The sequence below is a fragment of the Azospirillum sp. B21 genome (assembly GCF_008364825.1).
Lineage (GTDB): Bacteria > Pseudomonadota > Alphaproteobacteria > Azospirillales > Azospirillaceae > Azospirillum.
Map to the genome: position 1 here is coordinate 277021 of NZ_VTTO01000005.1, position 115343 is coordinate 392363.

A 115343-nucleotide genomic window follows, 5' to 3' on the forward strand; every position below is an offset into this window, starting at 1 on the left:
TTCGCCATCGGGGCGCGTGCCGATGCCGACCTCCCCCTCGAAGGCGCGGTCCAGCCCGGCGACGATACCGAGCGCCGTCGTCTTGCCGCAGCCGCTGGGGCCGACCAGGGCCACGACCTCCCCCGCCGAGGCGGACAGCGACAGGCCGCGCACGGCCTCCACCGCGCCGAAGCGCTTGGAGCGGATCTCAAGCTTCAGCGGGCAAGCGCCGCCAGCGCTGGAAGCGCCGCTCGACCGGTTGGAGGACGCCGTATTCCAAAAGCTGGACCACGGCCACGAACGCGACGGTGTAAGCCAGGATTCCTGCGACATCGAACGTCTGGAAAAGGAGGTTGATCTGGAATCCGACACCGTCGCTGCGGCCCAGCAGTTCGACCACCAGCACGATCTTCCAGATCAGCGCCAGTCCCGACCGCGCGGCAGCGGCGATGGTGGGGGTGAGTTGCGGCAGCAGCACATGGCGCAGCCGGTCGGCGGGCGACATGCGATAGACATGGGCCATGTCGATCAGCCCCTCGTCGATTGCGCGGGCGCCGGCCCGCACCAGGACGACCGTGTTGGGGATCTTGTTGACGGCCACCGCACCGATGGCCGCGGCCTCGGTCAGGCCGAACCAGACATAGGCCAGCACGATCACCACCAGCGCCGGCAGATTCAAAAAGAAGACCAGCCACGGCCCGAACAGCCGGTCGATGAAGAGGGAGCGGCCCATCGCCACCCCCAGCCCGGTGCCGATGGACATGGCGAGCGCGAAGGCGCCCAACACCCGCAGCAGCGTGGCGCCGAGATGGTGGAACAGCGCCCCGCTCTCCGCCTCGCGCAGCAGGGATTGGGCGACCGGCAGAGGCCCCGGCAGCAGGCGTCCGCCGACCAGCATCGCCGCCGCCTGCCAGCAGGCCAGCAGCAGCAGGATCGACAGCAGCGGCATCAGGGCGCGGCGCACCGGCTATGCCCCGCCGGTCCAGAAGGTGCCGGGCGCGATCGTCGACGCGTCGCCGACGAGTTCCCGCCCGCCGAGCCGGGCCAGCAGCGAATAGAGCTGTGCGGCGCCGGCCTGCTCCTCCGCGGTCCAGCGGCGGGGGATGCCCTCGCGGTAGCGGTCGCGCAGGGTGCGGAAGGTGGCGTCGTCCTCCGCCTGCATCAGCGGGGCCAGCCGCTCCCAGGCCGCGTCCGATTGCGCCAGCAGGGCCTTCGCCTTGCCGGTGGCTGCCTGGAATCCGGCAAGCGCGGCCGGGTTGGCGCGCGCCCACTCCTCGCGGAAGACATAGCCGATGGACGGGATGTCCGCCGGCTGGCCCAATGCAGTCAGCATTTCCGACACCGTGACCAGCACGCGCATGCCCCGCGCCTCCAGCCGGGCGGCGAAGGGCCAGTAGGTCAGCACGGCATCGAGGTCGCCGTCGGCAACCTTGCTGTTCAGCAGCGGAGGCGCGCCGAAGAAGGGCTGGGCGTCGCTGTCGAGCGCAAGGCCGTGCCGGTCGCCGGCCAGCGCCTTCAGCAAGAGCCAGCTCTTGTCCAGCGGGCTGCCGGCGACGCCGATGCGCTTGCCGCGCAGGTCGGCGATCCCGGCAATCGCGGAACCGGCCGGCACCACCAGCGCGCCGACGGCGGTGGAATAGGGGATGAAGGACAGCGCCTCCCCCTTCGTCCGCATCCGCGACACCCACAGCCAGTCGGAGACGATGACCTCCACCCCGCCCGCCTGCAGCGCGACCTGCGTGGCCGGATTGCCGGCCAGTTCCACCAGCCGCAAGTCGATCCCCGCCTGCTCGTCGAAGCGGTTGGCGCGGACGGTGTCGAGTTCCCAACTGACCGTTCCGAACTTCAGCACCCCGGCGCGGACCACCGGCCGCTCGGCGGCGAATCCGGGTCGGAGCGCGGCCGACGCAGCAAGCGCGCCGGCGGCCAGCAGCGTCGCCCGTCTCGTACAGCCTGCCGACATGGTCCGGTCCCCGGCGTCTGGTTGAACCCTCAGTCTAGGGGCATTGCAGATGGTTCGTATATTCAACGATAGGAGGATGGGGCGGACTATGCGGAGGTGCCGGCCTTCGCCTCCCCCGCTCCGCCCCGCAGCACCGTCACTGGTCGTAGGTTCCCGCCCCGACGATGTAGTTGCCGTCGCGGGTGACGTAGGAATGCTTGTGCTCGACCTTGTTGCTCTGGCGGTTCAGCCAGACATAGTCGATGACGGCGCTCGGCTTGTCCTTGGTCTCGGTGATCATCGCTTGAACGATGGGCTTGCCTTCGGCGTCCTTCAGGTCGGCGGCCTCGGAACCGGCAAGGCGCGGGTTGGCACCGGAGGCCACGTAACGGCCGTTGGTGTCGAAGACGAAGACATACAGCTCGCCACGGCGGAAGCTGCCCTTCGGGTCCTGGAACGCCTTGGTGGCTTCCTCCGGTCCCTTGGCCTTCAGATAGGCGACGGCGTCGGCGACCAGCGACTTGGCCTGTTCGGGGCTGGCGCGGTCGGCGGCGAAGGACGTGGCGGCCGGTGCGGTCAGCAGGGCCGCGGTGATGGCGACCAAGGAAGCGGTTCTGCGAATGGTTCTGCGAATCATGGATGACCACCTTCAGGGAAGTAAAACGGGATCGGGAACCGGCGCTTGGTGACCGGTGGCGGGGGATCACTCCTCGTGCACGGTTTCCAGCCAGGAGCGGATCGACCACAGCGCCTCCTGCCCCAGCGCCTCGCCGAAGGCCGGCATGTAGGTGACGCCGTTGCGGATGGATCCGTTGATCACACGCTCCTTGAACCACTCGTCGCCGGCATCGCCCTTCTCCAGATAGCGCAGGTCGGGGGCGATGCCGCCGGACACCGCACCCAGACCATGACAGCGCGCGCAATTCTGGTTGAAGGCGGAGGAGCCGATCTCGATGGCGCGCTGGTTGCTGCGGTATGGGTTGCTGTCGCGCCACTTGTCGCCCAGCTTCTCCAACCCGGTGGTATCGACCGCCTGCGGCACGACATCGCCATGGACGTAGACAAGGCCGGGGAGCGCCACGGCACCGATCAGACCAACAGCGGCTGCAATTCGAAGAATCCGTGCATTCATGGGTAAGACGTTCCCTCTGTTTCTCGCCGCCCTGCGGCTTCTGCTTCGCATGAGCGGACGTTATCAGCAGTGGGGCAGGCAAATAATTGGACTATGGTAGGACACAGCAGAACAGGGAGATAATTCAACTGGACGACTTCTCAAAATGGAAACAAGCGGACCGGATTGCTCCGGTCCGCTCCTTCCCTTCCAGTCCTGGACCAATCAGGCCTTGGGCAGCTTGAAGACCCAGAGCGAGCCGCCCTGGTTGATGTCCTTCACCAGCTTGGCGACGTCGCCGCCCCACAGCGGCACGGCGCCGCCCCAGCCGGAGACGACGGCGACATACTGCTCGCCATCCATCTTCCAGGTGACCGGGCTGCCGACCACGCCGGAGCCGGTCTGGAACTTCCAGACCTCCTGACCCGACTTGGCGTCGAAGGCCTTCAGGAAGCCTTCCGGCGTGCCGGTGAAGACGAGGTTGCCGGCGGTGGTCAGGACGCCGCCCCACAGCGGGGCCGGGTTCTTGTATTCCCAAACGATCTTGCCGGTCTTCGGATCGACCGCGCGCAGCGCGCCGATGTAATCGTCATAGAGCGGCTTGATGGTGAAGCCGGCGCCGAGATAGGCCGCACCCTTCTTGTAGGTGATCGGCTCGTTCCAGATGTCCATGCCCCACTCGTTGGCCGGGACATAGAACAGATCGGTCTGCGGGTTGTAGGCCATCGGCATCCAGTTCTTGGCACCCAGGAAGGCGGGGGCCGCGAAGACCGACTTGCCCTTGGCATCGCCGCTGCCCTCGGTCGGGGCGCCCGGACGGTTTTCGTCGACGTAGATCGGACGGCCGGTCTCGATGTCGATACCCTTGGCCCAAGTGATCTTGGTGACGAAAGGCGTGGCGTTGATCAGTTTGCCGGTGTTGCGGTCGATGACGTAGAAGAAGCCGTTGCGGTCGGCCTTGCCGCCGGCCTTGATCACCTTGCCGTCCTTCTTCAGGTCGAAGGACACGAATTCGTTCACACCGTCGAAGTCCCAGCCGTCATGCGGCGTGGTCTGGTAGTGCCACTTGATCTCGCCATTGTCCGGATTGATGGCGAGCGTGGAGGAGGTGTAGAGGTTGTCGCCGGGGCGCAGGTGCGAATTCCACGGCGCCGGGTTGCCGGTGCCGAAGAACAGGCTCTTGGTCTCCGGATCGTAGGTGCCGCCCAGCCAGGTGGCGCCGCCGCCGGTCTTGTACATGTCGCCCGGCCAGCTGGCGTTGGTCTTGCCGGTGACGGTCGACTCCTTGCCGTTCAGCGTCCCCATGTTGCCTTCGATGGTCGGGCGCTGCCAGACCAGCTCGCCCGTCTCGGCATCGCGGGCCTCGACCATGCCGATCACGCCGAACTCGCCGCCGGAATTGCCGGTGATGATCTTGCCGTCGACGATCATCGGGGCGGCGGTGTTGGAATAGCCTTCCTTGTAGTCCTGCAGCTTCTTGTTCCAGACGACCTTGCCGGTCTCGCGGTTCAGCGCGACGAGGCGGGCGTCCAGCGTGGCGAAATAGATCTTGTCCTTGTAGATCGCCGCACCGCGGTTCACCACGTCGCAGCAGGGCATGATGCCGTCGGGCAGGCGGTGGTTGTATTCCCACTTCTTCTGGCCGGTGCGGGCATCGACCGCATAGAGGCGGGAGTAGGAGCCGGTGACGTAGATGGTGCCGTCATAGATGATGGGCTGGGCTTCCTGTCCGCGCTGCTTCTCGCCGCCGAAGGAGAAGGACCAGACCGGGACCAGCTTCTTGACGGTGTCGGCGTTCAGGTCGGTCAGCGGGCTGAAGCGCTGGGCCTGCGGACCCATGCCATAGGTCAGGACCGCTTCGGTGTTGGTGGCGCTCTTCAGCAGATCCTCGTTGGAGGGGCCACTGGAGGGGGCGTCTGCGGCGAGAACGCCGGTGGCGCTGAACGCGGTCAGCGAGGCTGCCAGGGCGAGACTTGTAACCAGACGCTTCATGTGCGGTTGCCTCCCAATACTGATGATGACGGCACCGCCCGGGCAAGGTCCGACCGTTGCCGCAGGACGGGCGGGTCCGGCGGTGCTGGGCGGGATCGGGGCGGCAATCAGGATGTTGGCGGCCGCAAGGGCCGCGTCGCTTCACGATATCGGCAGTGTAGACGGATGATCGGTCGGGTAAATTGTCGGATAGTAGCAGGCGCAAGCGTCAATTGACTTTGGGAAGGCTCTCCTGCTCGATCTTCGGCCAGAGATGGGCGACGGAGCGGCGATACTCTTCGCGCAGCACGTCGAGCACTGCGAAGCGCTCGGGTATTGGCAGTTCCAGCGCTTCCGCCATGTCCATGCCGGAGTCCATCGCATGGCGCAGCGTGCCGTCCAGCCAGGTCAGCCAGTCGCGGGTCTGGGCGACGCAGGCCTTGTCGGGGCGGATGTTGCCGTGGTTGGGCACCAGCAGCCGGATGTCCAGCGCATCCACCGCATCCAGTTCCTTCAGCCAGTCGGCGATGGAGGCATGGGGCGTGGTCGGGGTGCGGTTGCAGAAGACGACGCCGCCGGCGAACAGCACGCCCGTCGTCTCGTCCAGGATCATCAGGTCGGCGGCGGTGTGGCCGGCCAGCGGGATCAGCCGCAGCCGGTGGTCGCCGAACTTGACGGTGGAGCCATAGACCGGCTCGGTCGGCACCGTCACCTCGGTCCCGCGCATCCAGTCGCCGACCAGCCGGTACATGTTGTCGGCGATGCCGTTCCCCTCCTCCTGGATGCCGGCGATGGTGCCGGGCAGTGCCGCGACCGGCACGTCGGCGAAGGCCTGGGAGCCCAGCCAGTAATCGGGGTGCAGGTTGCTGATGAAGACCTTGCGGATCGGCTTGTCGGTGACCTTGCGGATGGCGGCGCGCATCTCCTCGCCATAGCGGCGGGATGGGCCGGTCTGGATGACGATCACCCCGTCGGAGGTGACGATGAAGCCGGAATTCAGGATGTTGCCGCCGTTGGCACGGGTGAAATGCTTGGTCGATCCCTCGAACACATAGGTGTCGGGGGCAATGCGTGTCGGCTTCAGGTCGTAGGTCAGCGGGCCGGCGGCCTGGGCGGCGGTCGCGAGACCTGCGGTTAAAGCGGCGGCGAGCGCCAGCCGGCGCAGGAGCTTCATCGTCATTGCCCAACGCTCCGCATTGGATCGGTCGGGCGCAGCGTCATCGCCGGCCGGGCGCCGGGCGGCGGCATCGGGATGATCGCGTCGATCTCGCCGCCCTGGTTGTCGCGGCCGCGCAGCACCAGCGCCTTGGCGTCCGGCGGCGGGCGGACGTCCAGCGAATAGACCGGGTTCTCCGACACCGGCTCCAGGCTGTCGATCCGCGCCAGTTCGGCCGGGCCGCCGGGGGTCTGCGCCTGCACCGTCAGGGTCTCGACGAAGAAGGCGGGGATGCCGTCGACAAGGCCGGTGTCATTGGGATGGCGGATGCGCAGCCGCAGCCGTGCCACCCCGTCCGAATCCGCCGGCCACAGCCGGGCCTGCACCTTGCCGACATGGTCGGCCCAATCCTTCTGCGCATAGGACACCGGCGGGGCGCTGCAGCCGCCGCCCGCCGCATCGACCAGGACGCCCGACACATGCCACACGCCGTCTGCGGTCCGCGCCGCGCCGCGCACGGCGGTCGCCTGCTGGATCTTGATGCGGGTGGCGATGTAGGGCGCGGCAGTGCCGGGGTGATAGCGCAGGATCAGCGGAAAGGGGTTGAGGTCGGCAATCGCCAGCATCTCCACCACCTGTCCCAGGGCGGTGGCGTCGACGGACAGCGGCACCGCACGGGTGTCTTCCGCCGAGGCCGGGGCGGTGACCTTCACGGCATTGTCGAACACCACCGGCGCGTCGGCGAAATACTGCTCGCGCAACGCCTCCCACATCACGGAGCCGAGCGGGTCGGACGGAGAGGGCGCGGCGAATGCCGGAGTGGCTGCCGCCAGCAGCGCTGCGGTCAGGTGGCTTCCGAGCAAGGCGTGTCGCATGCCGTTCCTCCCCATCGTCCCCTCACTCCACCAGCGGAGGCGGGGTGTGGGTGGCGCCGTAGCTGGCGAAAATCTTCGCCATCGTTCCGTCCTCGGTCAGGGCGGTCACCGCGTCGCCGATGGCATAGACGAGGTCGCGGGAGTTCTCCTTGGTCGCCATGCCGACGTTCCAGCTCGACGTCATCATTCCAGGCAGGGTCACGGTGGTGATGGGGAACTGCTCCGCCCGCGCGCCCAATGCCGCCTGCACCTGGCTGAGCGGCGCCAGCACCGCGGCGGCCTCGCCGGATGTCAGCTTCTCCACGGCGGCCTCGGGCGTCGGGCAGTGGATGACGTGGCTGCGCAGCCGGCCGCCCTGCAGGCCCAGCAGGAAGAAGTCGGGGATGCTGTCGATCTCCACCGCGATCGGTTCCTCCGGCAGGGTCGCCAGCATGGCGGAGCGCACCCGCTGCGGATCGCGGGCCAGGGCGAACACCTCGTGATGGTAGGGGCCGAACAGCACCGCTTCCGGGTTCATCAGGCCGAACTGCTTGTCATAGGGGATGTGCATCATGATGTCGGCCAGCTCGCCGCCGAACAGGCTGCCGCGCCAGACCGCGACGCGCAGGTCGTCGGACACGGTCTCCCCGGCGATCTGCTCCACGATGTCGGCTTTCACGCCCAGCTTTCCCGCGATGGCACGGGCAAGGTCCACGTCGATGCCGACCAGGGTCCCGTCCTGCTGGAAGGAGAAGGGCCGGAAATCGCGGTAGACTGCGACGCGCAGCCGGCCGCGCTCCATCACCTCGTCCAGCGGACGGGCGGAGGCGCCGCGCGGAAGCGCCGCCACGGATGCGGCAAGCCCGGAGAGAAAGCAGCGGCGGGTCACGGGCGCCATCGGAGGTTCCGGCAGTGGTTTCCTGATCGGATGGAAGGCCAGGATAGCAATCGGTCAGTAACGCCAATAATTGGACTTTCGTACAAGACAGTGTGTGGCCGTGATCGGCCGGCGGACCCCTCGGCCCGCTGGACGGCCGTCCATCCTCCCATAGTCGCATTCCGGAGACCGGTTTCGCCGGATAGGCTGCACTCCAAACTGTTTGCGTTCCGACGGATACGATGACGAAACCCCGCCTGCTCCACAGTCTGTCACTGGCCGCGCTTGGCGTCGTTCTGCTGGCCGGCACGCCCGCCGCCGCACAGCAGAATGCCGGCGCGGATGCCGGCGAGATCCGCATCGGCTTTCTGTCGCAGACGCCGGAACCGCCACCCTACGTCGCCAATCCGGACGAGCCGGCGGCGGACGACGGGCTGGCCGGCGCCACGCTCGCCATCGCCGACAACAACACGACCGGCAAGTTCCTCAAGCAGTCCTTCGTGCTGGACAGCGTGGAGGTCCCACCGGACGGCGACGCCGCGGCGGCCCTGCGTGAGTTGGCGGGGCGCGGCGGCCGCTTCGTCGTCGTCGACGCGCCAGGTGCGACGGTGGAAGCGCTGTCGAAGCTGCCGGAGGCGCGCAACGTGATGCTTCTGAACGCCAACGCGCCCGACGATTCCCTGCGCGGCGCAGCCTGTGCGCCCAATCTGCTGCATGTGGCACCCAGCCGGGCGATGCTGGCCGATGCTCTGGGGCAATATCTGGTGAAGAAACGCTGGCCGCGCTGGTTCCTCGTCACCGGTCGCCGGGCCGAGGACAAGCTTTATGCCGACGCGGTCCGCCGCACCGCCAAGCGCGTCGGCGCCCAGATCGTGGCGGAGAAGGACTGGACCGCCGACAGCGACGTGAATCGCACGGCAGAGGCGGAAATCCCCGTCTTCACCCAGGCCAAATCCTACGACGTGCTGATCGTCGCCGACGAGGTCGGGGAGTTCGGCGATTACCTGTCCTATCGCACCGCCGATCCGCGCCCGGTGGCCGGCACCCAGGGGCTGGTTCCCACGGTCTGGCACCGCACCCACGAACAATGGGGGGCGGCACAACTGCAATCCCGCTTCAAGTCGGCGGCAAAGCGCCCGATGACCGCCCGCGACCACAATGTCTGGACCGCCGTCCGCGTGGTGGGGGAGGCGGCGGCCCGTGCCCGCACCGCCGACCCGGATCGGTTGATCGCCTTCATCCAATCGCCCGACTTCACCATGTCCGCCTTCCGGGGCGCACCGCTTACCGTGCGTCCGTGGGACGGGCAGCTGCGCCAGCCGGTGCTGTTGGCGGCCGACCGCTCGGTCGTGTCGGTGTCGCCGCAGGAGGGGTTCCTGCACCCGCGGACCGAACTGGACAGCCTGGGTTACGACCAACCTGAAACGCTCTGCAAGACGCGAGGGAAAAAGACGCCATGACATCCGCCCGCCTGCCCTGGTTGCCCTTTACGGCTTCCCTGCTGACCGCCTTCCTGGCGTCCGCCGCGTCGGCCCAGACCATCTATGTGTCGAACGAGAAGGACAACAGCCTGTCGGTGATCGACGGTAAGACGCTGGCGGTGGTCGACACCATCAAGGTCGGCAAGCGCCCGCGCGGCATCACCCTGTCGAAGGACGGCACCCAGCTGTTCATCTGCGCCAGCGACGACCATGCGGTGCAGGTTCTTGACCTCGCCAGCAGGAAGGTCGTCCACAACCTGCCCTCCGGCGAGGATCCGGAACAGTTCGCGCTGAGCCCCGACGGCAAGAGCCTGTTCATCGCCAACGAGGACAGCAACGTCGTCACCGTGGTCGACGTGCCCTCGCGCAAGGTCGCCTTCCAGGTCGATGTCGGGGTGGAGCCGGAAGGGATGGACGTCAGCCCCGATGGACGCTGGGCCGTCAACACGTCCGAGACCACCAGCATGGTCCACTGGATCGACGTGGAGAAGCGGCAGGTCACAGACAACACCCTGGTTGGCCCCCGCCCGCGCCATGCGGAGTTCACCAAGGACGGCGCGCAGTTGTGGGTGTCGTCGGAGATCGGCGGCACCGTCAGCGTCATCGACACCGCCACGCGGCAGGTCGCGAAGACCATCGATTTCCACATCAAGGGCGTCGCCAAGGACCGCATCCAGCCGGTGGGCGTCAAGCTGACCGACGACGGCCGCCATGCCTTCGTGGCGCTCGGGCCGGCCAACCATGTCGCGGTGGTGGACGCCAAGACCTTCGAAGTGAAGAATTACCTGCTGGTCGGCCGCCGCGTTTGGCATCTGGCGCTGACGCCCGACCAGAAGACGCTCTACACCACCAACGGGGTCAGCAGCGACGTGTCGGTGATCGACGTCGACAGCCTGAAGGTGACGAAGTCGATCAAGGTCGGCCGCTATCCCTGGGGCGTCGTCGTCAAGGGGTGATGGGAAGAGGGAGCAGCAGGATGACGGTGCCGGCACTGGAGGTGGAGGGGCTGCGCCACAGCTATGGCGGGGAGCGCCATGCGCTGGAGGATATCGGATTCCGCGTGATGCCGGGCGCCTTCACCTGCCTGCTCGGCCCCAACGGGGCGGGGAAAAGCACGCTGTTCGCGCTGGCCACCGGACTACTACAGCCCAACTCGGGCAGGGTGCGAATCCATGGCCACGACGTGGCGCAGGCGCCCGGCGATGCGTTGGCCCGGCTGGGGGTGGTGTTCCAGCAGCCGACGCTGGACCTCGACCTGACGGTGGTGCAGAACCTGCGCTATTTCGCGGCGCTGCACGGCATTGGCCGGCGCGAGGCCGACCGGCGGATCGAGACGGAGCTGACCCGCCTGTCCCTGTTTGAACGGCGGGGCGAGAAGGTCCGCGCGCTGAACGGCGGGCATCGCCGGCGAGTGGAGATCGCCCGCGCCCTGCTGCACCGCCCGTCCCTGCTTTTGCTGGACGAACCGACGGTCGGGCTGGACATTCCCGCCCGCCGCACCTTGATCCGCCATGTCCATGCGCTGTGCGCTGAGAACGGCATCGCGGTGTTGTGGGCCACCCACCTGATCGACGAGATCGACCCTGCCACCGACCATGTCGTGGTCCTGCACCGCGGCCGGGTGCGGGCCAGCGGCCCGGTCGCCGCGGTGAATGCCGAGACCGGCTGCGCCACGGTGGCGGAGAGTTTCGACCGGCTGACCGCAGCAAGGCCAGTCACCGATGTGGGTGCAAATGCGGAGGCCGCGGCATGAGCGGATGGTGGATCGCCTTCCAGGGAATCGTCGCGCGTGAGGTTCTGCGCTTCGTCCACCAGCGCGAACGCTTTCTCGGCGCGCTGGTCCGGCCGCTGGTCTGGCTGTTCGTCTTCGCGGCAGGCTTCCGGGCGGCGCTCGGCATCGCCATCATCCCGCCTTACGAGACCTACATCCCCTACGAGACCTACATCGTGCCGGGGCTGATCGGCATGATCCAGCTGTTCAACGGCATGCAGGGCTCGCTGTCGATGGTCTACGACCGCGAGATGGGCAGCATGCGCATCCTGCTGACCAGCCCGCTGCCGCGCGGCTTCCTGCTGCTGGCGCGGCTCTTGGGCGGGGTGGTGGTGTCGGTGCTGCAGGTGGCGGCCTTCCTGCTGATCGTCCGGCTCTACGGCATCGACCTGCCGGCCTGGGCGCCGCTGACCGTGCTGCCGGCCCTGCTGCTGAATGGGCTGATGCTGGGCGCGCTGGGCATGGTGCTGGCCTCCACCATCCGGCAGCTGGAGAATTTCGCCGGGGTGATGAATTTCGTCGTCTTCCCCCTGTTCTTCCTGTCCTCCGCCCTCTATCCGCTCTACCGCATGGAGGAGGCCGGGCCGCTGCTGTGGTGGCTGTGCAGCCTGAACCCCTTCACCCATGGGGTGGAGCTGATCCGCTTCGCGCTGTACGGGCAGGTGGATGGGCTGGCGCTGGCGGTCGTCACCGGCGCCACCCTGCTGTTCGCGGCGCTGGCGGTGCGCGGCTACTCCCCCGCCCGCGGCATGGGATCGCGGGCGCCGTCGGCGGCCGGATGAAACTTCACGCCGCGTCGTGGAAGATGATGCCCAGCGTGTAGCGTTCGCCCGACCTGACCGGGCTGACGCCGTGGCGGTGGCGGACGCGGAAGGGGCCGCGGCTGCCCTGGACCGGGCGCTGATCCACGGCGAAGATCACGCCCTCCCCCAGCCCCAGCGGCACGACGGTGGCACGCGACTGCATGCGCGGGCGCTGTTCGGTCAGCACGAACTCGCCGCCGGTGAAGCCGCTGCCGGGCTCCGACAGCAGGATGGCGATCTGCAGCGGGAACACCGTCTCGCCATAGAGATCCTGGTGCAGGCAGTTGTAGTCGCCGGGGCCATATTTCAGCAGAAGCGGCGTCGGGCGCGTCTGTCCCGCGGCGTGGCAGCGCTCCAGAAACTCCGCATGCTCCGCCGGATAGCGGGTGTCGAGCCCCATCGCCGCGGCCCAGCGGTTGGCGACCGGCGCCAGCCGGCGGTAGAGCGGCGCCCGCAGGGCAGCGATCGGGTCCGGCAGCGGGTGGGTGAAATATTTGTATTCCCCCTTGCCGAAGCCGTGCCGCTCCATCACCACCCGGCTGCGGAAGGGGGCGTCCTGCGGGTAGAGGCCGGCCAGCGCCGCACAGGTCCCGGCATCCAGAAGCGGCCCGGTCAGGGCATAGCCGGCGGTGTCGAGGTCCGCCCCGATGCGGTCCCAGTCCAGATTATCCACCGCCGTCACCGCGCCAACTCCTTGCGGTCTTCCGCCCTTTCCCTTTCCAGCAGGTCGCGCTTGCGCTCCACGCCCCAGCGGTAGCCGGACAGACCGCCGTCGGAGCGCACCACCCGGTGGCAGGGGATCGCCACCGCCAGCGGGTTGGCGCCGCAGGCCCGCGCCACCGCCCGCACCGCCGCCGGCTCGCCGATGGCACGGGCGATCTCGGCATAGCTGGCGGTTCGCCCGGCCGGGATCGCGCGCAATGCCTGCCAGACCCGCTGCTGGAAGGCGGTGCCGCCGATGTCCAGCGGCAGGGCCAGCCCGGTTCCCGGCGCCTCAACCAGCCCCACCACCTGTGCCACGGTCGCCTCGAATCCGGCGTCGCCGCCGATCAGCTCGGCCTTGGGGAAGCGGTCCTGCAGGTCGCGCAGCAACGCCTCCGGATCGTCGCCCAGCAGGATGGCGCAGACCCCGCGCTCCGTCGCCGCCACCAGGATGGAGCCCAGCGAGCAGACACCGACCGCGAAGCGGATCGCCTCCCCCACCCCGCCGCGGCGGTAGGCGGTGGGCGTCATGCCCAGCCTCGCCCCCGCCGTCTCGTAGAAACGGCCGGACGAGCCATAGCCGGCCTCATAGATCGCCTCGGTCACGCTGCCCGCCTCCTGAAGCGAGCCGGCAACGCGGGCGGCGCGGCGGGCTTCGGCATAGGCGCGCGGGGTGACGCCGGTCGCCTGCTTGAAGATGCGGTGGAAATGATGCGGGCTGAGCCCGGCGGCGGCGGCAAGCTGGTCCAGCGGCGGCACCTCCTCCGCCTCCTCGATCAGGCGGCAGGCGCGGGCGACGGCCTCGGCCCGCCGCTCGGCCTGGCTCGGGCCGTCCGGGCGGCAGCGCTTGCAGGGGCGGAAGCCCGCCCGTTCGGCCTCGGCATTGGTGTCGTAGAATGCGACATTCTCCGGCCGGGCCGGGCGCGCGGCACAGCTGGGACGGCAATAGACGCCGGTGCTGCGGACCGCATAGACGAACCGCCCGTCGGCGGCGGGATCGCGGCGGCGCAAGGCGTCCCAACGGCCGGCGTCGGTGTCGGTATCGGCGATGGCGGGTGCAACGGTATCGAGTGCGACGGTCATCTGTCCCTCTCCCTCCTCGAACCATACAGGCATCGAGACGTGTTGAGGGGGCAATCTGGGCCGGCAGACAACACCGCGCACTCCGCCGCTTGCTTTCAAATTGCGCTTTCCTTCTTCCTCCTCTGCGCCTTGCGGACAATCGCCTCGATGCAGTCCAGCACCCGTTCGGCGTTGGCGAGCCGCCCGTCGGCGTCGGGGGCCTCCAGCGCGGCGGTCAAACGGTCGTCCTGGGCGCGCAGCAGGCCCTTGGAGCGCTTGGCCAACGTCGCCGCCCGCTTCTCGGCGCGCTCCCCGCGCAGGGTCGCCGCCACCCCGGCCGGACCGCAGCCGAGGGAGGCGATCCCCAGCGCCCGGCAGCGGCAGCGCAGCGACGCCACGGCCAGCAGGCGCTCCACCGGGTCAGGCAGCGGGCCGAAACGGTCCTCCATCTCCTCGCGAAGGGCGTCCAGCTCGCCGGCCTCGCGGGTGCGGGCGATGCGACGGTGCAGGCCGATGCGCAGCTCCTCCTCCGGGATGTAGGCGGCGGGGATGCAGTGCGGCACCGCCACCGTCACCTCCGGGTCCCAGCGCTCGTCCGGCTGGCGGCGCAGCGACCGCAGGGCGTCGGCCAGGATGCGCTGGTACAGCTCCGTCCCCACCGCGCGCAGATGGCCGGTCTGGTCCTCGCCCAGCAGGTCGCCCGCCCCGCGCTGGTCGAGGTCGAGCATACTCAGCACGAAGCCGCCGCCCAGGCTCTCGATCACCTCCAGGGAGCCGAGCCGGCGGGCCGCACGCTCCTCCAGCGGGTGGTCGGGATCGGTCAGCAGATAGGCGTAGCCCTGGACCGCACCGCGCCCCACCCGGCCGCGCAGCTGGTGCAGCTGGCCCAGCCCGAACAGGTCGGGTCGGAACAGCAGCAGCGTGTTGGCGCGCGGGATGTCGATGCCGGATTCGATGATCGGCGTCGACAGCAGGATGTCGCTTTCGCCATCGACGAAGCCCATCACCGCATCGTCCAGCGCCGCCGCCCCCAGCCGGCCATGCGCGGTCGCGATGCGCGCGGCCGGCACGAGGTCCCGGATCCACTCCTCCAACTCGCCCAGGTCGGCGATGCGGGGGGTGACGCAGAAGGCCTGCCCGCCGCGGCCGAGTTCGCGTGCCAGGGCGGCACGGGCCGTGGTGGGATCGCGCGGGGTCACGGCGGTGCGCACAGGGCGGCGGCGGGCCGGCGGCGTGTCGATGATGCTGAGCCCGCGCAGGCCCGCCAACGCCCCCTGCAGCGTGCGCGGAATCGGCGTGGCGCTCAGCGCCAGGCTGTGGACGCCCTTGGTCCGCCGCTTCAGCGCCTGCTTCTGCGCAGCGCCGAAACGCTGCTCCTCGTCCACCACCATCAGGCCCAGGCGCTGGAAACTGACATCCTTGGACAGCAGCGCATGGGTGCCGATGACGATGTCCACCGATCCGTCGGCCAGCCCGGCGCGCACCCGCTCGCCGTCTGCCTTGGTCAAGGAGCCGGTCAAGGGCTCCACCGTCAGGCCGAAGCCGGCGAAGCGGCGGCGGAACACGTCCAGATGCTGGCGCGCGAGGACGGAGGTCGGGGCCATCACCGCCACCTGATGGCCGGCGAAGGCGACGGCTGCCGCCGCACGCAATGCCACCTCCGTCTTGCCGTATCCGACGTCGGCGCAGACCAGATGGTCCATCGGGTGACCCTGCCGCATGGCGTCGAGAACGGACCGGATGGCGTGATGCTGCCCCTCCGTCAGGTCGAAGCCGAACCGGGCGCCGAAGCGGCGCATGCGGTCGGCCGGCGGGTCGATGACCGGTGCCGTCTCCCGCGCGCGGCGGCGGGCTTCGCGCAGGATGCCCTTGGCGGTCTCGCCGATCTCCGCCTCCAGCACCGCGCGGCGATCCAGCCAGTGGGCGTTCTTCAGGCTGTCGAGACGGGCGCCGGTGTCGGCCGAGCCATGCCGCCACAGCCGGTCGAAGTCGGAGGTCGGGACCAGCAGCCGGTCGTCATGGGCATAGTCCAGCACCAGGAAGTCGGCGGTCGTCTCCCCGCCCGCGCCGTCGTCGGACGCGATGCTTTCCAGCCCGACCAGTTGGCCGATGCCGTAATCCAGATGGACGACGAAGTCGCCGGGCGACAGTTCCGACGGCGCCAGCGGCGGCCGGGCCGGCGTTTCTCTGCCCGCGTCCCCGGCATGGCGCGGCGCCACCAGCACGGTCATGCCGTCACAGACGAAACCCCCACCCGTCCGCATCGCCAGCACGGCGCAGCCGCCCGGCGCGAGCGGCGGATCCGGCCAACGGTCCAGGCGTGGCACCGGCCGCCCCAACGCCGCCCCCGCCCGCTCCGCCAGACGGTCCGCTTCGTCGGGTCCGCCACCGGGGTGGGCGGCGAGCAGCACGGCGCCGCCTTCTCCGACCAGACCTGCCGCCCGGCGCAGCAGCGTGCGCTCGGTCCGCACAGCCTCCACCGCCGGCCCGGTCGTCACCTCCACCGGCAGCACGGTGCGGGCGGCGAGCCTTTCGTCGAGGGAGTCGGCATCGATCAGGCGTCGCTCCAGCACCGGCACCGGCAGGATGCAGGCGTCGTCGCGGCGGATGCGGCGGTCTGGACCGGACCCGGCCAGATCGTCGGCCCGCGCCTCGATGCGGTCGCGCGCGCCGGCATCCAGAACCACCAGCGCGCCCGGCAGCAGGTCCAGCAGCAGCGGGCACTCTTCGAAGACATTGGGAAGCTGAAGATCGAAGGCATAGGGGCGCCGCCCCTCCTCCAGATCCCGCCGCAGATCCTCCGGCAGGACATAGCCCAGCTTCGCGAGGTTGGCCGTCAGCCGGTTGAGCATCTCCGGCCCGACGATCAGGTCGGTGACCGGACCAAGCGTGACCTCGTCGATGGAGGCGATGGAGCGCTGGGAAACCGGATCGAACAGCCGCAATTCGCGCACCACCCCATCGGCGATGTCGCAGCGGACCGGCCGGTCACCGTCGCCGGGGAAGACCTCCACCACCGCACCGCGGATCGCCGCCTCGCCGGGTTCGTCGACCCGCTCGTCCAGCACATAGCCGGCCTTTGCGAACCAACTGCGCCACGCCGCCTCGTCATAGGTCATGCCGCGGGTCACGTGGAACCGTGCGCCCGTCCAAGCATCAGGCGACGGCAGCCGTTGCAGGGCGAGGTCGGCCGAGGCCACCACCAGCCGGCCGGCAGCCGGCGCCGCCTCTTCGGCGAGCCGCATCAGCCCGGCGGCGCGGCGCCCCAGCACGGCGCGCGACGGCGCGGCACGGTCCCCGGCAGCCGTCTCGTCGATGGGCAGCAGAACGACGTCCAGGTCGGGTGCGATGTCGCCGGCAAGGCGGGCCAGACGCGCCGCACGACCGTCACTGCGCGCAAGCAGCAGGACACCGCCGGGACGGCGGGCGAGCGCCGCCAGCCGGATGGCCAGTTCGCCTTCGCTCTGGACGGTCAAGGCTGCCGGAGGCTGCGGGGAAGGCGGCGCCTCGGGAGACGGATCGGCGACGGGAACTCCGTCAAGCATGATGGGCAGACATGGCGGGAAGGCTCCGGTCGGTGACACGGTGCGGCAGGAGGGCCGCAGGGTGTCAACACCGCCAAGTCCCTCCGGTTGCCTACCCTTCAGTCTAGCGGAACCTTCCCGGTCAATGCAGCGTCAACCAGCCGACCAGCACGGCGATAAAGGCGCCGGCCGTCGATCCCAGCACGGTCAGCAGCGGCGACCAGCCCGCCCCGCTGTTCTTTTCGGCTGAGTTGCCATCCAGCCCACGCAGGGTCTGGTCCATCCGCATCAGGAACACTTCAAGGCCGCCGACGCGCTCGGTCAGGTCCTGCAGGGCGGCGGCAAGGGCATCCGTCCGCTCCGCCTGCGTGGTCTCCAGGCGGGTCGCGTCGCTGCGGAGTGCCGTCACTCCTTCGCCGGCATCGCGCAGAAGCCGGCCGATGGTCTGCTGGGCGGCGGCGAGTTGGCGCTGGTCGCGGCGAAGCGCGTCGATCCGCTCGCCGATGCGCTGCAGATGCGGTCCCAGCAGGCGGTCGAGCCGCTGGTCCTCCGGGTTGGGCTGCGCGAATGTCGCCGTCTCGCCGGTGGAGGGCGAGCGGACGACCGCCACCACCCGCGACGGATCGGCCCCGTCGGGCAGGGTCAGTTCGGCTTCGAAGGCGTGCGCGCCGTCACCGATGCCGCCGCCTTCCAGATCGGGCCGCGGCCGGTCAGCCAGCACCCGCGCCAGCGTCACCGGCGGACCGCCGTCCCGCTCCAGCCGCAGTTCCACCTCCATCCGGTCGCCGGGATGGTTGCCGTCCCAGCCCCAGCCGAAGACGCGCCCGCCCTGCAGGGCGTCGATATGGCCGACGATCGCAGCCCCCTGCGGCGCCTCGGCCGCGGGAGCGGGGTCGTGAAGCTCGACGATCTTGGCGGTGGCGGACATGGGACCCGTTCCGGTTGGTTGGAGAATTGGCAACCTCCCTCTCCCGGGACGGGAAAGGGAGATCAAGCGCCCTCTCACGCCGCCTTGCGGTCGGTGGTGCGGCGCAGGGTGTGGCTCGGCATGCGGTGGGGGACGTAATTCTCGTCCAGGAACTCCCGCATGTCGCGATAGCGCTGGTAGTAGGTGCGGTTGAACTTTTCGAACAGGCTCTGGTCCCAATATTCCTCGAGGACGAAAGGCTTGTCCGAATAGACGTTGTAGCAGGGGATCGCGAAGGTCTCCGCGAACTCCGCCGTGCGGCTGTCATAGCTGAAATAGACCGACGGCGTGGCGTTCGACAGCGCCATCAGGTTGCCGTGCAGGCGGTAACCCAGCACCAGATCCTTCGACCGCACCAGGTTCTCGTAGTCGGCGACGACGTCCGAGTACCACAGGCGCTCGCGGTACAGCGCGTCCATCTCGTCGTCGAAATACCACTGCTTCAGCCAGGCGCTGTCATGCAGCTGCGTCCAGGCCTCCGCCTTCTGCTCTTCGGTGCCCCACAGCAGCTTCTTCTCCTCGACCTCGCCCTGCATCATCAGGACGGTGTCGAAGCGGCGGGAGATGTCCTTCACAAAGTCGCGGTGGCGTTCCAGATACTTCCGCACGTCCGGCGAATAGTGCTTCGACACCTCGCGGCGCATGGTGATGCCGACCTTGCGCACGCTGTCGAGCGCCGGCAGGTCGATGCGCAGTTCCGGGTCGCGGTTGCGGAAGGCGGTCGGGCAGCCGACGATGCGGGTGTTCTTGATGCCGAGGTCCCACAGCACTTCGGCGGTGTAGGTGCCGCGCACGCCCAGCGTCGTCGACTTGTCGGCGATCAACCGCCAGATGCGCTTGCTTTCCTCGGTCAGCGTCAGCTTGCCGGTGGCCGGCGCCTGGGCGCCGACGCCGAAGGCGATGACGGGGATGCGCAGCTTCGTCAGCACCTGGATGGTCGCCGCCGGCCAGTCCATCGAATCATGGATGTAGTTGCTGCCGCGCAGGAAGACATAATCATATTCGGCGTTGATCCGGTCGACCGCCTCCTGCCGGAACTCGCGGATTTCCAGCACGTCGAGCTTGTCGTAGGTCAACAGCTTCAACGAGGAGTCGAAAACGAAGGCGTCGCCGATGTTGTGGTAGTGGTCGATGCTGCGCTGAATGTCCTGATAGCTGTACCAGCGCACGCAGTCATGATCATAGACTTCGCCCGAAGGAATCATGACGAGGATGTTGGCCACGGCGGCTCTCCCTGGGTTGGGCGGCAATAGGGTGGATTATACCCGGTTCGTCGCCGGGCGAATTCGATTAGGCGCACAGGTCATGCAAGGACCTTGCTGCGACTTTCATTACAAGTCTACCAATTTATTCTGCGTCAGATGGAATGAATTATTCTGCAGTTTCGAAAATATCACAGACTATTACGTTCTTTCCTATCAGGACCGCTGCGCCACCGCCCGTTCGGGAATGGAGGGTGCTGCCCCGCCGGCGGCCAGCAGCGCGTCGAAGACCTCCGCATGCTGGCGGGCGCATTCGGCGCGGTCGATCGGGCGGCGGATGCGCAGACGCAGGCGGTCCCACAGGTCGGGCGAGGTCAGCGCCTCGGTCATGCGGTCCACCAGATCCTCGACGCTGCCGTTGCGGAAATGCAGGCCGTCGACGCCGTGGGTCACCTTCTCCGCCATGCCGCCGATGTTGCTGGCGATGATCGGGCGGCCATGCAGGAAGGCCTCCTGGATGACGACGGGGGAGTTCTCCCACCAGATCGACGGGATGATCATCCAATCGACGTCCTTCATCAGGCCCGGCAACTCGGCCGAGCGGTAGCTGCCGTAGAAGCGCACCCGGTCGCCGGCCTTCTCAACCGCGTCGTTGAAGCGCTTCTGGTAGGCCTCCGGCTGGCGTTCCAGGTTGCCGCCGAAGATCATCAGCGCGCCGTCGTCGCCCCAGGCCTTTTCGGAGATGCGGGAAACCGCCTCCACCAGCAGATGGGCGCCCTTGAACTCGGTCAGCTGGCCGAAGAAGGCGAAGCGGTTGCGCTTGCCGCCGCGGGCGACCGGGCGCGGCGCGGCGATGCCTTCGATGGTCAGGCCGTTCTCGATCATGCGGAACTTCTCGCGCGGCAGACCCCAGTCGACATAGCGGTCGATCAGGAAATTCGACGGGCTGACATAGAAGTCCGCCTGCTCCAGGAAGGTCTTCAGGAACAGCTCGCGCTTGAAGAACTCCGCCTCGCCGATGTGCGGGAAGCAGCCGGCGCAGTCGGCCGGGCTGGCGCGGTAGCACAGCGTGTTGCGGCTGGTCTTCACCATTTGGCCGTGGTGGTGGCAGATCGACAGATATTCGTGCAGCGTCACCACGATGGGCACGCGCGGCAGCGCCTGACGCACCGCCTGGATGGTCTCGATCCCCAGCCCGAGGAAATGGTGGAAGTTCACCACGTCGGGCTGAAGGTCGCGGACGTAACGGACGAAGTCCTTCTCCAGCCCCGGCAGATTGCGGTTGGACAGCCGGAAATGGTCGTAGTCGTTGGCGTAGTACAGCACCTCCCGCTCCTTCTGGCGAAGCGCCATCAGGGCAGAACCGCGATGCTGGGCGATGGGCGGCGCCACGCGGGCGAGGTAGTGGCTTTCCCAGCCCGGCAGGTCGTGCAGGCCGTTGTGCAGGTTGTAGGAGGCGACCTCACCCCCGCCCAGCGAGAAGGAGGGGTGGCCATGGCTGATGATCAGCGCGCGCTTGGTCTTGCTCATCGGGTGACCGTCTGTCCTAAGCGGGGGTGGTGAAGTGGTTGTGCAGGGTGCCCGCTGTTGCCCCCTCCCCATCCCTCCCCCGCTCCGCGGGAGAGGGGGCAGGACGCTTGCTGGGCTTCTGCAACGGAGTGGCGGCAGTCCCCTCTCCCGCGAAGCGGGGGAGGGTTAGGGAGGGGGCAAAGGTTGAGAGGCAAAAGCACTACGCCGCGATCGACGCCTTCCAGCGCTCCGCGAAGCTCCAGTCGTCGACCAGGGCGCTCATGCGCTCCAGCCGGGGGTCGCGGGCGTGGCGGGACTGTTCGTCGACCGCCACAAGCCGGACCTTCGGCAGCCACAGGCAGGAACCGCCGGCCGCCCGCACCCGCAGGCACAGGTCCAGCCCCTTCGGCTCCGGCGCCAGATAGCGGCCGCCGTCGGCCATCGCCCGCACCAGCAACTCGCGCGGCAGCAGGGCGCAATCGGCCGACGCGGCGTCCACCGCCGACGCCTCCTGCTCCTTCAGCCAGTCGCGCGGGTAGCCGGCATAGCGGCGCTCGTAGGTAACGGCACCGCCGGGTCCCTCGACCGCGACGATGCCGGCGAAGCGGATCGAGTGGTCCTCGTACAGCAGGGTCGGGCTGACCATGACGGGAGCCAGGGCGGCGGAGCCGACGGCGTTCGGCTTGCGGATCGCCCGCTCCAGCGCCGACAGCCAGCCGCGTTCGGTCGGCAGCACCGACGGCGACAGCAACAGAACCCGGTCGGCACGAGCGTGCGGCAGGGCTGCGGCGACCGCCTCGAACCGGTCGGATGCCGTGGGTGCGGCGACGAAGCCGACCGCCAGACGATAGAAGCCGGCGGCCTGCCGCACCATGCCGGCTAGCCGCTCATGGGTGCCGGCGCCAGCCACCACCAGGATCTCCGCCTCGGCGAAATCCGGGTCGTTCGCCATGCGGGCGAGGTTCAGGTCGACATCCTCGCGCCCGTCGCAGACCGGCAGGATCACCGACACGCGCGGGCTCTTCAGCGCGCGACCCATCGGGTGCAGGACGGAGGACGGCGCCGCTTGGCCCGACGCCGCGCTGCGCAACATCGGTCCCAGATGGGTGGCGACGACGCGGTCGATCGACGGACTGTCCGGATTGACCGACCCCAGCATGCGGCGCAGCGCATCGCCGGTCGGCGGCTGGCAGGGCAGCGGCAGGAAAGCGATGCCGTCGGCGAGTGCCAGCTCCAGATGGAATTCGGCGTCGGCGGAGATGCCGGCCGGTTCACGGGCGAAGGCGGTGAAGCCGTGGGCGTCGTTGCCCGGAAGCAGACGCCCGGCGAACAGCGGGTCATGGGCGAAGGCGTCGGACACGTCCTTGCGACCCAGACGCGACCAGTCGGCATCCAGCCTTGCGGTCATGCCGCCGCCCTTGACCGTCACCGCCCGCACCGCTTGGGTAGGGTCGAGCAGCCAGCCGCAGACGAACAGACCGGCCCCCGGCACCCGCACCGCCATGTCCAGCCCCATGCGCACCGGTGATTGCAACTGCGACACCGTCTCCACCCCGTTGTAGCGGGCGGCAATGGCTGCGGCGACACCGCGGCGGGCGGCATCGCCCTGCAGATGGCCCAGCATGTCGCGGGCATGGGCGGAGGCGACGCCGTCGGCCAGAATCTGCCGATGCTCGAAGATCGCCAAATGGCGCCAGCCGTCGGCGGCACGGAAATGGATGCGGCGGATGGTGTCGGGGGATGCCACCGGCCCTTCCAGCACCGTCAGCAGTCCGGCGGCATCGTCGGGCAGGTCCGGACGGTGGAAGGGCCCCGCGGCGCTGGAATGGGCGCGGAGGTCATCGGCCTCGACCAGCACATGGGCGGCGCCGGCCGGGAAGCCGTGCGACCAACCCTGCACCATCAACGCGCCGTCGCGGAAGCGGCCCAGAACTTCGGCGAAGCCGTCGGGACGGGAAGCCTCCTGCGCCAGACCGGACAGCAGGCGGGTGCGGCGGTCGGCTTCGCCCTCGCCCGTCTCCAGCCCGGACAGCAGGGTCACGGCGACGTCCAGCGCGACGTCGAGCGACTGCGGCTGCACCTCGCGCAATGCCGCGACCAGATGGGCGGGGTTGGTGCGGACGTTGGACAGGCGCGGCAGCAGCAGATGCTTGCCCTGCGCGTCTTCGATCTCGATGCGCGACGGGCGCATGTGGGCGAGCCCGGCGACGCGGATGGCGCCCAGGAACCAGCGTTCCCCCGCCCCGTCGGTCCAGCAGCCGCCACGGAAGCGCCCGTCGAGCATGCCGTCCAGCATCACGACGCTGTCGGCCGGCAGGGGCTGGTCGATCGCCCCGAACAGCATCAGCGTGTCTTCGTCCAGCAGGACGGCGGCGGTGATGTCGGCCTTGGTGCTGCGGTCCTTCATCGGGTGCGATTCCCCTGGATATGAGCGGCGGGTGCGAGATTGGCTGATGTTGGGGACAGAAGTTCACCGTAAAGGGCGAGATGGAGCGACGCGGCCTCCTCCGTCGGACGGACGGCGGGGATGTTGGCCGACAGCCGCTCCCACAGACCGGGTTCGGTCATGGCGCGGGTCATGACGCGGGCGAGATCGGCGGGGTCGTTCGGGCGGACATGCAGGCCGTCGACGCCGTCGCGCACCGCCTCCGCCATGCCGCCGATCCCGCTGACGATGACCGGGCGGCGGTGCTGGAAGGCTTCCTGGATCACCAGCGGCGCGTTCTCCCACCAGATCGACGGCATAACCACCCAGTCGGCAGCGGCCATCAGTGCCGGCATCTCCTGCGGCCGGTAGGGGCCGTGGGCGGTGGCGAGACCACGCGTCGCCTCGAAGCCGTCAGCCACGCGCTGGCGAAACTCCGGCGCCTGGTACAGGCTGCCGCCATGGACGGCCAGCGACGGAGACAGGCCCTGCCGCGCCATGCGGGCGACGGCGTCGAGCGCCACGGTGACGCCCTTGAACGGGTTCAGGTTGCCGAAATAGGCGAAGGCGTCGCGCGCCGCACCGGGGGCGAGGTCGCGGGCCGGGGCCGGCTCCACCGCCGGGCGGCTGTTCGCCATCACCTCGATCCTGGCGGGGTCGAGGCCCCAGGCGACATAGCGGTCGCGCAGGAAGCGGCTGGGCGCCAGGAAACGGTCGACCAGCCCGAACATCGCCTTGATGTGCTTCTCGCGCAGCAGGAACTGGTCGGCCGGCCGGTCGGGGAAACAGCGGTGGCAGGCGTCCGGCGACGCCTTGGTGCAGAGAGCGCGTGCTCCACCCTCGCCGCGCGGCGGGGTGACCATCTGACCGTCGTTGGCGCAGATCGGGTAGTAGTCGTGCAGGGTGTAGACGATCTTTGCATCCGGGCAGACGCGGCGGATCAGGAACAGCATCTCCACGCCCAGCAGCAGCGTGTGATGCACATGCACGATGTCCGGCCGGAAGGCGCGCAGCAGGTTCGACAGGTCGGGGACCAGCCCGTGCAGGTCGATCTGGCTCTGGTGGAAATGGTCGAAATGACCGGCCCACAACAGCACCTCATCGGCGCTGCGGCCCAGCGTCTGGAATCCGGTGCCGGGACGCGGCGCACGGTGGGTGTCGTTGGTGCAGGCCAGGAACAGGCATTCCGCCCCCGCCGCCTTCAGGCCGCCGAACAGCTCGTGAGCGAAGATCTCGGTGCCGCCGGGATGCAGGCTCGGGTGGTTGTGCGCGATCAGCAGCACCCGCGGCGGCCGGGCGGCCACCAGCGGACGCGCCGGCTGGCGCGGAGCCGGACGGGCCGCGGCGTGGCCGGCTGGAAGCAGTGGAAGACGGCGCCGGCTCATGGCACAGCCCCCTTCTCCAGAACCAGCAGATCCTGGAAATTCTCGGCCTCGCGCTGGCCGCTCCAGTGGCCGCGCATCACCGGACGCGCCGTCCGCAGGCCATGGGCGGCGAAGCGGCCGAGCAGGAACTCCTCGTCATAGGCGACGGCGGCGTTGGGATGCTCGGGGTCGGCCAGCAGTTCCACGCCCGGCGCATCGCGGAAGGGCGGACGGGCGGTGCCCTTGGCGATGCCGGCGCGTGCAGCGGGGTCCGCCAGGAACAGGCTGAGGAAGCAGCGCCCGCCCGGCTTCAGCACCCGCGCGATCTCCGCCGCGTAACGCTCGGTGTCGGCGGTGCGCAGGTGGGTGATGACGGAGGTCAGGATGACGAAGTCGTAAGCCGCCGCCTTGAAGGGCAGCGTCGCCGTCTCCCCCTCGATCCGGCCATCGGGATTGTACAGCCCATTGGCGACGTCGAGATGGTGGAAGCGGAACTCCGGATAGGCCGGCGTGATGGTCGACGCGCACCAGCGGATCCCGTCCAGCACGATGTCGATGCCGTCGTAGGACGAGTCCAGATACTGGGTCAGCGGCAGCGCCATTCGGCCGACGCCGCAGCCGATTTCCAGCACCTTGTGGTCGGGACGCAGGCCGCCGAGCCGGACGAAATGGCGCAGGAACTCTGCCCCGATGGCGCGAAAGTCGCCGTCGCCGATGAAATGCAGCTCCGGCGGCGGCACCGGCAGGAAGCGGTTGCGCGCGATCTGCGCGCAGAGCCATTCCAGCCGCGGATCGGTCTGGCGGCGCAGGACGGCAAGCTGCGGGGTCGGCAGAAGCGCATTCATCGAGTCACCTGTGCTGTCTTGCGGGCCCGGCCAGCCTTGGAGGGCTGCACCTCGTCGTCGGCGCACCAGTCGCGCGCCATCAGCTCGGCCATGCGGTCGGCCCAGCGGCGGCCATGGAGCCAGCGGTTGTATTCGGAGGCGACTCCGCGGGTATAGCCCTGGTGCCGGCCGATGGAGCGGCGTTCCAGATGGTACAGCTCGACCGACGGGGCGTAGCGGATGTCGAGACCCTGGCCGCGGATGCGCAGGCACAGGTCCGAATCCTCGAAGTCGCCGATGATGTAGTCCTCGCAGAAGCCGCCGGCAGTGGTGTAGGCGGCGCGCGTGGTCAGCAGGCAGGCGCCGGTGACGCCCGGCACCGAGCGCGGGCGGCAGGCCGCGGCGAAGTCGCGCGGCAGGCCCTTGAAGTAATGATGGTTGTACCAGGCGCCCTGCAGGTCGCGGTCGAAATAGAGGCCGGCATGCTGAAGGCTGTCGTCGTCGAACAGCAGCTTCGGCCCCACCGCGCCGATGCCCGGACGCTCCTCCAGCGCCGCCACCAGTTGCGGCAGCCAGCCGGCGCGGTCGGGCACCACGTCGGAATTGAGCAGCAGCAAGCGGTTGGCGCGGGCCACCGCGACGCCGGCATTGTTGGCGGCCGAATAGCCGTAATTGGCGCTCTGCACCAGCAGCAGCATCGGCAGGCCGTAGAGGCCATGGAAGCCGCGCAGCAGATGCACCACCTCGTCGCGCTGCTCCGGGCTGTCCAGCACGAAGACCAGTTCGGCATCGGCCATTGCCGGGTCGGTGGCGAAACACGCGATCTGGAAGCGCAGGAACTCCAGCGTGCGGTAGAGCGGGATGATCACCGACACTGCGGGCTTGGCCTTGCGCTCGCCATAGACGACCAGCTCAGGCTCGCCGCGGGTGGCGAGATGGGCGGCGTGCAGCGGGGCGACGGCCGGGCCGATGACGCTCTCCAACAGTTCCGGTGTGGCGAAGCGCGGCGGCAGGCTGCCCAGAACGGCGGCGCGGGCGTCGGCATCGGCGCGCGGGCGCGGCGGCGGGACGAGGCGCAGCGCGCCGCCGGACGCCAGCCGAAGCTCCGCCGTCACCTGAAGCGCCTCCGCCGGCTCGGGAGTGCCCGGCAGATGCAGGACGAAACCGCTGCGGTCGAGGCCGGTGTTGCCGTAGAGCTTCGCCACATCCTCACGCGGGAAGCGGTTGGTGAAGCGCTCCACCCGCCGTTCGCCGCCGAAGGGGGTGCGCACCACCAGCTCCGCCGCCAGCCCATGCGGATCATGCAGCCAGCCTGCCAGGAACAGCCCGCCGTCGGCCGTGGGAACCGCGAGGTCCAGTGAGGCGCCGATCGGCCGCTTGGCGTCGGCGGCCTGCCGGCGCGGCAGCGGGGCCAGCGCCTGCAGCTCACTGACCGCCGACGCGGCGGACACATCGTTGCGGCCACGCTTGGCGAGGCAGGACAGCAGGTAGTGACGCAGCGTGGCCGGCGTGTCGGGGCGTGCGTTCAGCCGGTCGGTCAGGGTCGGCAGGCCGGCGGGCTCCTCCGGAAAGCGGCGGCAGGCGACGCCGTTGGCGCCCAGCACCACCAGCAGGTTGCCCGGCGCGCACAGCCCGCGGTCGATCAGCAGGTCGAAGGCGACGCGCCCTTTTCCCGCCGGATCGGAGCCGATGCAGGCATCGAACGGCGCCCGTGCCACTGCATTCGCGGACAGAACCACCAGACCGGTGATGGCGCCGAAGCGGCCGGACAGAGCACCGGCACAGAGCAGAAGGTCGCCGCCCGCCGTCGCGCGGATTGCCAGCGTCGCCGGTTCCGCCGCACGGTCGAGCACCAGGCGTCGGCACAGCGCGGCGAAAGCAGCATCGCGGCGAAGCGCCGGAGTGGAGCAGGCGAAATCGAACAGGAAGCGCAGAACCCGCAAGCGGCCGGCACCATCCAGGCTGCCCAGCAGCCCGGCGGGGTCGAGATCGGCGGCGCCGGATTCGGTGCGAAGCTCGGCGATCACGCGGTTGTTGGCGATGAAATGGATGGGCATCCGCGGGTCGCGCGGCGCCGGCAGGATCGACAGGACGCGCCGGGCGCCCCAGCCGCTGTCGATGGTCAGCGTGGTGAAGGGCGGACGCACCGGTTCGCCATCGACGCTCGGCGTGATCGAACCGACGGCATCGGTTGCGCCATTCATCGTCCCATCCATCGTCCAGGAGACGAGGAGGAAGCGGCGGCCCAGCGCCAGACGTTGCGCGGGGGCGATCGACACCGAATTCGGCAGGACGGCGATGACGGTCATGGATGGGATTCCGGCAGCGTCGATGGTTTGAAAGACGGGGGTTTGAAAGTCGGAGAGACGGAATTCGGGCAAAGGGGGACCGGCGGCGGCTTTGACACCACCGGTCCGTCCTTTTCATTCACTGCTTAAAAAGCAGCGGACGATCAGTGCCCGGTTAGTGAATGACGAAGAAGTCGTTCGGGTGGTTGTGGATGTCCGCAGCCGAGACACCCTTCAGCGTGATGCTGTCGCCATGGCCGAGGTCGATCACCGCGTCGCCATGCTGGTCGGTGACGCGGGCGGCCAGATCGGCGGCATCGGTCACCTTCAAACCGTTGATGTTGCGGGAGATCTGCAGAACGTCCTCGCCGGCCTTAAAGTCCAGGACCACGTCCTGGCCGCCGCCGCCGGAGAAGATGAAGACGTCGTGGCCGGCGCCGCCGATCAGCAGGTCGTCGCCCTTGCCGCCTTCCAGACGGTCGTTGCCTTCGTCGCCGAACAGCGTGTCGTCGCCGTCGCCGCCATTCAGCACGTCGTTTCCGGTGCCGCCGCGCAGCAGGTCGTCGCCCTTGCCGCCGTTGAGGATGTCGTTGTGGCCGCCGCCGAACAGCACGTCGTTGCCGTTGCCACCGTTCAGCACGTCGTCGCCGTCGCCCCCCGACAGCACGTCATTGCCGTTGCCGCCGTCCAGCAGGTCGCGGCCGGCGCCGCCGATCAGAACGTCGTCACCATTCCCCCCCAGGATGATGTCGTCGCCCGAACCGCCGTCGATGATGTCGCTGCCGTTACCCCCCAGCAGGATATCCGCCGACGCGCCGCCATGGATCACGTCCGCCCCGTTCCCCCCGAACAGAGCATCATGTCCAGCGCCGCCGAGCAGGGTGTCCGAGCCGTTGCCCCCCAGCAACAGATCGTTCCCCTGCCCGCCGGCGAGCAGATCGTCATGGTTCGTGCCGAACTGCACGTCGTAGTTGCCCCCAGGAACCGTAGCCATCGTAGGTATCTCCTTGCGATGTGATTGGAATTTTTGGGCCGTCTTTCGGCCTCGCTCGAAAGGCTGAGCTCGCCTTTCGGTGTAACCAAATCTTTCGAGCGGATAGTGTGATAAAAGAGGGGTCGTGGGAAGAAAAAGTTGAGTCCGCACAGAAGAATCTCACAGAACAACGCATTATCTGTATTTTCAAAAAGAGAGTTAGTCTGATTTGCTTCGAATTTCTAAGCAGTTTCCGTTTTAAAAATGTTGGTCAGACTCACTTCCAAACTCTGGATTGCCGCGAACCCTCAGGTTCACCATGAAAAGTTCTCTTGGTTAAGAGATGGTTTTTAAAAATCAGTTCATCCACTTAATGCCACAGGCTGGGCGAGCCGGTGGATTCGATGGCCGGCTGCCATCTTCAATCGGCACGGGAGATGCCCATCACGTCCGAGGATGTCCTCAGCGCAATACTGCAGTATGCAAGTAACAGCGGATTCGGGCACAGTAAAACTGTCATGAGTCTGACCCGGAATGGCAAAAGGGCCGGCGCGGGGGACGCCGGCCCTTTCACGGGACCGCTTGCGGGGGATGGACCCTTGCCGGCGGCCCCAGCCCGCACCGGCCCGAACGGGGGAGGGCCGGGGGGGACGGGCGTGCCGTCTATTTCTCGCGGAAGGCGCGCTGCATGCCATCCGTAAGCGGCGTCAGGAAATAGTCGATGGCGCGGCGGGCATGGCCGTGGATCATGACCTCCGCCGGCATGCCGGGATGCAGATCGACATCCGGAAGTGCCTTCAGTTCCGCCGCATCCATGCTGATCCGGGCAGCGAAATAGAAGGCGCCGGTGCGCTCGTCCTCCAACTGGTCGGCAGACAGGGACACCACCTGCCCCGCCACCGGCGGCACCGCACGCTGGCGATAACCGGTCAGCTTCACCATCGCCTTGCTGCCGACCTCCACATTCTGCACGTCGTGGGGAGAAACGCGGGCCTCCACGATCATGGCGTCGTCCTGCGGCACGATGTCGAGGATGCCGGCACCGGCCGGAATGACGCCGCCGGACGTGAAGAAGCGCAGGCCCGTCACGCGCCCCGCCTGCGGCGCGGTGACGGCTTGGCGCAACAGGATGTCGTCGGCGCTGCGCAGCCGTTCCGACAGGTCGGAGACGCTGGCCTGGGCCGTCTGCAGATCGACCGCCACCTCCGACCGGCGGGTGTTGCCGAGGTTGATCATGGTCAATTCGGCCGCCGCGATGGCCTGTTCCGCCTTGGACTTGTTCGCCATCAGCTCACCCAGCCGTCCTTCGGAATCAGCGACGTTACGCTGGAGTTCAAGCATGCGCGGCTTGCGCTCATACCCCTTCGCCAGAAGGCCCTGCACCACCTGCAATTCGTCCCGGGTGTAGCGCAGCCGGTCGGCGGTGGCGACGCGCTGCGATTCCAGAGCCGCGATCTCGTCCCGCAGCTGGGAGATCTGCCGGCGCTGGATGCCCATCTGCGCCTCGTGACTGTCCAGCCTGGAGCGGAACAGCCGCTCCTCGACCGCCATCGCCTCGGCGGCCACCGGATTGTCGCGCGCCGCCTTCACCAGCTCCTCGCTGAACAGCGGTTTCGGACCATCGGATTGTTCGGCCCGCAATCGGCCGAGCCGGGCCAGCGCCGTCCAGTATTGGCCCTGCAGTTGCGACACCACAGCCTGGCTCTGCGTCGAATCCATCCGCAGCAGCACCTGGCCTGCGCGCACGAGGTCGCCGTCCTTGACCAGCAGGTCGCGCAGGATGCCGCCTTCCAGGTGGGAGACGGTCTTGCGATGGCTTTCCACCATCACCGTGCCGGCGGCCAATGCCGCGCTGTCCAGGCTGGCGGTGAAGCCCCAGGTCAGGAAGCCGCCGAAGCCGATCAGCACTGCCAATGCCCCGGCCAGCGCGGTGTTCCGCAGCGACGGTTCGGCGGGATCCACGTCGATGGTCGCCGTCCAAACCGCCGGGGTCGTCAATGCTGGCGTTTCGCTGGTCATCGTTGCTCTCCGCTGCGGACGAGGCGGGTCACGCCGGCGGGGACGCCGCCCGGCTGCACCAGTTTCAGGACGTCGGCGCGGGCGCCGAAATGCTCGACGACGCCCTCCTTCATCACCACCAGCTTGTCGGCCACCGCGACGATCGAGGGGCGGTGGGCGATCATCACCACGGTGGTGCCTTCGGCCTTCACCTTGTGAACGGCGTTCAGCAGGGCCTGCTCGCCCTCATGGTCGAGGTTGGAATTGGGCTCGTCCAGCACCAGCAGCCGCGGCCGGCCGAACAGGGCGCGGGCCAGCGCGATGCGCTGCCGCTGACCGCCGGACAGGGAAAAGGCGCTCTCGCCCACCGGCGTGTCGTAGCCGAAGGGCAGGCGGCCGATCATCTCGTGCACGCCGGCCAACCGGGCGGCGCGGACGATCTCCGCCGGGTCGGCGCTGGCCATGCGGGCGATGTTCTCGCCGATGGTGCCGTCGAGCAGCGCCACCGACTGCGGGACATAGCCGACATATTTGCCGAAACTCTCGCGCTCCCACAGATAGGTGCTGGTGCCGTCCAGATAGATGCCGCCGGCCGTCGGCTGCCAGACGCCGACCAGCAGGCGGGCCAATGTAGATTTGCCGGCGCCGGACGGGCCGATGATGCCCAGCACCTCCCCCGCCTCGGCGGAGAAGGAGACGTTGCGCAGCACCGGGCGGTTCAGGCCGGCCGGCACATGGCTGACGCGGTCGACCGCCAGCGTCCCCTGCGGCGCCGGCAACGGCATGGTGGAGCGCGCCGAGGCGCCGTTGTTCAGCAGGTCGCGGATGCGCCGGTGCGCCTCCAGCGCCTTGACCCATTGCCGCCAGCCGTCGACCAGCTGTTCGAAGGGATGCAGCAGCCGCCCGGTGATCAGGCCGGCCGCCATCATGCTGCCGGGGGTCACCAGATTGTCGATCACCAGCGTGGCGCCGGCGGCGATCACGCCCACCTGCAGCATCAGCCGCAGCGAGCGCGACGCCGCGGCCAGCCCGCGCGACATGGTGGCGCCGCGGTCGATCATGCCGGCCGATCCGCTCTGCGCCGCCTGCCATCGCCGCGCCAGCGCCGGCAGCATGCCCATCGCCTCGATGGCTTCGGCATGGCGGACGGTGCCGGCGATGTCGGCGAAGACGCGGGCCGACGCCTCGTTCGCCTCGGCCATCGGCCGCCGGGTCAGCGCGTCGGTCAGCACGCCCATCACCAGCAGTACCAGCGCCGCGCCGATGGCGAGGAAGCCGTAGACCGGGTGCAGCAGGAACAGGATCACCAGGAAGATCGGTGCCCAGATCAGTTCCAGCGGCGCGGTGACGGCGCTGCTGGTCATGAAGGCGCGCAGGTCGTTCAGGTCGCGCATTGTCTGCGCCGCATTGCGCGGCCCGCCGGACAGCGCATCGACGATGGACGCCTCCAGCGCCGGCACGTTGAAGCGGTGAGCGATCACGGCGCTCGTCACCAGGAAGGCGCGGGCGCGGATGAAGTCCAGCACGCCGTACAGCGCCAGCGCCCCCACCGCGATGATCGCCAGCATCGTCAGCGTTTCCAGGCTGCGGCTGCTCATCACGCGGTCGTAGACCTGCATGGTGAAGAGCGGAACCACCAGCATCAGGACATTCACGAACAGGCTGAGGATGCCGGCCAGCAGCAGGCCATGCCCGATCTTCCGGTAGGCTTGGGTCAGCAGGGGCCGATCCACGGAACTCATCTTCGATCCTTCCTGGTGGAGGATTGGCCGATCAAGGCGGCGCTGGAACTCGGGAGGCAGGGAAAGCGGAAATGGCTGCCGGCGGCGACGGGACGCTGGACAGGAAGCCGGCTGGGGGGGCGCCGGATGCGGCCGGTCCAATCAAGGAACGGTCGCCTATGGATGGCGGATCCGGACGCGGGGGGAAGCGTCGGTGGACTTGGCACGCTCAAGCTTTACACCGGGGACATTTTAGAGACGTGTGACAAGTTTCGGGTTCTACCTCTTTCCAGTCCCCGCAAAAGGGGTGGAAACTGGCCGGCAACCGGTTGATTTCTTTGTGGAATCCGTCGCTTCACCGAAGGTCTTAGGTCCTTTTGGGTGGGGTTTCCAGCCATCTGGTCAGAGCGCTGGGTTATCGTGCATGCTGCGTCGCGATGAATTGCGCAGGGCGCCGGGCTTCCCCCCATCCCGCCCCTGCCCCGCCCCCCTTTCCTTCCACCATGCCGGCCGCCCGTTTCCGGTTGCGGCCCGAAAACCGGTTCAAGGAAACCCGTTCCATGACGATCCCGAAGACCATCCTCGTCACAGGCGGCGCCGGCTATGTCGGCAGCCATTGCGTGGCGGAGCTTCTCGACCATGGCCATCGCGTCGTGGTGCTCGACAATCTGCGTCAGGGTCATATCGCCGCCGTTCCGCCCGAGGCCGCCTTCGTCCAGGCCGACCTCGCCGACGAAGCGGCGCTGGCCCGCGTCTTCTCGGAGTGGCGCTTCGACGCGGTGTTCCATTTCGCCGCATTGTCGGTGGTCGGCGAATCGATGCGCGATCCGCACGCCTACCTGCACGGCAACACCGTCACCTCGCTGAACCTGATCCGCGCCGCGGTGAAGGCCGGGGTGATGAAGCTGGTCTTCTCCTCCACCGCCAACCTGTTCGGCTCGCCCAAGCGGATTCCCATCGACGAGGAAGAGACGATCGATCCCGGCAGCCCCTATGGCGAATCGAAGTTCATGATCGAGCGCGCCCTGCATTGGGCCGACCGCTGCCACGGCCTGCGCTCCGCCTGCCTGCGCTACTTCAATGCCGCCGGGGCGCATCCTAACGGAAAGCTGGGCGAGGACCATAGCCCGGAGACGCACCTGATCCCGCTGGTGATGGATGCCGCCACCGGCAAGCGTCCGCACATCGAAATTTTCGGCGACGATTATGACACGCGCGACGGCACCTGCATCCGCGACTATATCCATGTCTGCGATCTGGCCGACGCCCATCTGCGGGTGCTGGACGCGCTGGAGGAGCGGTCGGTCCGCTACAATCTGGGCAACGGCACCGGCTACAGTGTGCGCGAGGTGATCTCGTCGGTGGAGCGCATCACCGGGCGGACGGTGCCGGTGAAGATCGGTCCGCGGCGGCCCGGCGACCTGCCGGTGCTGATCGCCTCGTCGGAGCGCATCCGCCGCGATCTCGGCTGGCAGCCGCGCTTCCCGGAACTGGACAGCATCATCGCCGGCGCCTGGGCCTGGCGCAGCGCGCACCCGCATGGTTTCCGCGGCCTCGCCGCCGCGGCGGAATAAGGCAGAGGCGAGAAGGATGGCGGCAATGTTTGAGCCGGGATCATGGACGCGATGAGCAACCTGAACTGGGACGATGACGACGCGCCCGAGCCGGGACCGGACGACAAGCCGGGCGGCGATCCAGCCCGGAAGCCCGGCGAGGAGTTGGACCTCGCCGACTTCCACGGCATGGCGCGCCTGATCGAGCGGATGCACCGGCGTTACCTGGACGTCGTGCGCGTTGGCCTGTCCAAGCAGGGCATCGAGGACATCGGCCCGGTGCAGGCACTGATGGTGATGCTGATCGGCGAGGACGAGCTGTCGGTCCGCGACCTGATGGAGCGCGGCTATTACCTGGGCTCCAACGCATCCTACAGCCTGAAGATCCTGGTCGATGCCGGCTACATCAACCGGGCGGCCAACCAGCGCGATCGCCGCACCGCACGGCTCCAGCTGACCGACAAGGGGCGGGAGCTGTGGGAGGGACTGCGGCGGATGGAGCAGGCCCAGGCCGAGGCGCTGGTGCGCAACGAGACCGAGGCGCGCGACCTGAAGGCCAGCTACCGCACGCTCCGCCGGCTCGACCGGCTGTGGGGCGACATGGTCCGTTACTCCTGCCTCGATTTCGACTGATGGGTTTTTGACCGATGCCGCAGCCGGGTGCCCCGATGCCACATGCCGCCCAACCGCAGTCCTCTCAGCCAGACGCGCCCAACCCGAACGCCCTGTCGTCGCGGGATGTGGAGCGGCTGCTGACCTCGCCCACCGCGGAGACGCGGATCGAGACGATGAACAAGCTGTTCCACGATCTGGAAGCCGGCGCGCTCAGTCCGGCGGAACGGTCGCTGGCGATCGAGGTGGTTCATTGCTTCGCCGGGGACGCCCAGGTGGCGGTGCGCGAAGCGGTGGCCTGGCAGCTGCGCAACAGTCCGCTGCTGACCGAGGATCTCGCCGAACGGCTGGTCCGCGACGTCGGCCGGGTGGCCTTCCCGATCCTGCGCGACGCGGCGGGGCTGACCGACGATCTTCTGCTGGACGTGCTGTCCGATCCCGATTCCGGCAAGCATGTGGCGGTCGCCAGCCGCTCCAAGGTCTCTGCCCGTGTCTCGGGAGCCATCGCGGAGCGCGGCAACGTCGTCGCCGTCACCGCCCTGCTGCGCAACGACGGGGCCGAGGTGCCGGACAGCGCGATGCACCGCGCGCTCGACCGCTTCGGCCGGGTCCGCATGGTCAGCGAGGCGGCGGCGACCCGCCCCGGCCTGTCGCTGGCGATGGTGGAGCGGGTGGTCGCCTTCGTGTCGGACAGCATGCGCACCACGCTGATGCAGGCGCATGGCCTGTCGCGCGAACTGGTGGAACGGCTGGTGGAGCGCGGGCGGGAGGCGGCGACCATGCGGCTGCTGCGCCCGGTGCTGCGTGGCACCGAGGACATCGACGCGGTGATCCAGTGGCTGCACGCCAACCGCCGCCTGACCCCGGTGCTGCTGTTCCGGGCGCTGTGCGCCGGCGACCTGGCGCTGTTCGTCGCCGGCATGGCGCTGCGCGCCGGCATCCCGGCGGAGAACGCCCGCCGGCTGGCCTGGGACGACGGCGAACTGGGCATGGCCGCGCTGATGAGGAAGGCGACCGTCGCCCCCGGCCTGACTCATCCCTTCCAGGTCGCGGTCGGCGTCGCCAAGCGGATGGAGTATGAGGGCGAGGAGAGCCGACGCGAGGATTTCCAGTCGGAGGTCATCAGCGAGCTGTTCACCGCCTGCACCCCCACCAACGACTGGATGGTCGACGACCTGCTCCTGCAGCTGTTCGACCAGAAGTCGGAGGAGGTCATCGACCGGGCGCTGGATCAGGCCGGCCTGCCCTTCTCGCCGGTGCGCACGATGCAGTGAGGGGGGCGGGCTCAGCCGCCCGCCGCACCGCCGCCGCCCACACCGCCGACTGCCGTCACGCCGCGCAGGATGTCGGACATGCTGAGGATCGCTTCGGCGACCTCGATGATGCGCTTGTTCTGGTTCATCGCCGTCTTGCGGATCAGCTTGTAGGCCTCCTCCTCCGACAGGTTGCGGGTGGACATCAGCAGGCCTTTGGCGCGGTCGATCACCTTGCGCTCGTTCAGTGCCGCCTTGGCGGTCTCCAACTCATGGCTGACGTCGCGCAGGCGCTGCGACTGCGACTGCACGATGTCGAGCACGGAGCGCATCAGCTTCGGCCGCAGCCCGTCCGGCGCATAGAGCCCGGTGCCGTCCTGTCCGGGCAGGGCGGGATCGGCGTCGACCAGCACCATCGCCACCGGCATCACCGCATCATGTCCGCGCAGATCGGCCTGCTCCAGATCGGCACGCGCCTGTGCCAGCTTCGCCTCGCACAACAGCCGCAGATCCTCGGTCAGCCGGTCTTCCACCGTCTTCAACAGATCCATGCGCCGCGTGGCCTGTTCGAACCAGGATTCCGGCGTGATTCCCGACAGTTCTCCATGGCGTGCGCCGTCGCCGAGCGCCACCGCACGCATCCGCTCCACCTCCGCCACCGCCGGATCCGACAGTGCCGCACGAAAAGCGGCGATGTGAGCCGGGTCGGCGAACTCCGCGACGATGCGGAAGGCGCGGTTCTGCGCATCGATCAACCGGGCGAGCCGGCCATGCTCCGCCCCGTCGAACCGCCCGCGCGAAAAGCCGGCGCTGGCCGTTGCCCGCTCCTGCCCGGCGAATTCCTTGCCCTGCACGATGTTGAACAGCGCCACCAGCGCGCGGGAGATCGCGGGATCGGCGGCGATGTCCGCCGCCTCGAACACCACGGCCAGCAGATGGCCGACGATGTCGGTGAAGGACTTCACGGCGTCCTGCGGCACCAGCGCCAGCGACGCCACCTGTTCCCGCAGCGCCGGCAGCCCGTCCAGCGCATGCAGGGCAATGGCGACGCGGTTGTAGAACTGAGCGCCCGAACCGAGGCGGCCGAGCTGCTCGTCGACATGGTCGAGCCGGTCGCGCAGGACCGCTTCCAGCGCCTTGGCGTCGGCCTGCCAGCGGGCGCGATCCTCGGCGAAGCGCTTTCCGCTGGAGCCCAAATAGATGGAGGACGCGCCGCGTTCCTTCTGAAGCGCGTGGATCAGCCCGCTCATGTCGCGGACCAGGGCACTGACGGCCAGTAGCTGTTCGACATCGCGGATGCGGCAAAGCTTGGCGGCGCGCAGGAACCGCGCGGCCGCGGTGCCCGCCCCGCTGTCCTTGGTTTCCTGCTGCGTGACCATCCGGCCTGTTCCCCCTGCGCTGCACCCTTCACCGACTAAGCAACGCATATGCCATTAGAAACAGACCCCTCTCCCCTTGCGGGAGAGGGGTTGGGGTGAGGGGTAGCGAACTTATGATTTCCCCGGCCTTGAAGCCGGCTGCCCCCCTCATCCCAACCCTTCTCCCACAAGGGGAGAAGGGCTTCTAGACTGCAAGTTGGCCGCTCCTAGATCATGCGATTGCCTAAGAATGCGGCGACTTTGCCAAAAAATTGCGCACATGATCGGCCACGTCCTGTGCAGCGCAACATCCACCCCGAAGCCGCTGTTGAGTTGGCACCCCAAACCGTCCCGGAGTCGTCCCGCCATGGTCAAGAATCCCTTCATGAGCGCCTGGTTGTCCTGGGCCAACCGGGCCACCGGCATGTGGACCACTGCAGCCATGTCGGCGGCCAAGCGCAACCAGTCGGCAGCGCTGAAATCCATGATGACTCCGCCCAAACCCGCCAAGCCGAAGCGCAAGGCCAAGCCGGCGCGGTGACCGGCGGACAGACGGAATAAGCAGGTGCCGGGCGAGGGCATGCTTGACGGTGCGCAGAGGGGATGGCCAAATCCTACCCCCTTCGTTTCACGCGCAACCGTTGAGACACGCCCCATGACCTCCGTTCGCATGCCCTCGTCGCGGCCCCCGTCGCGCTGGGCGAACCTGTTCACCGACCGGCCCGTCACCTGCATCGAGGATCTGCGGCAGCTGGCGGAATGGCGCGTGCCGCGGATGTTCTATGATTACGCGGATTCCGGCTCCTACACCGAGTCGACCTACCGCGCCAACGAATCGGACTTCGGCCGGATCAAGCTGCGCCAGCGCGTGGCGGTGGACATGACCAACCGGACGCTGGCCAGCACCATGGTCGGCCAGCCGGTGGCGATGCCGGTGGCGCTGGCCCCGACCGGCCTGACCGGCATGCAGCATGCCGACGGCGAGATCCTGGCCGCCCGCGCCGCCGCCAAGGCCGGCGTTCCCTTCACGCTGTCGACCATGAGCATCTGCTCGATCGAGGATGTGGCCGAGAATACCGACAAGCCCTTCTGGTTCCAGCTCTACGTCATGCGCGACCGCGACTTCATCGACAAGCTGATCGACCGCGCCAAGGCGGCCGGCTGTTCGGCGCTGGTGCTGACGCTGGACCTGCAGATCCTCGGCCAGCGCCATAAGGACATCAAGAACGGCCTGTCCACCCCGCCGAAGCTGACCGTCGGCAACATCCTGGACATGGCGACCAAGCCGCGCTGGTCCATGAACATGCTGCGGACCCACCGCCGCACCTTCCGCAACATCGTCGGCCACGCCACCGGCGTCAGCAACCTGTCGTCGCTGTCCTCCTGGACGGCGGAGCAGTTCGACCCGACGCTGAACTGGGACGACGTGCGCCGCATCCGCGACCGCTGGGGCGGCAAGCTGATCCTGAAAGGCATCCTCGACGCGGAAGACGCCGTGATGGCCGCCGAAACCGGGGCCGACGCGCTGATCGTTTCCAACCATGGCGGCCGGCAGCTGGACGGCGCCATCTCCTCCATCGCCGCCCTGCCGGCCATCGTCGAGGCGGTGGGCGACCGGATCGAGGTGCTGATGGACGGCGGCATCCGTTCCGGCCAGGACGTGGTGAAGGCATTGGCGCTGGGCGCCAAGGGCACCTTCATCGGGCGCGCCTTCCTTTACGGCCTTGGCGCCGGCGGCGAGGCCGGCGTATCCCAGTGCCTGGAGATCATTCGCAAGGAGATGGACGTGACCATGGCGATGTGCGGCCTGCGCGACATCCGTCATGTGACGTCCAACATCCTGGCCGGGAAGCCGAACTTCGGGGTCTGACCGGTTCGCCGATGGCCGCGGCGGGGTGGAGGCGTGATGTCTCCCCCTGCAACGCTTGCTCCCCTGCCCTGTTGTATCGGGGCAACGTGCCATGTCGGCGCGCAATGGGGAGTGGTACATGAGCGAACTCCGTGAGGGCAGCGCCACCGTCTCCGCGGAGGCCGAAGCCTTCTATACCGAAAGCCTCAAGCTGCTGACCCAATCGGGAATCCCGTTCCTTTTGGGCGGAACCTATGCGGTCAGCGCCTATACCGGGATCAACCGGCCAACCAAGGACATCGACGTTTTCTGCTGCGGTGGCGACTTCCCGCGCATCCTGGGTCATTTCCAGGACCATGGCTTCGGGACGGAGATCGAAGACGAACGCTGGATCGGCAAGGTCAAGCATGGCGATCTGTTCTTCGACGTGATCTTCAATTCGGCGGTCGCCATCAACCCGGTCAACGACCGCTGGTTCAAGGAAGAACATCGTGCGGTGATCTGCGGCGCCGACGTGCGGCTGGTGGCGCCGACGGAGATGATCTTCTCCAAGTCCTTCGTCCAGATGCGCCACAAATACGATGGTCCGGACGTGGCGCACCTGATCCTGAAGCAGCACGACAAGGTCGACTGGAAAAGACTGCTCGCCCATATGGAGCAATATTGGGAGGTGCTGCTGATCCACCTCCTGAACTTCCGGTTCATCTACCCGACCGAACGCGATTGCGTGCCCGACTGGCTGGTGGCGGAACTGCTGGAACGGATGCAGGAGCGCGCCAAGCTGCCGGTCGCTCAGACCCGCATCTGTCGGGGCCGGCTGTTCTCGCGCGAGGATTACCTGATCGACGTCACCCAATGGGGCTTCGCCGACGTCGTCGGGGAGGAGGGCACGAAGGAGATCCCAAAGGAGAAAAAGAATGGATGAGCGCAGGCTGACCGTCGCCGCCATCGGCGACATCCATGTCGGGGAGACCACCCAATACCCCTACCGCGAGCTGTTCCAGGAGATCGCAGGCAAGGCCGACGTGCTGGCGCTGTGCGGCGACCTGACCAACCACGGCAAGCCGCGCGAGGCGGAAATCCTGGCCGACGCCCTGCGCGCCATCGGCATCCCGATCGTCGCCGTCTTCGGCAACCACGATTACGAATGCGGCCATCTGGAGGAGGTGCAGCATATCCTGACCCAGGCCGGCGTCCGCTTCCTGGATGGCGCCCCGCAGGAGATCGGCGGGGTGGGGTTCGCCGGGGTGAAGGGCTTCGGCGGCGGGTTCGGCAACCGGATGTTGGACAGCTTCGGCGAACCGGCGATCAAGCAGTTCGTGCACGAGGCGGTGAACGAGGCGATGCGGCTGGAAAGCGCGCTACGCCAGCTGGACACCGAACGGGTGTTCGTGGTGCTGCACTATGCTCCCATCGCCGCGACGGTGGAGGGGGAGCCGACGGAGATCTATCCCTTCCTGGGATCGTCGCGGCTGGCCGAGACCATCGACCGCTTCGACAATGTCCGTGCCATCGCCCACGGCCATGCCCATCACGGGACCTATTCGGGAAAGACGCTGCGCGGCACGCCGGTTTACAATGTGGCGCAGACCATCCCGAAGGAAACCGGCCGTCCTTATGCGCTGATCGAGATTTGAAAGTTGAGTCCTTCGCTCCCCCTATGGGAAAAGGCCAGGATCGGGGGACCGGCGCTTGCGGCGCCTACCCCCTCCCCCGTCATTCCCCTCCGCCCGAGGCTTAGGGGTCGGGCGTCAGCCCATAATGTTCTCGCCCAGCGGGCGGCGCGGCATATCGACACGCTGTTCGCGGTCCTGCTTGGGCGGCTTGGTGACGCCGAAGCCGATGCCCGACAGCAGGAGGACGCCGAGCGAGGCGACTGTGACGATGTTGCAAAGCATGGTGACCAACCCTTTCCCTAACCTCTTGCGGCCACCCGACCGGGGTGGCCAGACCCATTTTTTCCGCGGTCTCCTGCGCAGTGGACGCGAGAACCCCGTCTTTTCTTCCGTCAGTTTCGCGGAGATGAAGGAAAATTAATCGTCCGCAACGCGAACTGCCTTTACTTCCAACATCTTGCCAGCGTGGACTGTGCGGAGCGGTCACATAGTCCCGCACCTGCGAACTGGCAATGGACAGGCTGCGAAAATCGGCGCAGCTCTGGTTAACAAAATTGTCATGGCAGAGTACGGGGGTGGGGTATTGGCCGGTCGCCGGACCTTCAGACGGCGACCGTCCGGCCGGCCACGATGTGGTTCATGATGCAGGTCATCACCGGTTCCCCCCGCTGGTTCAGCGTGGTGTAGGCCAGCCGCACGGTTCCGCGGTCGCCGCGGCGCGACGGGATCGTCTCCACCACCTCCACGCGGGCACGGATGGTGTCGCCGGGGCGCACCGGGCGCAGCCAGCGCAGCTCGTCCATGCCGGAGCCGCCCAGGCTGGTGCCGGTGACGATGCCGGTGTCGCGGATCAGGCGGAAGGTCAGCGACAGTGTGTGGAATCCGCTGGCGATCAGCCCCTGGAACGGCCCGTCGGCCGCAGCGACCGCATCCATATGGAAGGGCTGCGGGTCGAAGCGCAGGGCGAAATCCATGATCTGGCTGTCGGTGAGGGTCGCCCCTTCCGATTCGATCACGTCGCCGATGCGGAAATCCTCGAAATGGCGGCCGGGCATCGTCTCGTCTCTCCCTTTGTCGTTGGTTTGGCTGGTCGTTGCCGGTTTTCCGGCATGGCGGAAGACAGTAGACCGGCGCAGCAATCCGGCAAAGGTCCCGATTCCGGCGGCCAGGGCATAGATCGTCCGGCGTAAACCTTTGGCGTAATTCGCATTCCAGTCGTGATCGGGCATGTTCCCGGTCGGATTCCAGACCATCGACGGACGGATGTCACCGCACCCCACGCACAGCCTCTCCCAAAGCACCTCCCACGGCCCTTCCGCGCCATCGCCCTTCCGTTGCGTCGTGTTCTCGGTTGCCGGTCAGGCGCTGGCGCTGCCGGTGGAAGCCGTGCGGCGCTTTCTGCCGTTGCCGCGGCTCGACCGCCTGCCGACCGCGCCGCAGCCGGTCGAGGGGGTGTTCCGTTATCATGGGGAGGTCGTGCCGGTCCTGCGCCTGGGCGTTCTGCTGGATCTGGCGGAGGATGGCGGGGAGACGGGGCTTTACGCGCCGCTGATCCTGATCACCTGGCAGGGGCGTCCGACCGCGCTGCTGGTCGATCAGGTCCATGGCGACGTGGCGCTGCAGGCGGAGGAGCGGGTAGCCTCCGATCCGTCGCTGTCCTTCAACGGCTGTGCGGCCGGCGCCTTCCCGGACCGGGTGACCGGGCGCGCCGGCACCGTGACGCTGCTCGACCCCGATCGGCTGCTGAGCGAGGCGGAGGGCCGGCTGCTCGATGCCTTCCGCGCGGCGGAGGAAAGGCGGCTGGCCCGCTGGGAAGGTGCTGCATGACTCCCGCCAATCCCGCCGCCACAGCGGCCGTGGCCATCGAAGCGATCCGCCGCGACCCGCATTTCCCGCGCCTGAAGGCGATGGTGATCGACGCCACCGGGCTCGCCTATTACGCCGACAAGGATTCTGCCTTCGCCGAGCGGATCAACCGCCGCCTGCCCTTCGGCCGGATCACGACCGTCGCCGGCTATCTGGCGGCCTTGGAGGCGCAGGGACCGGGGGGGCCGGAGTATCAGGGGCTGATCAACGAGCTGGCGGTGGGGGAGACCTTCTTCTTCCGCTACATCGAGCAATTCGACGCGCTGCGCGCCGTTGCCATTCCGGAGTGCGTCCGCCGCAACCAAGCGACGCGGCTGCTGAGGATCTGGAGTGCGGGCTGTTCCATCGGGCCGGAAGCCTACACGATGGAAATCCTGCTGAAGCAGCATTTCGCCGACCAGTTGGAAGGCTGGCAGGTCCACATCGTCGGCACCGACATCAACGGCGCCTTCCTGGAGCAGGCCCGCCGCGGCACCTATGGCGACTGGGCGGTGCGCGGCCTGTCGCCGGAGACGCTGGAGGCCTGCTTCGACCGCCGGGACAAGCTGTGGTCGGTGAAGCCGAAATACCGGCAATGGACCAGCTTCATGCCATTCAATCTGGTGGAAGGAGCCATCCCGTCCTATCCCCACGGCATCGGACATTTCGACATCATCCTCTGCCGCAACGTCATGATCTATTTCGACGAGGCGACGCGGCACCGGCTGCTGGGGAACCTGCACAACGCGCTGGCCGACGGCGGATGGCTGGTGGTCGGCCATGCCGAGGCAGGACCGCAGATGAACGAGCTGTTCATCCCGGTGTCGGTCCCCGGCGCCACGCTCTACCGCAAGCAGGGCGACCGGGCCGCCCCGGCGCCCGGCGCCACGCCGAGCCCGACCCCGGTCGCACCGGTGCCGATGCCGGCCGTCAAGCCGCGGCGCACGGCGGCGGCCAAGCCCACGGCGAAGGCGGCGGCGAAGGCGCCGTCCCAGGCGGCAGCCCCGCCCGCGCCGCTACCCCCGCCGGACCAGGCGGAGACCAGCGAGCGCTCCTCCCTGTTGGAAGCCTGTCTGGCGCGGGTGGAGGCCAACCGTATGGACCCCGCTGCCCATTACCAGCTGGGTCTGGTGGAGGAGGATCTGGGGGTCGGCGATCCGGTCGCTGCCTTCAAGCGGGCGCTGTATCTCGACCCGCGCTTCGTGCTGGCCGACTATCATCTGGCGCTGGCCTATTGGCGCCGCGGCCGGCTGGTCCCTGCGCAGCGCCATTTCCGCAACGCCCGCGAAGCCCTGGAGAGCCTTGCCGACGAAGAGGCCGTGACGGAGGGTGGCGGACTGACCGTGCAGGAGCTGCGCGGGATGCTCGACCTCTGGCTGACCGGTGAGGAGGGCTGATGGACCGGAACGCTTCCCTGGCACGGGACCCAGGCAACTCCCCAGACAGCGCCATCGATTGGCAGGAGGTGCGCGAGAGGCTGGCGCACCGCAACGCCGTCCTGGCGAAAACTTTCGCCGGCCGCGGCCCCTGGGCCGATGCCGTGCTGGACCGCCGCGCCGAGGAACTCGCCGAACCGCCGCCCGCCTTCGACCGGGAAAGCGCCGGCATCCCCATGCTGGTCGCGCGCGGGGCCGAAACGCTGTACGGGATGGAGCTGCGCCACCTCGGCCAGATCGTCCCGATGCCGCGACTGGCCCGCGTGCCGGGGGCGCCGCACGCCGTACTGGGGGTGATCGCCGTCGCCGGCCGGGTGATGCGGCTGTTCGACGTCGACCGGCTGTGCGGGAGTGGTCCGGGCGCCGGGACCGAGGCGGAGCAGCCCGGCTATGCCGTGGTCCTGCGCACCGGCGGCGGCCGTCCGGCGGCGCTGCGGCTGAGGGAGGTGGAGCGGGTGGCCGACATCGTCCCGCCGCGCACCCCCGCCCCGGCGGAGGCCGGGCCGCTGGTCAGGGCGATCGCCGGGGACCGCATGGCGATCCTCGACATGGCGGCATTGCTCGACGCCGTGAAGACCTGAAACCTGCCGTCAAGAACGATCCACCTGCATTTGAGCCGACCGGGGCTGGAGTCCGAGAATGAACATCAAAGTCGCGCACAAGCTGGTCCTCGGGTTCGGCGTGGTCTGCGTCCTGACCGCGCTGCTGGCGCTCTACCAGATGGCGCGTTTCTCCGACGCGCTGACCGTCATCATGGCGGTGTCCAGCTACGACACCGAGGCGGCGAATCTCGTAACGGACGTCGGCAACCTGCAGGCGGAGCTGCGCAGCACGCGCGAGACCGCGCTGAACGCCGTCACCGTCGCCAATGCCGAAGGGAAGATCGCGGACATTCCGGTCATCATGGTTCCGCTGCACCGGCAGTATGACGAGGTCGGGACGAAGCTGCGCGACGCGCTGGGCCGGCTGCGCGCGCTGGTGGCGGAACGCTCCTCCTACAGCGTGACCGACAACCGCCGAAAGGGCTGGGTCGAGCTGGACACCGCGATCACCGAGATGAGCCGCGCCATCACCATGGTGGGCGAGGAGGCGCGGGCCATCTACACCATGCTGGAGCGCAACCAGGTGCCCGAGGCGCTGCAACGCCGCCAGCGGGTGGACGAGTTGCGCAAGAACATGGAGGCGCGCATCGCCGCAGCCCAGACCGCCATCGACCGCCTGACGGAGACCGGGCGCGAGGACATCCGGGCGATCTACAACTCGGCCATCCAGTCGTCGATCATCGCGCTGGTCATCGTCTTCCTGATCGCGGTGGGTGTGGCCTATCTGATCGGCAGCTCCATCACCCGTCGGCTCGGCCGCGCCATCGACTTCGTCACCAAGGTCGGTCACGGCGACCTGACGCAGGAGATCACCATCCCCGGCAAGGACGAGCTGGCCGTCCTGGGCCAGCACCTGAACGAGATGGCCGGCCGGCTGAAGTCGATGGCCCGCACCACCCGCGAGACCGCCGAGAGCGTCCACGCCGCCACCGCCCAGATCCGCGCCTCGACCCAGCAGCAGTCGGCCAGCGTCGCCGAACAGCTGGCGGCGGTGGAGCAGACCACTGCCACCCTGTCGGAAATCACTGAATCCGGCGCCCAGATCAACCGCCGCGCCCAGGACGTCGCCCATGGCGCCCAGACGGTGGCGACCTCCAGCCATTCCGGCATGAAGGCGGTCGACGACACCATCCAGGCGATGGACGCCATCCGCGAGCAGGCCGAGGCGGTGGCCGAGAACATCGTCATGCTGTCGGAACGCACCCAGGCGATCGGCGAGATCATCGTGACGGTGAACGACATCGCCGAGCGCTGTCACCTGCTTGCGCTGAACGCCGCCATCGAGGCGGCGGCGGCCGGCGAGCATGGCCGCACCTTCTCCATCGTGGCGGGCGAGATCAAGAGCCTGGCCGACCAGTCGAAGGAGGCGACCGCGCAGGTCCGCTCCAACCTGTCGGAGATCCAGCACGGCATCAACGCCTCGGTCATGCTGACGGAGGAGGCGGTGAAGCGCGTCGCCGCCGGCAAGCGCCAGTCCGACGCCACCCAGTCCACCATCCGCACCATGGCCGAGAACATCCAGGAGAGCGTCCTGGCCTTCCAGCAGATCGTCGCCGGCACCAACCAGCAGCAGATCGGCCTGGAGCAGGTGATCCAGGCGCTGCAGAACATCCGCGAGGCCAGCAGCCAGACCGCCGCCGGCACCCGCCAGCTGGAAGGCGCCGCCGCGAACCTGAACAACCTCGGTCAGGGTCTGGTCGAGGCGGTGCGGAACTACCGGGTGTGACGATGCGCCGCCGGATCGCACGCTCCCCACACCGGAGCGCCTGATGGACATCCGCCAGCGCCTGCTCGCGGCGTTCGAGCTCGAGCACAAGGATCATCTCGCGGTGATCCGTGCCGGGCTGCGCGAGGCCGAAGCGTCGGGAGAGGCGCCGGACCTCGTCGACATCCACCGGCGCGCCCACAGCCTGAAGGGCGCCGCCCGCGCCGTCGACCTGCCGGAGGTGGAGGCGATCTCCCACCGGCTGGAGGCCGCCTTCATCGCGGTGCAGAGGGGCGAGACGGTGCTGGACGCCGACGCCATCGCCGTGGTGCGCCGGGCGCTGGACGCCATCGAGGATCTGGTCGCCTGGTCGCTGCAGGGCGGCGAGGAGGTGGAGATCGCCGGCGTGCTGGCCGATCTCGACGGGCTGGCCGGTGGCCGGAACGGCGACCCCCCGCCGCCGGCCCGAAGCACGGCGGCACCGGCGCCCCCGGCACGGGCGGAGCGCCGGGCGCCGCGACCGCGCGCCGAGGCGGTCGACGCCGACTCCGCGGCGTTGGTCCGCATCGCGGCGCAAGGGCTGGAGCGGCTGTCGGAGACCGCGTCGGCCCTGCTGCCGGAGGTGGAGGCACAGGCCGGGCTCGGCGAGGAATTGCGGGCGATGCGTCGGGAATGGCGGGCGCTGGATCGGGCATGGCGCCATCTGCGGATGCAGATCGGGCGCGGCATCCAGGTGGACAAGGGTGCGGACGGGCTGGACGGGCGCGGCGCCCTGCCGGCGCTGATGGCGTTCGAGCGGCGCTTCCGCGCGCTGGGCGGGGCGCTGGACTCTGCACACCGCAGCCATGACCGTCTGCTGTGGTCGATGCGGCGCTGGGGCGGCGGCTTCCAGCAGGACATGCGGCGCCTGCGCATGCTGCCCGCGGAAAACCAACTGAGCGGGCTCGGCCGCATGGTGCGCGACATCAGCCGGGCCGAGGGCAAGGAGGTCGAGGTCGACGTCCGAGGGCTGGAGGTGGAGGCCGACCGCGCCGTCCTGCAGCGGCTGAAAGATCCGATCCTGCACATCGCGCGGAACGCCATCAGCCACGGCATCGAGACACCGGCGGAACGGCTGGCTCTGGGCAAGCGGCCGGCGGCGCGCGTGACCATCGCGGCGTCGGTGGAGGGCTCGCGCCTGCGCCTGCGCATCGAGGATGACGGGCGGGGGCTGGACCGCGGCGCGATCCTGCGCAAGGCGGCCGAGCGCGGGCTGATCGACGCCGACGAACTGTCGTCGGGCGAGGAGATCCCGCTCGAACGGCTGACCGAGTTCCTGTTCCAGTCCGGCTTCTCCACCGCCGCCCGCACCACCGAGCTGGCCGGGCGCGGCATGGGGCTGGCCATCGCCCGGCGGGAGGTGGAGCGGCTGCAGGGCAACCTGACCATCGCAGACCGGCCGGAGGGCGGCACCGCCGTCACCATCGAGGTTCCGCTGAGCCTGTTGAGCCAGCGGTTGGTTTTCGTCGGCGTGCAGGACCAGGTCCTGGCGATCCCGTCGGCCGACGTGGTTCGGCTGCGCACCACCACTGCGGAATCGCTGTTCTCCGGGGTCGGCACCCCGATGATCCGCATCGGCGATGAGGAAATCCCCGTCACCTCGCTGGCGGCGCTGCTGGGCATGGAGGCGCCGGTGGTGCCGAGCGCCGAACGGTCCCTGTCGCTCGTGGTGGTGCGGGCGGCGGACCGGCGGCTGGCGCTGGCGGTCGACCGCTTCGTCGCCACCCGCGAGACGGTGGTGACCGCGGCGGATGAGATCGGGCTCGATTCCGGGCGCTATCTCGGCACCGCGCTGATGGACGATGGCGGGCCGGCGCTGGTGCTGAACATTCCCGGCCTGATGCCGCTGCCCGGAAGCGTCCTGCCCGCCCCGGCCCGCCCTGCGGATGAGGCCACCCCTGCCCGTGCGCATATCCTGGTTGTCGATGACAGCATCACCACCCGCACGCTGGAAAAGAGCATCCTCGAAGCCCATGGTTATCGGGTGACGCTGTGCGTGGACGGGCGCGAGGCCCTGGAGCGCCTGTCGGAAGGGATGGAGGTTGGCCTGATCATCAGTGACGTCGAGATGCCGCGCATGGACGGTTTCGCCCTGTTGCAGGCGGTAAAGGCGGACAAGCGGCTGGCGGAGATCCCGGTGATCCTCGTCACCTCGCGCGCCAGCGACGAGGACCGCGAACGCGGCCTGCGGCTGGGCGCCGACGCCTACATCGTCAAGACGCGCTTCGACCAGAACGAGCTTCTGGCCGGCATCCGGCGGCTGCTGTGAGCGGGCCGGCGAAAGCGGGCTCCCGACGCATCCGTGTGCTGGTGGTCGAGGACAGCCCCGTCATCCAGCAGCTTCTCAGCCACGTCATCGGCGCCGACCCCCGGCTGGAGGTGGCGGGCATCGCGTCGAGCGGCGAACAGGCGCTGCGCATGATCGACCGGGCGGCGCCCGACGTGGTGTCGCTCGACATCCGCCTGCCGGGCATCGACGGATTCGAGGTGACCAGCCGCATCATGCGGCAAAACCCGTTGCCGATCGTGGTGGTGGCGTCGGACGTGCGCGACCTCGATATCCCGATGCGGGCGCTGCAGGCCGGCGCGCTGGCGGTGGTGGAGAAGCCGGGCAGCGTGGCGCGCGCCGATTACCAGACTGTGGCGCACCATCTCTGCACCCAACTGGTCATCATGAGCCAGGTGAAGGTGATCCGCCACCGCATCACCGCCCGGCCGGCGCGGCCGGCTGGAAGCACGGCGCCGGAGGCCGGCACGCCCGATGCCGGCGACGGGCGGCTGCCCGAAGCGGCGGTGACGGCCGACGGGCGCCTGCGGCGCTTCCGCGCCGTCGGGCTGGTGGCGTCCACCGGCGGGCCGGCGGCGCTGGCGCGCATCCTGAAGGACCTACCGCCGAGCTTTCCCATGCCGCTCTTCGTGGTCCAGCATATGGGCGCCCCCTTCATGGCCGGCTTCGCCAATTGGCTGGGCACCGTTTCCCCCCTGCCGGTGCGGCTGGGCGAGGCGGGGCTGGTCCCGCGGCCCGGCACCGTCTATGTGGCGCCCGGCGACCGCCACATGCTGGTGGAAGGCGGCACCATCCGCCTGTCCGACGATCCGCTGGTCTGCGGCCAGCGCCCGTCCGGTGAGGAGCTGTTCCGGTCGATGGCGCGCGCCTATGGCACGTCCGGAATCGGCGTGCTGCTGACTGGCATGGGCGAGGACGGCGCGCGGGGATTGGTGGACATGCACAAGGTTGGGGCATACACCATTGCCGAACACGCCTCCACGGCGGTGATCCACAGCATGCCGGGCACCGCGGTGCGGCTGGGCGGCGCGGTGGAGGAACTGCCCCTCGACCGGGTGGCCGGACGGCTGCTGCAACTGACCTCCGACGATAAGATGGCGTCATGAACGGACTCCGCACCTTGGTTGTCATGGGTTCCCAGACGCAGGGGCTTCTGCTGAAGCTGCTGCTGGAGGAACGCGGCGTGGAGACCGTCTGCGTCGAAGGCATCGAGTCGGCCCTGGCCGAGATCGCCGGCACTGCCCAGGATCTGTTGATCGTCGAGGGCGAGCTTGCCGGTCCGCAGGGGCTGGCGGAACTGCGGGCGCGCAGCGATGCCGCCGTGCTGGTGCTCGGCCGCGGCGCAGGCGAGCATGACCCGTCCGACCCCAAGGCGGTGGTGGACGATGCCTGCGCCGTGCTGGAGCGGCGCAGCGCGCCGCCGACCGTGCCGGAGATTTTCCGCCGCGCCCGCATCCTGATCGTCGACGACAGCGCGACCTACCGCGAATTCCTGCGCGCCGAGCTGGAGCAGGAAGGCTGCACCGTCACTGCCGCCCGCAACGCCGACGAGGCGGTGGCGGCGCTCTCCGGCGGCGGGCTGGACTGCGTCATCCTGGACTTGGTGATGCCGGGAACCAGCGGCACCCAGCTCTGCGAAAGATTCGACAGGTTCCGGCGTCAACGCGGCCTGTTCTTCCAGATCGTCATACTGACCAGTCAGGACGACGAAGAGCAATTGATGATCAGCCTGAATGCCGGCGCCGATGATTTTGTTGGCAAGGCACAGGAAATGGATGTCCTGAAGGTCCGCCTGATGGCGCTTCTGCGCCGGAAATATTTCGTGGAGGACCATCTGCTGCGCCTGCCGCGGCCTTCACCATCCGCATAGGAGGGAGTAGAGCCATCGTGTGATTTCACAAGTCCGATCGTCCGTTTATTCTCTGCGGGCTTTTTGAAACTGTCCGACGGTCGAGCCGGTGCCCATGGCGATCAGCCTCCAGCCCTTCCACGGGACCTCGATCCCCAAAGATACCGACGCGAAAGACACCGACGCGATGCCCCGATCCTCGGCCAACCCCATGTCACCGACCGATCAGCGTTACCGGGAGTGTCTGGACAACGCACGGCGCGTCTGCGCCGCCGGTACGGTTCCGACCATGCTGGTGATCGGCGGGCCGGAGATGGCCGCCGTCCGCTGCAACGAGCCGCTGGCCGCCCTGCTGAACCGCCCGCGCGCCGCCACCCGCGACGAGAGCGGCCCCAGCCTGCTGCCCGGCGGCTGGACGGCGGTGGCCGAGGCGTTGCGCCCGCTCTATGTGGACGAAGGGGATGCGACGGCGGCGGACCGGCCGGAGTCGTCGCTGCTGAGCCTGCCGACCGATCCGCCGCTGAGCCTGCGCGCCGCGCCGCTGCTGGTCGACGGGCATGTGGTCGGCGTTCTGGCCTCGGCGACGCTGGACGGCGCCATCGCGCAGATGGCCGAGACCATGCGGGCGGAGGTGGCGCGCACCACCGCGGCGCGTTCCCGCTTCCTCGCGTCGGCCAGCCATGACCTGCGCCAGCCCTTCCAGGCGATGCGGCTGTTCCTCGACGCCCTGACCAGCCAAGTCGACGGCAATGCGCGGGCGACCCGCACCGCCGGCATGCTGGCCAACGCCATGACAGCAGGCGAACAACTGCTGAATGCCCTGCTGGACATCTCCACGCTCGACGCCGGGACGGTGGAGCCAGACCTCCAGCCGGTTTCGGTGGATGGGCTGCTGCAGTCGCTGGCCGAGGAATTCCGCCCGCAGGCGGAGGAGAAGGGCCTGCGCCTGCGCGTTCATGTGCCGGACGTGGCGGGTGGAGCGGTCACCCGCAGCGACCCGATCCTGCTGGGCCGCATTGTCCGCAACCTGCTGGCCAACGCCATCCGCTACACGCAACGCGGCGGCATCCTGCTGGGTCTGCGCAAGCGTGACGGGCAGTGGCGGATCGAGGTGTGGGACACCGGCTTCGGCATCCCGCAGGACAAACTGGACGTCATCTTCGACGAGTTCCACCAGCTGACCAACCCCAGCCGCGACCCCACCCGCGGCCTCGGCCTGGGTCTGGCCATCGTGCGGCGGCTGTCGGTGCTGCTGCAGGCGCCAATCGAGGTGCAGTCGCGGTCGGGGCGCGGGTCGGTCTTCGCCGTGACCGTGAACCGATTGGAGGGCGAGGCGCCGGCCGACACCCCGGCGGTCGGCGTTCACCCCGACGGCGGTTCATCGGGGGTGCCGCTGGACGGCATGCGCGTCTTGGTGGTGGACGACGACAGCATGGTGCTGTCCGGCCTGCTGCTGACGCTGGAAAGCTGGGGTTGCGCCTTCGTCTCCGCATCGAACATGCGCGAGGTGTTCGCGGCGGTCGACGGGCTGGAAGGACCGCCCGACGCCATCCTGACCGACCTCCGCCTGCCGGGGAAGGTGTCCGGCTTCGACGTGATCGACCGCGTGCGCAAGCTGTTCAAGGCGGACATCCCGGCCGTGGTGCTGACCGGCGAGACGGCACCCGAATCCCTATTGGAGGGCCAGCGCCGCGGCTGCGCCTTCCTGCACAAGCCGCTGCACCCCGGCGAGCTGCGCCGGGTTTTGGAGGAAGTACGGCGGGACGGGAAGGCGGTCCGCTAATCCCGCGGCGGGCTTTGCATGTATAGCACCAGCAACCGCACGAGGCTTTCCAGCGCGTCGACATGGATGCGCTCGTAGCCGTGCGAGGCGTCGATGCCGAAACAGACCAACGCCGTGCGGATGTCGTTGCCGGCTTCGATGGCCGATGCGCTGTCGCAGCGGTAATAGCGGAACACGTCGCGCTGGTGCGGGATGTTCTGCGCCTGGCACAAGGTCAGCAGCGAGTGGGTCAGCGCCATGTCGAAGGGGCCGGTGCTGTCGGCCATGGCGATGGTGACGCCGTATTCGCTGCTGTTCTGGCCGGGGGCGGTGGTGCCGTTGTCGATGGTCACCATCTCCGCCACGTCCTGGTGCAGGATCGACGAGGCGCCGGACCCGACCTCTTCGGAGATCGTGAAAAGCAGGTGGCAATCGACGGGTAGGGACGCGCCGGCCTCCACCACCGCCTTGGCCGCACCCAGCATCACCGCCACCCCGGCCTTGTCGTCGAGATGGCGGGAGACGATGTAGCCGTTCTCCAGGAATTCCGGTTGCGGGTCGATGGCGACGAAATCGCCGATGTTGAAGCCGCGTTCCTCCAGGTCCCGACGGTTGGCGACGGGGGCGTCGACGCGCAGTTCCACCTGCTGCCAGTTGACCGGCTGGCTATCGACCTCCTTGTTGAAGGTGTGGCCCGACGCCTTCAGCGGCAGGATGGTGCCGCGCCAGGGACCGCGGTCGGTCAGCACGGTGCAGCGCGCGCCCTCGGCGAAGCGGGACGACCAGTGGCCGATGGGCACCAGCTCCATCCGGCCATTGTCCTTCAGCATCTTCACCTGGGCGCCCAGCGTGTCGACATGGGCGACCAGCGCCCTGTCGGGACTGGCCCGCACTCCCTTCAGGTCGGCGCGTATGGCGCCGCGCCGGGTCAGTTCATAGGGGATGCCCATCCGTTCCAACTCGGCGCAGCACAGCCGGACCACGTCGGTGGTGTAGCCGGTCGGGCTGGGCGTGGTCAGCAGCCGATAGAGGATGTCGGTGACATAGCCCATGTCGATGGGCAGCGGCACGGCCATGGTCGGATTTTCCTCCTGTTGGGGCGCCTCTCTCCCCCGGCGAATATCCCCTCTCCCCCCTGGGGAGAGGGTTGGGGTGAGGGGGGAGCGTGGCGAGGATTCCCGGGATAGCCAAGCCACGCCTCCGGCGCGGGGCCCCTCCCTCTCCCCGGGGGAGAGAGGGTGGACTTCCTAGAACACCCCGCGCGTCTGCGGGAACAGCAGATCGACGAAACGTTCCGCCGTCGGCTGCGGTTCGTGGTTGGCAAGTCCCGGCCGCTCGTTCGCCTCGATGAACACGTAACCCGGCCGGTCCGGCGATTCCACCAGCAGGTCGAACCCCACCACCGGGATGTCCAGCGCACGGGCGGCGACTGTCGCCACCTCCACCAGTTCGGGGTGCAGGCTGTCGGTCACGTCGTGGATGGTGCCGCCGGTATGCAGGTTGGCGGTCTTGCGCACCGGCAGAACCTCCCCCGCCGGAAGCACGTCGTCCAGCGTCCGGCCGGCGGCGGCGAGGCAGCGTTCGGTCTCGGCGTCCAGCGGGATGTGGCTTTCCCCGCCAGTGGCGGCGGCGCGGCGGCGGCTCTGCGCCTCGATCAGTTCGCGCACGCTGTGGGTGCCGTCGCCCATGACCTCGGCGGGGCGGCGCACCGCGGCGGCGACCACCTTCTTGTCGATGACGACGATGCGCAGATCCTGCCCTTCACAGAACTGCTCCAGCAGCACGGTGTCGCAATGCTGGCGGGCCGAGGCGATGGCGCGCTCCATGGTCTCGGCGTCGCGCACGTCCACGGTGATGCCGCGGCCCTGCTCGCCGCGGGCCGGCTTCACCACGATGCGCCCATGCGTCTCCAGGAAAGCGGCATTCTCCGCCGGCTCTCCCGCGACCGCCTGGGCCGGGACGTTCAGGCAGGCGCGCTCCAGCACGCGGCGGGTCACCGCCTTGTCGTCGCAGCGGCTCATGGCGACGGCGGTGGTCAGTTCGCTGAGGGATTCACGGCAGACCACGCTGCGCCCGCCCCAGGTCAGGCAGAAATAGCCGGCCTCCGCATCCAGCACGTCGACGCCGATGCCGCGCCGCCGCGCCTCGTTGACGATGATGGTGGCGTAGGGATTCAGCCGCTCGCCAGGCTGTGGGCCGGTGAACAGCCGCTCGTTGATCGGGTTCTTCGTCTTCAACGCGAAGGCGGGGATGCGGCGGAAATTCAGCTTTTCATAGAGCGCGATGGCATTCTCGTTGTCGTGCAGAACCGACAGGTCGAGGAAGGCGCGGCCGCGCGCCTGGACATGCTCCGCCACCGTGCGGACCAGCGTCTCGCCGATGCCCGGAAAGGATGCCTGCGGATCGACCGCGAGGCACCAGAGCGAACTGCCATTCTCCGGATCGCCGAAGGCATGGCCATGGTCCACCGCTGTCACCGAGCCGATGATCTCGCCGGTGGCGTCGTCGCAGGCGACGAAATGGGTCAGCACCCGGCTGTTGCGCGTCGCCACCAGGAAGGAGGAGGAGACCGGGACCATCCGCCGCCGGGCATAGATGCGCTGTACGCCTTCCGCATCCTCCCGCGTGCGCAGGCGGCGGACGCTGTAGCCCTTGGGCCGACGCCGTGACGGGCGGTAGTCGGTCAGCCAGAGCCGGAAGGTGTGGGAAGGGTCGAGGAACAGTTCCTGCGGGGCGCGGGACAGGGCGACATGCGGGTCCTGCAGGTAGAAGACGATGTCGCGGGTCCCCGGCGCCTCCTGCCGCAGCGTGTCGATCATGCGGTCGAGATCGTCGAAGGTGTGGGCGAAGATCAGCCGGCCCCATCCGCAATCGACCACCACGTCGGCGCGCGGCGCCTCGACCTCCGCGCCCTGCCCGGCCCCCTGCCGGGAAGCCGGCGGGCGGCCGGTGTAGCGCCGGGTGTGGCGCAGGCTGGCGCTGGCGGCGCGCTCCAGCCGGTGCGGTTTCACTCGGGCATAGCTCATGGGGTCCCCCTGATCGTCGGATGCGGTTCTTCGCCGATTTGGTGGCGGAGCGGTCGTTGCCTATGGGATATCCGCCACAGGCCAGGAAAGCCCCTCTCCCCTTGCGGGAGAAGGGCTTCCTCAGCCGAAGGCGGCTGTTCCCGATTCAAATGACTTACAGGCCCTGTTCCTGGAACCAGAACTCCAGAAGCGCGACCTGCCACAACTTCGATCCGCGCAGCGGCGTGATGTGGCGTTCCGGGTCGGCCAGCAGCCGGTCCAGATAGTCGCGCCGGAACAGGCCGCGTTCGCGCGCCGCCGGAGCGCTCAGCACGTCGCGCACCAGTTCCAGGAAGGGGCCGCGCAGGTATTTCAGCGCCGGCACAGGGAAATAGCCCTTCGGCCGGTCGATCACCTCGGCCGGGATGACGCGGCGCGCCGCCTCCTTCAGGACGTATTTGCCGCCCTCGGCCAGCTTCATTTCGGCCGGGATGCGGGCCGCCAGCTCGACCAGCTCGTGATCGAGGAAGGGCACGCGCGCTTCCAGCCCGGCCGCCATCGTCATGTTGTCGACCCGCTTCACCGGGTCATCGACCAGCATCACCGTGGTGTCGAGCCGCAGCGCCTTGTCCACCGGCCGCTCGGCACCGGGCATGGCGAACTGCCGTTCCAGCCAGCGGCGGGAATGGTCCTCGCCGAGGAAGCGCGGGTCGAGAGCTTCCGCCATCTCCGCATGGTCGCGGTCGAAGAAGACACGGGCGTAGTCGCCCACCGCATCCTTGCTGTCCAGCAGCGGCGGATACCAGTGATAGCCGCCGAAGACCTCGTCGGCGCCCTGCCCCGACTGAACCACCTTCACCTGCTTCGCCACCTCCTGCGACAGCAGGAAGAAGCCGATGTTGTCGTGGCTGACCATCGGCTCCGACATCGCGCGCACGCAGTCGCGCAGTTCCGGCAGGGCACGAGCGGAATCGACGAAGATGCGGTTGTGGTCGGTGCCGAAATGCTTGGCGACGATGTCGGAATACTGGAACTCGTCGCCGCGCTCGTCACCGACTGTCTCGAAACCGATGGAGAAGGTCTTCAGCCCGCTCTGCCCGTTCTCGGCCAGCAGCGCGGTGATGAGCGAGCTGTCCAGCCCGCCCGACAGCAGGACACCGACCGGAACGTCGGCAACCAGCCGACGGCGGACGGCGCGGGTCAGCGTCTCCAGCACCAGTTCGCGCCAGTCGGCGAAGTCGCGGCCCTCGTCGCCGACCTGCGGACCGAAATTCAGCGACCAATAGGTGGTCTCGCGCCGGGTGCCGTCCGGCTCGACGATCAGGGTGGTGGCGGGGGGAAGTTTGCGCACGCCTTTCAGGATGGTGTGCGGCGCCGGGACGACTGCGTGGAAGCTCATGTAATGATGCAGCGCCACCGGGTCGATGTCGGTGTCGATGCCGCCTGACGCCACCAAGGCCGGCAGGGAGGAGGCGAAGCGCAGACCGCCCGGAATGTCGGCGAGGTAGAGCGGCTTGATGCCCAGCCGGTCGCGGCCCAGCACGACGCGGCCGCTGTCGCGCTCGTGGATGGCGAAGGCGAACATGCCGTTCATGCGCTTGACGAAATCCGGCCCCCAGGCGTGATAGGCCTTGATCAGGACCTCGGTATCGCCGTCGGAGAAAAAGCTGTAGCCGAGCCCGGCCAGCTCCTCCCGCAATTCCCGGTGATTGTAGATGCAGCCGTTGAAGACGATGGCGAGGCCGAGGGCGGAGTCCACCATCGGCTGTTGCGATGCCTCGCTGAGGTCGATGATTTTCAGCCGGCGATGGCCGAAGGCGACGCGGCCATGGGCGAACACACCGTGGCCGTCCGGCCCGCGCGCCGCAAGCCGGTCGCACATGGCCTGGACCGCCGCCGTGCTGGCCGCCTCGCCGGTCTTGAAACGAATCTCGCCACTCAGTCCGCACATCGGCTGTCGAGCCTCCTCGTTGGTTCAGGACGAAGGGGCGCTCGACCCGCAAGAAGGGCCAAACACCGGGGGCGCCGGCTGCGGAATGCGGCCGCCACCCGTTGGGAGCGATCGTGGATGCCGGCCCTTCTCCCGCTCGATGCACCACCGGCACCCGCGCGGCATAACGGTTGGCAGCGTCCAAGGTTCCCGGACGGGAGGCTTTTTGGGACGGTTAGCGTCCCCTCAGAGCTTGAAGAAGTTGCGCAGCCGGGCCAACAGGGCTTGCGATTCCACCGGCGCGGGCGGGGCGACGCCCTGCTGGCGGTTGCGCTCGACGGTGTTGCGGGACTGGCGGTCGGCCATCAGGTTGGCCAGCCGCTCGGCAAGCTGCGGACGCTGGCGCAGCACCGGGTCGAGATGGCTGCGCGCCAGTTCGAACACCACCGCGTCGGTGCAGGCGACGACCGAGGCGCTGCGCGGCTGGCCGGTCAGCAGCGACATCTCGCCGAACAGGTCGCCCGGCCGAAGGCGGGTCAGGTGGATCACGCCGGGAGGCTGGCCGCCATCGGGGTAGGTTGGGCCGGTGGCGGGCGGAGCGGCGACCTCGACGTCGAACGCACCCTCCGCGATCACGAACAGCGATTCGCCGGCCTCGCCCTGGCGGACCGCGGCGGTGCCGGCCGGGAGATGGACCTCGCGCATGGCTTCGGCCAGCGCCCCCAACTCCTCGTCGTCGAAGGCGTCGAACAGTTGCAGCTGGCGCAGCAGGTTGTGCCGCAACATGTCGGTGTCCGCCTGGACGGGCTGATGCTGGCGAACCTCCTGCTTCGGACAGGCCGGCCCGATCCCGACACGGGCGAGGTTGCCCAGCACCGCCGTCAGCACGGCATCCCGCACCAGCGCCACCCGCCCACCGTCGTCGGTCCAGAAGCGCGCCTGATAGGAGATGCCGTTGGGGGTCACCGCCTCGACGATCACGTCGGGCCGCGGGGTGGACAGCACGCCATCGGCGCAGAGCATGGCGGACAGCAGGATGCGCTTCGCGCGCTCCACCGGAACCTCGGAGTCCAGCATGATCGGCACGGAAGCGCGGAAGGCTGGGCTGGGACGGCTGAAATTGACGAAGCGGCTGCCGGCGACGATGCCGTTCGGCACGATGACGGCGGTTCCGTCGCCGGCGATCAGGCGCGTGGCGCGCCAGTTGATCTCGTCGACCCGGCCGGCCACGCCGGGCGACAGTTCCAGCCAGTCGCCGATGTGATAGGGGTGCTCGATGTTCAGTGCGATGCCGGCGAAGATGTCGGCGATGATGTTGCGCAGCGCGAAGCCGAGCACGGCGATGGCGACGCCGGAGGTCGCCAGCAGCCCGGTCACCGGCTGTTCCAGCACGAAGGCCAGGATCGCCAGCACCGCGACGCCATAGACGAAGAAGCGCAGCAGATCGGCCAAGAGCCGTGGAAAACGGGGCGGCCGGGGCGTGCCATCAGGATTGGTGCCGCCATTTCCGGCCGCCAGCAGGTCGATCAGGCGCGCGCCGCCCCAGGCGGCCATCAACCAGGCGGCCGATGCGACCGCGATGTCGAGTCCGTTGCTGAGCGAGCGGCCGACGACGGGCTCCAGATGGCCGTGCAGCCAGGGTTTGGCTGCGACCATGGCGGCCAGCAGGGCAAGCAGCAGGGCGGGGATGGACAGACGCCGCAAGGCGTTCATCGGACGGGGTTCTCCTCGGCGACCGGCCACCCTTGGCCGGGCGAGGTGCGACGATGGCACAAACACGCGCCACCCCGTCAAGCGGTCAATTGTTTGAGAGACTTGTGTGTTCAGACACCGACCGGCTGCCGGACCGGTCGGGACAGCCCCATCACGAAGTCGCCGATCACCGGGTCCGCCCCCGCGACCTTGCCGGCGAAGGCATAGGCGCGGCACAGCACGGCGAGCGCGGTTTCCGGATCGCAACTCCTGCGCCGGAACGCCTGGGCGTCGCGCAGGAGGGCGAATTCGTCGTCCCAGAAATCCGGGTCGTCCAACGGTCCGAAGTTCATCGCCCAGAACCCGAAGGAACGCTCCGGCCGCTCCCAGCGGCCGAGCATGGCGAGGTTGCGGTGTCGCGTGTCGCTGGAGATGCGGGCGAACAAGGTACCGACGGCATCCGCCTCCCCCTCCAGCACCTGAAGGAAGGTGCCTTCATGCTCGATCAGGAATCCGGTGACGCCCAGACGCCGGTTGTTTAAAGAACTTCGTACACAGATGTCCGCCAATGCCGAGAAGGGCAGCAAAGCGACGGCATCGCTGCGATAGAGAAGAGTGAGCATCGGTTTCCTCCACCTCTTGCCCCACCTCACGGCAATAATGATAAGGAAACCGACAATCAGTAACCCTTTCTTTCGTCGATGCGGTGTCGCACCCGGCGGACATATCCGGGATGGCAGTGAGGCGGATTGCCGCCCACCACCAAGCCCAACTTGACAATGCCAAGTTGATTTGTCCTCAGATTATTTCTCGCGCGCGGTCCTTGAACACCGTGGCGGCGATCTTCAGCGCGTCGGGGGTGCCGCGGGCCAGCGCCTCGGCGAAATGGGCAGCCTGCTTGGCCTTCACCTTGGGCGGCATCGGCGGCTCGTTGCCGTCCACCAGGCAGTCGACCACCACCGGGCCGGGATGGGCCAGCGCGGCGTCCAGGATGGCGCCGCAATCCTTGGGATCGCGGATGGTGAAGCCCTTGCCGCCGCAGGCCTCCGCCACCTTGGCGAAGTCGATGGGATGCAGATCGCAGACATATTCGGGGTTGCCCAGCATCGCCATCTGCTCCCACTTGATCTGGCCGAGCGAGCTGTTGTTGTTGATGATGACCTTGACCGGCAGATTGTACTTCACCGCCGTCACGAAATCGGCCATCAGCATCGAGAATCCGCCGTCGCCGACATAGGCGATCACCTGCCGGTCCGGATAGGCGATCTGCGCGGCGATGGCATAGGGCAGCCCCGGCGCCATGGTGGCGAGGTTGCCGGACAGCGAATGCATCTGCCCGCGCTTCACCGGGATCTGCCGCGCCCACCATGTGGCGATGGTGCCGCTGTCGCAGGCGACAATGGCGGTGTCGGTCAGCCGCTTCCCCAGTTCCCAAGCCGCCACCTGCGGCTTCATCGGCATGTCCTGGCGGGTGCCGCGTTCCTCCATCAGGCGCATCCACTCCGCCTTGCCGGCCTGCGCCTGCTGCAGGAAGCTGCGATCCTCGTGCGGCTGCACCCGCTCGGTCAGGATGTCCAGCGCCAGCCGGCAGTCGCCGACCAGCCCGGCCTCCACCGGGTAACGCAGACCGATGCGGGCGGCGTCGATGTCGATCTGAATGCCGCGGGCCTGATCCGGCTTCGGGTAGTATTCAATGTAAGGGAAGGTGGAGCCGGCGATCAGCAGCGTGTCGCAGGTCTCCAGCGCGGTCTGCGAAGGTTCGGTGCCCAGCAGCCCGACCGACCCGGTGGTGTAGGGGCTGTCGTCCGGCACCGCCGCCTTGCCGAGCAGAGCCTTGACGATCACTGCTCCGGTCTTTTCCGCCAGCCGTTCCAACTGGTCCGTGGCCTTGAGCGCACCCTGCCCGGCCAGGATGACGATGCGCTTGCCGGCGTCCATGATCTCCACCGCCCGGCGCATCTCCGCCTCCGACGGGACCGGCAGTTCGGGAGCGAACAGGGCGGTGTTGTGGCCCTTGACGTTGCGCGGCGCCCGCATGTCGTCGCCCGCGGCTTGGTCCTGCAGGTCGACCGGGATGGTGATGTGGGCGACGCCGCGATGGGCCAGCGCGGTGCGGCAGGCCAGCGTCGCGATGTTGCGGACATGGGCGGCGCCCATGATGCGCTGGTTGAAGACCGACACGTCCTGGAAGACCTTGTCCAGTTCCACGTCCTGCTGGGTGTGGGTGCCGACGAGATCGTGATACTGCAGCCCGGTGATCGCCAGCACCGGCTGGTGATCCAGCTTGGCGTCGTAGAGGCCGTTCAGCAGATGCAGCCCGCCGGGGCCGGAGGTGGCGAGGCAGACGCCCAGCTTGCCGGTGAACTTGGCATAGCCGCAGGCGGCGAAGGCGGCGGCTTCCTCGTGGCGGACCTGAATGAAGCGGATCTCGTCCTTGCGCTGGCGCAGCGCCTCCACCACGCCGTTGATACCGTCGCCGGGAATGCCGAAGATGGTGTCCACCCCCCAATCCACCAGGACGTCCACCAGGATGTCGGCTGCCGTGCGTGCCATGGATCCTCTCCCTTGCCGGGTCGTGTCGCGTCGTCTTGAGCCCAGCAACAGGAGGCCCATGGGGCGGTTCCCTCGGCCTCTCCCCTCAACGGCAGGTGCTGAAGGCGCCCATGTCCAAGTGGAAGTGGTTGCGGTGCGCCTCGTTGTAGTCAGGCCCCAGCACCACGTCGAAGAAGCGGCAGGCCCCGTCGCGCACGTCGCGCAGGAAGGCGGCCTTGCGGTCGTCGCCGGTCTTCTTCCAGTCGTTCAGAATGCCGATCCGCGTGCCGTCGGCCAGCACGAAGCCGCCGAGGTCGATGGCGTTGGCGCTGGCATGCTCGCTGCGCCGCCCCTCCGCCCGGCCATAGACATTGCGGCAGGCGTAGGTGCCGAGATGCTCCACCCGCGCCACCGTCTGGCCGAAATGCTTCCGCGCCGCCGGTTGCAGGGCGTGCGCCTCGAACAGGGTCCAGGCGGCGGCCAGACCGCAGGTGGCGAGAAAGCCGCTGCTGAAGGTGAGGTCCGTGCGCGACACCCGCACAACCCCCTGCAAGGCGCAATTCTCCCCGGAATCACGGTCGGGCACAGGAGTGAAGCGCAGCTCCGTGCTGCCCAGCGCCGCCCGGCACTGCTCCGGATCGCGCTCCAGCCGCGACAGCTTGAAACCGGTGAGCCAGTCCGGCTCCGCCCGCAGGTCGAGCGGAGCCCAGGGATCGTAACGCGGCGGCACGGCGATCAGCCTGCCCCACACGCCGGCCGCCGCCCCGGCCAGCGCCAGCAGGACCAGCAGCGCCAGCCATCGCAGCAGCCTTGCCATTATGCGTCGCCTAGCGGTCCAGCAAGCCGTGGCGCCGGTGCCAGTCCTCCAGCGATTCCTCCGGGTATCGGGCGAAATGCACGTCGTTCGGGCCGCTCGGCACCTCCACCCAGGGCGCCTTGAAGTCCAGCATGATGTGCACCCGCTCCGGCGGGGTTGGCAGCGGCGTGTCGATGGCCGAGGCGAAGGGATGGACCAGTTCCGGCCAGGCCGGATCCTCCGCCCACAGCGCGGTGCCGCAATGCTTGCAGAAATGCCGGTGCGACGGGCCGGGATGGGTATGACCCGGATGGTCGGGGTCGTCGATGGGCGCGCGCCACATCTCCACCGCCTCGCGCCCCTCGACCTCCAGCGTGTCGGCATCGCCGCCCAGGTTGATGGCGTATCCGCCGCCGCCGGCACTTTTGCGGCAGATCGTGCAGTAGCAATGCATGTAGGGCACCGGCGTCGGCGAGTTCAGCGTGAAGCGGACGGCGCCGCAGCGGCAGGAACCGGAAAGCTTCATGGCAGGGGTCTCCGCGATGGGGTTGGCGCCGGCAGCGGACGCCGCACCACGCACCAGATGGGACCCCGATCGCCGTTTGCCACCATCCCCACTGAGGGAACGCAGCGGAAGGGCGGCTGTTACCCCCGCAAGCCAAGACGCGCCGCTGCACCACCGCGGCCGGCGGCGCAACCCCCTGCCAGCAGTCGGAGCGGTCATGTCCCAGCCAACAGGTCCAGCGTCCCGGGGCCATGCCCAAACGCAGCCGGCGCCTCCGCCGGAAGCGTTGGAAGTCACCCTCACCCTGAACGGCAGCCGCAGGACGTTGCATGTCGCCCCCTGGACCAGCCTGCTCGACGCGCTGCGCCTGCATCTCGACCTGACCGGCACCAAGAAGGGCTGCGACCACGGGCAGTGCGGTGCCTGCACCGTGCTGGTCGACGGGCGGCGGATCAACTCCTGCCTGACGCTGGCGGTGATGATGGAGGGGCGGACCGTCACGACAATCGAAGGGCTGGCCAGCGGCGACACGCTCCACCCGCTGCAGGAGGCCTTCGTCGAACATGACGCCTTCCAATGCGGCTACTGCACGCCGGGCCAGATCTGCTCCGCCGTCGGCATGCTGGAGGAGGGCCATGCAAAGACCGACGACGACATCCGCGAGCTGATGAGCGGCAATCTGTGCCGCTGCGGCGCCTACCCCAACATCGTCGCGGCGATCCGGCAGGTGATGGATGGGCAATCCAAGGATGGAGGCAAGCCATGAGAGCCTTCTCCTACGACCGACCCGACAACGTCGATGCGGCGCTGCGCGGCGTGGCGGGACAGCCGGGCACGACGACCGAGGCGGCGGTGAAGTTCGTCGCCGGCGGCACCAACCTGCTGGACCTGATGAAAGCCGACGTGATGCGGCCGGAGCGATTGGTCGATATCTCGCGCCTCGGCCTCGACCGGATCGAGGAGATCGGTGACTCCGGGGGGGACGGCGGGCTGCGGCTCGGTGCGCTCGCCCGCAACGCCGACACCGCTTATGACGAGCGGGTGCAGACGCGCTATCCGATGCTGTCCAAGGCGATCCTGGCGGGAGCGTCGGCGCAGCTGCGCAACATGGCGACCAACGGCGGCAACCTGCTGCAGCGGACGCGCTGCTATTACTTCTACGACACCGGCACCCCCTGCAACAAACGGGAGCCGGGCACCGGCTGCGGCGCGCTGACCGGCGTCAACCGCATCCACGCCATCCTGGGCGCCAGCGACCACTGCATCGCCGTCCATCCGTCGGACATGTGCGTCGCGCTGGCGGCGCTGGAGGCGGTGGTGCGCGTCAGCGGCCCGAAGGGCGAGCGGATCATCCCCTTCGCCGACTTCCACCGCCTACCCGGCGACACCCCGCACATCGACAGCACACTGGCGGCCGACGAGCTGATCACCGCCATCGACCTGCCGGCGGAGGGCTTCGCCAAACACTCCACCTATCTGAAGGTGCGCGACCGCGCCTCCTACGCCTTCGCGCTGGTGTCGGTGGCGGCGGCGCTGGAGATGGACGGGCAGACGATCCGCACCGCGCGGCTGGCTCTCGGCGGCGTCGCCCACAAGCCCTGGCGCGACCCGGCGGCCGAAGCCGAGCTAGCCGGCAAGCCGGCCTCGCTGGAGACATTCGCCGAGGCGGCGCGCGTGCTGCTGCACGACGCCAAGGGCCAGTCCCACAACGCCTTCAAGATCGGACTTGCCGAGCGCGCCATCGTCCGGGCGCTGGCCGAAGCCGCCGGAGTGGAGCACCCATGATCGCCAAACCCAGCATCCCCGATCCTCTGGACAATCCCGGCGCCCAGATCGGCAAGCCCGTCAGCCGCGTCGACGGCCGGCTGAAGGTGACCGGCGGCGCCAAATACGCGGCCGAGTTCAACACGCCCGGCCTCGCTCACGGCTACATCCTGTCGAGCGCCATCGCCCGCGGGCGCATCCTGAGCATGGATATCTCAAAGGCACTGGCTCTGCCCGGCGTTTTCCAGGTCTTCACCCACGAGAACCGGCCGAGCCTGCCCTGGTTCGACCGCAAGTGGAAGGACGACGATGCGCCCAAGGGCTCGCCCTTCCGCCCGCTGTACGACGCAACGATCCACCATGCGCTCCAGCCCATCGCGCTGGTGGTGGCGGAAAGCTTCGAGCTGGCACGCTACGCCGCCCGTTTGATCCATGTCGTTTATGAGGCCGACGAACACCAGACCGACCTGCATGCGGCGCAGGCCCAGGCCTTCACCCCCGGCAAGGACAAGGGCGGGTTCCAGCCGCCGCCGAAACCGCGCGGCGATGCCGACCGGGCGTTGGCCGAGGCGGAGGTCAGCATCGACCTGCACTTCACCCAGGCGGTCGAGCACCACAACCCGATGGAGATGCACGCCTCCACCGTCATCCACCACAATGACGGCACCCTGACCGTTCATGACAAGACCCAGGGGCCGCTGAACACCCAGACCTATGTCTGCAACGTCTTCAACCTGTCCAAGGACGCGGTGCGGGTGATCTCGCCCTTCGTCGGCGGCGCCTTCGGCTCGGGCCTGCGACCGCAGCACCAGCTGTTCATGGCGGTGCTGGCGGCGACCACGCTGAAGCGTTCGGTGCGGGTGGAGCTGTCGCGGCCGCAGATGTTCAGCTTCGGCCACCGGCCCGAAGCCCTGCAGCGCGTGGCGCTGGGCGCCCGCAAGGACGGAACGCTGACCGCCATGATCCACGAGGCGGTGCAGGAGACCTCGCAGAGCGAGAACTATGTTGAGGTCGTCGTCAACTGGTCGGGCCAGCAGTACAGGTGCGACAATGTCCGGCTGGACTACAAGCTGGCGCGGATGGACACCCACACCCCGCTCGACCAGCGCGCCCCCGGTGCGGCGACCGGCGTCCCGGCGCTGGAGATCGCCATGGACGAGCTGGCGGCCAAGCTGGGCATGGACCCGCTGGAATTGCGGCTGAAGAACTACACCGAGGTCGATCCCAACACGGACAAGCCCTTCTCCAGCAAGGAACTGCGCGCCTGCTTCACGCAGGGAGCGGAGCGCTTCGGCTGGCACAAGCGCAACCATACTCCCCGTTCCATGCGGGAGGGGCGGCAGCTGATCGGCTGGGGTATGGCGTCCGGCGTGTGGGATGCGATGCAGGGGCAGGCGGCGGCATCGGCCCGGCTCGGCATCGACGGCACTCTGACGGTCGGCAGCGCCACTGCCGACATCGGCCCCGGCACCTACACGGCGATGACCCAGATCGCCGCAGACATCCTGGGCCTGCCCATCGACAGGGTGTCGTTCCAGCTGGGCGACAGCAACCTGCCGATGGCGCCGCTGCAGGGCGGATCCTGGACGGTGTCGTCGGTCGGCTCGGCGGTGAAGGCCGTCTGCGACCGGCTGCGCGACAAGCTCGCCGGCTTGGCGGTGGGGCTGAACGACGGGCCGCTGAAGGGGCTGAAGGCCGACGATCTGGTCTTCACCGATGGCTTCCTGATCGCCAAGGCCGATCCGTCCTGGCGCATGTCGATCACCGAGGTGATGCGCGCCAACGATCTGCTGGTGCTGGAGGACGAGGCGCGCTCCATCCCCTATTACAAGTCGCAGATGCAGCATGCGCTCGGCACCCACTCCGCCATCTTCGCGGAGGTGCGGGTGGACGAGGATCTGGGCACCGTGCAGGTGACGCGGGTGGTCAGCGCGGTCGCCGCCGGCCGCATCATCAATCCGAAGACGGCGCGCAGCCAGGTGCTGGGTGCCGTGGTGTGGGGCATCGGCATGGCCCTGGAGGAGGAGTCGATGACCGACCAGCGGCTCGGCCGCTTCATGAACCACGACTTTGCCGAGTATCACATCCCGGTGAACGCCGACGTCCACGACATCGACGTCATCTTTGTCGAGGAGCATGACGACATCGTCAACCCGCTGGGCGCCAAGGGCGTCGGCGAGATCGGCATCGTCGGCGTCCCCGCCGCCATCGCCAACGCCATTTTCCACGCCACCGGCAAGCGCCTCTGCGACCTGCCGATCACGGTGGACAAAGTACTGGGGGCGTAGAGAGCATAAATCTCCCTCTCCCCCCCGGGGAGAGGGTCGGGGTGAGGGGGATGCACATGGGTGGATTCTCGGTGAAGGGCCGCCACGCTTCCCCCTCACCCTAACCCTCTCCCCGGAGGGCTACGGCATTCACACATCTCGCCTCTGCGAAATAGCGGCAACCACCGGTGGAGAAAATCCCTTCTCCCCTTGCGGGAGAAGGGTTGGGATGAGGGGTGCGACCGGCTGAAAGCCGGTGGAAATCAGATTTGCGCCCCTCACCCCAACCCCTCTCCCGCAAGGGGAGAGAGGCTTTTCTCAATTCCAAGCTGCAAACCTTCCTGCAAGCGCGAGATGTGTGAATTCCGTAGCCGGGGGGAGAGGGGATCCGCTCATCCCCGTGCCGCCAGGGTGCGGATCGCCAGAGCTGCGGCGGAGGCGCGGTTCTCGACGCCCAGCTTGGCGAAGACCTGTTCCAGATGCTTGTTCACCGTGCGCGGGCTGATGCCCAGGATCTCGCCGATGTCGCGGTTGGGCTTGCCGTTGGCGATCCACAGCAGGACCTCCGCCTCGCGCACGGTCAGGCCCAGCGCGTCGCGCAGGATCGCCTCCTGGCGGCCGGCGGCCGGTTCGCTGAGGCGGAACAGGTATTCGTCCGGGTTGGCCGGGCTGAGATAGGTGAATTCCAGCCGGCGCACGCCCTCGCCGTCCGGCAGGTCGAGCGCGAAGCTCTCCGCCGCGGCGCCGAGGCCGGAGCCGGCCGCCTGCCTCAGACGGACCAGACCGGCGGCCAGCGTGGCCGCCAAAGCCGGGCGCACGCCGTCCGCACCGGGCAGCAGCCCGCCCAGCAGACGTTCCGCCTGGGGGGTGCACCACAGCAGCCTCCCCTCCCCGTCCGTCGCCAGCAGGAAGCGGCCGGTGGCGTCCAGCGCGGCGCGGGCGCCGTAGGCGACGCGGGCGTTGGTCAGGTGGACGCGGATGCGGGCGATCAGCTCGTCCACCACGATGGGCTTGGTGACGTAATCGACGCCGCCGGCCTCCAGCCCCTTCACCACATGCTCGGTGTCGCTGAGGCCGGTCATGAAGATCACGGGAAGGTGCGACAAATGGGGGATCTGCTTCAGCCGGCGGCAGGTTTCGAAACCGTCCAACCCCGGCATGACGGCATCCATCAGGATCAGGTCCGGCGTGATCTGGCCGACCAGATCCAGCGCGCTTTCGCCGTCCACGGCGACCAGCACGGTCAGGTCGGCCTGTTCGATGGCCTCCGTCAGGAATCCCAGCGTGTCGGGGGTGTCGTCCACCACCAGGATCATGTCGCGGCGCTTCATCCTGTCACGGCCCCGTCCACTGCCTCTCCCCTCGCTCCCTTGCCGTCGCCTTCGGCGGCCTCTTCCACCGCACGCATATAGCCCTTCAGGTCGAAGGCGCGCACCAGGGTCCGCAGCCGTTCGACGAAGGGCGTTGCGGCCGCGTCCTCCGCCTCGATCTCGCGCAGCTTGGCCTCAATCCCGCGAATGTACCCGATCCGGCCCAGCTGGCGCAGGTCGTCGAGATGACGCAGCGCCGAGTCCGGCGGGCGGGCGGGGGCCGCCGCGACGACGGGAGCGGGGGACGCCTCTGCAGGCTTGACCGCCACCGGCGCCGGCGCAAGCGGTTCCGGCGGCTTTTCCGCGGCATGGATCCATTCCAGCCCGGTCAGCGCCTGGATGCGGTCGAGCAGGGCGTGAATCTCGATGGGTTTGGCGACGAAGGCGTCGTGCGGCGCCCGGCCGTCTCCCGGCCCCTGCGCCTCGTAGGCGTTGGCGGACACCATGACGATGCGGATGCGGTCGGCGAACTGCCGGCGCAGCCCATCCGCCACGTCCCAACCGCTCTCTCCCGGCATGGAGATGTCGAGCATGGCGAGGTCCGGCTTGCACTGCGCCGCCAGCTCCAGGCAGGACGCGGCGTCCGACGCGGTGAACAGCACGAACCCCAGCGGGCGCAGGATGTCGGTCATCAGCGCCAGATGGTCGCGGTCGTCGTCGGCCAGCAGAATGGTGATCTGCGGCCCGGCATAGCCGGTGATGGAACGCCGCTCCGCCTGCTCGCCCGGCCGGTGCATGGCTTCCGACAGCAGCAGGCGGACGGTGAAGACGCTGCCCTGCCCCAGTGTGCTGCGCAGGGCGATGTCGCCGCCCATGATCCGGGTCAGCACCCGCGTGATGGTGAGGCCGAGGCCGGTGCCGGCCACCGCCCGCACCGCCGCGCCGCGCCCGCGCTCGAACGGTTCGAAGACGCGGTCGAGGTCCTCCTCCCGAATGCCGATGCCGCTGTCGGCGATCTCGAACTCGGCGATCTGGCTGCGGTAGCGGACATTCAGCGCGACATGGCCGGTCTCGGTGTATTTCACCGCATTCGACAGCAGGTTGATCAGGATCTGGCGCAGGATCTTGCTGTCGGTGTGGACCCAGACCGGCAGGTGCGGCACGCGGGCATAGCGGAACTCAAGTCCCTTGGCCGAGGCCTGGATGCGGAACATGTCGGCCAGCTGGTCGAGGAAGTCGATCAGCTGCACCTTGTCGCGGCTGAGCCGGCGCAGGCCCGATTCGATCTTCGAGATGTCCAGCAGCCCGTCGATCAGGTTCGACAGATGCTCCGCACTGCGGCGGATGACGCGGACGGCGTCCTGCGGGCGCTGGGTGCTGTTGCTCTCCAGAAGCTGGGCATAGCCGGAGATCGCGTTCAGCGGTGCGCGGATCTCGTGGCTGACACCGATGATGTAGCGGCTCTTGGCGGCGTTGGCGGCCTCCGCCACCTCCTTGGCCTTCTGCAAGGCGGCATCGGTGCGCTCGTGGGCGGCGATCTCGTCCATCAGCATGGCGGTCTGGCGGGCGGTTTCCTCCTCCGCCTTGCGGCGGCTCTCATGGGCAAGGACCAGCAGCCAGGCGGCGACGCCGGACAGGATGAACAGGCAGACGAAGACCGTGAACAGCGCGGTGTGGATCGCCGCCCGCTCCGCCGCGTCGGCATTGGCGTACTGGAAGTCGATGACCACCAGCACCCCGCCCAGCACCAGCGAGAACAGCGTCATCACCCCGATGAAATGGCCGGTGCGGGTGTGGACCCCGGCCGCCATCCGCTTGGGCAGCATCCGCTGCAGGCTGTGGGCGATCTGGTCGGCGAAGCGGCTGTCGGTCTTGCACAGGTCGTGGCAGCGCGCCTCCAGCGTGCAGCAGAGCGAGCAGATCGGCGCGTCATAGGCCGGGCAAAAGGCCATGTCCGGCCGCTCGAAGTGGTTCTCGCAGATCGAGCAGCGGACGGTCGCGCCATCGCCGGGCAGAGGGTCGGACTTGCGGGCGATGTAATAGCGGCCCTTGGTCTTCCAGGCGATCAGCGGGGCGGCGGCGAAGGCGACCACCAGCCCGATGAAGGGGGCCAGCGCCTGCGCCACCGGCCCCAGCAGCCCGAAGAAGGCGGTGGTGGAACACAGCACCGACAAGCCCATCGCCCCGGTGCCGACCGGATTGATGTCGTAGAGATGGGCGCGCTTGAACTCGATCCCCGGCGGGCTGAAGCGGAGAGGTTTGTTGATGGCTAGATCGGCGGCGACCGCACCCAGCCAGCCCACCGCGACGTTGGCGTAGAGGCCGAGGATGCTCTCGATCACGCCGAGAATGCCGATCTCCATCAGCAGCAGGGCGAGCAGCACGTTGAACACCAGCCAGACGACGCGGCCGGGGTGGCTGCGGGTCAGGCGGGAAAAGAAGTTCGACCAGGCGATGGAGCCGGCATAGGCGTTGGTGACGTTGATCTTCATCTGGCAGACCACGACGAAGATGCCGGTCAGCGCCAGCGCCACGGCGGGCGACCCGAACACGTCGAGGAAGGCCATGTGGTACATGCTGTTGGGCTGCACCGCGTCCGCCGGCTGCATGCCGTGCTTCAGCGCGAGGAAGGCCAGCAGCGAGCCCGCCGCCAGCTTCAGGCTGCCGATCAGCACCCAGCCCGGCCCGCCGGCCAGCATCGCCGCCCACCAGCGCAAGCGCCCGATGCGGGCCTGGGAGGGCAGGAAGCGCAGATAGTCCACCTGTTCGCCGATCTGCGGCAGCAGCGACAGCAGAACCGAGGCCGCCATGCCGAAGGGCAGCAGCGACAGCCCGCCCTCCGGCGCATAGACGCCCGGCAGCGATGTCCATTGCGCCAGTGTCTCGCGGTCGAGCAGGAAGAAATAGGCCAGCGGCACGCATTGCAGCAGGATCCACACCGGCTGCGTCGCCCATTGCATGCGGCTGATGAAGCGGATGCCGTAGACGGCGATGGGGATCACCGCCAGCGAGCTGATGACGTGGGCGACCGAGGCTGGGATGCCCAGCACCATGGTCAGCCCGGCCGACATGATGCTGGCCTCGATGGAGAACAGGATGAAGGTGAAGGAGGCGTAGACCAGCGAGGTGATGGTCGAGCCGAGATAGCCGAAGCCGGCCCCGCGGGCCAGCAGGTCGATGTCCACCCCGGCCTTGGCCGCGTGATAGGTGATGGGCAGGCCGACCAGGATGCTGAGCACGGCCACCGCCAGGATGGCGGCCATGGCGTTCTCGAAGCCGTAGGTCAGCGTCACCGCCGCGCCGATCGCCTCACAGGCCAGAAAGGAGATGGCGCCCAGCGCCGTGTTGGCGACGCGCCAGGCGGTCCAGCGCCGCGCCCGCTCCGCCGTGTAGCGGAGCGCATAGTCCTCCATGGTCTGATCGGCGGCGAGCTGGTTGTACTGCCGGCGTTCACGGACGATCCGTTGCCTCGCGCTCATGCCCGTCCGCCGTTCCATCCCTTGGAGTCCGCCCGACCGCATCGTCGGGAGTTTGGCGATGCTTGGCAAGCCGCAAGCGCGTTGACAGCGTCCGAACCGGCCTCTAGCTGTCGGTCCGCAAGAACCGGAAATTTCCAGAAAGCCCAAGCATGACCGTCGAGCTTGTCGTCTGCGAAACCTGCCGCCGTCCGGAAGACCCGCCCGACGCCGTCCGTCCGGGGACGGAGCTGGTGGCGCTGATGGAGCGGGCGCTGGCAGACGCCCCCGATCTGGCCGCCCAGGTGCGGCTGCGGCCGATGCGCTGCCTGATGAGTTGCAAGCGCCCTTGCGCCGTCGCGGTGCGCTCGGCCCGGCGGATGAGCTATGTGCTGGGCGACTTCGCCCCGGACGAAGTGACGGCGGAAACGCTGACCGCCTATCTGCGTGCCTATGCGGCGACCGCGGATGGGATCGTTCCGTTCAAGCAATGGCCCCAGGGCGTTAAAGGTCGTTTCGTTTCCCGCCTGCCGCCGCTGGAAGAGTGACGGCAGGCAGACGGTACTTAGGTACTTTCCACTACTTCCGAAGGACGTGTTTGACAGACCAAGGCCGCGCCCCAATTATTGTTAGTCATACCATCCAATCTCCCCCCGCGAGCAAGGAGGAGCGCCCGATGAAGGTCGACCCCGAGGTCCTGAACTGCGCCACCGGTCTGTTGCACATGGCGCGCGAGGCGGAACGCTCCAACGGTTGGGAGGCCGGCGACCTGCTGCGGACCACCCTGCGCCTGCTGGTGGTTGCCGGCGCCGACGGGCATGGTTGGAGCGCGGACGACCTGACCGAAGAGGTGCGCGACTTGGTGCAGGCGGTGCGAATGACGAACGGGGACGAGGGCGCGCGGTTCTGCGGCGGGGGGACGGCGGTGCATTGAGGGGGGTTGGGCGGGGGCATCCATTCCTGCGGCGTTAAACCCCCACCCTACCCCTCCCCCGCTGGGCGGGGGAGGGAACAAGCGCTTGAGGGGGAGGGTGGCGGCAGTCCCTCCCCCGCCCAACTCTCGCACAAAGCAGAGCTTTGTGCTGACGCGGCAGGCGGACCATAGGTCCGCTGAGAGCGGGCGAGGGTAGGTGGGAGTCTGGCGTCGCAAAACGCCGACCCCCCTCACCCCTCCGAAATCTCCGGGTTCAGCTGGATCAGCACCTTGTCGATGCGGCGGCCGTCCATGTCGACGACCTCGAAACGGATGCCGTTCCAGAACAGATGCTCCGCCGCGGTCGGAATATGGCCGAAATGATCGAGGAGGAAGCCGGCGATGGTGTGGAAATCGCCCTCCCCCTTCATGTTCTTGACGCCGACTAGAGCCTCGACCTCCTCCACCGGGGTCATGCCGTCGACCAGCCAGCTGCCGTCCTCGCGCTGGATGGCGGCGGCCTCGCCCTCGTGGGTGCTGTCGGGCAGTTCGCCGGCGATGGCCTCCAGGATGTCGGTCATGGTGACCAAACCCTCGACGCTGCCATATTCGTCCACCACGATCGCCATGTGGACGCTGGCCTGCTTGAACAGGTCGAGAAGGCGGAAGACCGGCGTGCCGTCATGGACGACCAGCGGCTGGACCATTGCCGCCTTCAGGTCGAAGGCGATGCCGTTCAGCGACTGGTCGAGCAGGGCCTTGGCGGCCACCACGCCCTGCAACTCGTCCACATCGCCGCGGCAGACCGGGAAGCGGGAATAGCCGCTATCGCAGATCTCGCGGCCGACCATTTCCGGCGTGTCGTCGATGTCCAGCCAGATCAGGTCGGGGCGCGGGGTCATGATCGAGCGCACCGTCCGGTCTGACAGGTGCATCACGCCCTCGATCATCTGGCGTTCGGCCGGCTCGAAGACACCGCTCTGGGTGCCTTCGGCGATGAGGGTCTTGACCTCCTCCTCCGTCACCGTCTGCTCGCGCGAGGTCGGCAGGCGCAGAAGCTTCAACACCGCGTCGCTCGACACGCCCAGCAGCCAAACCACCGGGGCGGACACGCGCGCGATCGTCCGCATCGGCGCGGCCACCAGGGCGGCGATGCGCTCCGCCGAGATCAGCGCCACGCGCTTGGGCACCAGTTCGCCGATGATCAGCGAGAAATAGGTGATGGCGGCGACCACCAGCGCGAAGGCGACGGTGTGGCCGTATCTCCCCCCGCGAGCAAGGAGGAGCGCCCGATGAAGGTCGACCCCGAGGTCCTGAACTGCGCCACCGGTCTGTTGCACATGGCGCGCGAGGCGGAACGCTCCAACGGTTGGGAGGCCGGCGACCTGCTGCGGACCACCCTGCGCCTGCTGGTGGTTGCCGGCGCCGACGGGCATGGTTGGAGCGCGGACGACCTGACCGAAGAGGTGCGCGACTTGGTGCAGGCGGTGCGAATGACGAACGGGGACGAGGGCGCGCGGTTCTGCGGCGGGGGGACGGCGGTGCATTGAGGGGGGTTGGGCGGGGGCATCCATTCCTGCGGCGTTAAACCCCCACCCTACCCCTCCCCCGCTGGGCGGGGGAGGGAACAAGCGCTTGAGGGGGAGGGTGGCGGCAGTCCCTCCCCCGCCCAACTCTCGCACAAAGCAGAGCTTTGTGCTGACGCGGCAGGCGGACCATAGGTCCGCTGAGAGCGGGCGAGGGTAGGTGGGAGTCTGGCGTCGCAAAACGCCGACCCCCCTCACCCCTCCGAAATCTCCGGGTTCAGCTGGATCAGCACCTTGTCGATGCGGCGGCCGTCCATGTCGACGACCTCGAAACGGATGCCGTTCCAGAACAGATGCTCCGCCGCGGTCGGAATATGGCCGAAATGATCGAGGAGGAAGCCGGCGATGGTGTGGAAATCGCCCTCCCCCTTCATGTTCTTGACGCCGACTAGAGCCTCGACCTCCTCCACCGGGGTCATGCCGTCGACCAGCCAGCTGCCGTCCTCGCGCTGGATGGCGGCGGCCTCGCCCTCGTGGGTGCTGTCGGGCAGTTCGCCGGCGATGGCCTCCAGGATGTCGGTCATGGTGACCAAACCCTCGACGCTGCCATATTCGTCCACCACGATCGCCATGTGGACGCTGGCCTGCTTGAACAGGTCGAGAAGGCGGAAGACCGGCGTGCCGTCATGGACGACCAGCGGCTGGACCATTGCCGCCTTCAGGTCGAAGGCGATGCCGTTCAGCGACTGGTCGAGCAGGGCCTTGGCGGCCACCACGCCCTGCAACTCGTCCACATCGCCGCGGCAGACCGGGAAGCGGGAATAGCCGCTATCGCAGATCTCGCGGCCGACCATTTCCGGCGTGTCGTCGATGTCCAGCCAGATCAGGTCGGGGCGCGGGGTCATGATCGAGCGCACCGTCCGGTCTGACAGGTGCATCACGCCCTCGATCATCTGGCGTTCGGCCGGCTCGAAGACACCGCTCTGGGTGCCTTCGGCGATGAGGGTCTTGACCTCCTCCTCCGTCACCGTCTGCTCGCGCGAGGTCGGCAGGCGCAGAAGCTTCAACACCGCGTCGCTCGACACGCCCAGCAGCCAAACCACCGGGGCGGACACGCGCGCGATCGTCCGCATCGGCGCGGCCACCAGGGCGGCGATGCGCTCCGCCGAGATCAGCGCCACGCGCTTGGGCACCAGTTCGCCGATGATCAGCGAGAAATAGGTGATGGCGGCGACCACCAGCGCGAAGGCGACGGTGTGGCCGTAGGGCGCGATCCACTCGACCCGCTCGTTCAGGACGCCGCCCAGCCGTTCGGCAAGGGTGGAGCCGCCATAGGCGCCGGCGATGATGCCGGTCAGGCTGATGCCGACCTGCACGGTCGACAGGAAGCGGCTCGGATCCTCCGACAGATCCAGTGCTGCGCGGGCGCCCGCGCCGCCTTTTTCCTCGGCCATCTGCTGAAGCCGGCCGCGGCGCGCCGACACCAGCGCCATCTCCGACATCGCGAAGAAGGCGTTGATGAGGATCAGCAGGACGATGACCAACAATTCCCAAATCATGGCGGTATGCCCAAAGGGCGCTCCCTCAACCGATCAATTGTTGCGCCACGGCGACCGCCGCCTGCCCGAGACCGAGCAGAACGGCGACGATGATGGCGATGGAAAGAAGGCCGGCGACGAGGCCGGCCGACACGAAAGCTCCGTCGGATTCCATCAGCCCCAGCGCGATCAGCGCGATGGCGAGGGCGGGGGGCTGGTTTCCGAAGACGATGGGAAGGGACAGGATGCCGGCGAGCACCATCACCGCCAGCCCCAGGAAGCGCTCGGCGGTGGGGCCGGCCAGCGCCGGCAGCCGGGCGCGCAGGCGACGCTCCAGCCGGTCGGCCCAGGGTTTGGCCCGGCGGATCACGCCCAGAAAGGCCTTGCGGTCGAAGGTGACCGCCAGCATGCGGCGCGGCAGCCAGGGGCCGTGACGGCCCACTGCCATCTGGGCGCCGATCAGGATCATCGGCACGCCGGTGGCGGTCGACAGGCCGGGCACCGGCAGGACATTGGGGATGGACAGGATCAGCAGCAGCGCGCCGAAGGCACGGTCGCCCAGCGCATCCATTACCTCGCCCAACGATATGCGGTCAGGCGAAACGGCGCCGGAAGAGGAGTGCGAGGCGCCGCCGGAGGCAACCTCGTCACCGCGGGCCAGAAAGTCGTCCAGCAGGTCGGAAACGCGCGCACAAGCCCGGTCCGCACCGGGGTGACGGGCGTCGTTCGACCTGGGGGACGACCCGGGAGGTCGGTCTTTGCTCACAGCTCTCCCCGATGCCGGAAACGGGATCGGAGCGGGCCGGGCGAAGGATGGCAGGAACCCATGGACCTTTCGCGTCGCGGCGGCATCGATCTCCCTTCTACAGGAAGGGCGGCCAAAGCGCCAGCGCGGGTTGGTCCGCGCAAAGGGCGGTCCTGCCAGACAAACGGCCTATTGCTTCTTCTGGATGGCGAAGCTCAGCCGCTTGGTCAGGTCGGCCTTCGACACCGGCTTCACCAGATAGCCTGAGATGCCGTAGGCAATGGCGCGCTTGACCACATCCGCCTCGCGATGGCCGGTGAGGACCAGGACCGGCAGGTCGGCCAGCGGGTTGCCTGTGGCCGTGCGCAGCGCGTGCAGCAGGTCCAGCCCGCCCATGCGCGGCATCTCCAAGTCGCAGATTGCCGCATCCACGTCCCCGCCGTTCTTGCGCAGGATGTCGAGAGCCTGGATGCCGTCCGCCGCCTCGAACACCGCCCGCACCTTGATGTCGTGAAGCAGGCGCGAGATCAGCTTTCGGGTAAAATCATCGTCCTCGACCAGCAGCACACCCAGATCGTGGATCGTCCGAATCTGACGAGTGCTGCCGCCTGCCTCCACCACCATGACGCTCTCCGCTTGGCCCGTTTGCCTCCGGCGCTCGTGCCGGCCGCCGTCGGTCACAGTTTTTGTAATGCACCGTTGCACAGTCGTTAACGGAATTGCGTTAGCGAAGGCAGGGCCGCACAAATCGCGCCGGGGGGAATGGCAATCGCCAGCGCGACGCCTTATCCTTGCGGCCGGAACCGGAGAAGGACCTTCCGCCCTGTGACCGCACCGCCCGCCAATCCCGCCCTGCCCATCGGCGCCTCGCCCGACGCGGCGATGCTCGCTGCCGTGGTGGAGGCCAGCGGCGCCGGGATCGTGGTGCACGACGCGACGCGTCCCGGCCAGCCGATCGTCTATTGCAATCGCGCCTTCCTGGAGATCGTCGGCTACCGGGCGGACGAGGTGATCGGCCGCGACGGCTCGTTCCTGCAGGGGCCGGACACCGATCCGGAGACCGCCGCGACGATCAGCACCGCCCTGGCGGAGGCGCGCCCGCTGTCGGTGGAGGTACTGAACCACCGCAAGGACGGTAGCACCTTCTGGAACGCGCTGACCCTGCGGCCGGTGCCGGGGCCGGATGGGGCGACACGTTGGATCGCCGCGTCCTGCGCCGACGTCACCCGCAGCCGCCGGTCGGAACAGGAACTGCGCGCCGCCGAGGAGCAGCTGACCCGGCTGGCGGCGGAGACCTTCGCGCTGGCCGAGAAGCTGGACAGCGCGCGGGAGGAGGCCGAAGCCGCACAGATGGCGGCGGAAAATGCCAGCCGCGCCAAGTCGCGCTTCCTGGCGATGATGAGCCACGAGCTGCGCACGCCGATGACCGCGGTGATCGGCATGGGCGACCTTCTGATGGGAAGCGGCCTGTCGGAACAGCAGAAATCCTTCGTGCGGACCCTCCGGTCGTCGGCGGACACGCTGATGACCATCCTGAACGACGTGCTCGACTTCTCCAAGATCGAGGCCGGGCAGCTGATGCTGGAGGAGATCGACTTCTCCCTGCCCCGGCTGGTCGACGACGTGGTCCAGCTTTTCCTGGTGCGCGCGGCGGCGAAGGGACTGACCCTGTCCGCCTCCATCGCCGACGATACGCCGCGCCACATCCGCGGCGACCCGACGCGGCTGCGGCAGGTGCTGTTCAACCTGGTGTCCAACGCCATCAAATTCACCGAACGCGGCGCCATCGAGATCGCGGTATGGTCGCCCGATCCGCCCATCGCGCCTGTGGATGGGAGCGCAACGGCCCCGGCCTCCCTGCCGGTCACGCTGCGGTTCGAGGTGCAGGACAGCGGCATCGGCATGACGGCGGAGCAGCGCGGACGGCTGTTCGACGCCTTCGTCCAGGCCGACGCCTCGACCAGCCGCAAATACGGCGGCACCGGGCTGGGGCTGGCGATCTGCAAGCGGCTGGTGGAGGCGATGGGCGGCGAGATCACCGTCGCCAGCGCGCCCGGCCGCGGTTCCACTTTCCGCTTCTCGATCAGGACGCGCATGGCGGAAGCCCAGCCGGTCAGCGATCTGGGCACCCGCGGCCTGCTGCCCACGTCGGCGGAGGAGCCGCAGCAGAGCCCCGTCGCCCTGCGGCTCCTGCTGGCCGAGGACAACGACATCAACCGCATGCTGATCACCGCCATGATGACCCGCATCGGCCACCGCATCGACGCGGTCAACGACGGGCGGGCGGTTCTGGACGCGGTCAAGGCGGCCGATTACGACGTGCTGATCCTGGACATGGAGATGCCGGTGCTGGACGGGCGGTCGACCGCGCGGGCGATCCGGCGGATGGACGGCCCGGTGGCGCGCATCCCCATCGTCGGCCTGTCCGCCGATGCCCTGCCGGAACACCGGGACGGCCATATGGCCGCCGGGCTCGATGCCTACCTGACCAAACCCATCGACTGGGAGCAGCTGAACGCCGTTCTGGTGGATCTGGCAACCCGGCCGGAGGACGGGCGCGTGGTGCCGATCCCCAGCCGCCCGGCACTGGAGGGCGGCCACTTCATGGCCTTGCCGCTGCTAGACCGGGTGAAGCTGGCGGAACTGCGGCTGGCGCTGGGCGGCGAGGCGCTGGACGGCATGATGCAGCTTCTGCCGGAGACGGCGTTGCGCGAACTGACGGCCATCCGCTCCGCCCTGCAGGCCGGACGCCCGAAGGAGCTGAAGCAGGCCGCCCACACCCTGTCCGGGCTGGCCGCCAATTTCGGCGCGCCGCGCATGGCCGCCATCGCCCGCGCCATCAACGACAACCCGGCCGACATCGACAGGGTCGCCGCCCTGCTCCCTCTGCTGGAGACCACCGTCGGCGCCACCAGCAGCCTGGTGCGGGAACCGGCGGGCAGTTACGATTGAGGGGCGTACGGACGGGCGGTTGAGCGGGGAACGGCCGATCTGCTAGAGATTCGGGGATGAAGAAAGCCACGCCGAAACGACGCAGCGGGTCTCCCCGCATCACCCATCCGGACCAGTTCGATCTGCTCGACGTGCCCGAGCCGACCGCGGTCATGATCACCTATTCGGGCCGCACGGTGGACCTGGAGCGGCCTGACTTCGGCCCGTTCGACATAGAGGACATCGCCCGCCCGCTGGCCTACCAGTGCCGCTTCGTCGGCAACACGCAAGCCTTCTTCAGCGTCGCCCAGCACTGCGTCCTGGCCAGCCGCCTGGCGCCGGAGGGTTATGCCTACGACGCGCTGATGCATGATTGCGAGGAGGCCTTCACCGGCGACTGGCCGACGCCGTGGAAGGTGCGGATCGGCCGCGACGCCATCCGGCAGGCAGTGGAACCGATCAAGAGCGCTCTCGCCGAACGCTTCGGCTTCCGTCACCCGGAGCCGAAGGCGGTCAAGCTGGCCGATCAGCGGGCACTCGCGACGGAGCTGCGCGACCTCTGCGCGCCGCACCGCGTCAACTGGCGCGACCTGCCGGCCCCGGACGAGGCCGCCATCGTGCCGCTCGGCCCGGAAGAGGCGTTGGCCGACTTCCTGGAGCATTACCGGCGCCTGCGGCCGGCCTGAGACCGTCAGGCGCCAAGGCCGGTGGCAGCGGTCAGGCGTGGCCGCCCTGCTCCGCCCGGCGGGCACGGCCGCGCTTGACGGCCGGCGCAGCGCTCGCCCCACCGCCGTCCGTCTGCTGCTCGGCGCAGCGCTCCGCCAGTTCGCGGATGGCGGCGCGGATCTGCGGGTCGCGGATGCTCTGGAAATAGCGGGCCAGCATCAGCGCCTCGCGCGATTGCAGGGTGTTCTCCTGCTCCTCGCCGCCCCCGGCCGTCGGCATCTCGCTGCCTTCGGCCGCCGGCTGGCGGTTCTCCAGCCCTTCGAAGAAGACGGAGACGGGGACGCGGAAGAACTGGCCCAGCTTGAACAGCCGGCTGGAGGACACGCGGTTGAAGCCGCGCTCGTACTTCTGCAACTGCTGGAAGGTCAGCCCGAGGGCGGAGGCGACGTCGCTCTGGCTGAGGCCGGCCAGCATGCGCAGCTCCCGCAGGCGCTGGCCGACGAACACATCGACCTCGTTCAGGCCTTCCTTCTTTTCGCGGCCACGCCGTTTCATGGCTCTCCCCCTTCGATCCTGTACAGGTCCCGGCCGCCGAACCGTGTCGACGCTCACCGGGACACCGGTTGGCCCGTCGAACCGGAACGCGTCGCAGGCGGCGTCGAAGCTGGAAAGACGTCGGCGGGCAAGACGAATCGGCCGGTTGCGGGCTCGGAATGCAACTCAGCTATGACCGGCACCTGCCGATGTCAACCGCCGCTCGGCCGGATACCTCTTTTGGACAGTAAAACTTTCGCGGGATTCGTACGACACCACTCGCGCATACACTCTTTTCGTGCAAGGACTGGTATCGCCCTACCCACGGTCGCGGCGGCGGTCCGGCACCGCTCAAGCTGAAAATCCGATGCGGCGCAAATCCACTGCGGCATTGTGACCCACGGTTGCCACGGGGTACCGTCGCAGGGCTGCAACATTTGTGGGGCACTAGGCATATTTTGCCGGGCGCCCGGCAAAAACTGCCGCCGATTAACCCTCTCTTCATCAAGACGCCGCAGCATGCCCCAACGTAGGCAAGCCCGGCGCGGAACTTGCAAAAACCGTTTTGCATCAGCGAAGCGGCCGATGCCAAGAGAATGCCGGGGAGACTTCCGATCGGGGACCGCGCGTGAACAACCTGCTGCAGACCTTGCGCAATCTCGGGCCCGCCCGCCTCGCGGCGATCGGCGGCGTCGGGCTGCTGCTGATCGGATTCTTCGTCTACCTGACGACCCGCCTGTCCACGCCTGAGATGGAGCTGCTCTACGCCGAACTCCAGCAGACGGAAGCGGCGGCGATCGCCAAGAAGCTGGAGGAGGCGAAGGTCCCCTTCACCGTCGACAAGACGGGCACCAAGATCATGGTCCCGGCCGATCAGGTCGGGCCGATGCGCATGCGCATGGCGGCGCAGGGCCTGCCGTCCGGCGGCTCGGTCGGCTACGAGCTGTTCGACAAGGGCGAAGGCTTCGGCGCCACCAGCTTCATGCAGAACATCAACCACCTGCGCGCGCTGGAGGGCGAGATGGCGCGCACGGTGCAGACCTTGAACGGCGTTCAGCAGGCCCGCGTGCATCTGGTGCTGCCCAAGCGCGAGCTGTTCGCCCGCCAGCAGAACCCGGCCACGGCCAGCGTTTTCCTGAAGCTGCGCCCCGGCGCCCAGCTGAGCCGCGAGAACATCCAGGCGATCCAGCAGCTGATCGCCGCCTCGGTCCCCAACCTGGACCCCAACCGCATCTCCATCGTCGACGACAAGGGCAAGCTGCTCGCCCGCGGCACCGGCAGCGACACCGCCGAGGCGATGATGGCGAGCGCGGAGGAGAAGAAGCAGGCCTATGAGGGTCGGCTCGCCCGCACCATCGAGGATCTGCTGGGCCGCACGCTCGGCTACGGCAAGGTCCGGGCGGAGGTGTCGGCCGACCTCGACTTCGACCGCATCACGACACAGTCGGAAATCTTCGATCCGGAAAGCCAGGTCGTCCGCTCCACCCAGACGGTGACCGAATCGAACGAGAGCAGCGACCGCGACCCGCTGGCCCCGGTCACGGTGGACCAGAACCTGCCCACATCGCAGGCCAGCAGCAGCGCCAGCCCGCTGTCGTCGAACAAGTCGAACCGCAACGAAGAGACGATCAACTACGAGATCACCAAGACCACCAAGTCGCATGTGCGCGAGGCCGGCACCGTCCGCCGCCTGTCGGTCGCCGTGCTGGTGGACGGCACCTACCAGACCTCCAAGGACGCTCCGCCGGCCTACCAGCCGCGCAGCGAGCAGGAGATCGAGAGCATCAAGGCGCTGGTTAGGTCCGCCGTCGGGCTGGACGCCGTGCGCGGCGACTCGCTGGAGGTGATCAACCTGCGCTTCTGGTCGCCCGAGGACGACATCCAGAAGCCGGAAGAGCTGTTCATGGGCATGACCAAGGACGACCTGTTCCGCATCGCGGAGATGGTGGTCCTGGGCATCGTCGCCGTCCTGATCATCCTGCTGGTCATCCGCCCGCTGATCTCCCGCGCCTTCGAGAAGGCGGAGATGCAGGAGGAGGACGAGATGGACCGCCTGCTGACCGATCAGGCCGGCATGCCGGCCGCGCTCGCCGCCCCCACCGGCGCGCTGGCCCAGGATCTGGCGCTGGAAGCGGCGCAGGCCGACGAGGAGCTGGAGCAGATGATCGACATCAACCGGGTGGAAGGCCGCGTCCGCGCGTCGTCCCTGCGCAAGGTCGGCGAGATCGTCGACAAGCACCCGGAAGAGGCGGTCTCGATCCTGCGCAACTGGCTGTACCAGGAGAGCTGAGCCATGCCGGCCTCCGTTTCCATACCGTCTTCTGAGGGAGGGCCGCGGCGATGAGCGTGCGCAAATTCCTCTTCGACGAGTCCTTCGACGTGGACGCCGTGCCCCGCATGACCCATGTGGAGGACGACGATCTGCTACCGGAGGAGGACTTCGCCCTGCCGCCGGAGCCGGAGCCGGAACCGGAGTTGCCGCCCGCGCCGACCTTCGGCGAGGAGGAGTTGGCCGCGGCCCGCGCCCAGGGCTACGAGGAAGGGCTTGCCGCCGGCAAGTCGGAGGGCACGGCCGCCGGATACGGCAAGGGCTTCACCGACGGCATGGCCGCCGGTCAGAACACCGGTTACGAGCGCGGCAAGGCGGAGGTCGAGGCGACGGTGAACAACCGCATCGCCGGCGCGCTCTCCCAGATCGCCGACGGGGTATCCCGCCTGCTGGCGGAGCGCGAGGCGGGCAACGCCATGCGCTCCGAACAGCCGGTCCATCTGGCGCTGGCCATCGTCCGCAAGCTGTTGCCCGAATGGGCCCGGCGCGGCGGCATGGCCGAGGTGGAGGCGATGGTCCGCAACTGCCTGACCGACCTGATCGACGAGCCGCGGCTGGTCATCCGGGTGGCGGAGGACACGATGGGGCTGGTGCGCGACCATCTGGACCAGACCGTCGGGTCGCGCGGCTTCGGCGCCAAGCTGATGGTGATTGGCGACCCGTCGATCGCGCCCAGCGGCTGCCGCATCGAATGGGCCGAAGGCGGCATGGAGCGGGACACCGCCCAGCTGCTGGCCGAGATCGAACGCCGTGCCGCGCACATGCTGGAGGCTCCGGCCCCCGTCTAAGGGGTGACCGGATTGAAGGAGGTCCGAGACCGACATGCCGAGCGACAATTTCTCGCTGAACGACCTGCACGGTGGTGATGGCGACGACTACGCCAGCCCCGGAATCGCCAAGGATCTGGAGGCGGTGTACGACATCCCCGTCCAGATCTCCGCGGTGCTGGGCAAGTCGACCATGCAGGTGGCGCAGTTGCTGAAGCTGGGCCGCGGCGCCGTGGTGGAGCTGGACCGCAAGGTCGGCGAGGCCATCGACATCTACGTCAACAACCGTCTGGTCGCCCGCGGCGAGGTGGTGGTGGTGGAAGACCGGCTTGGCGTGACCATGACGGAAATCATCAAGTCGGACCGGGGCTGATGGCGATTCCGTCCGACAGCGCCGCATCCCGCGCCAAGGCGGCCCAGCCGCAGCCGGCGGCACCCGCCGCCGCCGCTCCGGGGCGGGGCGTGCGGCTGCGCGGCGGGCTGGACGTGGCGACCCTGGTCGGGCTTGCCGCGGCGGCGGCGGTGATCCTGCTGGCGATCACCACCGGCGGTTCGGCGCGAGCCTTCCTCGACCCGCCGTCGCTGCTGATCGTGCTGGGCGGGACGCTGGCGGTCACCACCGCCTCCTTCTCGCTGGGCGACGTGGCGGTGGCGTGGCGAAGCGCGGCGGCGGTGCTGGTCCACCAGACGCTCGACCCCAAGGGAGTGGCGCGGCAGGTGATCCTGCTGGCCGAGGCCGCCCGCCGGGCCGGGCCGGAGACCCTGCGCAACGTCCTGCCGGAACTGCGCGGCGAGCCCTTCCTGCACCGCAGCGTCACCCTGATCACCGAAGGGCATCCGCCCGACACCATCGAGCAGATGCTGACCGGCGAGGTCGAGGCGACTGCGGGCGCCCTGGGCAAGAGCGCCGGCGTGCTGCGCCGCGCGTCGGAAGTGGCGCCGGCCATGGGGCTGATCGGCACGCTGGTCGGCCTCGTGCAGATGCTGGGCAGCCTGAGCGACCCGTCGGCCATCGGGCCGGCAATGGCATTGGCTTTGCTGACGACCTTCTACGGGGCCGTGCTCGGCAACGTCGTCCTCTCCCCGCTCGCCGCCAAGGTGGAGCGGTCGGCTGAGGAGGACGCGCTGGTCAAGACCCTCTTTACCATCGGCGCCGTATCCATCGCGCGCCAGGAGAATCCGCGGCGTCTGGAGATGCTCCTGAATGCCGTCCTGCCGCCTGGAAAGCGGATCCAGTATTTCGACCGGGAAGCCCCGAGAGTGGGAGCGTAAGGCTATGCGTCTGCTGATCGTTGGAACGTTGGAAGGCTACATCACCGCCGCCGGCAAGATCGCCATGAAGCGCGGGGCCAAGGTGTCGCACACCGACAGCATCGAAGGGGCGCTGAACGCCTTGCGTGCCGCCGCCGGTGCCGATCTGGTGATGATCGACGTCAAGCTGGACATCGCGACCTTCATCGACAGCCTGAAGTCGGAGCGGATCACCATCCCGGTGGTCGCCTGCGGCATCGGCACCGATGCGGCCGCCGCCGTGCGCGCCATCCGCGCCGGCGCCAAGGAATATCTGCCGCTGCCGCCCAATGCCGAGCTGATCGCCGCGGTGCTGGAGGCGGTGGCCGAGGAAAGCCATTCCATCGTCTGCAGCGACCCGGCCATGCTGGCGACCCTGCGGCTGGCCGAGCAGGTGGCGCCCAGCGACGCCTCGGTGATGATCACCGGCGAGAGCGGCACCGGCAAGGAGCTGATGGCCCGCTTCATCCACCGCAAGAGCCGGCGGGCCAACGAGCCCTTCGTCGCGGTGAATTGCGCCGCCATCCCGGAGAATCTGCTGGAATCGGAGCTGTTCGGACACGAGAAGGGCGCCTTCACCGGCGCGGTGGCCCGGCGTCTGGGTAAGTTCGAGGAGGCCAACAACGGCACTCTCCTGCTGGACGAGCTGTCGGAGATGCATCCGCGCCTGCAGGCCAAGCTGCTGCGCGCCATCCAGGAGAAGGAGATCGACCGCATCGGCTCCAGCCAGCCGGTAAAGGTCAATGTCCGCCTGATCGCCACCTCCAACCGGAACCTGGAGGCGGAGGTCCGCTCCGGCAATTTCCGCGAGGATCTGTATTTCCGCCTGAACGTGTTCAGCGTGGCGATCCCGTCCTTGCGCGAACGCCCGGCCGACATCCCGATGATCGCCGAGCATTTCCTGAAGAAATACGCGGAGGCCAACGGTCTGGGCGACAAGCGCCTGACCGAGGACGCCCTGCTGATGCTGAAGACCCACCATTGGCGCGGCAACGTGCGCGAGCTGGAAAACACCATGCATCGTGCCGTCCTGCTGTCGCGGGGCGAAGAGGTCGGGCCGGAAGCCATCATGCTGACCAGCAAGCTGCTGGCGCCGGAAGGCAGCGCCCAGGCCTCCATCCCCGCCGATTCGCCGGTCGCCAACCCGTTCGCCGGCCCCGGCGGCACCGTGCCCGCTGCGCAGCCGCATGTGCCCCAGCCGCCCGCCGCCCCGCCCCTGGTGGTTCCGCCGCCGGGCGCCCTGCCGACCAGCTACGGCCCGCCCAAGGGCGGCAAGGCCGGCCCCTACGGCATGGCCGCCAACAGCGGCGCCGCCGCCGCGGCCAATGCCGGCGGGACCGGTGCCGGTCTGGCGGCGCTGATCGGCCGCACGGTGGCCGACGTGGAGCGCGACCTGATCCTGGAGACGCTGACACACTGCCTGGGCAACCGCACCCATGCCGCCAACATCCTGGGCATCTCGATCCGCACGCTGCGCAACAAGCTGAAGCAGTATGGCGACGAAGGCCGCAGCGTGCCCACCCCGGGCAACGACGAACGGGCGACGGCCTGACGGCCGGTCCGGGACCGGGCCCTGAGCGGCGGGAGCATCCATGGCGCTGACGGAACAGAATAGCGGAGGCGGCGGCGGGGGCGGCGGTCCCGGCAACATGGCCGCCTTCGGCGAGATGTGGGCGGTCGCTAAGTCGTCGCTGAAGCGCGGCGACGTGGCGATGGCCATCGGCATCCTGATCGTCGTGGTCGGGCTGATCATGCCGCTGCCCAGCGTCATGCTCGACATGATGCTGGGGCTGAACATCACCATCTCCATCCTGATCCTGATGGTGGTGCTGTTCATCGAAAAGCCGCTGGAGCTGTCCTCCTACCCGACGATCCTGCTGATCACCACGCTGCTGCGCCTGTCCTTGAACATGGCCTCCACGCGCCTGATCCTGACGCAGGGGCATGAGGGCACATCCGCCGCCGGCCATGTGATCGAGGCCTTCGCCAGCCTGGTCATGGGCGGCGATTTCGTCATCGGCGTGATCATCTACGCCATCCTGACGATCGTGAATTTCAAGGTCATCACCGCCGGTTCGGGCCGCATCGCCGAAGTGGCGGCGCGCTTCACCCTCGACGCCATGCCCGGCAAGCAGATGGCGATCGACGCCGACCTGTCGGCCGGCATGATCGACGAAGGCACGGCGCGCGCGCGGCGCAAGGAGCTGGAGGACGAAAGCGCCTTCTTCGGCTCCATGGACGGTGCGTCGAAGTTCGTCAAGGGCGACGCGGTCGCCGGCCTGATGATCATGTTCATCAACATCATCGGCGGCGTCACCATCGCGGTGCTGCGCCACGACATGCCGGTGATGACGGCGCTGGACACCTTCACCAAGCTGACCATCGGCGACGGCCTCGTCTCCCAGATCCCGGCGCTGGTGATCTCGATCTCCGCCGGCTTCCTGGTGTCGAAGGCCGGCATGGGCGGCTCGACCGACAAGGCGGTCGTCGGCCAGCTGACCGGCCACAGCCAGGCACTGGCCCTGTCGGCCGGCGCCATCGGCGTTCTGGCCCTGCTGCCGGGCATGCCGATCCTGACGCTGGCCCCGGTCATCGCCGCCGTCGGCGCCGCCGCCTGGTACATGCCGCGCCTGCGCGCGAAAAAGGAGGCGGAGGAGGCCGCCGCGGCGGAGGAGGCAGCAACCGGCGCAGGGCCGGGCGGCATGCCCGGAGCGGGGCCGGTACCGGACGAACCGATCTCCACCGCGCTCGCCATCGACCTGATCCGGCTGGAGCTGGGCTACGGCCTCTTGTCACTGATCAACCAGCCGCAGGCGGGCAGCCACCGGCTGACCGACCAGATCAAGGGCCTGCGCCGGCAGATCGCCGGCGAGGTCGGTTTCGTCATGCCGGCCGTGCGCATCCAGGACAACCTGCAGCTTCCGCCCAACACCTACATCATCCGCGTGAAGGAGATCGAGGCCGGGCGCGGCGACATCCGGCCCAACATGCTGTTGGTGATGGACCCGCGCGGCGACGCCATGAGCCTGCCCGGCGAACAGACGGTGGAGCCGACCTTCGGCCTGCCCGCCATCTGGATCGAGCCCGGATACCGCGAGGAGGCTCTGTTCAAGGGATACACCGTGGTCGACCCGTCGACCGTGGTCACCACCCATCTGACCGAACTGATCAAGGACAACATGCAGGAGCTGCTGTCCTTCACCGAGACGCAGAAGCTGCTGGACGAGACCGACAAGGAACACCAGAAGCTGATCGCCGATGTGGTGCCGAATCAGATCACTGTGGGCGGATTGCAACGGGTGTTGCAGAATCTCCTTGCCGAACGCGTTTCGATCCGGGATCTTCCCACCATATTGGAAGGGGTATCCGAAGCGACCAGCCAGACCCGCAGCATCACCCAGATCACCGAGCATGTGCGGTCCCGCCTTGCCCGGCAGATTTGCGACGCGAACACGAACGAGATGGGCTTCATCCCGCTCGTCACCCTGTCGCCCGAATGGGAGCAGGCGTTCGCCGAGTCGCTGGTGGGCGACGGCGACGACCGGCAGCTGACGATGGCCCCGTCCCGCCTACAGCAGTTCATCACCTCCGTCCGTCAAACCTTCGAGCGACATGCCATGATGGGCGAGAGCCCCGTTCTGTTGACCAGCCCGCTGATCCGGCCGTTCGTCCGCTCCATCGTGGAGCGGTTCCGGCCGGCTACCGTGGTCATGTCCCAGAACGAGATCCACCCCAAGGCCCGCATCAAGACCCTGGGGCAGATCTGATGGCGCGCGCCGTTCTCTCCCCCTTGCCTGACGGAAGGCACCGCCGATGCGGCTGAAGTCCTTCCACGCCAAGACCATGTCCGATGCCATGCGGATGGTGCGCCAGTCGCTGGGCGACGACGCCATCATCGTCGCGACGCGCGAGGAGGAAGGCGGCGGCGTGCGCGTCACGGCGGCGGTGGAAGAGGACGACCTGCCGGCTGCCCCCGTCTCCGGCGGTGCGCGCGGCGGCCGGGCAAAGGCCCCGCCGAAGCCGGTCGAACCCGAGATCGACGTGGGCGAGGTGGTGGCCGACGCCCTGCAGCGCCACGGCGTCCCCGCCACCCTGGCCGAGCAGCTGATCGACGCCGCGTCGGGCCTCGACACCGAGGATCCGCGGCTGGCGCTGGGCTCGGCGCTCGATTCCTATTTCACCTTCAATCCGCTGCCGGACGGGCGCAGCCCGGTGAAGCCGCTGGCGCTGGTCGGCCCGCCGGGATCGGGCAAGACGCTGGTCGCGGCCAAGCTGGCGGCCCGCGCCGTCTTCAAGAAGCGGTCGGTCGGCGTCATCACCACCGACACGGTGCGCGCAGGCGGCGTGGACCAGTTGGCCGCCTTCACCCGGCTGATGAAGCTGAAGCTGGCGACGGTGGAAGACCCCGACGCGCTGGCCGGCGCCTTCGAGGTCCACCGCAAGACTGACCTCGTTCTGGTCGACACCGCCGGCCGCAACCCCTTCGACGCCGAGGACATGCAGGATCTCCGCGCCCTGCTCGGCGCCGGGGAGGTGGAGCCGGTGCTGGTCCTGCCCGCCGGGCTGGACGCGTTGGAGGCCGCCGACATGGCGCTGGCCTTCAAGGCGGTGGGCGTGCGGCGGATGTTGGTCACCCGGCTGGACATGGCCCGCCGGCTGGGCAGCCTGCTGGCGATCGCCGCCCGCGCCCGACTGTCCTTCTGCGACGCCAGCGTATCGTCCAAGGTGGCGGAGGGGCTGACCGCCCTGAACCCGCTGGCGCTCGCCCGCATGATGATCCCGGCCGAGGAGAAGGCGCCCGCCGCCAAGGAATCGGCACCGCGCCGCACCGCCCGTGCCGCGGACTGGGACGAGGAAGACGACGGGCAACCGGATCATGAGCCGGACCATACGCCCATGCGCAAGCCGACCTTCGGGCGGGGCTATGAGCCGGAGGACGACGAGCCGGAGATCGAGCCGGCGCCGCCACCCCCGCCACCACGCAGGGCCACCGCCGCCAAGCCAACGAAACCCGCAACCGCAAAATCCGCAACCAAGGCAAAAGCCTCCAGTTCCCCCTCGTCGAGGACCCTGCCATGACCGATCCGGTGTTCCCGGCCGCCCTCAAGAACGTTCGCCCGCTGCGCGGCGCCAACGTCATCGCCGTGGCCAGCGGGAAGGGCGGCGTCGGCAAGACGTGGTTCTCCATCACGCTCAGCCACGCCCTCACCAAGGCGGGAATGAACACCCTGCTGTTCGACGGCGACCTCGGCCTCGCCAACGTCGACATCCAGCTGGGCTTTTCGCCGAAGAACGATCTGGGTGCCGTCATCAACGGCGAGGTGACGCTGGCCAAGGCGGCGCAGCGTTTCCCCGACACGGGATTCGACATCATCGCCGGACGGTCGGGATCGGGCACGCTGGCGCAGTTGCCGAGCCAGCGCCTGTCGGGCCTGCGCAACGACCTGCTGGAACTGGCCAGAAGCTATGACCGGGTGGTGATGGACATGGGCGCCGGCGTTGACCGCACGGTGCGCACCCTGTCCGGCCCGGCCGGCACCACCCTGGTGGTGACGACGGACGAGCCGACCTCGCTGACCGACGCCTATGCCTTCATCAAGCTGACCCACGCCACCAACCCGTCGGCCGACCTGCGGATCGTCGTGAACATGGCGCAGAGCGTGAAGGACGGCGAACGCACCTACGGCACCATCCTGAAGGCCTGCCAGAACTTCCTGAAATACAAGCCGGCGCTGGCGGGCATCATCCGCCGCGACCTGAAGGTGCGCGACGCCATCCGCAACCAGACCCCGCTGCTGACCCGCTCGCCCGCCTGCGACGCGGCGCGCGACGTCGAGGCGATCGTGCAGCGGCTGCTGGCCGGCTCCAAGTAACGGGACCGATGGGCGGGGCGCTCCCACCATCGGTCACGCCCGCTGCCGCCACCGCCGTGGCGGCCCCCGCCACGCCCGCACCCGTCACGGCCGAGGCCACGGTCGTCCGGCTGCCCGAGCGGTTGCCGGAGGTGACCCGCCCGGTGGTGCTGACCGGCACCGTCGCCGGCCAGACTCCGGAAGGTCTGACCCGCGTCCGCACGGCGGCGGGCGAACTGCTGCTCGACAGCAAGGCGGAACTGCCGCCCGACAAGCCGGTCACCGTTCAGATCACGCCCAGCGCCAGCACGCCAACGCCCACCACACCCGCGACGATCCCGGCCAAGCCCACGGCGCTGATCTTGCTGCAGGCGCTGGGGACGCCAACCGGCACGACGGGGGCCGGCACGGCGGCAGGCGGGACGGCCGCAGCCCCGCCCGCAGGCAGCCCGGCACCCGGAAACGTCGCGACTCCCGCCATCCTGCTGCCGACCCCCATCCCGGGCACGGTGCCGGCCCTGCCGCCTCTGTTGCCCGGCACGGTGGTGCCGGCGCTGGTGATCGCCGGCGGATCGGGCGCCAAGCCAATGCCGGCGACACCAACCGGCGGCGGCGCACCGCAACCGGCACCCCCCACCCCAGCCGGCGCCAACCCGGTCGGACCGGCCAAACCCGAGACTGCGGCACCCGCCACACCAGCACCCGCCACCTCCTCCATGCCGGCACCGCCAAGGGGCGGGGGAAGCGCGACATTCGGCACACCGGTCCAGTTGGGCGGCGATGCGGCGCACCCCGGTGCCGGGTCTCCGGCGACATCGGACCGCCCCGCCGCCCCCGCCGCCGGTTCCTCTGCCGAGCCGCCCGACCTGCCACGCGGCGCCACGGTGGCGTTGAAGATTTTGACCGTCACACCGCCTCCGCAACAACCGCCACCGCTCGGGCCCCCCGAGGCCGGGGGACGAACCGGGCCAGGTGGAAACCAGACCAGCGCTCAGGCCGGCGGCCAACCCTCTACGGAAGCGGCGGATCCCAACCTTCCGCCCGACACCCCGGTCCTGCGCGGCACGGTCGCCGGCAGCACGCCGCAGGGTCAGCCGATCCTGGCCACCAAACAGGGCATGCTGGCCCTCAACGTCCCGGCCAGCCTGCCGCCGGGCGCCAAGGTCACCGCGGCGCTCACCGACCTCGCCCAGGCGACCCAGGCGGCGGCTCCCACCCTGCCCGGCCCGCCGGGGCCGCTCGGCGAGCGCGACTGGCCGGCGATGCGGCAGCTGATGGCGACATTGGCGGCGTCCGACCCGGCGCTGGCCAAGTCGATGCTGGCGACCATGCCGCAGCCGAACCGCAAGCTGACCGCGGCGCTGGGCTTCTTCCTGGCGGCGATGCGCGGCGGCGATGCCCGGGGCTGGCTCGGCGACGAAGCCTCCTCCGCGCTCGACAAGGCCGGGCGGCGCGACCTGCTGGATCGGCTGGAGAAGGATTTCGAGGGGCTGCGCCGCGAGGCCACGGAACCGCTGCCGGGCGACTGGCGCAGCTACACCATCCCGCTGATGGATTCCACAGGCCCGAAGCCGATCAAACTGCATGTCCATCCCCTGAAGGAGGACGAGGAGGGCGACGGCAGGCCGCGCGCCAAGCCCGGAAGCCGCTTCCTCATCGATCTCGACCTCAGCCGCTTCGGACCGATGCAGCTGGACGGGCTGGTGCGGCCGAACCATTTCGACCTGATCCTGCGCAGCCACGCCGCCCTGCCGCCGGAGCTGCGGGTGGAACTGATCCAGGTCTTCGCCGACAGCGTGCGGGCGGTGGGCTACAGCGGCGGGCTATCCTTCCAGTCCGGCGCCCGCAGCTGGGTGAAGCTGACCCGCGCCGGGCAGGCCGGGCTTGGAGTTTCCGCATGAGACGAGAGCGCCTGACCACCCGCCCCTCCCCCGACGCCCGCCACGACTATCTGGTGGAACTGCGCGGGGAACCGATGGCCGGTACGCGCCTGACCCTGCGTCTGGTGCCCGACCGGCTGGTGCCGGAGCCGGCCTCCGTCGCCGCCTATCTGGCGGAGTTCGCCGGCTTCACGGACGGGCTGGAGGCGCTGGCGCTCGCCATTTTGGACGATCTCAACAACGAGCTGGTGCCGCGCTGGGTCGAGGTGGTGCTGGAGAGCGACATGCCCCTGCCCCATCGCGTGGTGATCGAGGACCGGCAGCCGAACTGGGACAATCCGCAGCTGATGGGGCGGCTGCGGTGGATCTGAGGAAGCCCGGTCAATCCGAAGGCGGCGGCGGCACCTCGTCGCTTCCCTCCGTGCGGTCGCGGTAGAGGGCGGCGCGGGCCAGCAGCATCAGGGTGATTGGCGTGGTGACCACCATCAGGGCGGTGATCAGCAGCTCGTGAATGATCGCGCGCGATTCGAGCACCGAGAAGAACAGCATCGAGGCCAGCAGGATGCAGCCGATCCCCAGCGTAGACCCCAATGTCGGGGCGTGGACCCGCTGGTAGAAGCTGTCGAAGCGCAAGAGGCCGACCGTCCCGATCAGCGTCAGGACGGCGCCGGTCAGCAGAAGCACCGCGGTCAGGACCGCCGCCCAGGCGGGTATCTCGGCCAGATGGGTCATTCGATCACCTCCCCCCGCATCAGGAACTTCGCCAGCGCCGCCGTCGACACGAATCCCAGCAGGGCGATGATCAGCGCCGCCTCGAAATACAGGATGCTGCCGGTGCGGATGCCGAAGGTCAGCAACAGCATGGTCGCCGTGACATAGAGGGTGTCCATCCCCAGCACGCGGTCCTGCGCCCGTGGTCCGCGCAGCACCCGGAAGGCCGCGAAGGCCATGGCGGTCACCAGCAGGATCTGGGTCAGAAAGATCGTTCCCATCAGAAGTTTGACGATCATTCGAACAGCTCCATCAACCGCGTCTCGTACCGCCCCTTGATGAGGTCGATCCACTCCTGCTCGTCCACAAGGTCGAGGATGTGCAGCAGGATGGTGTTGCGCGACCGGTCATAAGCGACCCACACCGTGCCGGGGGTGGCGGTCAGGATGCAGGCCAGCGTCGCCAGCCCGTAGGGTGCCCGTAGGTCAAGCGGGATGCGCAGGAAACCCGACACCCGCTCTCCCTTGCCCGGCCGCAGGATGATCTTCGCGACGGCGATGTTGGAGCGGACGATGTCCACCAGCACCAGCAGCAGAAGCGACACGGCGGCCCGCGGCCGGCGGAGCCGTCCGCCCGGAAGGCCGAGCGTGTTCAGCGTCGCGGCGGTGGCCAGCGACAGCACGCCGCCGAGGATGATCGTGCCCGGAGCCACGCTTTCGTTCAGCAGCAGCCAGACCCCCAGCAGGGTCGCGGTCATCATGGGGTAGGGAAGCCATCTGCTCATCGCCGGCCTCATTGGGTGCCTCCCGTCGTTCCGGGTGTGCGGGCAACGGCCTTCACGGCGCCGGTGTAGTCGCGCGGCGCATGCAACGACCTCGCGGTGTCCTCCATGTAGCGCATCGCCGGCCCGGCCTGGACGGTCAGCGCCACATTGAGGGCGAGCAGAAGCAGAACCGGCGCAATCTCCGCCACCCTCACGCGCGGCGCCTCATCGGAGGGGGAGGCCCAGAAGGCGTCGATGCCGGCACGCGTCATCGCGACCACCGTCGCCAGCCCGGACAGGACCAGCGCCGCCATCAGCACCCAGGTGGTGACCGGCACGTCGGGTCCGGCGGCCAGCAGGGGTGACAGGATGGCGAACTTGGCGAGAAATCCCGACAGCGGCGGCAGGCCGGCGAGCAGCAGCGCGCTGGACATGAAGCCGATGCCGAGAATCGCCATCGTGGCCGGAATGGCGACACCGGCACCGCCATCGTCGGAATCCTCGTCATCGCCCTCGCCGTACGCCTCGCGGGTCACCGCCAGCACGTCGGCACCGACGGCGCGTCCGCGCTCCACCAACTCCACCACCAGGAAGAAGCCGGCGACCGCAAGAACCGAGCTGCTGAGATAGAACAGGGCGCCGCCGGTCACCGACAGCTGCCCGGCGCCGATGGCGGCCAGCAGGGTGCCGGACGAAACCAGCACGCTCGCCCCGGCCAGCCGCGCCATGCTCTGCGTCGCCAGCACGGCGATCGACCCGAAGCCGATGGTCAGCAGCCCGCCGACCAGCAGGACATTGCCGCCGAATCCGGAGGAGGCGCCGGCCCCGTCGCCGAACACCAGCAGCCACAGCCGCAGCACGGCATAGACGCCGACCTTGCTGAGGATGGAGACGATGGCGGCAGAGGCAGCACCCAGGGTGGAATAGGTGTTGGGCAGCCAGAAGCCCAGCGGCCACATCCCCGCCTTGATCAGAAAGGCGACGCCCAGAATGGCCGCCCCGGCCTCCAGCAGTCCGCGATCCTCCGCCGCCAGCCCGGCGACGCGGCCGGCCAGATCGGCCATGTTGAGGGTGCCGGAGATGCCGTAGATCATGCTGACGCCGATCAGGAACAGCAGCGAGGCCGACAGATTGATGGCGATGTAGTGCAGCCCCGCCCGCACCCGCGCAAGGCCCGAGCCGTGCAGGGCCAGCCCGTAGGAGGCGGCCAGCATGATCTCGAAGAAGACGAACAGGTTGAACAGATCGCCGGTCAGGAAGGCGCCGTTCAACCCCATCAGCTGGAACTGGAACAGCGAATGGAAATGCGCGCCGGCCTTCTGCCAGCGCGGCAGCGAGAACAGCAGGGCGGCCACCCCCAGAATGCCGGTCAGCACCAGCATCAGCGCGGCGAAGCGGTCCAGAACCAGCACGATGCCGAAATTGGCCGGCCAGTCGCCCAGCCGGTAGACGCGGACGCCGGCCGCGCCCTGGTCCGCGACCGTCATCGCCAGCACGGCCAGCACCAGAAGGGCGAGCGCCGACGCCATGCCGATCACGGCCTTCAGCGTGCGCTGCCGCTCGTCGATCAGCATCATCACCGCACCCGCCAGCATGGGCAGGACGATGGGCGCGATGGTCAGGTGATCCATCCAGCCGGTCACCGGCTCTTCTCCTTTCCGTCGACATGGTCGGTCCCGGTCAGGCCGCGGGCGGCGAGCAGCAGGACGAGGAACAGGGCGGTGGTGGCGAAGCCGATGACGATGGCGGTCAGCACCAGGGCCTGCGGCACCGGATCGGCATGCATGGCGAGGTTGCCGGCCCGGCCGCCCTCCAGGATCGGTTCGGCGCCGGTCCGCAGGCCGCCGGTGGAGAAGATGAACAGGTTGACGGCATAGGACAGCAGCGACAGGCCGACGATCACCTGGAAGGTGCGGGGCCGCAGCAGCAGCCACACGCCGGAGCCGGTCAGCACGCCGATGCCGAGCGAAAGGATCAGTTCCATGTCAATCGTCTCCCACGGCGGTCGGCAACGGCCCGGATTGCACCGGTTCAGGCACGGCCGGCATCTCCGCCGGCCGCGGCGCCGCGGCGCGATGGCCGCGCAACGACTGGCGGGCCAGTGCGATCAGGATCAGGATGGTGGCGCCCACCACCAGGGCGAAGACGCCGATGTCGAACAGCAGGGCGCTCGCCACCGGAATCTTCCCCAGCACCGGCAGCTCGGCGTAGGCGAAATAGCTGGTCAGGAAGGGCCGGCCGAAGATCCAGGCGCCAAGACCGGTGCCGGCGGCCAGCAGAATCCCGATCCCCATCCAGCGCATCGGCAGGACGCGCAGCCGCGCCTCCACCCACTGGGTACCGCCGAACATGTATTGCAGGATCATGGCGATCGCCACCGTCAGCCCGGCCGCGAAGCCGCCGCCCGGCAGGTCGTGACCGCGCAGGAGCAGGAACAGCGCCACCATCAGGATCAGCGGGAACAGAAGCCGCGCGATCAGCGATGGGATGAACAGCCATTCCGCCGCCGTATCGCCCTCCTTGCGGTCGGGCTGGGAGGCGTCGAAGGCGCTCTGGTCGCGCTGCTGTTCGGGAACGTCGACGCTGTCCGGCGCCGGGCGGAAGCGGCGCAGCAGGGCATAGGCGGTCAGCGCCACCGCACCCAGCACCGTGATCTCCCCCATGGTGTCGAAGCCGCGGAAATCCACCAGGATGACGTTGACGACGTTGGTGCCGCCGCCCTCGCTGTAGGCAAGCTCCAGGAAATGCTGGGCCAGCAGTTCCGGCGGGAAGCGGGTCATCACGCCGAAGGAGAGACCGGCCATGCCGGCCCCGGCGGCGATGGCGATGCCGAGGTCGCGCAGGCGGCGGCCCAGGGTGACCGCCTCCGACCCGCGGGCGCCGGGAACGTCCAGTCGCTTGGGCAGCCAGCGCAGGCCCAGCAGAAGCAGGATGGTGGTGACGACCTCCACCAGCAGCTGGGTGAGCGCGAGGTCGGGGGCGGAGAACCAGACGAAGGTGACACAGACGACCAGACCGGCACCGCCCAGCAGGATCAGCGCCGCCAGCCGGTGGAACTTCGCCTGCCAGGCGGCGCCCAGCGCGAAGGCGGCCCCCAGCGCCCAGATCAGCGCCAGCACCGGATCGATGCCCGACGGCGCCAGGTTGCCCGGCCACAGCCCGCGCAGCCAGACCGTCCAGCCGGCGGCCAGCACCGCCACGCACACCACCAGGCGGAGCTGCGGCTGCAGGCGGCGGGTGCCGACCAGCCCCTCCGCCGTGCGGGCGAGGCGCCAGGACAGGAAGACCATCGTCCGTTCGAACATGCGCCGTCCTTCGAACGCGCGGATCAGCGGCGGACCCTCGATCCCCTTGGCTAGATGACCTTGGAGCAGACGGTAGAGGCCGATCCCGGCGGCGAAGGCGATCATGCTCATCAGCAGCGGCCGGTTGAAGCCGTGCCAGACCGCGAGGCTGTATTCGGGCGTCGCCGAACCGAGCGCCGCGCGGGCGGCCATGTCGAGGTACGGGCCGACGGTGGCGGCCGGCAGGATGCCGATGACGATGCACGCCAGCACCAGGATCTCCACCGGGAAGCGCATCCAGGCCGGCGGCTCGTGCGGCTTCTTCGGCAAATCCACCGGGTCCGGCCCGAAGAAGGCGCCATGGATGAAGCGCAACGAATAGGCGACGCTGAAGGCGCTCGCCACCATCGCGGCGACCGGCAGCACGTCGAAGAAGACCGGCAGCGGCTCCTTGGCCGACAATGCCTCGGCGAAGAACATCTCCTTGGACAGGAAGCCGTTCAGCAGCGGCACGCCCGCCATGGCCCCGGCGGCGATCAGGGCGAGGCGGGCGGTGAAGGGCATGAAGCGGTTCAGCCCGGACAGGCGCCGGATGTCGCGCGTTCCCGTCTCGTGGTCGATGATGCCGGCGGCCATGAACAGAGAGGCCTTGAAGGTGGCGTGGTTGATGACGTGGAAGATCGCCGCCACCATCGCCAGTTCGCTGTTCAGCCCCAGCAGAAGGGTGATCAGCCCGAGATGGCTGATGGTCGAATAGGCCAGCAGCCCCTTCAGGTCGTGCTGGAAGATGGCGACATAGGCGCCGAGCAGCAGGGTGGCGAGGCCGGCGGACCCGACGATCCAGAACCACGCCTCCGTCCCCGCCAGCACCGGCCACAGCCGCGCCATCAGGAAGACGCCCGCCTTCACCAGCGTCGCCGAATGCAGATAGGCCGACACCGGGGTCGGCGCCGCCATGGCGTGCGGCAGCCAGAAGTGGAAGGGGAACTGCGCGCTCTTGGTCAGGGCGCCGAGCAGGATCAGCACCAATGCCGGCAGATAGAGCGGATGCGCGCGAATGCGGTCGCCCGCCGCCAGCACGGCGTCCAGTTCGTAGCTGCCGACGATGTGGCCCAGGATCAGGACGCCGGCGAACAGGCAGAGGCCGCCGGTCGCCGTGACGGTCAACGCCATGCGCGCACCGTCGCGCGCAGCGGCGGTGTGGTGCCAATAGCCGATCAGCAGGAAGGAGAAGAGGCTGGTCAGCTCCCAGAAGAAGGCGAGCTGGATCAGGTTGCCCGACAGCACAACCCCGGTCATCGACCCCATGAAGGCGAGGAGGAAGGCGAAGAAGCGCGGCACCGGGTCCTCGGCCGCCATGTAATAGCGGGCATAGACCACCACCAGCGTGCCGACGCCGAACACCAGCCCGGCGAACAGCCAGGCGAAGCCGTCCATGCGCAAGGAGAAGTCCAGCCCCAGCATCGGCATCCATTCAGCCGAATAACGGACCACGCCGCCCGCCGACACCGTCGGATAGGCCGACCACACCATCGCCAGCCCGACCAGCGCCACGCCGCCGGCCAGCCACGCCGCCGCGTTGCGTGCGTGCGTGGGCAGCAGCCCGGCGACGAGCGCACCGGCGAACGGGAATGCAACGGCGATCAGGAGCAGCAGTGCGTCGGGCATGAAGTCCTACGGTCGAATGGATCGGCGGAGACGGGCGGGGTCAGACGCCGGGCGGCGCGTCGTCAGGGTCCTTGACGAGGTCCGAATCCTCCGCATCGCGGGCGACGGCCTGGAGGACGATCTGTGCCGCGTCGTCGGGCGTCTTCGCACCGCGCAGCCGCCGCACCGATTGCGGGTCGCGCAACGCCCCGCAAATCTCAGCCATGGCGGCGAGCAGCCCCTTTCGGTTCGATGCCGGCCACAGGGCGAGAAAGACGAGGTCGACCGGCTCGTCGTCGCGCGCATCGAAGTCGATCGCGCGCTGGAGCCGGGCGAACAGGACGACCGGAGCCGCCAGTTCGGCAAGCTCCGTATGAGGAAGGGCCACGCCCTTGCCGAGCGCGGTGGAGCCGATCTTCTCACGCGCCAGCAGGGCATCCAGGATTTCCGGCGCCGGCCGGCCGCTGCGGGTCGCCGCCTCCGCCGCCAGCCGGTCGAGCAAGGCCGGCTTGTTGGCGGGATCGGCGTCGAGGATGACGTCGGCCGCGGAAAAAAGCTCAATGATGGCCATCTGGTTCTCCATTAAGGCCAAAGGTCGAGGCGGACACCGCGGACCGGACACCGCCCTTACCGCCGATCAGCACGTCACAGGGCAGTGCCTCCATCACTTCGGAGGCCGTGCTGCCCAGCAGGGCACGGGAAACGCCGCTGCGCCGGGCGGAGCCCAGGGCGACCAGATCGTACCGTCCGTCCCGCGCGAGATCGACGATCCGCCGTCCCGGAGAGCCGGTGAGCAGGATCGTCTCGACCGTGGGTTCCTGATCCGGTCCGCCGGACGGGCTGTCCAGCACCTTCCGGAAATCGTGCACGAACTGCGCCGTGTCCAGGGGCGGCGTGGGCCGGCCCGCAATTCCCGGCAGATCGACGACATGCAGCAGGTGGATGCTTCCCTCCCTCATCAGCATCCGCACGCCGTCCACCGAAGGGCACGAGCGCTCGGAGAAGTCGACCGGCACCAGCGCCCGCAGATAGGGCTGGAGCGGCTTGTCGCGCACGATCAGCATCGGCGTCCCATCGGCGATGGCGATGCGCTCGACGGTAGAGGCCAGGAACAGGTCCGCCACACGGTCGCGCTGGTGCAGTCCCACCACCAGCAGGTCCGGGAGCCACAGCCCGGCATAGCCGGCGACCCGGTGTTCGACGGCCTCGCCTCGCACCGCGACCGCCTGGGACCGGATGTCCGCCCCGCCCGGCACGGCCAGGATGTGGCGCTGGAGTTCCGCTTCCACATGGTGCAGCGGCAGGCAGCCATAGGGACCGCCGGTGCCGTCGACGACATGAAGTGCCGTCAGCTCCGCATCGAACCGGCGGGCGAGATGGACGGCGCGCTCCAACGCGCGGTCCGATTTCGGTTCCAGGTCGGTTGCCAGCAGAATGCGCCGAAGGCTCGCCATCGTGACTTTCGATTCATTTGCAAGGACCCCTTGATGATCGGAAGTCGGCCGCAGTCTGTCCATGCCGGGAAATACGGACCTGAAAGGGTTGCGTGGCACCCTGCTGAATGTCCGTAGTAATACGGGGCGGATCATTTCACTTGATGCAGTGGGCACCGGTTCGCGTTACCATCGCTCCATGCCACAGACTGTCCGCCGCCGATGGATGTTCATTCCGGCCTATCTGGCCGCCCATATGTTCCTGGATTGGATCAGCTTCATCCATGCGGTGTCGTCGATCAACATCACGCCGTGGAATCCGCCGGCCGGCCTGATGATGGGGCTGTCGGTGCTGCTGGGCCTGCGCGCGGTGCCGCTGGTCTGGCTGGGGCTGACCGCCGCCGACATCGTGGTCCGCGACCTCCCGGTCGGCCTGGGTACGGCACTTGTGGCAAACGGTGTCGTCGCCCTGGGCTATGGGGCGGCGGGTGGGATGCTGCGCAAGGTCATCGATCCGGGACTGTCCAGCCTGCGTGACATCGTCCTGCTGCTCGGCGGCAGTGCTGCGGCGGTTCTGGTCATCGGCTTGGGCTTCATCGCCGTCCACACGGCGGCCGGGCTGTTTGGATGGGCGCGCTTTCCGGAGGTGCTGCTGCGCTTCTGGACCGGCGAGATCATCGGCATCGCCGTCCTGACCCCCATGGTGCTGATGGCACGGCGCATGCCGGCGCTGCGCTGGTCCTGGGGCGGTGCCGCCGAGATTCTGGCCCACGGCGCGCTGATCGGCTTCACCCTGTGGCTGGATTTCGGTCCGCTGGCCTCGTCGCAGTACGAGCATTTCTACCTGCTGTTCCTGCCGGCCATCGCGGTCGCGGTTCGCCACGGGCTGGGCGGGGCGGTGCTGGCCTCGGCCACCACCCAGGCCGGCCTGATCGCCGCCATCCAGGTGGCCGGCGTCGATGCCGCGCGCATGGCGCATTTCCAGCTTCTGATGCTGACGCTCGCCATCACCATCCTGCTGCTGGGCGCCGTGGTCAGCGAACGCCGCCGGGTGGAGGACAGGCTGCGGGTGCGGCAGTCCGACCTTGCCCACGCCTCCCGCCTGATCGAGGCGGGGGAAATGGCGGCGGCGCTGGCCCATGAACTGAACCAGCCGTTGGCGGCGACGATGGGCTATGCCCGCGCCGCCCGCAAGATCGCGCGCCTGGAGGAGGCGTCCCCCCGCCTGACCGAGATCCTCGACAAGACGGTCACCCAGGCGGAGCGGGCCGACCGCGTCATCCGCAGCCTGCGCGACTTCGTGCGCAAGGGAGCCCGCGACCGGACGCCGCTGCCGGTCGCCACGCTGGTCGCCGACTGCCTGACGCTGGCCGGCCCACTCGCCAGCCGGCATGCGGTGGAAATCGCCGCGGAGGTCGCCCCCGCCCTGCCGGCCATCGCAGGCGATGCGGTCCAATTGCAGCAGGCGATCCTGAACCTCGTCCGCAATGCGGCAGAGGCGATGACGCCCGACGCCACCCGGCCGGAGGAACAGCCGGGCCGTGAACAGTCAGGGCAGCGCCGTATCGTGATCTTCGCCTGCCCTGCCACCCAGCCCGGTTTCGTCGCCATCGGCGTGCGCGACACCGGACCCGGTCTTGCCGAGGTGGTGGAGCGCAACCTGTTCGCGCCCTTCGTCACCACCAAGCCGACCGGCATGGGGCTGGGGCTGTCCATCGTGCGCACCATCGTCGATTCCCATGGCGGCACTTTGACGGCGCGCAGTGGCAATCGCGGTGGCGGTGGTGCCGCGAATGGCGCAGAAGGGGGAACCGTGTTCCAGTTCACCATTCCCGTGCATGCGAAGGACAGGGAAGGAGAGTCTGCATGACGACCGAGGAACCCGTCGCCTTCGTGGTGGACGACGACGAGGCGGTGCGCGATGCCCTGGCGCTTCACCTGGATCTGGCTGGGCTGTCGGTGCGCTGCTGCGCCTCGGCGGCGGAGTTCCTGGATGCCGCGTCGCCCGATCAACCCGGCTGCGCGATCCTCGACATCCGCATGCCGGGAATGGACGGGCTGGATTTGCAGCAGGAATTGGTTCGCCGCGGCTTGACCCTGCCCGTCATCATCATCACCGGCCATGGCGACGTGACCGCAGCCGTCCGCGCCTTCCGCGCCGGGGCGGTGGATTTCCTGCAGAAGCCCTTCGACGAGGATCTGCTGATCGAACGGGTGCAGGAAGCCTTCGAGCGCGACCTTGCCGCCCGCCGTGCCGTTGTCGAAGCGGGAGAGATCCGCCGCCGCCTCGCCCTGCTCAGCCCGCGCGAACTGGAAGTGATGGACATGGTCGCAGAGGGCCTGCCCAACAAGACGATCGCCCAGCGTCTTTCCATCGGCATCCGCACGGTGGAGACCCACCGCGCCCGCGTGCTGGAAAAGATGGAGGCGCGCAACGCCCCGGAACTGGCACGGATGCAGATGCGGCTGGGCGAGCGGCGGGAGTAGGCGAAGGCCTTACTCGCCGACCTCGGCCACCTGGGTTTCGGCCGGGCTGGTCCGCTCGGCCGGGACGGGCGGATAGCGGTAGAAGGAATGGTCGCCGATGGAGGCGGTGCGCAGCCGCGCCTTTGCCCAGTCCGGCTTCTGGCGACCGAGCGCCGCCTGGGTCGGCGGGCTGTAGAACAGCGAGGCGCGCGCGGTCGGATCGGGCATCTCGTCGTCGTTCAGGCTCCAGGCGAGGCCGCGGGCAAGGCGCAGCGCCTCCTGGTCGGGGGCGAGGCGCGGCTTCGGCCAGGACGGCATGCCGCCCGCCCGGATCACCTGCGCCTGACGGCGGATTTCCGCCAGGATGCGCCGGGCCTCCGCCCGGTTGGCGACCCGGGGGTCCTCCGCCACCTTTTCGGGCTCCGCCTGCTTGGCGCGGGATTTTGCCGATTTGACCGGCTTGCGGCGCTTCTGCGGCTCCACCTTCGCGGGCGGAGAGAATGGTTCGAACTGGCCGGCGGCGACAACGACCCGGCAGGGCAGCGACGGGTCCGACGCCGACGCGGCCCGGTTGGCGACCACCCACATGACGGCGGCCATGGCGTCGGCGCCCTCGCCCCGCGCCTCGGCCCAGCCGGCCAGCGCCAGGCAGCGGCGCTCGCGCTCCGCCTGCCAGGGGGTCAGCATGTAGACCGAGGAGCCGATGATCACCGGCTGCTTCGGCCCGCCCCGCTTCGGCACAGTCCCCTTCGAATCGCCGATGAAACGGGCGCAGCCGTCGTCACCGGGCCGGCAGACCGGCCGGTCGGCCTGAAAGCCGGACTTGATGAGAGCACCGATGTCGGCACCGGTTTCCTGACCGCCTGCCTGGGCGCTTGCGCCGGCGGGAGCCAGGACGGTCGCGAACAGCAGGGCGAGGAGGGAGTGGCGCATCCCGGTCTCTCCGGTCTGGGGAAGGGGACTTCCTTCGACAGGAGGGACGGACTGCAAGTTCCGTGAATCGTCCACCACTCCGATGGCTTAAGCCTGAGGGCGGCGGATGTAACCCGATCGAGTCCGGAATGGGTTTTCCGGCCGCTTCGGGTATCGGGTTCGGGCACATGCGAGCGGGCCGGCAAGCCTTCGGATTCCTCCGGCTTCCAGCCCGATCGGCAGAATGGGTGCTGTGGGGAATGCCGGCGGCGTCAGCCGGGCTGGCGGTCCTCGTCCGGTTTGCCGCCTTCGCCGGTCCAGTCGTCGGTCAGAAAGTCCTGGGAGCGGCTGATCTCCTCGACCTCCGCGCGGGAGGGAGGTTTCGGCACCTGGTCCTGACCGGACTTGCGGTCGTCACTGTCGTCGGAGCCTTCAGGCTTGCGGGGCATCGGTTCCTCCTGGATCGCCGGGGACTTCCCAGGAAACAGGGGTTGGCCTGCAAGATCACGAACCGGGGGAGCGGTTGAAGGAAACCCGCTCCCCCTCGCAAATCAGTTGGCGGCGTCGGCCACCGTCACCGGCATGGTCCGCACCATTTCCAGAGCGACAGCGGCGCGGACTTCGTCGGCGGCCAGCACGGCGGGCGTGTTCACGTTGGCGACGGCAGCGACGGCGGCGAACAGCAGGGCGCCGATGACGAAGCGGACGACGGCGAACTTTGCGGCATATTCGGCGTTGGCGGCGGCGAATTCGGCTTCATACGAGGTCATGATGATCTTCCTTCAATGTCGGTTTGGAGTTCCGGCGGCCGGTGCAGCGGCCTGTTGAGGAAGATATTGGCACAATCATGCCGCCGCGAAAGCGGAGACATCACATCCCTGCACTCGTCATTTCGCATCGCAGCATAGCGCTGTGAAAGACGTCATATGGAGTTATTCTTGGGATCTCCGCGCCGTTCGCAGCGCTCTACAGAGCTTTATGGGGGATTTCGCAGCGCTATTACTGGCTGCCATCTGTCCAGATTAAAGACATGTGGGTCGGGTTGTGTCAATGGCAACGGCCGATGCGCCGAATTGGCGCAACCGCCGTCAGCGCCCCGGCGACAGCCGCTCGGCACTGGCCTTCAGCGTGTCGATCATCGCCTGCTGCGCCTCTTCCGTCGTGTCGGCCGGAACGACAAAGCAGATGGTGGCGATGCAGCGGCCGGCCGGATCGCGGACCGGGGCGGCGAGGCAGGTGGTAAAACGGTCGACCAGCGCCGTGGTGCGGACATAGCCCTGGGTACGGGCGCGGCGGATGTCCTCCAGGAACCCGTCCTCGGCGATGCGGCGGCCATCGGGCAGGATGAAGTCTTCAGGCGGGATGAAGCGCAGGATTTCGTCGGCGGACAGATGGTCGACCAGCAGCCGGCCGGACGCCGTCCAGGGGATCGGCACCTTGATGCCGATCTCGGAGCTGATGCGGAACATGCGCCGGCCGGGTTCATTCAGCACGACCAGATACTTGTCGCCTTCCAGCGTGCAGAACTGCGCCGTCTCCCCCACCGTCTCGGCGATGTGGGCGACCTCCACCCGCGCCTTGCGGATCAGATCGACGCTGTCGAGGTAATCGCTGCCGTAGTAGTGCATCGCCGGGCCGAAATAGACCGTGCCGTCGCCGTCGCGCAGTTCCAGCCAGCGCGCCTCGACCAGCGTGTTGACCAGCTCGTACATGGTGGAACGCGGGGTACCGGTGTCGCGCGCGATGTCGGCGATGCGTGTCGGGACGCGCCGGCTGTGCAGATGCTCCATCAGAGCGATGACGCGGTCGATGCCGCGGGCACGGCCCGTCGACTTCTCTTCCACCTGCTTCTCCGCTACGCCGTTGCTCTTCATCTGATCCGCGCTCCTGTCATCCGACAACCGATTAGCACGCGGATTTTCGGCTTGCCAGCGTTGTTTGTCCGATATACCGTTCCCTTGTCTGGAATATAAGACCGACGTCCGATATTTCGGACAAACGGTCCGGGAGGCAGAAATGACAGGGATCACGCGACGTCTGTTCAACATCGCCCTCGGTTCGGCAGTCGCTGTCGGGGGACTTTCCACCGGTATTCTGGGGACCTGGACCACCCCGGCGCTGGCCCAGCAGGGCGGCGCCTCAGTTGTCACGGTCGCCACCATCGGCGAGCCGCCGACGCTGGACCCGGTCGGCACCACGTCCGACCTCGTCAGCATCATCACCCAGCACATGTTCGAGACGCTGTTCACCTTCGACGGCGACTGGAAGCTGGCCCCGCTGGTGGCGTCCGCCCTGCCGCAGGTGTCGGCGGACGGCCGGACCTACACGATCCCGCTGCGCAGCGGCGTCACCTTCCATGACGGCAGCACCGTCACGGTGGACGACGTGGTCGCCTCGCTGGACCATTGGACCAAGGCCTCGCCGCGCGGCAAGACCGTCGCCCCGCTGGTGGAGAGCATCACTGCCAAGGGTTCGGACGCTGTCGTCATCGCGCTGAAGGAGCCCTTCGCGCCGCTGACGGCGCTCCTGGCGATGAACAACGGCGCGGCGGCCATCGTGCCGAAATCGGTGATCGACGGGCCGGGCGCCCTGAAGTCACTGGTCGGCACCGGCCCCTACAAGCTGCTGGAGCACAAGCCCGACCAGTATATCCGGCTGGTGCGCCATGACGCCTACGCGTCACCCGCCGGCACGCCCAGCGGCTATGCCGGCAGCCGCAAGGCCGTCATCGGCGAGGTGCGCTTCGTCCCGGTGCCGAATGCCGCGACCCGGGTGTCGGGCGTGCTGGCCGGCCAGTACCAGTTCGCCGACAGCCTGCCGGCGGAAACCCTGCCGCGCATCAAGGACGCCGCAGGTGTCAAGCCGGTGATCGTCAAGCCCTTCGGCTTCCCGCTGATGATCATGAACACAAAGACCGGCGTGATGGCGAACCAGAAGGTGCGTCAGGCGGTCCTGGCGGCGCTGGAGCCGAACGACATGCTGCTGGCGGGCCTCGGCGACCCCGCCTTCGTCCAGGCGGAGGGGTCGATCTACGCCCAGGGCACGCCCTATTACGACGCGGCCAGCGCCAAGCCCTACGCCGACCATGCGGCCGGTAAGGCGGCGGACCTGCTGAAGGCCGCCGGCTACAAGGGCGAGCCGATCCGCATCATGACCTCGGTGCAGTACGAGTTCCTGTACAAGATGAGCATGGTGGCGCAGGCCCAGCTCGAAATGGCCGGCTTCAAGGTCGACCTGCAGGTGCTGGACTGGGCGACGCTGCTGCAGCGCCGCGGCGACGACAAAGGGTGGGACGCCTTCTTCACCTACCACACCTTCGTGCCGGAACCTTCGCTGATCACCGTGCTGAACCCCAGCTATCCCGGCTGGTGGGACAGCCCGGCCAAGCGCGAGGCGCTCGCCGCCTTCAACCGCGAGATGGACCCGGCCGCCCGCAAGGCGAAATGGGTGACGCTGCAGACGCTGTTCTACAGCGAGGTGCCGAGCGTGAAGGTCGGCGAGTTCTACAACCTCGCCGCCAGCAGCGACAAGCTGACCGGCTACACGCCGACGCCCTGGCCGTTCTTCTGGAACACCGACCTGAAGAGCTGAGGGGAGCTGATAACTCCCTCTCCCGAATCCCCCTCTCCCCCCCGGGGAGAGGGTCGGGGTGAGGGGGAGGCACAGCATGCCTTCCCCAGAATCCTCACCGCGCGTCCCCCTCACCCTAACCCTCTCCCCGGGGGGGGAGAGGGGATTCTCTTTGGGACCGCAACCATGCTCGTTTACATCGTCCGCCGGTTCGCCGGCATGATGGTCGTCATGCTGCTCGTCGCCATGGTGGTCTTCGTGATCGCCCGCGTGGTGCCGGGCGATCCCGCCGCCGTCATGCTGGGGTCCTCCGCCACGCCGGAGGACATCGCGGCGCTGCGCGGCCGGCTGGGGCTCGACGAGCCGCTGCTGACGCAGTTCCTGCTCTATCTCGGGCAGATCGTCCGCTTCGACCTTGGCGAGTCCATCTTCCTCAACCGTCCGGTGGTGCAGGCGCTGGCCGAACGGTCGGAGCTGACGGCTCTCCTGACGATGATGTCGGTGGGGATCGCCATGCTGATCGGTGTGCCCATCGGCATCCTGTCGGCGGCCAAGCGCGGCGGGCTGATCGACCAGACCGCGGTCGGGCTGGCCATGCTGGCGGCGAGCATTCCCAGCTTCTGGATCGGGCTGACGCTGATCAAGTATCTGGCGGTCGACCATGCCTGGTTCCCGGTCGCCGGCTATGGCCCGCCCGAAGCCGACCTGATGGAGCGCATGCGCCATCTGGTGCTGCCGGCCATCGCGCTCGGCATTCCGAACTCGGCGCTGATCCTGCGCTTCACCCGCACCAGCATGCTGGACGTGATGAGCAATGATTACGTCCGCACGGCGCGGGCCAAGGGGCTGCCGCCGCTGGTCGTGGTGCTGAAGCATGCGTTGCGCAACGCGATGATCCCGATCCTGACGGTGATCGGCCTGACCACCGCGGTGATGATCGCCGGCGCCATCGTGACGGAAACCGTGTTCGGCCTGCCCGGCGTCGGCAACCTGATCGTCTCGGCCGTGCTGCGCCGCGATTATCCGGTGATCCAGGGCGCCCTGCTGGTGGTGTCCGCCATCTATGTGCTGATCAACCTGACGGTCGACCTGCTCTATGCCGTGGTCGATCCGCGGGTCCGTTATTGAGAGGGAGGGTTCCATGGCAAGCGTCCCCGCCGGTCACGGCAGCGTCCCCCTTCCCTCCTCTGCCAAGCCGCAGCGCAGCCGCTCGCCGGCCGCCCTGTTGCTGCGCCAGCTGTTCCGGCGCCGGCTGGTGGTGCTGTCCTTCCTGATCATGCTGGCGATCCTGGCGGTGGCGCTGCTGGCGCCGTGGATCACCCCCTTCAACCCGATGAAGATGGACATCCTCGGCCGGCTGAAGGCGCCGTCCGCCGCCCACTGGTTCGGCACCGACGAGTATGGGCGCGACGTGCTGTCCCGCGTGATGCTGGGCGCCCGGCTGTCGCTGCTGGTCGGGTTGCTGGTCGTGGTGGTCGCGACGCTGATGGGCACGCTGCTGGGGCTGGCCGCCGGCTATATCCGGCCGCTGGACGGCGTGCTGATGCGGCTGACCGACGCGCTGATGGCCTTCCCCGACATCCTGCTCGCCATCGCCTTCATGGCGGCGCTGGGGCCGTCGCTCTACAATGTCGTGCTGGCCCTCGGCATCGTCTATACGCCGCGCGTCGCCCGCGTGGTGCGCGCCGCCTGCCTCGTGGTGCGCGAGATGCCCTTCATCGAGGCGGCGACGGCACTCGGCGCTTCCACCCCGCGCATCGTCTTCCTGCACATCCTGCCCAACCTGATCTCGCCGATCCTGGTGCAGGCCACCTTCATCTTCGCCTACGCGATCCTGACGGAGGCGGCGCTGTCCTTCCTCGGCGTCGGCGTGCCGCCGACCACGCCGACCTGGGGCAACATGATCGCCGGCGCCCAGCAGTATTTCCAGCAGGCCGACTGGCTGATCCTGTTCCCCGGCTGCGCCATCGTCCTGACCGTGCTGTCGCTGCAGATCGTCGGCGACGGGCTGCGCGACGCGCTCGACCCCCGGCTGCAGAAGGCAAAGTGAGATGAGTGCCACCTTCCTCATCAAGGGCGCCCGCGTCATCGACGGCACCGGCGCCCCCTGGTTCCCGGCGGATGTGCTGGTGGAGCGCGGACGCATCGCCGCAATCGGCCCGATGCTGGACGCGCCGGACGCCGAACCGCTGGAGGCGCAGGGCCGTTTCCTCGCCCCCGGCTTCATCGACGCCCATTGCCACGACGACCTGATCCAGCTGCGCCAGCCCGGCCGGCCGGAAAAGGTGGCGCAGGGCGTCACCACCGTGGTGGTCGGCAACTGCTCCTTCGGGCTGTACCCGCAGAGTTCGGAGAGCGGCGGTCCCCTGCGCGAGCATTTCGGCAACCTGCTGGGCACGGTGTCCGATCAGGAGACCTTCGCCGATTTCGCCGGTTACCGGGCGGCACTCGACGGGCGCGGCACCGCCATCAACCTCGTCTCGCTTGTCGGTCACGCGGCCCTGCGCCTCGCCGTCATGGGCTGGCAAAACCGCGCCGCCACGACGGAAGAGCGCGAGGCGATGGCGGCCCTGCTGGCGGACCAGCTTCGCCAGGGCGCGCACGGCCTGTCGCTCGGCCTCGTCTATCCGCCCAGCGCCTGGGCCGACCGTGCCGAGCTGGTGCGGCTGGCGGAGGTGGTGGCTGATCATGGCGCCCTGCTGACCGCCCATGTGCGTTCCTACGAAGGCGGGCTGATCGCCTCGGTGGACGAGTTCCTCGACCTGCTGAAGGCCGGCGGGGCGAGCGGCCTGCTGTCCCACCTGCAAGCCGCCGGACGCCCCTATTGGGGCAGCCTGCCGCGGGCGGTGGAGCGGCTGGAGATCGCGCGCAGGGGCGGCACCGACGTCAGCTTCGACATGTACCCCTACCCCGCCGGCTCCAGCACCATCCTGCAGCTGCTGCCGCCCTCGGCGCTGGCGGGCGGGGTGGAGGCGCTGCTGGCGCGCATGGACGATGCCGACGGGCTAGCGGCGCTGCGCCGCGCGGTGGAGGACGGCGAGGCGCCCGGCGATGCCGGCTGGGAATCCAAGATCCGCCTGATCGGCTGGGAGAATGTCCGCATCGGCGGCGTTTCGGCCGACGACCTGCGCGATTTGGAAGGGTTGTCGCTGGCCGAGATTGCCGAGGTGGCGAAGGACTCCCCCTTCGACACGCTGGTCCGGCTGATCCGCGCCGACCGCGGCCGGACCAACATCGTCATGTTCCAGCTGGCGGAGGCCGATCTGGAAACCGCGCTGTCGCATCCGCTGCACATGCTGGGATCGGACGGGCTGCCGCGCGAGACCGGCAAGCCGCACCCCCGCGCCTTCGGCAGCTTCCCGCGCTATCTCGCCCGCGCCCTGACGGGCGAAGGCAAGCTGGGGCTGGAGGATGCCGTGCGCCACATGACCGCCGTCCCGGCCCAGAGATTCGGCCTGTCCGACCGCGGGCTGATCCGGCCGGGCATGGTGGCCGACCTGACCCAGTTCACCGCCGACGTGGCGGACCGCGCGACCTTCCAGGACCCGACGCGCCCGCCCCACGGCATCACCGACGTGCTCGTCGCCGGACAGTTCGTCCTGCGTGACGGCGGGCACACCGGCGCGCGTCCGGGCAAGGCCCTGGCCCGCGCCTGATATTTCAACCTGTGAGGACCGAATGACCAACCGCAAGCCGATCTTCGCCGAAAAGGGTGCGAAGCCCGCCGGCCAGTACAGCCACGCCATCGTCGCGAACGGCTTCGTCTATGTGTCGGGCCAGGGGCCGCACCATCCGGAGACCGGCGCGCTGCCCGAGGATTTCGCCGGCGAGGTGCGCCAGACCCTGCGCAACCTGGAGATCATCCTGAAGGCGGCCGGCACCGACCTCGCCCATGTGGTGAAGGTCAACAGCTACCTCAGCGACCTCGGCCGCTTCCAGGAATACAACGCGCTCTATTCGGAGTTCTTCCCGACCGAACCGCCGGCCCGCACCACCATCGGCTGCCAGCTGAACAACATCCAGGTCGAAATCGACTGCATCGCGGTCCTTCCGACGGCGTAACATCCTTTGCTTACGGCCGATCCCATGGCTCCACCGCCGGGGTCGGCCCTTTCCCCCATGTCGCCTTTGGAGCGGTCCCATGCGCGTCGACGAACTCGACACCCCCGTCCCCGTCATCGACCTCGACCGGGTCGAGCATAACCTGACCAAGATGCAGGAATACTGCGACCGGCACGGGTTGGCGCTGCGCCCGCACATCAAGACCCACAAGCTTCCCCAATTCGCGCTGCGCCAGATCGAGCTGGGGGCCGTCGGCATCACCTGCCAGAAGATCAGCGAAGCGCTGGTGATGGCCGAGGCCGGCTGCACCGACATCCTGCTGACCTACCCCATCGTGGGCGCCGCCAAGGTGAAGCCGCTGGCGGAACTGGCCGGCAAGACCAAGCTGACGGTGGCGCTGGACAACGCCGTCGCCCTCGACACCGTGGCCGCCGCCGCGGCAGAGGCCGGCGTCGAGATCGGCATCCTGGTGGAGTTCGACAGCGGCGACGGCCGCTGCGGCGTGCAGACCCCGGACGAGGTGCTGACGCTGGCCCGCCGCGCCGCCGGCAACGGGCTGACCCGCTTCCGCGGCCTGATGACCTACCCGCGAGGGCCCCGCACCGTGCCCTTCGTCGCCGAGACGCGCGCGCTGCTGGAAGGCGCCGGCATTGCGGTCACCACCGTGTCGGTCGGGGGCACCCCCGGCTGCTGGGACACCCACGAGCTTCCCGGCGTGACCGAGCTGCGCGTCGGCACCTACATCTATCACGACCGCGCCACCGTCGGCGCCGGGGTGGCGACGTTGGACGAGTGCGCCGTGCATGTCCACGCCACCGTGGTCAGCCGCCCCACCCCCGATCGCGCCGTTCTGGATTGCGGCAGCAAGACCCTGTCGAGCGACCGCGTCGCCCCGTCGGTCGGCGAGGGGTATGGCCTGATCCTCGACTACCCCGACGCAGTGATCGTCCGCGTCAACGAGGAGCATGCGGTGGTCGACCTCAGCAAGAGCGCGGAGCGGCCGGAGATCGGCGACCGCGTGCGCATCCTGCCCAACCATGTCTGCGTGGTGACCAACCTGCACGACCGCATGGCGATCAGCCGCAACGGCGAAGTCGTCGGCGACTGGCCGGTCCCGGCGCGCGGCTGCACCCGCTGACCTGTCTCGATAGCTCAAGTTACGGGATCCCGTCATGGACGCTGACCTCACGCTCGACATCCGCAACCTGCAAACCCACTTCACCGCCGATCCCGGCGTGTCGAAGGCGGTGGACGGCGTTTCCTTCGCGGTGCGCCGCAACGAGACGCTGGCCGTCGTCGGCGAATCCGGCAGCGGCAAGTCGGTGACCAGCCTGTCGGCGATGCGGCTGATCCCATCGCCGCCGGGCATCATCGCCGGCGGCGAGATCCTGTTCCGCGGCCGCGACGGGCAGGTGCGCGACCTCGCCCGCCTCAGCGAGCGCGCGATGCGCAGCGTCCGCGGCAACGAGATCGGTATGATCTTCCAGGAGCCGATGACCTCGCTGAACCCGGTCTACACCGTCGGCGACCAGATCGGCGAGGCGCTGCGCTACCACCAGGGCCTCGACCGCCGGGCGGCGCGGGCGGAGGCGCTCGCCATGCTGAGGAAGGTCGGCATCCCGGCGGCGGAGCGGCGGCTGGACGAGTATCCGCACCAGATGTCGGGCGGCATGCGCCAGCGCGTGATGATCGCCATGGCGCTGGCCTGCCGCCCCACCCTGCTGATCGCCGACGAGCCGACGACGGCACTGGACGTGACCATCCAGGCGCAGATCCTCGACCTGATGCGGCGGCTTCAGGAGGAAACCGGCACCTCGATCCTGTTCATCACCCACAATCTGGGCGTGGTGGCGGAGGTGGCGCACCGGGTGGTGGTGATGTATGCCGGCCGCATCGTCGAGGAGGGCGACGTCCGCTCCCTGCTGAAATCGCCCAGGCACCCCTACACCCGCGGGCTTCTGGCCTGCATGCCGCATCTGGGCCAGCGCCGCGGCGACGGCGGCCGGCTGCACGCCATCCCCGGCAGCGTGCCGAGCCCGGTGAACCGTCCGTTGGGGTGCACCTTCGCCCCGCGCTGCCCTCTGGCCGAGCCGGCCTGCACCGCCGCCGAACCCGTTCTGGAGCCTGTCGGCCCCGACCATTCCGCCCGCTGCCGCCGTTGGAGAGACGTGCAATGAGCATCGATACCGTTACCGAACAGCCCCTGCTGAGCGTCCGCAATCTGGAGAAGCGCTTTCCGGTGCGCGGCGGGCTGCTGCAACGGCCGGTCGGCTGGGTGAAGGCGGTGGACGACCTGTCCTTCGACCTGAACCGCGGCGAGGTGCTGGGGCTGGTCGGCGAATCGGGATCGGGCAAGACCACCGCCGGGCGCAGCATCCTGCGGCTGATCGAGCCGACCGGCGGCTCCATCCGCTTCAACGGGCAGGAGATCACCGGCTTGGGCACGGCCGAGATGCGGGCGCAGCGCCGCCGCATGCAGATCGTCTTCCAGGACCCCTATGCCAGCCTCGACCCGCGCCAGCGCGTGCGCGAGGTGATCGGGGAGGCTCTGACGATCCACGGCATCGGCACCCGCGCCGACCGCCGCGACCGCGTTGCCGCGCTTCTGGAGAAGGTCGGCCTGACCGCCGACGCCATGGACCGCTTCCCGCACGAATTCTCCGGCGGCCAGCGCCAGCGCATCGGCATCGCCCGCGCGCTGGCGGTGGAACCCGACTTCATCGTCGCGGACGAGCCGGTGTCGGCGCTCGACGTCTCGGTGCAGGCGCAGGTGGTGAATTTGCTGGGCGATCTGCAGCGCGAGCTGGGACTGGCGGTGCTGTTCATCGCCCATGATCTGGCGGTGGTGCGCTACATCAGCGACCGGGTTGCGGTGATGTATCTCGGCCGCCTGATGGAGATCGCGCCGAGCGATTCGCTCTACGAACGCCCGCGCCACCCCTACACCATGGCCCTGCTGTCGGCCGCCCCCGACCCGGACCCCGACGCGCCGAAGACCCGCATGCTGCTGGACGGCGACGTGCCGAGCCCGATGAACCCGCCGTCCGGCTGCGTCTTCCGGACGCGGTGCCCGTTTGCGCTGCCGGCTTGTGCCGAGCCGGAAGCGCGGGCGCTGCGCGAGGTGGCGCCGGGGCATTCGGTGGCGTGCATTCGGGATGATGTGGGGGTGGGGTGAGGGTTTGTTTTGCGCCATGAGCGGACATGGTCAATTTTTGCCTGTTGCAATCGTCCTAAAATTTAGGCAATTCAGGAAGTTTTCAGGCCGATAGAAATTTTATCTGTAGCTCCATGCATTATTAGAAAAGTAGGTGTCGCTACCATTTACATCTGCATAGAACGGAACTTCGTCAGCATTGTCAGAATTTAGAACTGAAAAATAACAACATTGTACTCCAAATTTTTCATTAATGACACGTGACAGTGTTTGCGTCATTTCCTCTCGTTGCCTCAGACTCCTGCCATCTGAATACTCATCAAGACGTGCTAAATAACGACCTTGAGAGTTAACGAAAACACGACCAGTGTGCAACAATGATCGGGCCAAAGGTGTCGTGCAATCGTGCAGCCAAAGCCAACACCCACCAAACTCACCATATTGCTCAGGACCGGCATGCTGTTCAACAGCCGCAACCTCAGCGGCAAAGGAGTTATTTGTCTGATTTATAAATTGTGGATCTTTATAGAAATACGCCCCGAGATTTATTGTTGCTTCTTGAAGTACTAGCGCCAACTGCTGTCGCTCCTGAATGTATTGCACCGAGTGCAGTTCATCGGTTACGAGCACAAAGCTAAATGTGTTTTCGTTAGCCACTCCCGAATCAACGAGTGTTAGCATGTCGCGCACAACCATTTCAGCTTGAGCGCGAGTCTTGACAATCGCTCCAATACCTGAAACTCTTTCTCTGTAAAAGTCTAGCCCGCTAATATCCGACCAATTTTCAACCGGGAGAGCATCTTGAGATTGCGTCAATGCATTTCTGCAGGGCCATCTCCATTCA

Annotated in this window: 100 protein-coding genes (2 of these 100 only partly in view); 47 read left to right on the forward strand and 53 right to left on the reverse strand. The window is 68.5% G+C overall.

Annotated elements, in window-relative coordinates; genetic code table 11:
- The 9 genes from FZ983_RS14725 to FZ983_RS14765 all read right to left on the reverse strand — a co-directional run.
- Positions 1 to 153, reverse strand: the start of a protein-coding gene (locus FZ983_RS14725; protein ID WP_247883759.1) for an ABC transporter ATP-binding protein. Its footprint begins 525 nt before the window's first position; the window shows 153 of its 678 coding nt (coding positions 1-153); its start codon is at positions 151 to 153; the stop codon falls past the left edge of the window.
- Positions 154 to 187: 34 nt separating this feature from the next.
- Positions 188 to 943, reverse strand: coding sequence for an ABC transporter permease (locus FZ983_RS14730; protein ID WP_348771051.1), 756 nt, complete (start codon positions 941 to 943; stop codon positions 188 to 190).
- Positions 944 to 946: 3 nt separating this feature from the next.
- Positions 947 to 1942 (reverse strand): ABC transporter substrate-binding protein, encoded by a 996-nt coding sequence (locus FZ983_RS14735; RefSeq protein WP_149224263.1) that lies wholly within the window; start codon positions 1940 to 1942, stop codon positions 947 to 949.
- A 136-nt stretch (positions 1943 to 2078) separates the two neighbouring features.
- A complete protein-coding gene (locus tag FZ983_RS14740) occupies positions 2079 to 2558 on the reverse strand; it encodes a cache domain-containing protein (RefSeq protein ID WP_149224264.1) in 480 nt (159 codons plus the stop codon).
- Between the two features lie 66 nt (positions 2559 to 2624).
- A complete protein-coding gene (pedF, locus tag FZ983_RS14745; protein ID WP_211102912.1) occupies positions 2625 to 3053 on the reverse strand; it encodes a cytochrome c-550 PedF in 429 nt (142 codons plus the stop codon).
- A 204-nt stretch (positions 3054 to 3257) separates the two neighbouring features.
- Positions 3258 to 5024: a methanol/ethanol family PQQ-dependent dehydrogenase gene (locus FZ983_RS14750; RefSeq protein WP_149224265.1), complete on the reverse strand. Its 1767-nt coding sequence runs from the start codon at positions 5022 to 5024 to the stop codon at positions 3258 to 3260.
- Between the two features lie 208 nt (positions 5025 to 5232).
- Positions 5233 to 6183 carry a quinoprotein relay system zinc metallohydrolase 1 gene (locus FZ983_RS14755; protein ID WP_149224266.1) on the reverse strand — a complete coding sequence of 317 codons (951 nt, stop codon included), beginning with the start codon at positions 6181 to 6183 and terminating at the stop codon, positions 5233 to 5235.
- Positions 6180 to 7034, reverse strand: a complete 855-nt coding sequence (locus tag FZ983_RS14760; RefSeq protein WP_149224267.1) for a quinoprotein dehydrogenase-associated SoxYZ-like carrier — start codon at positions 7032 to 7034, stop codon at positions 6180 to 6182. Before FZ983_RS14760 ends, FZ983_RS14755 begins: the two co-directional genes overlap by 4 nt.
- Positions 7035 to 7056: 22 nt before the next feature.
- Positions 7057 to 7911 carry a transporter substrate-binding domain-containing protein gene (locus FZ983_RS14765; RefSeq protein ID WP_149224268.1) on the reverse strand — a complete coding sequence of 285 codons (855 nt, stop codon included), beginning with the start codon at positions 7909 to 7911 and terminating at the stop codon, positions 7057 to 7059.
- A gap of 221 nt (positions 7912 to 8132) precedes the next feature.
- On the opposite strand from FZ983_RS14765, the gene FZ983_RS14770 reads away from it, so the two are divergent.
- Genes FZ983_RS14770 through FZ983_RS14785 form a run of 4 tightly spaced genes read left to right on the forward strand, consistent with a single transcriptional unit; the run spans position 8133 to position 11924 of the window.
- Positions 8133 to 9350, forward strand: a complete 1218-nt coding sequence (locus FZ983_RS14770) for an ABC transporter substrate-binding protein (protein WP_149224269.1) — start codon at positions 8133 to 8135, stop codon at positions 9348 to 9350.
- A complete protein-coding gene (locus FZ983_RS14775) occupies positions 9347 to 10327 on the forward strand; it encodes a YVTN family beta-propeller repeat protein (RefSeq protein ID WP_149224270.1) in 981 nt (326 codons plus the stop codon). Before FZ983_RS14770 ends, FZ983_RS14775 begins: the two co-directional genes overlap by 4 nt.
- Positions 10328 to 10347: 20 nt before the next feature.
- The gene (locus FZ983_RS14780) at positions 10348 to 11124 is read left to right on the forward strand and encodes an ABC transporter ATP-binding protein (RefSeq protein ID WP_149224271.1); all 777 of its coding nucleotides are present in this window, start codon (positions 10348 to 10350) and stop codon (positions 11122 to 11124) included.
- On the forward strand, positions 11121 to 11924 hold the full coding sequence (locus FZ983_RS14785) for an ABC transporter permease (RefSeq protein WP_149224272.1): 804 nt from the start codon (positions 11121 to 11123) through the stop codon (positions 11922 to 11924). Before FZ983_RS14780 ends, FZ983_RS14785 begins: the two co-directional genes overlap by 4 nt.
- A gap of 4 nt (positions 11925 to 11928) precedes the next feature.
- Here FZ983_RS14785 and FZ983_RS14790 read toward each other — a convergent pair whose 3' ends face one another.
- From FZ983_RS14790 to FZ983_RS14850, 13 genes are all read right to left on the reverse strand, one after another.
- Positions 11929 to 12627, reverse strand: coding sequence for a 2OG-Fe(II) oxygenase (locus FZ983_RS14790; protein WP_149224273.1), 699 nt, complete (start codon positions 12625 to 12627; stop codon positions 11929 to 11931).
- On the reverse strand, positions 12624 to 13730 hold the full coding sequence (gene ada, locus FZ983_RS14795; protein ID WP_149224274.1) for a bifunctional DNA-binding transcriptional regulator/O6-methylguanine-DNA methyltransferase Ada: 1107 nt from the start codon (positions 13728 to 13730) through the stop codon (positions 12624 to 12626). The genes FZ983_RS14790 and ada overlap by 4 nt, the downstream gene beginning before the upstream one ends.
- A 95-nt stretch (positions 13731 to 13825) precedes the next feature.
- Complete coding sequence (locus FZ983_RS14800; protein WP_247883760.1) at positions 13826 to 17185, reverse strand: DEAD/DEAH box helicase; 3360 nt, start codon at positions 17183 to 17185, stop codon at positions 13826 to 13828.
- A 190-nt stretch (positions 17186 to 17375) separates the two neighbouring features.
- Positions 17376 to 18161 carry a hypothetical protein gene (locus tag FZ983_RS14805; protein ID WP_149224276.1) on the reverse strand — a complete coding sequence of 262 codons (786 nt, stop codon included), beginning with the start codon at positions 18159 to 18161 and terminating at the stop codon, positions 17376 to 17378.
- Positions 18162 to 18235: 74 nt separating this feature from the next.
- Entirely contained in the window at positions 18236 to 19423 is a 1188-nt protein-coding gene (locus tag FZ983_RS14810; protein ID WP_149224277.1) for a polysaccharide pyruvyl transferase family protein, read from the reverse strand.
- Positions 19424 to 19618: 195 nt separating this feature from the next.
- A complete protein-coding gene (locus tag FZ983_RS14815; RefSeq protein ID WP_149224278.1) occupies positions 19619 to 20932 on the reverse strand; it encodes a glycosyltransferase family 4 protein in 1314 nt (437 codons plus the stop codon).
- 199 nt (positions 20933 to 21131) lie between these two features.
- Positions 21132 to 23318, reverse strand: coding sequence for a hypothetical protein (locus FZ983_RS14820; protein ID WP_149224279.1), 2187 nt, complete (start codon positions 23316 to 23318; stop codon positions 21132 to 21134).
- Entirely contained in the window at positions 23315 to 24721 is a 1407-nt protein-coding gene (locus FZ983_RS14825) for a glycosyltransferase family 4 protein (RefSeq protein WP_247883761.1), read from the reverse strand. Before FZ983_RS14825 ends, FZ983_RS14820 begins: the two co-directional genes overlap by 4 nt.
- Complete coding sequence (locus FZ983_RS14830) at positions 24718 to 25545, reverse strand: class I SAM-dependent methyltransferase (RefSeq protein WP_149224280.1); 828 nt, start codon at positions 25543 to 25545, stop codon at positions 24718 to 24720. The genes FZ983_RS14825 and FZ983_RS14830 overlap by 4 nt, the downstream gene beginning before the upstream one ends.
- On the reverse strand, positions 25542 to 27833 hold the full coding sequence (locus tag FZ983_RS14835; RefSeq protein ID WP_149224281.1) for a glycosyltransferase: 2292 nt from the start codon (positions 27831 to 27833) through the stop codon (positions 25542 to 25544). The genes FZ983_RS14830 and FZ983_RS14835 overlap by 4 nt, the downstream gene beginning before the upstream one ends.
- A 154-nt stretch (positions 27834 to 27987) precedes the next feature.
- Positions 27988 to 28806, reverse strand: a complete 819-nt coding sequence (locus FZ983_RS14840) for a calcium-binding protein (RefSeq protein WP_149224282.1) — start codon at positions 28804 to 28806, stop codon at positions 27988 to 27990.
- 642 nt (positions 28807 to 29448) lie between these two features.
- On the reverse strand, positions 29449 to 30804 hold the full coding sequence (locus FZ983_RS14845) for an HlyD family type I secretion periplasmic adaptor subunit (protein ID WP_149224283.1): 1356 nt from the start codon (positions 30802 to 30804) through the stop codon (positions 29449 to 29451).
- Complete coding sequence (locus FZ983_RS14850) at positions 30801 to 32525, reverse strand: type I secretion system permease/ATPase (RefSeq protein WP_149224284.1); 1725 nt, start codon at positions 32523 to 32525, stop codon at positions 30801 to 30803. Before FZ983_RS14850 ends, FZ983_RS14845 begins: the two co-directional genes overlap by 4 nt.
- 539 nt (positions 32526 to 33064) lie before the next feature.
- Between FZ983_RS14850 and galE the strand changes: the two genes are divergently transcribed.
- From galE to FZ983_RS14865, 3 genes are read left to right on the forward strand one after another with little or no spacing between them, the layout of a single operon-like run.
- On the forward strand, positions 33065 to 34078 hold the full coding sequence (gene galE / locus FZ983_RS14855; protein WP_149224285.1) for a UDP-glucose 4-epimerase GalE: 1014 nt from the start codon (positions 33065 to 33067) through the stop codon (positions 34076 to 34078).
- Between the two features lie 51 nt (positions 34079 to 34129).
- Positions 34130 to 34690, forward strand: coding sequence for a winged helix DNA-binding protein (locus tag FZ983_RS14860; RefSeq protein ID WP_247883762.1), 561 nt, complete (start codon positions 34130 to 34132; stop codon positions 34688 to 34690).
- Between the two features lie 35 nt (positions 34691 to 34725).
- Positions 34726 to 35943 carry a DUF2336 domain-containing protein gene (locus FZ983_RS14865; protein ID WP_188092332.1) on the forward strand — a complete coding sequence of 406 codons (1218 nt, stop codon included), beginning with the start codon at positions 34726 to 34728 and terminating at the stop codon, positions 35941 to 35943.
- Positions 35944 to 35954: 11 nt separating this feature from the next.
- Here FZ983_RS14865 and FZ983_RS14870 read toward each other — a convergent pair whose 3' ends face one another.
- Entirely contained in the window at positions 35955 to 37301 is a 1347-nt protein-coding gene (locus FZ983_RS14870; RefSeq protein WP_149224288.1) for a nitrate regulatory protein, read from the reverse strand.
- A 346-nt stretch (positions 37302 to 37647) separates the two neighbouring features.
- On the opposite strand from FZ983_RS14870, the gene FZ983_RS34085 reads away from it, so the two are divergent.
- From FZ983_RS34085 to FZ983_RS14885, 4 genes are all read left to right on the forward strand, one after another.
- A complete protein-coding gene (locus tag FZ983_RS34085; RefSeq protein ID WP_188092333.1) occupies positions 37648 to 37821 on the forward strand; it encodes a hypothetical protein in 174 nt (57 codons plus the stop codon).
- 114 nt (positions 37822 to 37935) lie between these two features.
- Positions 37936 to 39150 carry an alpha-hydroxy acid oxidase gene (locus FZ983_RS14875; RefSeq protein WP_282186998.1) on the forward strand — a complete coding sequence of 405 codons (1215 nt, stop codon included), beginning with the start codon at positions 37936 to 37938 and terminating at the stop codon, positions 39148 to 39150.
- Between the two features lie 118 nt (positions 39151 to 39268).
- Positions 39269 to 40054 carry a nucleotidyltransferase gene (locus tag FZ983_RS14880; protein ID WP_149224289.1) on the forward strand — a complete coding sequence of 262 codons (786 nt, stop codon included), beginning with the start codon at positions 39269 to 39271 and terminating at the stop codon, positions 40052 to 40054.
- Complete coding sequence (locus tag FZ983_RS14885) at positions 40047 to 40766, forward strand: metallophosphoesterase (protein ID WP_149224290.1); 720 nt, start codon at positions 40047 to 40049, stop codon at positions 40764 to 40766. The genes FZ983_RS14880 and FZ983_RS14885 overlap by 8 nt, the downstream gene beginning before the upstream one ends.
- Before the next feature lie 114 nt (positions 40767 to 40880).
- Here FZ983_RS14885 and FZ983_RS34090 read toward each other — a convergent pair whose 3' ends face one another.
- Positions 40881 to 41027 carry a hypothetical protein gene (locus FZ983_RS34090; protein ID WP_188092334.1) on the reverse strand — a complete coding sequence of 49 codons (147 nt, stop codon included), beginning with the start codon at positions 41025 to 41027 and terminating at the stop codon, positions 40881 to 40883.
- Between the two features lie 320 nt (positions 41028 to 41347).
- Positions 41348 to 41800 carry a MaoC family dehydratase gene (locus tag FZ983_RS14890; RefSeq protein WP_149224291.1) on the reverse strand — a complete coding sequence of 151 codons (453 nt, stop codon included), beginning with the start codon at positions 41798 to 41800 and terminating at the stop codon, positions 41348 to 41350.
- 172 nt (positions 41801 to 41972) lie between these two features.
- Between FZ983_RS14890 and FZ983_RS14895 the strand changes: the two genes are divergently transcribed.
- The 8 genes from FZ983_RS14895 (at position 41973) to FZ983_RS35040 (ending at position 52291) form a co-directional block, all read left to right on the forward strand.
- Positions 41973 to 42572: a chemotaxis protein CheW gene (locus FZ983_RS14895; protein WP_149224292.1), complete on the forward strand. Its 600-nt coding sequence runs from the start codon at positions 41973 to 41975 to the stop codon at positions 42570 to 42572.
- Entirely contained in the window at positions 42569 to 43987 is a 1419-nt protein-coding gene (locus FZ983_RS14900; RefSeq protein WP_149224293.1) for a protein-glutamate O-methyltransferase CheR, read from the forward strand. Before FZ983_RS14895 ends, FZ983_RS14900 begins: the two co-directional genes overlap by 4 nt.
- Positions 43987 to 44607 carry a chemotaxis protein CheW gene (locus FZ983_RS14905; protein ID WP_149224294.1) on the forward strand — a complete coding sequence of 207 codons (621 nt, stop codon included), beginning with the start codon at positions 43987 to 43989 and terminating at the stop codon, positions 44605 to 44607. Before FZ983_RS14900 ends, FZ983_RS14905 begins: the two co-directional genes overlap by 1 nt.
- A 58-nt stretch (positions 44608 to 44665) precedes the next feature.
- A complete protein-coding gene (locus FZ983_RS14910) occupies positions 44666 to 46354 on the forward strand; it encodes a methyl-accepting chemotaxis protein (protein WP_149224295.1) in 1689 nt (562 codons plus the stop codon).
- Between the two features lie 43 nt (positions 46355 to 46397).
- Positions 46398 to 48641: a response regulator gene (locus tag FZ983_RS14915; protein ID WP_149224296.1), complete on the forward strand. Its 2244-nt coding sequence runs from the start codon at positions 46398 to 46400 to the stop codon at positions 48639 to 48641.
- A gap of 35 nt (positions 48642 to 48676) precedes the next feature.
- Entirely contained in the window at positions 48677 to 49765 is a 1089-nt protein-coding gene (locus tag FZ983_RS14920) for a chemotaxis protein CheB (RefSeq protein WP_149224297.1), read from the forward strand.
- Positions 49762 to 50529, forward strand: a complete 768-nt coding sequence (locus FZ983_RS14925; RefSeq protein WP_149224298.1) for a response regulator transcription factor — start codon at positions 49762 to 49764, stop codon at positions 50527 to 50529. Before FZ983_RS14920 ends, FZ983_RS14925 begins: the two co-directional genes overlap by 4 nt.
- 94 nt (positions 50530 to 50623) lie before the next feature.
- Positions 50624 to 52291, forward strand: a complete 1668-nt coding sequence (locus FZ983_RS35040; protein WP_149224299.1) for a hybrid sensor histidine kinase/response regulator — start codon at positions 50624 to 50626, stop codon at positions 52289 to 52291.
- On the opposite strand, the gene FZ983_RS14935 is transcribed toward FZ983_RS35040, so the two are convergent.
- The 8 genes from FZ983_RS14935 to FZ983_RS14970 all read right to left on the reverse strand — a co-directional run bounded on the left by FZ983_RS14935 (position 52288) and on the right by FZ983_RS14970 (position 62751).
- Positions 52288 to 53346: an osmoprotectant NAGGN system M42 family peptidase gene (locus tag FZ983_RS14935; protein WP_188092335.1), complete on the reverse strand. Its 1059-nt coding sequence runs from the start codon at positions 53344 to 53346 to the stop codon at positions 52288 to 52290. The genes FZ983_RS35040 and FZ983_RS14935 overlap by 4 nt on opposite strands.
- Positions 53347 to 53517: 171 nt before the next feature.
- The gene (gene ngg / locus FZ983_RS14940; RefSeq protein ID WP_149224300.1) at positions 53518 to 55296 is read right to left on the reverse strand and encodes an N-acetylglutaminylglutamine synthetase; all 1779 of its coding nucleotides are present in this window, start codon (positions 55294 to 55296) and stop codon (positions 53518 to 53520) included.
- Positions 55297 to 55450: 154 nt separating this feature from the next.
- Entirely contained in the window at positions 55451 to 57226 is a 1776-nt protein-coding gene (locus FZ983_RS14945; RefSeq protein ID WP_149224301.1) for an N-acetylglutaminylglutamine amidotransferase, read from the reverse strand.
- A 225-nt stretch (positions 57227 to 57451) separates the two neighbouring features.
- Positions 57452 to 58918 (reverse strand): mechanosensitive ion channel family protein, encoded by a 1467-nt coding sequence (locus FZ983_RS14950; RefSeq protein ID WP_149224302.1) that lies wholly within the window; start codon positions 58916 to 58918, stop codon positions 57452 to 57454.
- Positions 58919 to 59028: 110 nt separating this feature from the next.
- Positions 59029 to 59520 carry a BLUF domain-containing protein gene (locus FZ983_RS14955; RefSeq protein WP_149224303.1) on the reverse strand — a complete coding sequence of 164 codons (492 nt, stop codon included), beginning with the start codon at positions 59518 to 59520 and terminating at the stop codon, positions 59029 to 59031.
- 175 nt (positions 59521 to 59695) lie between these two features.
- The gene (locus tag FZ983_RS14960; protein WP_149224304.1) at positions 59696 to 61450 is read right to left on the reverse strand and encodes a thiamine pyrophosphate-dependent enzyme; all 1755 of its coding nucleotides are present in this window, start codon (positions 61448 to 61450) and stop codon (positions 59696 to 59698) included.
- A gap of 85 nt (positions 61451 to 61535) precedes the next feature.
- Positions 61536 to 62246 carry an extensin family protein gene (locus FZ983_RS14965; protein WP_149224305.1) on the reverse strand — a complete coding sequence of 237 codons (711 nt, stop codon included), beginning with the start codon at positions 62244 to 62246 and terminating at the stop codon, positions 61536 to 61538.
- Between the two features lie 10 nt (positions 62247 to 62256).
- A complete protein-coding gene (locus FZ983_RS14970; protein ID WP_149224306.1) occupies positions 62257 to 62751 on the reverse strand; it encodes a GFA family protein in 495 nt (164 codons plus the stop codon).
- Positions 62752 to 63016: 265 nt separating this feature from the next.
- On the opposite strand from FZ983_RS14970, the gene FZ983_RS14975 reads away from it, so the two are divergent.
- Genes FZ983_RS14975 through FZ983_RS14985 form a run of 3 tightly spaced genes read left to right on the forward strand, consistent with a single transcriptional unit; the run spans position 63017 to position 66782 of the window.
- On the forward strand, positions 63017 to 63496 hold the full coding sequence (locus FZ983_RS14975) for a (2Fe-2S)-binding protein (protein ID WP_211102913.1): 480 nt from the start codon (positions 63017 to 63019) through the stop codon (positions 63494 to 63496).
- Entirely contained in the window at positions 63493 to 64515 is a 1023-nt protein-coding gene (locus tag FZ983_RS14980; RefSeq protein ID WP_149224308.1) for a xanthine dehydrogenase family protein subunit M, read from the forward strand. Before FZ983_RS14975 ends, FZ983_RS14980 begins: the two co-directional genes overlap by 4 nt.
- A complete protein-coding gene (locus FZ983_RS14985) occupies positions 64512 to 66782 on the forward strand; it encodes a xanthine dehydrogenase family protein molybdopterin-binding subunit (protein ID WP_188092336.1) in 2271 nt (756 codons plus the stop codon). The genes FZ983_RS14980 and FZ983_RS14985 overlap by 4 nt, the downstream gene beginning before the upstream one ends.
- A 371-nt stretch (positions 66783 to 67153) precedes the next feature.
- On the opposite strand, the gene FZ983_RS14995 is transcribed toward FZ983_RS14985, so the two are convergent.
- Both FZ983_RS14995 and FZ983_RS15000 read right to left on the reverse strand, forming a co-directional pair.
- The gene (locus tag FZ983_RS14995) at positions 67154 to 68092 is read right to left on the reverse strand and encodes a response regulator transcription factor (RefSeq protein ID WP_149224309.1); all 939 of its coding nucleotides are present in this window, start codon (positions 68090 to 68092) and stop codon (positions 67154 to 67156) included.
- Positions 68089 to 71550 (reverse strand): ATP-binding protein, encoded by a 3462-nt coding sequence (locus FZ983_RS15000; protein ID WP_149224310.1) that lies wholly within the window; start codon positions 71548 to 71550, stop codon positions 68089 to 68091. The genes FZ983_RS14995 and FZ983_RS15000 overlap by 4 nt, the downstream gene beginning before the upstream one ends.
- A gap of 149 nt (positions 71551 to 71699) precedes the next feature.
- Here FZ983_RS15000 and FZ983_RS15005 point away from each other — a divergent pair, with 149 nt between their 5' ends.
- Positions 71700 to 72074 carry a DUF1636 domain-containing protein gene (locus FZ983_RS15005; RefSeq protein ID WP_149224311.1) on the forward strand — a complete coding sequence of 125 codons (375 nt, stop codon included), beginning with the start codon at positions 71700 to 71702 and terminating at the stop codon, positions 72072 to 72074.
- A 128-nt stretch (positions 72075 to 72202) separates the two neighbouring features.
- Entirely contained in the window at positions 72203 to 72460 is a 258-nt protein-coding gene (locus FZ983_RS15010) for a hypothetical protein (protein WP_149224312.1), read from the forward strand.
- A gap of 230 nt (positions 72461 to 72690) precedes the next feature.
- Here FZ983_RS15010 and FZ983_RS15020 read toward each other — a convergent pair whose 3' ends face one another.
- Positions 72691 to 73779, reverse strand: a complete 1089-nt coding sequence (locus tag FZ983_RS15020; RefSeq protein WP_282186999.1) for a hemolysin family protein — start codon at positions 73777 to 73779, stop codon at positions 72691 to 72693.
- Here FZ983_RS15020 and FZ983_RS15025 point away from each other — a divergent pair.
- Positions 73732 to 73989 carry a hypothetical protein gene (locus FZ983_RS15025; RefSeq protein ID WP_149224312.1) on the forward strand — a complete coding sequence of 86 codons (258 nt, stop codon included), beginning with the start codon at positions 73732 to 73734 and terminating at the stop codon, positions 73987 to 73989. The two genes, FZ983_RS15020 and FZ983_RS15025, sit on opposite strands and share 48 nt — an antisense overlap.
- Before the next feature lie 230 nt (positions 73990 to 74219).
- On the opposite strand, the gene FZ983_RS15035 is transcribed toward FZ983_RS15025, so the two are convergent.
- From FZ983_RS15035 to FZ983_RS15045, 3 genes are all read right to left on the reverse strand, one after another.
- Positions 74220 to 75524: a hemolysin family protein gene (locus FZ983_RS15035; protein WP_149224313.1), complete on the reverse strand. Its 1305-nt coding sequence runs from the start codon at positions 75522 to 75524 to the stop codon at positions 74220 to 74222.
- 25 nt (positions 75525 to 75549) lie between these two features.
- On the reverse strand, positions 75550 to 76269 hold the full coding sequence (locus tag FZ983_RS15040; protein ID WP_247883764.1) for an exopolysaccharide biosynthesis protein: 720 nt from the start codon (positions 76267 to 76269) through the stop codon (positions 75550 to 75552).
- 168 nt (positions 76270 to 76437) lie between these two features.
- Positions 76438 to 76872, reverse strand: a complete 435-nt coding sequence (locus tag FZ983_RS15045) for a response regulator (RefSeq protein ID WP_149224314.1) — start codon at positions 76870 to 76872, stop codon at positions 76438 to 76440.
- 201 nt (positions 76873 to 77073) lie between these two features.
- Between FZ983_RS15045 and FZ983_RS15050 the strand changes: the two genes are divergently transcribed.
- Positions 77074 to 79200 (forward strand): ATP-binding protein, encoded by a 2127-nt coding sequence (locus FZ983_RS15050; RefSeq protein ID WP_149224315.1) that lies wholly within the window; start codon positions 77074 to 77076, stop codon positions 79198 to 79200.
- 56 nt (positions 79201 to 79256) lie between these two features.
- Positions 79257 to 79865 (forward strand): transcriptional regulator, encoded by a 609-nt coding sequence (locus FZ983_RS15055; protein WP_149224316.1) that lies wholly within the window; start codon positions 79257 to 79259, stop codon positions 79863 to 79865.
- Between the two features lie 31 nt (positions 79866 to 79896).
- On the opposite strand, the gene FZ983_RS15060 is transcribed toward FZ983_RS15055, so the two are convergent.
- Positions 79897 to 80400 carry a helix-turn-helix transcriptional regulator gene (locus tag FZ983_RS15060; protein ID WP_149224317.1) on the reverse strand — a complete coding sequence of 168 codons (504 nt, stop codon included), beginning with the start codon at positions 80398 to 80400 and terminating at the stop codon, positions 79897 to 79899.
- A 607-nt stretch (positions 80401 to 81007) separates the two neighbouring features.
- Between FZ983_RS15060 and fliF the strand changes: the two genes are divergently transcribed.
- From fliF to FZ983_RS15110, 10 genes are read left to right on the forward strand one after another with little or no spacing between them, the layout of a single operon-like run.
- The gene (fliF, locus tag FZ983_RS15065) at positions 81008 to 82669 is read left to right on the forward strand and encodes a flagellar basal-body MS-ring/collar protein FliF (RefSeq protein WP_149224318.1); all 1662 of its coding nucleotides are present in this window, start codon (positions 81008 to 81010) and stop codon (positions 82667 to 82669) included.
- 50 nt (positions 82670 to 82719) lie between these two features.
- Positions 82720 to 83496, forward strand: a complete 777-nt coding sequence (locus FZ983_RS15070; protein ID WP_149224319.1) for a FliH/SctL family protein — start codon at positions 82720 to 82722, stop codon at positions 83494 to 83496.
- A 34-nt stretch (positions 83497 to 83530) separates the two neighbouring features.
- Positions 83531 to 83848 carry a flagellar motor switch protein FliN gene (fliN, locus tag FZ983_RS15075; RefSeq protein ID WP_111069733.1) on the forward strand — a complete coding sequence of 106 codons (318 nt, stop codon included), beginning with the start codon at positions 83531 to 83533 and terminating at the stop codon, positions 83846 to 83848.
- Positions 83848 to 84747 carry a MotA/TolQ/ExbB proton channel family protein gene (locus FZ983_RS15080; RefSeq protein WP_149224320.1) on the forward strand — a complete coding sequence of 300 codons (900 nt, stop codon included), beginning with the start codon at positions 83848 to 83850 and terminating at the stop codon, positions 84745 to 84747. Before fliN ends, FZ983_RS15080 begins: the two co-directional genes overlap by 1 nt.
- Positions 84748 to 84751: 4 nt before the next feature.
- Positions 84752 to 86317, forward strand: a complete 1566-nt coding sequence (locus FZ983_RS15085; RefSeq protein ID WP_149224321.1) for a sigma-54 dependent transcriptional regulator — start codon at positions 84752 to 84754, stop codon at positions 86315 to 86317.
- A 40-nt stretch (positions 86318 to 86357) separates the two neighbouring features.
- A complete protein-coding gene (gene flhA / locus FZ983_RS15090) occupies positions 86358 to 88532 on the forward strand; it encodes a flagellar biosynthesis protein FlhA (protein ID WP_149224322.1) in 2175 nt (724 codons plus the stop codon).
- Between the two features lie 46 nt (positions 88533 to 88578).
- On the forward strand, positions 88579 to 89844 hold the full coding sequence (locus FZ983_RS15095) for a GTPase (RefSeq protein WP_149224323.1): 1266 nt from the start codon (positions 88579 to 88581) through the stop codon (positions 89842 to 89844).
- A complete protein-coding gene (locus tag FZ983_RS15100; protein WP_108546967.1) occupies positions 89841 to 90638 on the forward strand; it encodes a MinD/ParA family protein in 798 nt (265 codons plus the stop codon). Before FZ983_RS15095 ends, FZ983_RS15100 begins: the two co-directional genes overlap by 4 nt.
- Positions 90639 to 90646: 8 nt before the next feature.
- Positions 90647 to 92518 (forward strand): hypothetical protein, encoded by a 1872-nt coding sequence (locus FZ983_RS15105; protein WP_149224324.1) that lies wholly within the window; start codon positions 90647 to 90649, stop codon positions 92516 to 92518.
- A complete protein-coding gene (locus FZ983_RS15110; RefSeq protein ID WP_149224325.1) occupies positions 92515 to 92868 on the forward strand; it encodes a hypothetical protein in 354 nt (117 codons plus the stop codon). The genes FZ983_RS15105 and FZ983_RS15110 overlap by 4 nt, the downstream gene beginning before the upstream one ends.
- A gap of 10 nt (positions 92869 to 92878) precedes the next feature.
- Here FZ983_RS15110 and mnhG read toward each other — a convergent pair whose 3' ends face one another.
- From mnhG to FZ983_RS15150, 8 genes are read right to left on the reverse strand one after another with little or no spacing between them, the layout of a single operon-like run.
- A complete protein-coding gene (gene mnhG / locus FZ983_RS15115) occupies positions 92879 to 93229 on the reverse strand; it encodes a monovalent cation/H(+) antiporter subunit G (RefSeq protein ID WP_149224326.1) in 351 nt (116 codons plus the stop codon).
- On the reverse strand, positions 93226 to 93507 hold the full coding sequence (locus tag FZ983_RS15120; RefSeq protein ID WP_149224327.1) for a K+/H+ antiporter subunit F: 282 nt from the start codon (positions 93505 to 93507) through the stop codon (positions 93226 to 93228). Before FZ983_RS15120 ends, mnhG begins: the two co-directional genes overlap by 4 nt.
- Positions 93504 to 93992 carry a Na+/H+ antiporter subunit E gene (locus FZ983_RS15125; protein ID WP_149224328.1) on the reverse strand — a complete coding sequence of 163 codons (489 nt, stop codon included), beginning with the start codon at positions 93990 to 93992 and terminating at the stop codon, positions 93504 to 93506. The genes FZ983_RS15120 and FZ983_RS15125 overlap by 4 nt, the downstream gene beginning before the upstream one ends.
- Before the next feature lie 8 nt (positions 93993 to 94000).
- A complete protein-coding gene (locus tag FZ983_RS15130) occupies positions 94001 to 95614 on the reverse strand; it encodes a monovalent cation/H+ antiporter subunit D (RefSeq protein ID WP_247883765.1) in 1614 nt (537 codons plus the stop codon).
- A complete protein-coding gene (locus FZ983_RS15135; RefSeq protein ID WP_108546972.1) occupies positions 95611 to 95955 on the reverse strand; it encodes a Na+/H+ antiporter subunit C in 345 nt (114 codons plus the stop codon). Before FZ983_RS15135 ends, FZ983_RS15130 begins: the two co-directional genes overlap by 4 nt.
- 1 nt (position 95956) lies before the next feature.
- On the reverse strand, positions 95957 to 98923 hold the full coding sequence (locus FZ983_RS15140; RefSeq protein ID WP_149224329.1) for a monovalent cation/H+ antiporter subunit A: 2967 nt from the start codon (positions 98921 to 98923) through the stop codon (positions 95957 to 95959).
- A gap of 40 nt (positions 98924 to 98963) precedes the next feature.
- On the reverse strand, positions 98964 to 99473 hold the full coding sequence (locus tag FZ983_RS15145; protein ID WP_149224330.1) for a PTS sugar transporter subunit IIA: 510 nt from the start codon (positions 99471 to 99473) through the stop codon (positions 98964 to 98966).
- Complete coding sequence (locus FZ983_RS15150; RefSeq protein WP_149224331.1) at positions 99460 to 100356, reverse strand: universal stress protein; 897 nt, start codon at positions 100354 to 100356, stop codon at positions 99460 to 99462. The genes FZ983_RS15145 and FZ983_RS15150 overlap by 14 nt, the downstream gene beginning before the upstream one ends.
- 178 nt (positions 100357 to 100534) lie before the next feature.
- Here FZ983_RS15150 and FZ983_RS15155 point away from each other — a divergent pair, with 178 nt between their 5' ends.
- Positions 100535 to 102205 carry an ATP-binding protein gene (locus FZ983_RS15155; RefSeq protein ID WP_247883766.1) on the forward strand — a complete coding sequence of 557 codons (1671 nt, stop codon included), beginning with the start codon at positions 100535 to 100537 and terminating at the stop codon, positions 102203 to 102205.
- A complete protein-coding gene (locus FZ983_RS15160) occupies positions 102202 to 102822 on the forward strand; it encodes a response regulator (protein WP_149224332.1) in 621 nt (206 codons plus the stop codon). Before FZ983_RS15155 ends, FZ983_RS15160 begins: the two co-directional genes overlap by 4 nt.
- Before the next feature lie 9 nt (positions 102823 to 102831).
- Here the strand turns inward: FZ983_RS15160 and FZ983_RS15165 are convergent, their stop codons facing one another.
- The 4 genes from FZ983_RS15165 to FZ983_RS15175 form a co-directional block, all read right to left on the reverse strand.
- Positions 102832 to 103734, reverse strand: a complete 903-nt coding sequence (locus FZ983_RS15165) for a cell wall hydrolase (protein ID WP_149224333.1) — start codon at positions 103732 to 103734, stop codon at positions 102832 to 102834.
- Between the two features lie 251 nt (positions 103735 to 103985).
- Positions 103986 to 104162, reverse strand: coding sequence for a hypothetical protein (locus FZ983_RS34095; protein WP_188092337.1), 177 nt, complete (start codon positions 104160 to 104162; stop codon positions 103986 to 103988).
- 102 nt (positions 104163 to 104264) lie between these two features.
- Positions 104265 to 104483, reverse strand: coding sequence for a hypothetical protein (locus FZ983_RS15170; RefSeq protein ID WP_149224334.1), 219 nt, complete (start codon positions 104481 to 104483; stop codon positions 104265 to 104267).
- 318 nt (positions 104484 to 104801) lie between these two features.
- Entirely contained in the window at positions 104802 to 105587 is a 786-nt protein-coding gene (locus tag FZ983_RS15175) for an IclR family transcriptional regulator (protein WP_149224335.1), read from the reverse strand.
- A gap of 142 nt (positions 105588 to 105729) precedes the next feature.
- Between FZ983_RS15175 and FZ983_RS15180 the strand changes: the two genes are divergently transcribed.
- The 8 genes from FZ983_RS15180 to FZ983_RS15215 all read left to right on the forward strand — a co-directional run bounded on the left by FZ983_RS15180 (position 105730) and on the right by FZ983_RS15215 (position 114520).
- Positions 105730 to 107304 (forward strand): ABC transporter substrate-binding protein, encoded by a 1575-nt coding sequence (locus tag FZ983_RS15180; protein ID WP_149224336.1) that lies wholly within the window; start codon positions 105730 to 105732, stop codon positions 107302 to 107304.
- Between the two features lie 165 nt (positions 107305 to 107469).
- Complete coding sequence (locus FZ983_RS15185) at positions 107470 to 108411, forward strand: ABC transporter permease (RefSeq protein WP_149224337.1); 942 nt, start codon at positions 107470 to 107472, stop codon at positions 108409 to 108411.
- Positions 108412 to 108424: 13 nt separating this feature from the next.
- Positions 108425 to 109333: an ABC transporter permease gene (locus FZ983_RS15190; protein ID WP_149224338.1), complete on the forward strand. Its 909-nt coding sequence runs from the start codon at positions 108425 to 108427 to the stop codon at positions 109331 to 109333.
- Between the two features lies 1 nt (position 109334).
- Entirely contained in the window at positions 109335 to 110939 is a 1605-nt protein-coding gene (locus FZ983_RS15195; RefSeq protein ID WP_149224339.1) for a D-aminoacylase, read from the forward strand.
- Between the two features lie 22 nt (positions 110940 to 110961).
- A complete protein-coding gene (locus tag FZ983_RS15200; RefSeq protein ID WP_149224340.1) occupies positions 110962 to 111345 on the forward strand; it encodes a RidA family protein in 384 nt (127 codons plus the stop codon).
- A gap of 79 nt (positions 111346 to 111424) precedes the next feature.
- Positions 111425 to 112483 carry an alanine racemase gene (locus FZ983_RS15205; protein ID WP_149224341.1) on the forward strand — a complete coding sequence of 353 codons (1059 nt, stop codon included), beginning with the start codon at positions 111425 to 111427 and terminating at the stop codon, positions 112481 to 112483.
- A gap of 34 nt (positions 112484 to 112517) precedes the next feature.
- On the forward strand, positions 112518 to 113522 hold the full coding sequence (locus tag FZ983_RS15210) for an ABC transporter ATP-binding protein (RefSeq protein ID WP_149224342.1): 1005 nt from the start codon (positions 112518 to 112520) through the stop codon (positions 113520 to 113522).
- On the forward strand, positions 113519 to 114520 hold the full coding sequence (locus tag FZ983_RS15215; protein ID WP_149224343.1) for an oligopeptide/dipeptide ABC transporter ATP-binding protein: 1002 nt from the start codon (positions 113519 to 113521) through the stop codon (positions 114518 to 114520). Before FZ983_RS15210 ends, FZ983_RS15215 begins: the two co-directional genes overlap by 4 nt.
- A gap of 99 nt (positions 114521 to 114619) precedes the next feature.
- Here FZ983_RS15215 and FZ983_RS15220 read toward each other — a convergent pair whose 3' ends face one another.
- A protein-coding gene (locus tag FZ983_RS15220; protein ID WP_149224344.1) for a DUF4427 domain-containing protein crosses the window boundary here: on the reverse strand, positions 114620 to 115343 show its 3' portion. Its footprint extends 527 nt past the window's final position; 724 of the gene's 1251 nt are visible here — the last part of the coding sequence; the start codon falls outside the window, past its right edge — the gene reads right to left on this strand; the stop codon is at positions 114620 to 114622.

Coding starts and splice junctions, on each gene's coding strand:
- FZ983_RS14735 (WP_149224263.1), bottom strand. CDS start 1,942: ATGTCGGCAGGCTGTACGAGACGGGCGACGCTGCTGGCCGCCGGCGCG.
- FZ983_RS14740 (WP_149224264.1), bottom strand. CDS start 2,558: ATGATTCGCAGAACCATTCGCAGAACCGCTTCCTTGGTCGCCATCACC.
- pedF (WP_211102912.1), bottom strand. CDS start 3,053: ATGAATGCACGGATTCTTCGAATTGCAGCCGCTGTTGGTCTGATCGGT.
- FZ983_RS14750 (WP_149224265.1), bottom strand. CDS start 5,024: ATGAAGCGTCTGGTTACAAGTCTCGCCCTGGCAGCCTCGCTGACCGCG.
- FZ983_RS14755 (WP_149224266.1), bottom strand. CDS start 6,183: ATGACGATGAAGCTCCTGCGCCGGCTGGCGCTCGCCGCCGCTTTAACC.
- FZ983_RS14760 (WP_149224267.1), bottom strand. CDS start 7,034: ATGCGACACGCCTTGCTCGGAAGCCACCTGACCGCAGCGCTGCTGGCG.
- FZ983_RS14765 (WP_149224268.1), bottom strand. CDS start 7,911: ATGGCGCCCGTGACCCGCCGCTGCTTTCTCTCCGGGCTTGCCGCATCC.
- FZ983_RS14770 (WP_149224269.1), top strand. CDS start 8,133: ATGACGAAACCCCGCCTGCTCCACAGTCTGTCACTGGCCGCGCTTGGC.
- FZ983_RS14775 (WP_149224270.1), top strand. CDS start 9,347: ATGACATCCGCCCGCCTGCCCTGGTTGCCCTTTACGGCTTCCCTGCTG.
- FZ983_RS14780 (WP_149224271.1), top strand. CDS start 10,348: ATGACGGTGCCGGCACTGGAGGTGGAGGGGCTGCGCCACAGCTATGGC.
- FZ983_RS14785 (WP_149224272.1), top strand. CDS start 11,121: ATGAGCGGATGGTGGATCGCCTTCCAGGGAATCGTCGCGCGTGAGGTT.
- ada (WP_149224274.1), bottom strand. CDS start 13,730: ATGACCGTCGCACTCGATACCGTTGCACCCGCCATCGCCGATACCGAC.
- FZ983_RS14805 (WP_149224276.1), bottom strand. CDS start 18,161: ATGTCCGCCACCGCCAAGATCGTCGAGCTTCACGACCCCGCTCCCGCG.
- FZ983_RS14815 (WP_149224278.1), bottom strand. CDS start 20,932: ATGAGCAAGACCAAGCGCGCGCTGATCATCAGCCATGGCCACCCCTCC.
- FZ983_RS14820 (WP_149224279.1), bottom strand. CDS start 23,318: ATGAAGGACCGCAGCACCAAGGCCGACATCACCGCCGCCGTCCTGCTG.
- FZ983_RS14825 (WP_247883761.1), bottom strand. CDS start 24,721: ATGAGCCGGCGCCGTCTTCCACTGCTTCCAGCCGGCCACGCCGCGGCC.
- FZ983_RS14830 (WP_149224280.1), bottom strand. CDS start 25,545: ATGAATGCGCTTCTGCCGACCCCGCAGCTTGCCGTCCTGCGCCGCCAG.
- FZ983_RS14835 (WP_149224281.1), bottom strand. CDS start 27,833: ATGACCGTCATCGCCGTCCTGCCGAATTCGGTGTCGATCGCCCCCGCG.
- FZ983_RS14840 (WP_149224282.1), bottom strand. CDS start 28,806: ATGGCTACGGTTCCTGGGGGCAACTACGACGTGCAGTTCGGCACGAAC.
- FZ983_RS14845 (WP_149224283.1), bottom strand. CDS start 30,804: ATGACCAGCGAAACGCCAGCATTGACGACCCCGGCGGTTTGGACGGCG.
- FZ983_RS14850 (WP_149224284.1), bottom strand. CDS start 32,525: ATGAGTTCCGTGGATCGGCCCCTGCTGACCCAAGCCTACCGGAAGATC.
- galE (WP_149224285.1), top strand. CDS start 33,065: ATGACGATCCCGAAGACCATCCTCGTCACAGGCGGCGCCGGCTATGTC.
- FZ983_RS14860 (WP_247883762.1), top strand. CDS start 34,130: ATGAGCAACCTGAACTGGGACGATGACGACGCGCCCGAGCCGGGACCG.
- FZ983_RS14865 (WP_188092332.1), top strand. CDS start 34,726: ATGCCACATGCCGCCCAACCGCAGTCCTCTCAGCCAGACGCGCCCAAC.
- FZ983_RS14870 (WP_149224288.1), bottom strand. CDS start 37,301: ATGGTCACGCAGCAGGAAACCAAGGACAGCGGGGCGGGCACCGCGGCC.
- FZ983_RS34085 (WP_188092333.1), top strand. CDS start 37,648: ATGGTCAAGAATCCCTTCATGAGCGCCTGGTTGTCCTGGGCCAACCGG.
- FZ983_RS14875 (WP_282186998.1), top strand. CDS start 37,936: ATGACCTCCGTTCGCATGCCCTCGTCGCGGCCCCCGTCGCGCTGGGCG.
- FZ983_RS14880 (WP_149224289.1), top strand. CDS start 39,269: ATGAGCGAACTCCGTGAGGGCAGCGCCACCGTCTCCGCGGAGGCCGAA.
- FZ983_RS14885 (WP_149224290.1), top strand. CDS start 40,047: ATGGATGAGCGCAGGCTGACCGTCGCCGCCATCGGCGACATCCATGTC.
- FZ983_RS34090 (WP_188092334.1), bottom strand. CDS start 41,027: ATGCTTTGCAACATCGTCACAGTCGCCTCGCTCGGCGTCCTCCTGCTG.
- FZ983_RS14890 (WP_149224291.1), bottom strand. CDS start 41,800: ATGCCCGGCCGCCATTTCGAGGATTTCCGCATCGGCGACGTGATCGAA.
- FZ983_RS14895 (WP_149224292.1), top strand. CDS start 41,973: ATGTTCCCGGTCGGATTCCAGACCATCGACGGACGGATGTCACCGCAC.
- FZ983_RS14900 (WP_149224293.1), top strand. CDS start 42,569: ATGACTCCCGCCAATCCCGCCGCCACAGCGGCCGTGGCCATCGAAGCG.
- FZ983_RS14905 (WP_149224294.1), top strand. CDS start 43,987: ATGGACCGGAACGCTTCCCTGGCACGGGACCCAGGCAACTCCCCAGAC.
- FZ983_RS14910 (WP_149224295.1), top strand. CDS start 44,666: ATGAACATCAAAGTCGCGCACAAGCTGGTCCTCGGGTTCGGCGTGGTC.
- FZ983_RS14915 (WP_149224296.1), top strand. CDS start 46,398: ATGGACATCCGCCAGCGCCTGCTCGCGGCGTTCGAGCTCGAGCACAAG.
- FZ983_RS14925 (WP_149224298.1), top strand. CDS start 49,762: ATGAACGGACTCCGCACCTTGGTTGTCATGGGTTCCCAGACGCAGGGG.
- FZ983_RS35040 (WP_149224299.1), top strand. CDS start 50,624: ATGGCGATCAGCCTCCAGCCCTTCCACGGGACCTCGATCCCCAAAGAT.
- FZ983_RS14935 (WP_188092335.1), bottom strand. CDS start 53,346: ATGGCCGTGCCGCTGCCCATCGACATGGGCTATGTCACCGACATCCTC.
- ngg (WP_149224300.1), bottom strand. CDS start 55,296: ATGAGCTATGCCCGAGTGAAACCGCACCGGCTGGAGCGCGCCGCCAGC.
- FZ983_RS14945 (WP_149224301.1), bottom strand. CDS start 57,226: ATGTGCGGACTGAGTGGCGAGATTCGTTTCAAGACCGGCGAGGCGGCC.
- FZ983_RS14950 (WP_149224302.1), bottom strand. CDS start 58,918: ATGAACGCCTTGCGGCGTCTGTCCATCCCCGCCCTGCTGCTTGCCCTG.
- FZ983_RS14955 (WP_149224303.1), bottom strand. CDS start 59,520: ATGCTCACTCTTCTCTATCGCAGCGATGCCGTCGCTTTGCTGCCCTTC.
- FZ983_RS14960 (WP_149224304.1), bottom strand. CDS start 61,450: ATGGCACGCACGGCAGCCGACATCCTGGTGGACGTCCTGGTGGATTGG.
- FZ983_RS14965 (WP_149224305.1), bottom strand. CDS start 62,246: ATGGCAAGGCTGCTGCGATGGCTGGCGCTGCTGGTCCTGCTGGCGCTG.
- FZ983_RS14970 (WP_149224306.1), bottom strand. CDS start 62,751: ATGAAGCTTTCCGGTTCCTGCCGCTGCGGCGCCGTCCGCTTCACGCTG.
- FZ983_RS14980 (WP_149224308.1), top strand. CDS start 63,493: ATGAGAGCCTTCTCCTACGACCGACCCGACAACGTCGATGCGGCGCTG.
- FZ983_RS14985 (WP_188092336.1), top strand. CDS start 64,512: ATGATCGCCAAACCCAGCATCCCCGATCCTCTGGACAATCCCGGCGCC.
- FZ983_RS14995 (WP_149224309.1), bottom strand. CDS start 68,092: ATGAAGCGCCGCGACATGATCCTGGTGGTGGACGACACCCCCGACACG.
- FZ983_RS15000 (WP_149224310.1), bottom strand. CDS start 71,550: ATGAGCGCGAGGCAACGGATCGTCCGTGAACGCCGGCAGTACAACCAG.
- FZ983_RS15005 (WP_149224311.1), top strand. CDS start 71,700: ATGACCGTCGAGCTTGTCGTCTGCGAAACCTGCCGCCGTCCGGAAGAC.
- FZ983_RS15010 (WP_149224312.1), top strand. CDS start 72,203: ATGAAGGTCGACCCCGAGGTCCTGAACTGCGCCACCGGTCTGTTGCAC.
- FZ983_RS15025 (WP_149224312.1), top strand. CDS start 73,732: ATGAAGGTCGACCCCGAGGTCCTGAACTGCGCCACCGGTCTGTTGCAC.
- FZ983_RS15035 (WP_149224313.1), bottom strand. CDS start 75,524: ATGATTTGGGAATTGTTGGTCATCGTCCTGCTGATCCTCATCAACGCC.
- FZ983_RS15045 (WP_149224314.1), bottom strand. CDS start 76,872: ATGGTGGTGGAGGCAGGCGGCAGCACTCGTCAGATTCGGACGATCCAC.
- FZ983_RS15055 (WP_149224316.1), top strand. CDS start 79,257: ATGAAGAAAGCCACGCCGAAACGACGCAGCGGGTCTCCCCGCATCACC.
- FZ983_RS15060 (WP_149224317.1), bottom strand. CDS start 80,400: ATGAAACGGCGTGGCCGCGAAAAGAAGGAAGGCCTGAACGAGGTCGAT.
- FZ983_RS15070 (WP_149224319.1), top strand. CDS start 82,720: ATGAGCGTGCGCAAATTCCTCTTCGACGAGTCCTTCGACGTGGACGCC.
- fliN (WP_111069733.1), top strand. CDS start 83,531: ATGCCGAGCGACAATTTCTCGCTGAACGACCTGCACGGTGGTGATGGC.
- FZ983_RS15080 (WP_149224320.1), top strand. CDS start 83,848: ATGGCGATTCCGTCCGACAGCGCCGCATCCCGCGCCAAGGCGGCCCAG.
- FZ983_RS15085 (WP_149224321.1), top strand. CDS start 84,752: ATGCGTCTGCTGATCGTTGGAACGTTGGAAGGCTACATCACCGCCGCC.
- flhA (WP_149224322.1), top strand. CDS start 86,358: ATGGCGCTGACGGAACAGAATAGCGGAGGCGGCGGCGGGGGCGGCGGT.
- FZ983_RS15095 (WP_149224323.1), top strand. CDS start 88,579: ATGCGGCTGAAGTCCTTCCACGCCAAGACCATGTCCGATGCCATGCGG.
- FZ983_RS15100 (WP_108546967.1), top strand. CDS start 89,841: ATGACCGATCCGGTGTTCCCGGCCGCCCTCAAGAACGTTCGCCCGCTG.
- FZ983_RS15105 (WP_149224324.1), top strand. CDS start 90,647: ATGGGCGGGGCGCTCCCACCATCGGTCACGCCCGCTGCCGCCACCGCC.
- FZ983_RS15110 (WP_149224325.1), top strand. CDS start 92,515: ATGAGACGAGAGCGCCTGACCACCCGCCCCTCCCCCGACGCCCGCCAC.
- mnhG (WP_149224326.1), bottom strand. CDS start 93,229: ATGACCCATCTGGCCGAGATACCCGCCTGGGCGGCGGTCCTGACCGCG.
- FZ983_RS15120 (WP_149224327.1), bottom strand. CDS start 93,507: ATGATCGTCAAACTTCTGATGGGAACGATCTTTCTGACCCAGATCCTG.
- FZ983_RS15125 (WP_149224328.1), bottom strand. CDS start 93,992: ATGAGCAGATGGCTTCCCTACCCCATGATGACCGCGACCCTGCTGGGG.
- FZ983_RS15135 (WP_108546972.1), bottom strand. CDS start 95,955: ATGGAACTGATCCTTTCGCTCGGCATCGGCGTGCTGACCGGCTCCGGC.
- FZ983_RS15140 (WP_149224329.1), bottom strand. CDS start 98,923: ATGCCCGACGCACTGCTGCTCCTGATCGCCGTTGCATTCCCGTTCGCC.
- FZ983_RS15145 (WP_149224330.1), bottom strand. CDS start 99,473: ATGGCCATCATTGAGCTTTTTTCCGCGGCCGACGTCATCCTCGACGCC.
- FZ983_RS15150 (WP_149224331.1), bottom strand. CDS start 100,356: ATGGCGAGCCTTCGGCGCATTCTGCTGGCAACCGACCTGGAACCGAAA.
- FZ983_RS15155 (WP_247883766.1), top strand. CDS start 100,535: ATGCCACAGACTGTCCGCCGCCGATGGATGTTCATTCCGGCCTATCTG.
- FZ983_RS15160 (WP_149224332.1), top strand. CDS start 102,202: ATGACGACCGAGGAACCCGTCGCCTTCGTGGTGGACGACGACGAGGCG.
- FZ983_RS15165 (WP_149224333.1), bottom strand. CDS start 103,734: ATGCGCCACTCCCTCCTCGCCCTGCTGTTCGCGACCGTCCTGGCTCCC.
- FZ983_RS34095 (WP_188092337.1), bottom strand. CDS start 104,162: ATGCCCCGCAAGCCTGAAGGCTCCGACGACAGTGACGACCGCAAGTCC.
- FZ983_RS15170 (WP_149224334.1), bottom strand. CDS start 104,483: ATGACCTCGTATGAAGCCGAATTCGCCGCCGCCAACGCCGAATATGCC.
- FZ983_RS15175 (WP_149224335.1), bottom strand. CDS start 105,587: ATGAAGAGCAACGGCGTAGCGGAGAAGCAGGTGGAAGAGAAGTCGACG.
- FZ983_RS15180 (WP_149224336.1), top strand. CDS start 105,730: ATGACAGGGATCACGCGACGTCTGTTCAACATCGCCCTCGGTTCGGCA.
- FZ983_RS15185 (WP_149224337.1), top strand. CDS start 107,470: ATGCTCGTTTACATCGTCCGCCGGTTCGCCGGCATGATGGTCGTCATG.
- FZ983_RS15190 (WP_149224338.1), top strand. CDS start 108,425: ATGGCAAGCGTCCCCGCCGGTCACGGCAGCGTCCCCCTTCCCTCCTCT.
- FZ983_RS15195 (WP_149224339.1), top strand. CDS start 109,335: ATGAGTGCCACCTTCCTCATCAAGGGCGCCCGCGTCATCGACGGCACC.
- FZ983_RS15200 (WP_149224340.1), top strand. CDS start 110,962: ATGACCAACCGCAAGCCGATCTTCGCCGAAAAGGGTGCGAAGCCCGCC.
- FZ983_RS15205 (WP_149224341.1), top strand. CDS start 111,425: ATGCGCGTCGACGAACTCGACACCCCCGTCCCCGTCATCGACCTCGAC.
- FZ983_RS15210 (WP_149224342.1), top strand. CDS start 112,518: ATGGACGCTGACCTCACGCTCGACATCCGCAACCTGCAAACCCACTTC.
- FZ983_RS15215 (WP_149224343.1), top strand. CDS start 113,519: ATGAGCATCGATACCGTTACCGAACAGCCCCTGCTGAGCGTCCGCAAT.